Genomic DNA, 115,343 nt, shown 5'->3' with positions numbered 1-115,343 from the left:
GGATTTTCCAGTATCAAGCGCTGAGCGGTAGTTCTGTTCCAGCCATTGTCATGGGCCAGTTGAGCTACAAGAGCTTCCGCGTCCATTTTTGAAAAATCAGGGGATTCCCATTTTCCAACACCCCTGCCTTTTGGTACCAGGCGATAAATCCGCCCATGGTTTTCTCCATTCATGAAGTCCATTTCCGCTTTTAGATCATCCGGGATCGAAACCGGGGTTTCTATATGTTGCCGGTAAAAATCAACCAGGTACAAAAAACCATCAGGACCTACCGTAAAACCTACCGGCCTGAACCAGGGATCGGTGGATGCCAGGAATTCCTTAGTGGTTTCTTCAGCATGGCGCCTGGCCAGTAGGGATGGTCCGTTTTTATCCAGCACCAACTGGTCTCTGTGAACCAGGTTTCCTGCTACATCTCCGGTAAATAGGTCTCCGTAAAATTCGTCAGGAAAGGCTCCTCCGTTGTAAACCGTACCTCCTGAGGCCCCGGTAAAATAGTCCTCGGCATGTTCTACCCGGTCCAATTCCTGTTCCTGATATTGTTTGTTCCTTCTTTTGGTCCTTTCTGCCCGCCAGTAGGGCGGGGGAGTCATTTGAAACATTTCAAAATCATGGTCGGAAATGTTTTGATTTACGGATTTGCTTGATAAAAGCCCGTGGCGTTCCAGGTATCTTCCAGGAATAACTGCCTGCTGCACATGCAAAGTGTTTTGGGTAAAAACCTTATTGCCCCAGTCATCGAAGGTCTGCCCAAATTGTGCGGTGCCGCTCTCTTTTTCAAATTGGCCCTTGTCCAGTCGAAATCTAAAATCCATCCCCTGAAGGTTTATTGGCTTTTTTTCAGTTTTGTTTTGGAAGCTTACCTCACTTCTTTGCCCGTTATTGGCCGCATAGATCCAATTATCCACGCCCAGTCGCAAATTAGTAATCTGGGCTTCAGAATTATTTTCAAAAAAACCGGAAAAAATGATTTCTTTGCTGTCCGCAGCTCCATCCTCATCCATATCTTTCATGTAATAGATATAGGGTGCAGCTGTTACCAGCAAGCCTCCCTTCCAGGGCATCAGACTGGTGGCATCTGCTATGCCTTCTGCAAAAACAATGGAGGTGTCTATCTGCCCATCTCCGTCTTCATCTACCAGTTGTTTAATCACTCCCCTTCCCTTACCTTCTTCAGGCTTGTAGGGGTAGTCAGGCATTTCTATGGCGAAGGCCCTTCCATGCTCATCAAATACCAAATCCACCGGATCCTTGATATGAGGCTCGGCGGCAAAGAGTTGTACTTCGAAACCTTCGTGTATATCAAAGGTAGCCATGGAGGCCTCCGGGCTCAGGGGGCCGGCATATTTGTCTTCTTTACAGGATTGTAGACCTGAAAGCAATATCATGGAGAGAATGAAGGATGCGGAAAGTTTCATGTCAAATAATGTGTGTTATTGATTGATTTCCAATATTGGTTTAAATCCGTTAAAATGAAAATTATTTTCCGTTAACGGATCATTTTTTTAATTACTCCATGATTTATATGAACCTTTTGTCACTCAAAGGCCAATTTTTTAGTCGGCTTAAAACCGAAAAAATCATCCAAAAAGGCATAAGCCTCCTTTCTTATTTTCGTGGGAAAGTCATGTCCGGCATCCGGATACCTCACCTGCAGGTGATCCGGAAACCCCATCCACTGGTATACAGGAGCGAGTAAATGGATTCCGGTTTTGACCCCTTCCACGGAAAAATTGCTATCCTGCAATGGGGCATTGGTAAACACAGGTCTGGGAGCAATCAAGGCGATAATATCTGTAAAATCAAACGGAAGATGGGCATCCGGAAGCTGATTTTTGATGGCTGGCATGTATCTTTCCTGGGCCCAGGGCCCAAGCCGTCCTCCATAATTTTTTGTACCCGCTTCTCCTATATCATAAAATTCAAAGGGAGTCCAGCCGCAACTGCTCACCACCACCTTGATCCGTGTATCATGAGCTGCGGCAAAAAGCGCATTGTGCCCTCCCAGAGAGTGCCCGATCACACCTATGCGTTTGGGGTCTACTGCCTCCATCTGGCTCAAAACATCCACACAACGCATGTGATTCCAAACCCCTAACAAGGTTCCTGAAGGAAAGCCATCCAGTGAAAAGTCATGGTTTTTCTGTTCCCCAAAGCTTGGATAATCAGGAGCCATCACCACGTAACCCTTTTCGGCCAGCTCTCTCGCTATAGCCCTGTTTTCTAATGGACCCTGTCCATCTACGATTCTTTTACCCTCCTCGCCTGTGCTGTGAAGGACCAACATGGCTGGCCGGTTTTTGCTTTGATGCGGAACATACAGGTAGGCCGTTACATTATTTCTATGGTCGGACGGAAAACTCACCTGATAACGGGTAAACCTGCTCTCCACCAGGGAGTCGGTATAGGTCAGGGTAGGAATGGACAGACTTTCACGGAAGGGTAGGGTTCCCATGATGGAGGCCATATTGTTTTTCCAAACTTTCTCTTTTTCTTTCCATTCATGAATGCTTCTGATAGGAGTGTCACTTTCTTCCCGCAAAATGTAGGAATTGGATGCTTCCCGCTTGGGTATGGGTTGATGCAGGATCTTTTTGATCGAAGCCATGATGACTGGCTCGGCTTCCGAAGTTACCGGGCTGGCATCGATTTCATAACCACCTTCCTGATAGGCCGCAGCGGTACCAATATAAAATGGTCCGTAATCCCCATAAGCTGCCATGGCTACAAATAAGTCGGGTCTTTCGGCCTTGGCTGCCAATTGGTACTCCACAAATAGTTCTCCAGGTAGATGGAGTATCCGTGCATTTCCAAGTGTCAGGCCACTAATCTCAATTTTTTTTCCCGATTCCTGCCGCTTGTACCAGGCTAATTTTTGCATGTTATTGGTCAGCCAGCGAGCGTTCTGCCGGTGCATTTCCTGTTCAATATTCGGGATATCCTCATTTGCCGGCAGTAAAACGGGTTCTTGTTGCCAAAATATATCAGCAGGGGCCAATGCCTGTTTTCTCGTGTTTTCCCAGGCCTTTTTCATCCCTGCGGCCAGCCGATCAGCCAACAGACCTCTGTTGATTTTTGAGCCATCATTGTATTTTCCTGCAGCAATATTGGCACCGGCACCGTTGAAATGTACATGCAAGGCTTCAGGAACCTCCAGTTGGCGCATGTACCTGGCTATACCCGGAAAGTCGGGATTGGCTACCTTGGTGAGATAGTAGCTCTGCGGATGGACGGCATAATAACTCAGGACCGCCAGGGGCCGATCTTCATTCCAAAAGCTGATCAGTGAAACTTCCGGATCAATCAGGCCTTCAGGGAAATCCCGGATTTTGGGATCTTTGGTAGAGGAGCTGCGAAAATATGCGATTTTCCCGTCAGTTCCTTTGATACGGCGGTTTGAAGCCACCCTTTCTACCATTGCTTTTCCTGTACCCACATGGGTCAGGGGTTGGGCATTGGGTAAAGCACTGCGTATGGCGGCTTCCAGCCTGTTCAATACAATCCGGTCAAAGGAACTATCAAAGGCAAATGGGGCTAAACCTGCATCCACCAGGATTTTTTCCGCTCCCCAATCACTGATGGGCGCATCGTGCTGGTGTACCGTATGGACGGCTACCCGCGAGGGTATGGTGGAAGCCGCCTTTGCCAAAGTCGCTTTGAAAGCATCCTGACTTTCATTGGCAATTCCAATCCAATCTACAGCACAGAGTACAATGGGAAGACCGCTTCCTGAAATGACAATTCCTTTTGCCCTGAGACCTAAATCATCCCTGTTTTGCATCGGGTCATAAGCCAGCCAGCTTCCGACTGGGGGAGTAGCATCCACATCAAAGACTGCCAGCGTCAGGCCACTATCCAGTTCTTTTTGCCGGCCCATCCCCGGAATTGAAACCAGCAGAAAAAGCAGGCAAATAAGGGAAGGAAATAAAAACTTTGTATCAATCAATAACTTAATCATGAGTTTGTTGGGTATGCTGATGAATCCAGTCTATCATTTTATCCTGGGAGGTCTCTCCGAATCGGTTAAATCCCTTGGGTATATACTGGTAGGGGCTGTGTTTGTCTCCCATTTGATGGGTGATTTTTTTGAGATTTTGAAGGGTTCTGCTAATGGCTGGCAAATCGGCATGCCGGTCCTGAGCTGGACTGACGACCATCAGCGGCCGTGGAAGGATGGTAGCCAGTATTTCCGGGAAATCCACCGGTATCGCCGAGGGATGATCCGTGTAGTACCCCCAGTTGGGGATCAGGCCATAAAGGTGAGAATATGCTTTGATTCCCTCCATATGCGCACCAGCCTCCCGCAAAGGGGTAAAAGCAGAAGCAACCGCTACCCCGGCTACCTGCTCCTCCAAAGCAGCAGTAAAAAGGGCTACGGTACCACCCAAAGCATAGCCAGCCAGGTACAATTGGTTGGTATCTACAAATGGCAGTTGACCCACTGCCTGAATGGCATCACGGGTATCTTTGACCATTTTACCCATTTTTGACCAATTCGGATACCTGTTATAAAAACCGGAGCCTTCTTCAATGCGGCTGCCATATCCCAACAGATCCATGGTGAATACAGCCATACCCTTAGCCAAACAAGTTTCAATAAAATGGTTCATTCCGGTATCAAACCCTGTGTTGACATACTTATGCAGGTATATGACCATAGGGATTTTTTTTCCACTTTCTGGTTTGAATTCCCCCTGATCATCCGAAGGAAGGTAAATGGCACCATGCTGGTAATCTCCCAAAGCATTGTAAGGGGCTATGTTTCGCCTGATGCCGTTGGATACCTGCGGACGATTGAGTAACAGGTCCAGGTAATCCGTATTGTTGCTCAAATTTGAAATAGGGGAGGCGGCGATTCCCTCAGGCTGCTTTCCAAGGGTCCACCGGATCCTTTCCCTGACTTTTTCTTGCCAGGCATTCAGACCGGATTGATCCAGTGTAGCCGTGTTGTCCATTAAGGAAGATAATGCTACTGGCTGTTCGTTGAGTAAGCCTGGTGGCTTTCTTCCCTTTTCCCAGCTATCAAAATCATAACTGTAATACCTCTTATTGTTCCATTTTTTGTCCGATCGGCCAAACTGTATGTCCAGCCAGTCCACAAAAGATTCTATATCCCTGGCCGCAACGGCGTGTTTCCCATCCCTGAATCGGATCCCTAATTTATCTGGTTGTCCCAGAAAGTCATACACCTGCCGCAGAGACTTGTAGTTTTGTTCGATGGCCCAGGGGTCACCACCTCCGGCCTCCCTGATAGAAGAGCTCAGCAATAATGCATTGGGGGCAATCAAGGCCATCAGGGAGTTTTGGTCAATGGGCAGCTTGTGTTCCCTGCCGTTAAAAAACCGCAAGCGGGGATGAAACCATTGAGGCCTGATCGAATTCAGGTAATCGATTGATTCATTTTCATGTCTTTCGTCCGTATACCGGTAGGGGATCTCTCCACCCGTACCTCCGCTACTGCTTATCAGGGCGGTGATCCTTGGGTCAAAGGCTGCGGCAAAAATGGATAATTTTGCATTCCTGGAATGCCCGGTCAATGCAATTTTATCTTTATCCACATGAGGCAAAGTATACAGGTAATCGACGGCTCTATGTGCTCCCCATGCGCGGGTCATCAAGGCAGACCAATCGTACTCAGGGTACACTTCCTGGTAGGAAATGGTCTCATCAAAAACATCTGCCCCGGCATATATGACTCCCATGTAGCCCCTTCTTACGGCTATCTGCACCCAACCCCTGTGGTTCCACTGGCTCATAAAGACCGGGTGTGGTCCATCGCCGGAAGGGGTAAATACTTCGAGGGTTAGCCTGGCTTTTTCATGGTCTCCAAATTTCAGCAGGACGGTTTGAACCTTGATTTCACCTTCCTGGTGTTCGGATAAGATTTCTGATGTGAAGTTTTCCGGAGGATCGGGAAAGGTTCCGGAAAGTAAAAGTTTCACCTGTTCTTGTATCCATTCTCTTTTTGCCTGCCACTGTTCCATTGTTTCAACAGGGATCTGCCGACCACCTTCATCCAGGATAAGTGGATCGGGGAGAAAAGGAAGATCAGGCAGGGAGTCGAAATCAGGAGGCAATTCTCCGGTCCTTTTTTGCCAGGCATCCCAGGTGCTATCCTTATAGCTCAGCCGCTCAAAGGAAGCAAAAACGTTTCTGGCCCTCTGCTCAGGGCGCGGGTGGGGTCTGTTTAATTCACGGAGATCTTCTAAAAAAGCTTTGCGCTTCAAAGTATCAGGGGATTGAGCCTTGCTAAAAATGGGTATCAGACTGATAATTAAAATGATACCTCCGAAAAAACAGGATCTCATATTTGATTTTTTCATAGAAATGGGCCGGGTTTGGCGTTTGTAGCTTAATTAACCTAAAATTAATGACAAATCCTTATTGAAAAAGAACCAATGGTAAAAATCCGGATAAGATCCTTGTCATCACTGTATCTCGCATGAGGAGGAGAATTGATTTTGACGGAAAGCCTGAAATTTCCGGTGACATTTTTAAAAAATTCAGGGTTTCTAAGGGCCAAAGCCTCAAATTGAATGTTTGGAACCTACAAAAGCATCTTTTACAGTTTCTTTCTTGAAAGGATTGGGAATAATAATATCTTTGTCGAAATTAAAAAATCTATATATTTCTTTGATAGCTGATATGGAACAATTATTTCTCTATTTGGTCCCTTTTTTGGGTATTGTTGGGTTGGTGGTCATGGCCATAAAATCTGCCTGGGTAACAAGGCAGCCTACGGGTGAACAAAGTATGGTGGAGTTGGCAGGTTACATTGCCAAAGGAGCGATGTCGTTCCTGAAAGCAGAGTGGAAGGTAATGATTTATTTTGTGGTTATTGCCGCCATCATTTTGGGATGGTCCGGGACTCTACTTGAAAATTCCAGTCCAATAATCGCAGTATCTTTCGTCATAGGGGCAGTTTTGTCGGCTTTTGCCGGGTACCTGGGAATGAAGATTGCCACCAAATCCAATGTCAGAACCACAGAGGCAGCCAAAACCAGCCTTGCCAAAGCACTGAATGTGTCCTTTACAGGGGGTACGGTTATGGGTTTGGGAGTGGCAGGCCTTGCTGTATTGGGCATGGGTGGTTTATTTATCATATTTTACAACATGTTTGTGTTGTCTTCAGGAGGCGATGTTAACGGACATGAAATGGAGACTGCCCTGGAAGTACTTGCAGGGTTTTCCCTGGGTGCGGAATCCATTGCTCTTTTTGCCCGGGTAGGTGGAGGTATTTACACCAAAGCTGCCGATGTGGGAGCTGACTTGGTGGGAAAAGTTGAAGCTGGAATACCTGAGGATGATGTGAGAAATCCAGCTACCATTGCAGATAATGTGGGTGATAATGTAGGGGATGTAGCCGGAATGGGAGCAGATTTATTTGGATCCTATGTGGCCACCATATTGGCCTCCATGGTATTGGGAAGAGAAATTGTAAGTAATGACAATTTTGGAGGAATTGCTCCGGTCCTTCTGCCTCTGGTAATAGCCGGGCTGGGACTGGTGTTCTCCATAATAGGCACCTTTTTCGTTAAAATAAATTCCGAAACAGGAAATGTACAGGCGGCCCTGAACAGGGGAAACTGGATTTCAATATTGTTGACTGTTGCGGCTTCATTCTTTGTAATTGATTATATGTTGCCGGAAGGTGATCTGGTCATGTCCAGGTTAAATTCTATTGCATTTACGAAAATGGGGGTTTTTGGGGCTGTTTTTATAGGTTTGATCGTTGGGGCCCTGATGAGCATCATTACCGAACATTATACAGCCATGGGCAAAGGCCCGGTGAATTCCATCATCAGACAATCCTCAACCGGCCATGCCACCAATATTATCGGAGGACTTGCGGTAGGAATGCAATCTACAGTTTTGCCAATTTTGGTCCTTGCCGGAGGGATTTTTTCTTCCTATATGGCTGCAGGTCTATATGGTGTAGCCATAGCGGCAGCGGGCATGATGGCCACCACTGCCATGCAGTTGGCCATAGATGCCTTTGGCCCCATTGCTGATAACGCCGGTGGAATTGCTGAAATGTCCGGGCTTCCAAAGGAAGTCAGGGAGAGAACCGATATTCTGGATGCCGTTGGAAATACCACAGCCGCTACGGGAAAGGGTTTTGCCATTGCTTCAGCAGCTTTGACAGCCCTGGCACTATTTGCAGCCTACGTGGGTATTTCGGGCATTTCTACCATAGACATTTATAAAGCGGATGTTTTGTCCGGATTATTTGTTGGGGCCATGATTCCCTTTATTTTTTCATCCCTGGCCATTGCAGCCGTAGGAAGGGCAGCCATGGACATGGTAAATGAAGTGAGGAGGCAATTCAAAGAGATGCCGGGCATAATGGACTATACCGAAAAGCCGGATTATGAAAAATGTGTGGAGATCTCTACCAAGGCTTCCATCCGGGAGATGGTGGCACCAGGGGCCATTGCCCTTTTGTCTCCCATTATCGTTGGATTTCTTTTCGGACATGAGGTTTTGGGAGGTATGTTGGCAGGAGTGACCGTCTCCGGTGTATTGATGGGTATTTTTCAGAACAATGCCGGAGGTGCCTGGGACAATGCAAAGAAATCTTTCGAAAAGGGTGTGGAAATTAATGGAGAAATGTATTACAAAGGTTCAGAGCCGCACAAGGCTTCCGTTACCGGAGATACGGTTGGAGATCCGTTTAAAGATACCTCAGGGCCCTCCATGAATATCCTGATCAAGCTGACCTCAATCGTTTCCATCGTCATTGCACCATTTATTCCCCCGGACAGTCCATTGGGAATTTCAGACAATGCCGGAGTAGATGAAATCAAGAAAGTAGTACAGCTACCAGAAGCATTGCCAGCAGAAATTGAAGTGTTAGAGATCAACTGATCTGAAAAATACATTTATTGTAATCAAGGCCGTCAACGTTACATTGGCGGCTTTTTTTTGGTTTGTTCCATTCTTAAATTATGGAACAGAAAAGAATATGCGGAAGAATTTTTGATTGCTTACCTTAAAATTTGATTTTTATTTTTGAAAATAAAATCAGATTTTGGGTTTTTGATTTACGTCAATTTTGCACGAACCATTAACCCTAAGAAAGATATTTTACCAGGCATTAGATCTAAATATATGTGCAAATACCTAAACCCTGCTCTTTTGTTTACCATTCTTGCTGGTTGTTTGTTAACACTTGGTTCATTTTCGGACAATAATATTTCAAGTCCATCGGATCAGTTAAAAGGTAAAACCATTCTCCTGGATCCCGGTCATGGGGGAACAGCAGCTACTGATTCTTATCGCGTAGGGCCTTCCGGGGAAAGAGAGGAGTGGGTCAATTTGCGGGTTGCTCTTCTTCTGGGTGAAATGCTTGAAAAGGCAGGTGCCAATGTGATCTTTAGCCGTATGGATGATTCATTTGTTTCATTGGATGATAGAAGTAAATTGGCACTAGACAATAAGGCAGATCTGTTTGTTTCCATTCACCACAATGCCACAGCTGATTCCACCGTAAATTTTCCTATCATTTATTTTCATGGCAGTGCTGTGGAAAATCGTGCCAGTGTGGTCCTGGGGCAGAAAGTGGCGGACCAATTGCGCAAAAACTTGTTTGATGGTCAGGGTCCTTTTAGCCTGGTTTCGGATTATACCATTTTCTCTACATCCGGGGCGAGTGTATTGAGGGGAACATATGGTATTCCCGGCATTATTGCCGAGGCTTCTTTTTTCACGCATCCAGGGGAAGAAAATAGACTCAAGTCAACAATTTACAACGAGATGGAGGCCAGGGCGTATTTCGAAGGTATAATTGATTTTTTTTCAAGTTCAGTACCCGAAATTCAGGAGAAAAAATCACCGCTGGAAATTTCTCCATTTGAAGTTTTTCAGGAGGCCGAAAGAATGCGTCCTGAGGCCTTACAATGGAAGGCCAATTATGAGGCAGGCAAAGCGTTGATGGAATCCGGAGAAAAAAGCCAGCTGGATAGTGCTTACCAACTGCTTACACTTTCCGTAAGATCCTTTCCCGATTCCTATGTTGCCAAACACTGTCATGTGTTGCGGGCGGACATTTTGGCCCGACAAGGAAAAAAAGCTCAGGCCAGAATGGAAAGGAAGCGAATTCGGGCTTTTTATCCCTGATCGCTATTTTGCTCTTTCTTTCAGTTCGGTTTGAAGTTGGGAAATCACGGTTTCCAAAACGGTGTTGGTTTCCATGATCAGAGGAGAAAGTTTTTCTGGTTGATCTTGCCTTTCTGCCAGGTGTTCGATTTCCCGGATGATCGGACTTAAAATGTCAATTTTAATATTATCAATGCTTGGTTTTATTTGGTGAGCCAGGTTTTTGATTTCGGTAAAATTTTTCTGATCAAAGGCAGCGTTCAGCCCATTTATGGTATTTTGTGCCTGATCAATAAATAGTTTTGTCATTTCGATGATAAACTCGTCGCTCCCTCCACTGATTTCTTCCAAATTAACGAGATTGTATAATTTTCCCTGGCTATTTTCCATTGTGGCTTGGTCTTTTCTAGGCTACAAATATATCATTTGAAACGGAAAAAACCGCATGTGGGATTTTCAGTTTTTTTCCATGCTTCACAAGAAAATAGACTTAAATTGCGCCCAGTTATAAAAAATCAGCAATAAATAATTTTTGTTCATGTCAGATGTGAATCATTATTCAAAGATAGCCAGCGAGTTGGGGGTTAAAAATGATCAGGTGGTCAGTACTGCCGGATTATTGGATGAAGGTGCCACCATTCCCTTTATCTCCAGGTACAGAAAAGAAGTTACCGGAAGTTTGGATGAGGTGCAGGTTGCCGCTATTCGGGACCGGCTCCAACAACTAAGGGATTTGGAAAAAAGAAAGGAAGCCATTATCAAATCCATTGAGGAGCAGGGGAAATTGACTGAGGATCTTGAGGCCAGGGTTTTGGCGGCGGAAACCATGAGTTTACTGGAGGACATTTACCTTCCCTACAAGCCGAAACGGAGGACAAAAGGTACCATTGCCAGGGAAAAGGGCCTGGAGCCATTGGCCAACCAGATATTTGCTCAGGAACGCCTTCAGCCGGAAACCATTGCCAAAGATTTTGTGGACGAAGAAAAGGGTGTGCAAACCGTTGAGGAAGCCTTACAGGGAGCAAGGGACATCATGGCCGAATGGGTGAATGAAGATGCTGAAATAAGGAAAAATTTACGAAAGCTGTTTATTGAAGAAGGGAAATTTACTTCCAGGGTAATTCCCGGAAAGGAGCAGGAGGCCATGAAGTACAAAGATTATTTTGACTGGGAAGAGCCCATCAAATCTGCTCCGTCTCATAGGGTCCTGGCCATGAGAAGGGGAGAGAAAGAGCTTTTTCTGATGTTGGATACAGGGCCACCGGAGGCAGCAGCTCTGGAAGTAATTGAGAAGAGGGTTATAAAAGCCAATAACCTCTGTGCCGAGCAGGTAAGTTTGGCGATAAAGGACGGGTACAAACGGTTATTAAAACCGTCTATGGAAACCGAAGTCAGGCTGTATTCCAAGAAAAAGGCAGACGAAGCTGCGATAAAGGTATTCACTGAAAACCTGAGGCAACTGCTACTGGCTTCTCCATTGGGTGAAAAGTCCGTAATGGCCATAGATCCCGGATTTCGAACAGGATGTAAATTGGTTTGCCTGGGACCTCAGGGGCAGTTGTTGCAAAATGAGACCATTTATCCCAATGAACCTCAAAAGAAGACCATGGAGTCAGGAGCATTGGTAAAATATTTGGTGGAAAGGCACCAGATTGAGGCCATTGCCATTGGAAACGGTACTGCGAGCAGGGAAACGGAGCTGTTTTTTAAAAATATTGGTTTGCCACCGGAAGTACTCATTGTAATGGTCAATGAAAGCGGGGCTTCCATCTATTCTGCTTCTGATGTAGCCAGGGAAGAATTTCCTGATTATGATCTGACCGTAAGAGGAGCTGTTTCCATAGGAAGAAGGTTGATGGACCCGCTGGCAGAATTGGTAAAAATTGATGCCAAATCCATAGGCGTAGGGCAATATCAACACGATGTAGACCAGACTGCCCTGAAAAACTCCTTGGATGACACCGTAATGAGTTGTGTAAATGGAGTAGGGGTGGAAGTGAACACGGCATCCAGGCAATTGCTTACCTATGTATCCGGGCTTGGGCCCTCGCTCGCACAAAATATTGTGGCATTTAGAAATGAACACGGCCCCTTCAAAAGCAGGGAAGATATCAGAAAAGTACCCCGGTTGGGAGATAAAGCCTATGAGCAGGCTGCGGGGTTTTTGAGGATCAGAAATGGCGCCAATCCATTGGATAGTAGTGCTGTCCATCCGGAAAGGTATGATTTGATTGAAAAAATGGCCAAGGATATGGGCGTTTCTGTGGAGCAATTGATCAAAGATGATCAGTTGGTCCAAAAAATTCCATTGTCAAAATATGTGGATGAACAAGTAGGCCTTCCCACCCTTCAGGATATTCTTGAGGAATTGGGTAAGCCTGGGAGAGACCCCAGGGAGCAGTTTGAAATATTCCAGTTTCAGGAGGGAATCAATGAAATGAAGGACTTGAAAGTGGGAATGGAATTGCCCGGAATTGTGACCAATATCACGCAATTTGGTGCCTTTGTGGATATTGGCGTCCATCAGGATGGCCTGGTTCATTTAAGTCAGCTTGCAGATCGATTTGTAAAGGATCCAAAAGAAGTGGTTACAGTCACTCAAAAAGTTCAGGTGACCGTTATGGAAGTGGATTTGCTGAGAAAACGGATTGGTTTGAGTATGAAATCAGATCCATTTGCGAAAGCTACTCAGGAAAATAAATCAGAGAACCCTGGTAAAAAACGCAAAACAAAAAAGAAAGAAGAAAATGAAAGTATGGCGGAGAAATTAAATTTACTGAAGCAAAAATTCGGTAAATAAGTGAATGCAACTGCCCTGAAAGGCCCATGTTCATAAATTGAGCATGGGCTTTTTTTATCAAAAAATTGAACCCAAAACGGTGATCATGAATTGATTATGTGATTTTTTAACGAAAGCCCCTGTTAAGATGATTTAAACAGAATAAAATATTTAAAATAATAAATTATACAATAAAAAAAATTATATAAGAACCATTAATTTTTTGCAGTAAAAAAAATACCTTAAAAATGAGTTTTTATTGTTTTATTAAAAAAATATAGGTTTAAAATAAACTATAAAAATTGAAAAAAGTATTTTGAAATTAAAATATGGATTAAAATAAACCATTATTTGTTTTTAGAATCAAAAAATAAAAATAATTAAATCAACTAAAAAATATTAAAAAAACATTAAAATATTTAATAAAACATATAATTAAATGTATAAAATTTAAATAAAAAAATAATAAAATATCAAAAACAAATATCATTTATATATTTCGTTTTATTGACTATTGTGAAAAATAATTTGGTAAATTTTTCTAATCCGGTTTCCTGTTTTATATTTATCTCGAATTGTTGGAATTAGGGTTCCATTTAAGCCATCTTTTCCTGTAAAGACAATTTTATCCCCAAAGTAACCTTTTCAGACTTCCCCAAAATCAACCGCTTGGGCCGGCCGGTGTTTATCCGGTTATAATCTTAACTTATTAACCATTAACAACATGATTAAAAAATTTACTCACGCAAAGGAAAGGAGTAATGGCATGACCAAACTCCTCCTTGGATTGATGATCCTATTCGGGTCAACATTGATTAATCCGCTCTTTGCACAAGAGCGGTCAGTATCTGGAAAGGTAATTGATGAAAACAAGCAACCTATTCCGGGAGCAAGCATATTGGTGAAAGGAACGACCAAGGGAGCCGCGACTGATATTAACGGGGAGTTTTCACTTTCCCTGTCAGGAACCGAAAACCTCCTGGAGGTTTCTTTTATTGGTTACGACAAAAAAGAGGTAAAAGTGGGAAATCAAAGTGAATTGACCATCTCTCTTTTACCCGATGAAACAGCTCTATCTGAGGTAGTTGTTACTGCCTTTGGAATGGAACGGGAAAAGAAGGCGTTAGGCTACACTACACAGGCGGTAGAGGGTAGCCAAATCGCAGATGCCCGCCAGCCGAATATAGCCAACAACCTTTCCGGCAGAATTGCCGGCGTACAGATCAATAGCAATTCCATGCCCGGTAGTAGCTCTCATATTGTTATCAGGGGATCTTCTTCAGTAGCAGGAAATAACCAGCCATTGGTGGTGCTGGATGGTGTTCCATTGGAACAGTCTTCAGACAGGAGATATGGCGGTGGATTGTCAGAGATCAACCCTGATAACATCAAGGAAATAAACGTTCTTAAAGGAGCTACTGCGGCAGCTCTTTATGGATCCAGAGCAGCCAACGGTGTGATCATGGTTACTACTAAGGATGGTTCAGGTGCTAAAGGCATTGGTGTGGAATACAACACCAACATGACTTTTGACAGACCATTGGTAGAACCAGGATTGCAAAATATTTATGGTGGAGGTATCGGGTACAGGACCTGGTATGTGGACGGAAGAAATGGTTTTGATGCGGATGGGATTCGCGGTACAGCCGGAGTGGACGAAAGCTGGGGGCAGCCCATGGATGGTACCGAGGTGCCCCTTTGGTACAGTGCCCCGGGAAGAGAGCCTCTATTGCCTCAACCTGATAATTTTCAGCAGTTTTGGGAAACGGGCAGGAGTATGACCCATAACATTGCGGTGGCAGGTTCCAATGAATCCGGTAATTTTAGGTTGTCAATGGGCAGACTTGACCAGTCTAGTATCATGTACAATAACAACTATTACAGGAATAACTTCAAGCTCAATGCGGGATACAACTTTACCGATAAGTTGAGCTTCACTGTCAGTGCGGAATATGTGAAATCGGGATCTGATAACAGAAGATACACAGGAAGTCAAGATTTTATTTGGGCGCACAGACATACAGACTATGATAAGCTGAAGAACTGGGAACAATATTATGACATCCAAAGAGAAACTTTCCGACCTGGTGACGACTATCCCTACGCCAATTGGCAACATGAATATTTTACCAATCCTTATTTTCTTCAGGACCGCTATCCTAATGCCAACGAAAAAGATAGGCTGGTTGGAAATATAGCGGCTACCTACAGTTTTACAGATGACCTTAAGGTAATGATCAGGTCGGGTACTGACTTCTGGACCGATAGCAGAACTGATGTGACAAGTGTTGAAAGAACCAAAAATTTTGTGCGAATTCTGGGAGCTTATACAGACACCCAAATGACCAGTCAGGAAACCAATAGTGATATTATCCTGACCTATAACAAAACTTTGGATAACGGATTTTCGCTCAACCTCCAGGGAGGGGCCATCAACAGGACCAATAATTACCAAATGACAGCAGTAAATGTCAGGGAATTGACCATAGATGGCCTGTACAACCTGGGCAACTATGCCAGTCCCGTAGTGCCCTCGAGTGAGATCAGAAAGCAGGTAGTAAATAGTGTTTTTGGTTCCGCTCAATTTGGTTACCTCAATTCCATATTCCTGGATGTAACGGGAAGAAATGACTGGTCCAGTACATTGCCCGTAAACGGCAATTCCTTCTTTTATCCTTCTGTGGCTTTGAGTGCTGTGCTTACAGATTTGTTTAGTGTACAAAGCAACTTCCTTACTTTCGCTAAAGTGAGGGCCAGTTTGGCGCAGGTAGGAAACGATGCAGATCCTTATTTATTAAATCAGGTTTTTGCTTCTCAGGGCCTTTGGGCCGGCACTACACCTGCATATGCAGCGGCTGATGAAATCGCCAATAGAAACCTGAAACCTGAAATTACCACAGGACAGGAAATTGGTTTGGACATGAGGTTTTTGAATGGAAGGATTGGTTTGGACTTTACTTACTACCACCAGTCTACCACCAACCAGATTCTTGCCGTGGCCATATCAAGGGCATCCGGATATCAAAGTCAGATTCTGAATGCCGGAGAAATTACCAATCAGGGGATTGAATTAATGTTGACAGGGTCTTTGTTGCAAAATTCAGGAGGATTAAACTGGGATATGGCATTAAACTTTGCCAGAAACCGGAATCTTGTAGTGGAATTGGCTGAAGGTCTTGAAAACTACACCCTGGGTAGTCAAAATAGTTTGACTTCAGAAGCCAGAATCGGACAGCCTTACGGAACACTCTATGGAAGAAGGTACCTGCGGTCTCCGGAAGGTGAGATTGTTTACAGCAATGGTTTGCCACAACTTGAAGCCGGTACTTTTCAGCTCGGAAACATTCAACCGGACTGGATTGGTGGCTTGTCAAACACTTTCTCCTACAGAGGATTTACTTTTGGTTCATTGATAGATGTAAGAATGGGTGGAGACCTGTTTGACGTTGGTACCGGCCTGGCCCGTAAAACAGGGCAGTATGTAGAAACTGCCATTGGTAGAGAAGAAGGGGTTATCGGTCAAGGTGTGAAAAACGTTGGAACGGATGAAAGCCCGGTTTATGTAACCAATGACGTGATCGTCGGTGCCCAACCCTTTTGGAACGCCCAAAATCCCAGGACCTATCACGAAGCAGGGATTTTTGACGGGTCTTTTATCAAACTGAGAGAATTGTCTCTGGGTTATAGTCTGCCACAATCCCTGCTATCCAATACCTTTCTTCAAAGTGTCAGGTTATCTGCAGTGGGAAGAAACCTTGCGATCCTATTCAGAAACCATCCCCATCTGGATCCCGAATTTGATGGAAAAGGTGGCAATGCCCAAGGTTTTGGATATGGCGAAATGCCTTCTACCAGAAACATAGGCTTTAACCTGAATGTATCCTTTTAAGCGATTTCCAACCTGGTAAAGAAAATTACGATGAAAAGATTAAAATTTATACCATATACCCTAATGTTGGGCCTATTCCTTCTGGTCGGTTCCTGTACAGAGGAATTTGAAGAAATCAATACAGATCCTAACAACCCAGTTACTATTTCTCCTGCCCTGTTATTGCCTAATGCCATTCAGGTATCCGTAGACAGATACTGGGGGCATAGTACGCGTTTTGAAAGATTGAATATCGATGCAGCCATGTGCTGGATCCAGCATTTGGCAAGAAACATTTATATCAATGCTGAGGGAGATACCTATGAAATCCCCATTACTGTTTCCACCGGGACCTGGGATAACTTGTATAACAGTTCTTTGGTAAATCTGGAACAGGTAATTGAATTGGCCGGTGAAGGTGGAGCATTTCAAAACCGCAATTACGAAGGTATAGCCCTGGTTATGAAAGCATTTACCTTTTCTTATTTAACAGATGTCTTTGGACCAATTCCTTACTCCAATGCCTTAAAAGGGGCGGCAGATGAACCTGTCAATTCTCCGGATTATGATTCCATGGAGGAAATTTATGCCGGTGTTTTGGAAGATTTGAAAATGGCCAATGAAAAGCTGACAATAGGAGGTCCGGCCGTAAATGGAGATATCATGTTTGATGGGGACATCTTACGCTGGAAAAAGTTTGCCAATTCCCTGAGGATCAAATTGGCCAACCGTCAGGCTGCCAAAAAGCCCGCAGAATCCAGGGCCATCATGCAGGAAATCCTATCCTCACCTGAAACCTTTCCTATCTTCACAGGGAATGATGACTATGCACAGCTCAATCATGCCAACGTGATCGGAAGCAGAAATAAAATGTTTGATGTTTTTTCTACTCGTTCTGACTGGAATATCAGCACTACCTTGGTAGATAAATTGCTGGAGTTGGATGATGATCGCATCAGTGTTTATGCCTTGCCGTTGGCGGACGGTTCTTTTGCCGGATTGCCAAATGGATTAACAGATGCGGCTGCATCTTCCATATCTGCCTCTACCATAGGACAGAAGTTTCTTGATCCCGAAGCACCAAGTATTTTGATGACGTATTCGGAATTGATGTTTATACTGGCTGAAGCTGCTCTTGAAGGAGATATTGCAGGGGATCACATGGATTACCTGGAAATGGCCATCAGCGGTTCCTTCGAACAGCATGGTTTGGAGATGCCGGCTGATTATATTAGCAGATTGGGAAATGTAGATAAGGAAGCCATCATGACACAAAAGTGGATTGCCTTGTTTGGTCAGGGTATAGAGGCCTGGACAGAATACAGGAGAACAGGTTTTCCTCAAATGCCAACACCTGATCCCAACGCTATTTTTGTAAACGATGGGGTACTGCCTACAAGAATTGAGTATCCACCTTCTGAATATTCATTGAATATGACCAATCTTGAAGAAGGAATACAAATGCTGGGTGGGGGAGATAATATGAGAACCAGGTTGTGGTGGGCGGAATAATAGCCCTCCCATTTATTTTACTCAGCTAAATGAAAATCATTCATAATCAATTGAATACAAATCATGAAAAACTTATTAAATAAAATTGCCTTTCTGGGTTTGGTTGTGTCGGCATTTTCTTGCGTAGATGCGGTAGAACTGGCCACGCCTAATGTCGCCTCTCCCGTTTTGGTGGTCCTCGAAGGAAATGAATTTGAGGCCAGCACCGGTGTTGCTGTTGCTGGTTCTTTTTATGAACTTGACAAAAGCGGAATTCTGGATCGGACCGCAGGCATTGATTCTATCCCGGTTTCCGGGTTGGAAATAACAGTCTTCATCAATCAGACGGAAGAAGTAAGTACTTTAACTACCGATGCACAAGGTAAGATCATGTTTGAAAATCCATGGACTTCCCTAGGGGTGGCAACACCAAGCTCTGGCACGCAGATCAGATTGGAATTTGCAGGTACTTACAATGATATTGCCTTCAGACAATACCATAATGTGCGTGTAAAATAAACCATCAAAAAGTAGGACAGTGTTCCTTAAGTGAGGGATGTTTTGTTTTGGTAAAAGTCTTGTTCAAATATTGGTATTGTATATCTATATGGAAAGGACAGGTAAAACCCGGAACAAAACATCCTTTTTCTTATTTTAGTCTCATCAATTAATTTTAACCACTTAACACCAAATCAATCATGACAAAATTAAACAGAAGAAACTGGCTTAAATCAAGTCTTACAATGGCCGCGGGCCTCATGTCAATGGGTTATGCCGGTGCGGCTTCCGGATCAGCTGCTTCTTTGGCACCTTCTTACCTTCCAAAAAAGGACAGGTATGCCAGGCTAACCTCCAATGAAAATCCTTTCGGCCCATCCCCTTCGGCCAAGAAAGCACTTAAAGCTGCTATTGATGATTCTTTCCTTTACCCCAGAGAATACAGGCAGACCCTGATTGAATTGATTGCAAAAGAAGAAGGAGTAAGTGAAGATCATATTTTGCTTGGAGCCGGATCCAGTGAGCTATTGCATGCTGCAGCCAGGGTATATGGCGGAGCAAAGGGTAAGGTTTTATCCGCCGACCCCACCTACACATCCCTGATCAGGTCTGCCGAAATGATGGGCTCTGAATGGATCAAAATTCCATTGGACAAAAATTTCGACCACGATTTGTCTACCATGGAGTATAAAGTAAAACCAGGCGTTTCTTTGGTCTATCTGGTGAATCCAAATAATCCAACAGGAAAAATAATGACTGGTGAAGAGATCATTGGTTTTTGTAATACGGTTTCCTCCAAAGTGCCTGTATTTGTTGATGAAGCTTACTGGGATTATATGGAGAATCCCAAAGGGTCTACCACCACAGCCTGTATCAAAGAAGGAGCAAATGTAATTGTCGCCAGGACATTTTCTAAAGTACACGCCTTTGCTGGTTTACGAGTAGGTTATTGCATTGCTCAGCCGGAGGTCATCAAAGAGTTGGCCAAGGAAGGCCCCAGAAATACCCTGAGCGGCCCTTCAATGAGTGCTGCTACAGCCAGTTTGGTGGATTATGATTTTATCAAATATTCTGTTAAAATGAATAATGAGGGTAAGAAATTTGTTTATGATGTTTTGGAAAAGACAGGTCATGATTATTTTCCCTCCCATACCAATTTCATTTTATTTCCCATAGCCATGGATTACGCAGATTTTAAAAAGAAAATGCTGGATAATGGGGTAGGAATAAAAAGCATGAATGTGGGCGGTCAGGATTATTGTCGGGTCAGTATGGGTAAAATGGAGGATTTGGAAATGTTTGCAGGGGCTTTTCAAAAAGTCATCGGTACCACTATAAACAAATCCTAAATCGGGCTGAAGTTTCTTGATGTAGCCTTATTGAACAATAATTGGTTCTGTTTATAAAGCAGTCCTCTTTTTTAGGGGACTGCTTTTTTACTGTATATAGGGAAGAAACATATCTTGAGGGATTGCGAGCGTTAAAAATCAGGTTATTAATAAAAAAAGCAGCTTTTCACCCGAAAAGCTGCTTTCTGCGTTTACAGAGGTAAATCTGATCACATTGTAAAATTAACTGTTAGTGGTTTATTTTTTTATGAAGAGTGTGTTTCTTTTTCCAATGCAGGCTCATATTCGATAAGGTTAAACCATTTCAACAACGGTTTAATTATCCCTAAACCTATCAATACAAACCCTACCAACAAAAGGGTGGTAGATGAAGCGAACAATTCGCCAAAGGAAAAAACCGTCAACATGATAAGTGTGGAAAATGGAAGAGAACAAGCCAATATGTTTACTGCCAGTTCCATATCAAATGTTTTATTCCTTTTCTTATCATTGCCCTGTTCCAGAGCAGTAACGGATGCCATATGTGCAAATGGCCAGAAGCTTATGGCACTTTGTGGAAATACTACCAGAACCAGAATTGCTGCATAGGATAATTGAGGAGCTAATAGTAATATCGTACCACTCAATAAGAAGGTTAGCCCGGATCGGATCATTAATAACCCGGCGATTTTTCTAATTTGTTTCCAATTAAATACCACCGCGATTCCTATGAAAATCAACACCAAAGGAGTCATCAGATTGCTTAGGGTACTGATGGCAGTAGACATAAATACCGGAAGATGTTCTAAATGAATTCCCAGGCTGATCAATACCAAGGCAAGTATAATCACGATATTAATGGGCTCATTAACCAGGGACAGCAGCAGGGATTTAATTTTTTCCCCATTGCCCACCTTGATGTCATTGTTGATTTTAAAGTACCAACTCATGGCGATCATGTAGGCTATAACCAGAACAAATATTTTGTTTCCAATATCAGCCAATGCACCCCAGGCCAGCGCATCGTCTCCGAGATATTCTATCAGAAAAGGAAAGCAAGATAAACCTGGTGCCAATGAAGGAAACAGCAACAAATAGGTTCTGTAGGACGGAGAATCTTTTTCTAAACCAAATAAAGGCAATGAAAATTTTAATATAAAGTATAGTGTGAAATTGAAGGCAAGTGCCATAATAGGCAATGCCAGTAAATCCCATTGTACTTCCGCCTTTAACAAAGCAACGAATATAATGGCAGGTAGCGCGACGGTAAGGATTATGGTTTTTAAACCTTTTTGCTGTGCAGGATCTTTTAGTTTTTTCCTTAATAAAAACCCGATAACCAATAGCAATAGCAAGGAAAGCGTCTTTTGGACAGCTAAGTTCATAGGAATTGATTAGTTTGTTAGTGAGTAAAGTGGGTGGTTATTTGGGGGCTATTGCTAATCAATCAATAATAATCAGGTGGTGGCTGTTTTTAAGGCATCCACAAACAATTTCATCTCGTCCATGGTACCCATACTGACCCTGCACCAAGGTGAGTCTGCGATAGAATAAACCCGTATGCCTACACCCTGGTCCATCATTTTTCCTGCGAATGCTTTACCTTCCTGCTGAATAGGAAAAATCATAAAGCTGGTATGGGAAGTAATGGGGTCAAATCCCATAGACTTCACCTGATCTAAAGTGTATTCTTTTGATTCTTTGTTCCATTTTCTGCAGGATGCAATGAATTTTTCATCTTTTAAGCTTGCAATGGCACCTTTAAGAGAAGTGACGCATAGTCCCATTGTACCTCTAACCATGCTGGTAATGGACTTGATCCGCTCCTCAGTGGCTACCAAATAACCTACCCTAAGACCTGCCATACCGTGAATTTTAGAAAATGTTCTGGCTACCATTACATCATGACCTGCCTGAACCAATCCCACCATGGTGTGATCTTCTGGCTTTTCCATAAATTCCAGGTAAGCCTCATCTACAAAAATGGGACGCTTTTTGGAGGCGCTTTTACAAAATGTTTTCAATTCAGAAGGATCCGTGATGGCACCCATTGGGTTATTGGGATTACACACGTATAGTAGCCTGGTCTCAGAATCGATGGCACTTTCCATCGCATCCAGGTCATGGGAATAATCAGCTTTTAAAGGAACCGCCTTCCAATCTCCACCCATTGCTTTGGCAGTATTGACCAAAGACATGTACGAAGGGTCAGCGGAAATGACATTTCCTCCCTTTTGACACAATACTATAGCAGTTTTTTCCAACATATCGGTAGATCCTGGACCGAGCATTATGTTTTCGGGTTTAACGCCCTCTTTTTCTGCGAGCATGTCTATCAGGTATGCTGCATCTCCATGTCCATAGCGGTTTCCCAGGCTAATGGATTCGGCGATGGCTTTCTGAACGCTGGAGGAGGGGCCAAATGGATTTTCATTGGCCAGAAGCCTGGCCTTCATTTTTACATCTTTATACATGGGATTCATTTCCCACAACATACTTTCGCTGCTCCAGTTCTTTGTAGATATGGAATTGGTTTTTGCTGAGAGGTTTCCGGTTATCAACGGTAACGAACCTAAACCCAAAACGCTGGTTTTTAACCAGTCCCTTCTGTTAAAATTTTTCATAAGTCTACTTGTGTAAAGTGGTTAATATTTTGGTTTAAATTTACACCAAATTCGAATGAAAAAAAATAAAAACATAAAAAATAGGTCTGTTTTTAATTCATTAAAATTATTTTGTGTATAAAAAAATTAAAAAATAGGTTAATATTTACCCTATCAGTTAAGTTGGTTGTCGTTTCCTGTTGGATTTGAGTTTTTCGCAATTAACGGGAAGTGTTTAATGATTTTTACGTTAGCGCATGCCTTTGCCCCCTCCTGTTTGAAGCCTTTAATTGTAAGGAAAAATAAAACAAAATTGTTTATGTTATCAACAATTTATATATTTACAATGTTATAAATATCAACATATACTTCAAATGGAAACTTACTTCAGAATAAACTTCACTACAAAAAAACTTCCCTCTGGAAATGTTCAGGTCAAATTTCAAGTCCTTGATTCCCTTAAACCGAGTTATGGCTATCTTTTGGTTGGAGGCGACTATTCAGACCAGGAAATCGTAGATGAAATCAAAAAGAGGCTAAGCCAAAGGTCCCATTCCAAAATGGATCTGCTCAGGTTTACCTTCAAAAACGAATGGAAAGATGACCACCAATTTTTCTTGTATTCTGCATGACTTTCCTCGCTGTAAACATTAGACTTTTGCGAAAAAGCTGCGGGCTTACTCAGGTTCAGCTTGCTGAAAAATTAGGCGTGCAGAGAAGTATGATTTCTGCCTATGAAGATGGCCGGTCGGATCCAAAACTTTCAGCATTGGAAGTAATGACTGCTATTTTTGATGTCACCATGGATGAATTGGTTTTCTGGGACATTAAAAAAAAGGGTCGTAAATACCTGCAAAAAGATCAACTAAAAATATTAACAGTTACTTTGGACAAAAAAGATGAGGAGCAGATAAGTATGGTCGGACAAAAAGCATCTGCCGGCTATCTAAATGGTTTTTCAGATCCTGAATACATGGAAAAATTGCCCAACTTCAGTTTGCCCCTTCTTTCTAAAAACAAAACCTACCGGGCATTCGAAATCAGCGGAGACAGCATGCTTCCCCTGATGCCTGGAACATTAATTATCGGGGCTTATGTAGAAAGTGGTCTGGAAATTAAAAATGGCAAAACATATGTTTTGGTTACCAAAAGCGAGGGTGTCGTTTATAAAAGGTTATTCAATTATATCCAGGAAAGGGGAAAATTATTTGCGGTGTCCGACAATGACAGGTACAAACCATATGATATTCCCGCGCAGGATATTTTGGAAATTTGGGAAGCCAGGGCTTATATCAGTACGGATTTTCCAGAGCCTTCAGCTAGTCCGCTCTCCCTGGAAGATTTGGCGGAGATGATACAGGAGATTAAAGCCGATATCCGAAAAATCACAGGCAATTAAATTTTGACTTCCTTCTTTATCAGTCAGCTAATTCTTTGAATGCCATCAATACTTTTCCTTTAGCATCATACTCCTGGTCTAAATTGAATATTCCTTTTTCGAAGTTATGCCAAAGTCCATCCCCACAATCCAGGAATTCTCCAATTTGCTTAGGTTCTTCTTCCATGGCTGATCCGTAGTCATAATCGGGAATAAAGATTAGGGAAGCTAACTCCCTTCCTTTTTCCCAGTCCAGGGTTTGGACCTGATCATTCACCATGGCTTCCACTTTCCTTACGGAAAATTTAAACAGTAATTCGATTTTAATTTCCTGTGTAGGTCGGATGGATTTAAACCTGATGCAAAGTGGAGCTTCTTTTTTACTGATTTCGTAGATGGCTTGTATGAAATCCTGGCAAGTGAGGTACCATTCATCCTGGTTTAGGGGAATATCCCTGGTGATCTTTCCATGAATGTCCTTGGCCAAAATTTTAATACCCCCTTTGTCCCCCAAAGCCTTTTGGTTTGACCACTTTGATGCCGAGTAAAGTTTTTTTATGATTTGCTCCCAAAGTTTTGGGATTTCGCCTTTATAGCTATAGTCATCAGCCATGGTAAAACCTTCGTCGGTAATCTCTTCAGGGCTTAAGTTTTCTCTGCCGGTATATTGGATATCGAATTGTGTGTTAACGAAATTTTTGCCAAAAGACATTTTCAGCTTAAAAACATGGCTGAAGGGTGGTGGTACTTCACCCGTAACATATTCTATTTCAAGCCTGGTGATGTCATCTGATTTTAAATGCATGGTGTATTCTTCCTGTAAGTGGATTTAAAATTAATGCTAATTCATCAAATTAAGGGATAAATGCTAAAATTCCATTTTCTTGGCAGACAATTAGTAAGATTTTTCCAATTTAAATGAAATTAAATCCATCGGAGTTTTACAATTTTTGCCGAAATTTGTAACCATGAAGCAAGGTAAAACAAAAAAAAAGAATGAATTGCTGGCAGATGAGCTGTATACCAAAGGCTGGACGGTAATGGATGAATATATTTCTGAAGAATTCAGAATACAACTTTTAAAGGAGCAGCGTGAGTTACTATATCACGGGCAGTTTCGTCATGCGGGAGTTGGCAATGGTGACACTTTTGCCATCAAGCCAGAAATCAGAAGTGATAAGGTACTTTGGCTCGATGAAAATCAATTGACTCCCTTGCAACAGATATACTGGAACGAACTGGATCAATTAAGAATTGCCATAAACCATCGGTGTTTTCTGGGGCTGCGCTCTTTTGAAGCCCATTTTGCCATGTATCCGCCCGGCTCATTTTATCTTCGGCACCTGGATAGGTTTCAATCGGTCAATTACCGGATTGTTTCAGTAATCCTTTATCTGAATGATACCTGGGATGAATCTGAAGGGGGTGCATTGAGGTTGTATTTCACAGGGTCAAATGGATTAGAAGAGCATACCGATATTTTTCCCATTGGTGGAAGGTTGGTTGTTTTTTTAAGTGGTGAAATTCACCATGAAGTATTGCCAACAAAAGCCACCCGGATCAGTCTGACGGGTTGGTACAAAGACATTTACTAAAACTATTGGTCTTTATTTTGACCGGATTCTCTCATTTCCCGAATCCGCATGGGCATGGCATCTATGGTTTTGAAAAGTTCATTCCAATCAATTTTTTGTTGCTCTCTTTTCAATTTTACTCCTCCGTCCTTTCCAATCAGAACATAAGTATTTTCTTTCGACCCCACCCTGTATTTCTTTTCTAATTTTTCCCGGTAAGTAGGGGTAAAAACGTAATCATTATTGCCCGATAAGGTATCCGCAAAAAGAAAATAAACCAAATCACGGTCAAGCAATTCTTTTTCAAGATCGGCTGTCCATTCCAGCCCTGGTTCTGAGTTTTGATCGGATCCTGGAAAAACCAGCAAAACCCGGTGTTTCCACTGAAGATCCTCCAGGGTGATGGGAGAAGGATCAAGCTTCATGGCAAACACAAGGAGTAAAGCAATCGGGAATTTCATGATTAATCAACGGCATTTAAATGATACTGTGATAACTTATTGAAGCTTGTAATGTTTTTTACTGGCAAAATAATTTACAACTCCCGGCTACTTCCGGATCAACTGATGGTTGACCCGGGACTTGTAGCTTCATGTGGGGTAAGTAATTTATATTTTCCGCCGGCGTCTTCCGCCATAAGGATCATTCCCTCGGATGCAATTCCAGCCATTTTTTTTGGGGCCAGGTTGATCAGCATGGTTACCTGTTTTCCAATGAGATACCCGGGATCAAATTGTTCTGCCACACCGCTTAATACCGTTTTTTGACCTTGCCCGGTATCCACGGTCAGTTGCAACAGTTTTTTTGATTTCTTTACCTTTTCGGCTTTTAATATGGTAACAATGCGCAGGTCCAACCTGGTAAAATCATCAAAAGATATCAAAGGTTTCACGGGAACTGTTTCACGCTGTACTTCCTCATTCTTGCGTTTGCTCTCCAAAAGTTTTTGTACCTGCTTCTCCACTGTGCTATCCTCCACTTTTTTGAAGAGTAAAGCGGCTGGTTTTATTTCCTCACCTGCCTTTAACAGGTCCATTTGGCCTGCATTTTCCCATTTGAATATTTTTAAATGCAACATTTCCTTGATTTTTTCAGCTGTAAAAGGCAAAAAGGGGGCTGAAAGAATGGATAAATTGGCTGCGATATTTAAGGCTATATTCAGTATAGTGCCGGTTCTTTCCCGGTCATTTTTAATGGTTTTCCACGGTTCGGTATCCGCCAGGTACTTATTGCCTGTTCTGGCAAAGTCCATCATAAGTGCCAAAGCTTCCCTGAACCGATATCGTTCCAAAGATTGGGCAATCTTATCTGGATAGGACTTCAAAGCCAATAGCAGTTCTTCATCAATGGGTTGGGGGTCGGAATTTTCGGGCACTTTTCCCTCAAAGTATTTATGGGTCAGTACTACCGCCCGGTTGACAAAATTCCCATATATGGCTACCAATTCATTGTTATTTCTGGCCTGAAAATCCTTCCAGGTGAAGTCGTTGTCTTTGGTTTCGGGAGCATTGGCAGTAAGTACGTAGCGGAGCACGTCTTCTTGTCCGGGAAACTCCTCCAGGTATTCGTGAAGCCAAACCGCCCAATTTCTGGAAGTAGAGATTTTCTGACCCTCCAGATTTAAAAATTCATTGGCGGGAACATTATCCGGCAGAATAAAATCCCCATGGGTCTTGAGAATAGCAGGAAAGGTGATACAGTGAAAGACGATATTGTCTTTACCGATAAAATGAACCAGCTTGGTCTCCTGATCTTTCCAGTAAGTTTCCCAGGCTATGCCCTTTTCTTTGGCCCATTCTTTTGTGGAGGATATATACCCAATGGGAGCGTCAAACCAAACATACAAAACCTTCCCTTTCGCTTCGGGCAGGGGCACAGGGATTCCCCAATCCATGTCCCGGGTCATGGATCGGGCTTGCAGGCCCTCCCCGGCTTCCAGCCAACTCCTGCATTGTCCCAGAACATTGTTTTTCCAGTCATGAGCATGGTCTTTCAATATCCATTGCTTGAGAAAAGGGGTGTACTTGCCCAGGTCTAAAAACCAATGCCGGGTCATTTTAAGTACCGGGGTATTGCCACTAAGTTTGGATTTTGGGTTGATCAGGTCTGTTGGATTCAATGAGGAACCACATTTTTCGCATTGATCCCCATAAGCCTGTTCGTACCCGCAGTTGGGGCAGGTCCCTTCAATGTACCTATCTGCCAAAAACTGTCCGGCCTCCTGATCATAATACTGTTCCGTCTCTTTCTCTACAAATTCTCCCTTATCATACAGGTCCCTGAAAAGCTGGCCGGCCGTCTCATGGTGAATGGCAGAGGAGGTCCTGGAATAATGGTCAAAACTAATACCGAATTTTTTAAAACTCTCCTTCATGATGCCGTGGTACCGGTCTACCACCTCCTGAGGACTGATGTTTTCATTTTTCGCTTTGATGGTAATGGCTACACCATGTTCATCAGACCCGCAGACATAGGCCACATCCCTGTTTTGCAGCCGCAAGTAGCGCACATATATATCAGAAGGAATATAACACCCTGCCAGGTGACCAATATGAAGAGGGCCATTGGCATAAGGCAAAGCTGAAGTAACGGTATATCTTTTAAATTTTTTTTCGCTCATAGCCCACAAAGATAGCGAAAATAGGTTTTAGGCGAAATATGAAGGCACATTAATCGACTGTATGGGACCAAAGCCAACCGGCCCCGGGCACTATACTTAATTTTTACCAAATGGCAGGGTGATTCCCAACCAGGGAACAGCAATAATGGTTTCTAAACCAGGAGCTATCGGCAAAAATAAACCATAATCCAGACTGATCCTTTTGATGATCCTTCTTCCTCCAGCCGACATTAAACCGATAGTTTCGCCACCTGCGGAAATAAAATAGTTTTCAGTTAAAAAATAGCCACGGGGGCCCGTTCTGATCATCCCCGCAACAGAAACAGTAGGTGCATTGGCAATGGACCCTCCGGCGAAGGCCCATCCCAATCCTATTGTGAGGTTTTTATCCCGGGAGCCGAAAGTGGACAGGCCGTATAGCATGCCAAACCCTCCCTCATCTGTACCAATAACGGTTCCGGCCAATGCTCCTGCTCCAAGGTTGAATTTATCCTTCACTACTGGGATGGAAACTTTGGGAGTGATCCATACCGGTGTTTGGGATCCTGCAAAAAGAAAAAGAGGCACCATTCCGGCTCCAATAGAAAAATTATCCGTGATTCCGGTAGAAACCTGATTGAAAAAGATCCATACGTTTTGGTAATAGGATTCTCCTTTTTTCAATCCATACCCATTGGGAAGCCAATAGTATCGGGTGGCCTGGGGATTGGAAAACCAAAATTCCCCGTTTACCATCCTGCCAGTGTCCATACCACTTATCCGAACAATATCGGATCGGAAGATGGTGATGTCACCAAGATTTTGAGTACGAATAGTGATTTTTATCTCATCCTCTGAGGTGATTGTCCCCAGGTATTCATTGCCATCTTTGGTTTGTACCAGCACCATTTTGCTTTCCTCCGACGGCTTGCCAGGGTCCTGTGCCCTTAACACAAGGGGAAAGAAGATAAGCAGTGCAAAAACCAAATGGAGATAAATGATCCGGAAACAAACTAGTGCTTTCATATAGAGGTCTGAATATTTTCACTCTTAACCGAAGGTATACCCGTCACATTAATGGAAACAAAATACGATTATATATGGATTAATTAAGTATTAACAGTAATTAATTTTTAATTAAATTATTCTTAGGATAAATTGTAGCCTTATAAATCAAAATATATAAAATATTGTTTTTAAGACTATTGCTATGAAATTTACTCACAATTCAATCATCCACAGCAGCTCCTACCATTTGTTTGAATTTCCAGGCAGTCTGGTCTCCTGTGCCGCCCTGGGTTTGTTTCATGATAATACCAATGATTTGCTCCTGTGGATCTGCAAAGTATTGCGTATTGAAATAACCGCCCCAGACAAATGTACCCGGACTGCCCAAGCCTCCTTTAGCCTGGCCCCGTTCGGTCAAAACGCCGAAAGCCAAGCCATAATGCTGATCCGCACCCCCATAAAGATCCAGCGTTTGGTCTGCCATCATGGTGGAAATAGTCGTCCTGCTTAAAAATCTTTTGCCATTTAACTCACCCCCATTGAGATACATTTGAAGAAAGGTTGCATAATCCTTAGCGGTACTTGACAGGCCTGCCCCTCCTGAAAAGAATGTTTTGGCACCTTTTACAGGGTAATTTACATCATAAAAAGTATTGGGATAATCTTCCCATTTTTCATTTACTTTATGTTGTATGGCCACAAGGCGGTCGGCTTTGGACTCCGGTAAATAAAACCCGGTATCATCCATGCCCAAAGGGTCGAATAACCTTTCTTCAAGAAATGCTTCAAAGGTCATTCCGGACATGATTTCGATAAAATAGCCCAGCACATCCAATCCAAGTCCATAGGTGTATTTTTCACCCGGGTTATGGTGCAGGGGTAGTTTAGCCAGTTTCATGACCACGTCTTTGATTTTTACATCTTCTGTTGTAAACAGGTCGGTGGTTCCGGCTTTATGGTAAATCATTTCCATTCTTTCATCGCCGTCGATCACCCCATAGCCCAGCCCTGAGGTATGGGTTAGCAAATGCCTGATAGTAATTTCCCTATTGGCGGCTCGGGTAGTATAAGTAGTATCCGCATAGCGAAAATTTGCCAATACCTGGGGATTTTTAAATTCGGGAATGTATTTGGAAATAGGATCATCCAATTGAAATTTACCCTCCTCCCAAAGCATCATTACCGCCGTGGACGTGATGGCCTTGGATTGAGATGCAATACGAAATATGGCGTCTTTCTGTAGTTTTTTTCCTTGGGCATTGGCCTGTCCATAGGCTTTATGAAAAACAATTTTACCATTTCTGGCTATCAAGGCCACCGCTCCGGGAATGGTATTATCAGATATGGCCTTTTCCAACATCCTATCTATGCGATCCAACCGTTCTTCAGACATGCCTGCATCCACCGGCTTTCCTTCGCTTAGGAAGGGTGATTGCTGTTGGCTGGTAGTCTGGGCATTGCTGCTGGCATTTACCTGAAAAATAACAATTAATACCAAAAGGAATTTTTTGAAAGACATGTTGAATGAAATTGGGGTTTTATGTTTTTTTTACTTTTTGAAAGTAAGCATTTAATCCAACATATCATCGTTTTTTTATTGAATTATCATTCCTGGGGATCGCAGACTGGAATCTCCCGTGAATTTATTTTTTGTCCAAAAATGGATGTCAGGCATAGCCCCTAAGGCTTTTTATACATCCTTTGGCATTTATTGGGCTATAAATTTTTCGGATACCCAAATAGCTGTAATTTTGGTTAAATATCAGGTACAAAAAATGTGAATTCAGAAAAGAAGCGTCTAATCATCTGGTCCGTGGCCATCAGTTTGCTGCTGCTGGCCGTCAAGTTTTATTCTTTTTATATTACCCGTTCTAATGCCATATTGACAGATGCCATGGAGAGCATTGTCAATGTAGTGGCATCCTGTTTTGCGCTATACAGTATTTATTTAAGTGCTCTTCCCAAGGATAGTAATCATCCCTACGGGCATGGAAAAATAGAGTTTTTCAGTGCTGGAATTGAGGGGACATTGATCATTATTGCAGGCATATTTATCATTTATCAGGCCATCCTTGGATTTATTTTCCCTCAGGAGTTGACGGATTTGCCGATGGGAATGGCACTTGTAGGTTTTTCAGGGCTGGTTAATGGATTTTTAGGTTATTTGCTTCAAAAAAAGGGAAAACTACTCAATAGCATTACCTTAGAGGCCGATGGGAGACATCTTTCCACCGATGCCATCAGTAGTTTTGTATTGATAGCAGGAATTGGTATCATTTATTTTTCCGGCTGGATTTTTCTGGATAATATCATTTCCATGGCTTTTGCCATTTACATCATTTACAATGGTTATTTTTTGGTTAGACGCTCTGTTGCGGGTTTGATGGATGAGTCCAATCCGGAAGCCATTAACCAAACGGTGGAAATCCTGAACCGTAACCGAAAATCGAATTGGATCGATATCCACAACATGCGCGTTCAGCAATATGGCGGTGACAGTCATATTGATTTGCATTTGACCCTTCCTTATTATTTTGATTTGATACAGGTGCATGATGAAGTCCATGAAGTAGAAGAAGTGTTGGAGCAGGGGCTGCCAGGATATGTAGAAGTGTTTGTTCATGCAGACCCTTGTCTGCCCGATTCATGTTGTCATTACTGCCAGGTAAAAGACTGTCATGTTAGAAAATATCCCCGGTCAAAAAAAGTAAAATGGACAGCATATAACATGTCCAAAAACCAAAAGCACTACCATGAACTAAGTCAATTTTTCGCAGACAAACCATGATCAACAGCAGATTGTTTTAAAATCTCAATTTTTTTTTCTTCATGAAAAATTGAGGTATTGGTAAAATAAATCACAATTATTGTCGTTGGAAGCAATTTTTTTGCTGTAAGGTAGGGTTTTTCACAATAAATAACTTGGTTTTTATTAGGTTATAAAAATTATTATATATATAAAATTTTGTTTTATATCCTATTATTTGTATCTTAATACCGTGGTATTCATCTAAATTTTGAAGTCATGAAAGATAAGCAATTTACCGTACTAATAATGGTTTCCGCAATAATCTGGTTGTTGATCATTGGTTTTATCATCATTTGATAAATATTTTCCATTTTGTTTCCTACCTATTTTTACAATTTACGGAGTAAGTCAGTTTGGTCCGTTATAAATTTTCAAAGGGGCACTTATTCAGTGCCCCTTTATATTATCAAACCAACAGACCAGCTCTCTTAATCAGGGCATCGGGTTTAGGCGATCTTCCCCTGAATTTTTTGTATAAGACATCCGGGTGCTCTTTGCCTCCCATAGCCAATATATTATCCCGGAATGAATGGGCGGTCTCTTTATCGAAAATTCCTTTTTCAAGAAATAATTCAAATGCATCGGCATCCAGTACTTCTGCCCATTTGTAACTGTAGTATCCGGCCGCATAACCTCCCTGAAAAATATGGGAAAAGGAAGCACTCATCATGGTGCCTGCTACCGGTTCAAGCAATTCAGTAGGTTTCATGATTTCCTTTTCGAAAGCAAAAACGTCTTGAATTTTATTCGGGTCGGCTGTATGGTAGGCCATATCCAACAATCCTAAACTGATCTGCCTTACCGTCTGGTATCCCTGATGAAAATTGGCCGCTTTTTTTATTCTTTCAATAAGGAATTCAGGTATTGGTTCACCCGTCTGATAATGTTTGGCGAATAGGTCCAGACAATCTTTTTCATAACACCAGTTCTCAAATATTTGCGAGGGGAGTTCTACAAAATCCCAATATACATTGGTACCCGACAAAGATTCAAAATTACCATCAGCCAGCATTCCATGTAAGGCATGCCCAAACTCATGAAATAGGGTAGTCACCTCATTGAAAGTCAATAAAGAGGGTTTTGTTTTGGTGGGTTTTGTAAAATTACAAACAATGGAAACGTGCGGCCTTTGCTCTTTATTACCAGATCTTTTTTGTCCCCGGTAAATGGTCATCCAGGCTCCGTTCCTTTTTCCTGGCCTGGGGAAAAAGTCGGCATACAATACCGCCAGGTGGTTCCCTCGTTCATCTTTGACCTCGTAGGCCTTCACTTCAGGATGGTATACCGGGATATGGGTATTTTCCTTAAATGAGATACCGTATAATTTTTTTGCCGTGGCAAAAACGCCTTCAATGGTACGGTTCAATTCAAAATAGGGTTTTAGCAACTCATCATCTACCTGGTATTTCTCCATCTTTAATTTTTCGGCATAATAGCTGACATCCCATTTTTGAAGATCATCCAATTCATCTTTTTTTCTGGCAAAGTCCGCCAATTCAGCGATCTCTGCTTTGGCCTTGGGACGGGCTTTTTCCAAAAGTTCATTTAAAAATGAAAGGACCTGTGCACCGTCAGCGGCCATTCTTTCTTCCAATACAAAAGAGGCAAAGTTGTCATAACCCAAAAGTTTGGCCCTTTGATTTTTTAATTGGATGATTTTCTTTATGATTTCCTTATTGTCCAACTGATCTCCTTTGCAGGCCTTGGTGTTGTAGGCAATAAAAAGTTTTTTCCTTAAATCTCTATTGCTGGCATAAGTTATAAAAGGAATATAACTGGGAAAGGCCAGGGTAAAAACCCATTTCCCCTTTTTCCCTTTTTCTTCCGCAGCCTGTGAAGCTGCCTCCACAACTCCTTCGGGCAGGCCCGCAAGGTCTTTTTCTTCAGAAATAATCAATTCATAATTATTGGTTTCCTTCAATACGTTTTCCCCGAATTGCAATCCCAGCATCGAGAGTTGCTGGTCGATGTCCCGAAGTTTCTTTTTACCTGCTTCATCCAGGAGAGAACCATTTCTGATAAATGATTTATAGGTTTTATCCAATAAAGTACTTTCTTCTGTACTCAGATCCAATTGATCCTTTTGGTCATAGACCTTTTTTACCTGCTTAAATAAATTCTCGTCCAATAACACATCATTGCTATGGGCCGAGAGCAAAGGCGATATTTCCTTGGCAAGTCGCTGGATCTCCTCATTGGTTTCGGCAGCATTGAGATTGAAAAACAGGGAGGCAGTTCTGGATAATTTCTCTCCTGAGTTCTCCAGGGCAACAATAGTATTTAAAAAATCGGGTTGGGAATTTTCCTTTATGGTTTTGATGTCTTCCCTAGCCATCTGTATGGCAGCCTGAATGGCAGGCAGGAAATGTTCATTATTTATCAGGTGAAAAGGTGCAGTTTCGAATGGCGTATTGAAATTTTCCAATAATGGATTCATAGCTAATTTTTATATTTGAATTTAAAATACAAAAATAACAAAATTATGGAGACTATTTTGGGACTGAAGTTACCGACAGATGGTACTTACAATCCATTTTATAAAAGGTATATCGACCTGGTTGCTGGCAAAAACCTAAAGGCTCTTTCCAGGGAACAGGAAGATCAAATGGTTTCAATCTTTCAGAAAATTAAAGCCGGTTCGGGACAAGTAACTTACCAGACCGGAAAGTGGTCTTGGAACCAGGTTTTGGGGCATATTGTAGATACAGAAAAAATAATGCATTTCAGGGCACTTTGTATCAGTAGGGGGGAGTCAGCAGCTTTTCCAGGCTTTGACCAGAACAGCTACGTGGAAAATGCAACTTTCAATGAAGGGAACACGGAGGAGCTTTTATCTTCCTTCTTGTTGAACCGTCAGCTGTTTTGGCTATTTATCAGAACAATACCCCCGGAACAATGGGATGTTATTGGCAAGGTCAGCGGAGAACCCATGTCTCTTCATGCCTTGGTTCATATTATTTTTGGTCACCTGGAGCATCATTTGGTATTGATCAAGGAACGTTACTTACCCCTTTTGGCCTGATTTTGGTTAGTGTGATTTTTATTACTGATTGAGCGGAATCATTTTTTTAATTTTGTGCTGAACTTAAAGTAAGGAATATGGCAAGTGGAAAAAATTTCTCTGATCTCATAAATGGCGAGCAGCCCGTCCTGGTGGATTTTTATGCTACCTGGTGCGGGCCATGCCAAATGATGCAACCCATTCTTCAGGAAACTGCTTCTAAAGTGGGTGGTATGGCAAAAATAATTAAAATTGATGTGGACAAAAACCCCCTGGCTGCGAGTAAATATCAGGTAAAGGGGGTGCCCACGTTGATTCTATTTCATAAAGGCAAACCGGTATGGAGGCAATCTGGAGTTGTACCTGCCCACCAATTGGTGCAGGTGATCCAGCAACATGCCCTGGAAAATGCATGATGAATAGAAGTTGGTTTACCGCTTTTTGAAGGACCAGGTTATTTCAAAAGTTGCAATGATTTCACCATCCGGATGATAACCGGTTACTGGCACAGTTACTGTACCTACATCTCCAGAATATTTTAATTTCTGAATTGTATCCGATATTTTCTTCCCCGCGGGGCATTTCATGGTGACAGCCTGGTTGGCCTTTTTGATAAAATCGGCCTTAAAACCTGTAATCAGCATGGAAATGGTTGTGTTTCCGGAAAGATGCAGCATGCAAAGAATTCCCGATGCAAGTTCCGCAGTACCTGACAAAGCCGAAAAATAGATAGATCGAAAAGGGTTTTTAGACCTATAATTAAAGGGCACGATGGTATGGCATTCCTCTAGGTTCAGTTTTTGTAAGCGACTGCCCCAAAAAACGACTGAGGGTAGGTTCCCCAACATGTACCACAGAAAAGCGGGATAGGAAGTAATTGACTTGTAAAAACTTTGCTGGGAAGGGCTCATCGGCTTATGGACTTGAAAGGCGGCTGCTCATTAAGATAGGATTTCTCTAATTATGATCCAATGAATCAATTAAAAATATAAAAAACCGCAGCCAATTTGGCTGCGGTTTTGTCTAAAATAAACCCATAACATATAAAACTCAACCTGGATTTTTAAATGAAAAAAATTCAGATTGAGTTTGGTCGAATCTTAATTTAAATCGTTACAGCTGCATTACTACCGATATTCCCCTGACTTACGATTGTTCCAAGTGCATCCATGGAAAGGTGAACATTGACATAACCATCAATGGTTAAAATATCCGAATAGCTTAGTGTCGAGCCATTATCCAAGGCCCTGATATTGGTAACGCTCATACCCGTGCTTCCATTTACCGGATTAAAAGAGACGATGATTCCACCACCCTCAGCAGCCGAATTGGCATGGATGTGTGCGGGATGGATGCCGCCATCCGGAGTATTCATCAAACTGATAGTGGCAAGTGTAAATCCATTGTTTCTTTCACTGAAAGTGATGGTACCGCTGATGCCCGGAACTGCCAGTTCATCCAAATCATAGCTGGTGGTATTTCCCGTTAATTCATTTCCCCCGATATCTCCCTGAGCGACTATCGTTCCCAGGTTGGCCATTGATAAGTGTACATTCACATATCCGTCTATATCCAGAATCTCCTCATAAGTTAATGCGGATCCACCATCTAAAGCCCTTATCGTGGTTTTGCTCATTCCGGTGGTTCCGTTTACAGGATTGAAAGAGACAATGATTCCCCCGCCTTCAGCAGCCGAATTGGCGTGAATATGGGCCGGATGTACGCCTCCATCTGGTGTGTTGTTCAGCATGATGGTGGCTAGCGAGAAGCCATTCTTCCTTTCCTCGAATGTGACAGATCCATCTATACCAGGAACAGCCAACTCATTTAAAGGATACATTTTAGACATTCCTGTCAACTCATTACCTCCGATGTCCCCCTGCGCTACAATGACATTCAGCTGGTTCATCGACAAATGAACATTGACATAACCATTCATATCCATGATGGCATCATAAGTCAATGGCTCCCCACTGTCAAGGGCCCTTATTGTAGTTTTGCTCATCCCTGTTGTTCCATTAACAGGATTGAAAGAAACGATGATCCCTCCGCCTTCAGCAGCCGAATTGGCGTGAATATGTGCCGGATGCATGCCGCCTTCCGGTGTGTTGTTCAGCATGATGGTGGCCAGGGAAAACCCGTTTTTCCTTTCTTCAAAAGTTATAGAACCGGCTATACCTGGTACTGCCATTTCGTTGAGCATATAACTGTAACTCATTCCGGTCAATTCGTTTGCTCCAATATCCCCCTGGGCTACTATGGTGGAAAGCTGATTCATGGAAAGATGTACGTTCACATATCCATCCAGATCAAGGATTTGATTGTAAGTAAGTGGCTGGCCGTTGTCGAGCTCCCGGATAGTGGTCTCACTTGTTCCGGTGGTACCGTTTACAGGATTAAAAGAAACAATAATCCCACCACCTTCAGCAGCGGAGTTGGCATGAATATGTGCCGGGTGCATGCCCCCTTCAGGGGTATTATCCAGTTTAATGCTGGCCAATGTAAAGCCGTTCAACCTTTCTTTGAAGATAATAGAACCACTGATGCCGGGAACAGCCAGTTCACCAAGCGGGTATTCTTTAAAGTTTTCCGTCAATTCATTGCTTCCAATATCCCCCTGGGCGACAATGGTACCCAGATTGCTTGCACTGAGGTGGACATTTACATAGCCATCCATGCTGATGATTTCCTCAAAGGTAATGGGCTGACCGGCATCATTGTTTCGGATAATGGTGCGACTTGTCCCTGTTGTGCCGTCTACAGGATTAAACGAAACCAGAATGCCTCCTCCTTCTGCTGCCGAGTTGGCGTGAATGTGAGCTGGATGAGAACCACCATCTGGTGTCCCGTTAAGGTTGATTGTGGCCACTGTAAAACCCCCTACACTTTTCTCAAATAAGATGGTACCGCTAATACCGTCCACATCTTTGGTAAGCAGGTTGTAGCTTTTGGAGTTTCCATCCAGGGCATTCCCCCCGATATCTCCCTGAGCCACCACCGTTTCCAATTGCCCATAAGCCAAATGTACGTTTACATAACCTTCAAATGAGCTTAATGCTTCGTAATTGATGTAGGTGCCATCATCTTGTTGGTTGACCAGGGTTACACTAGTTCCAGTGGATCCATTTACAGGTTCCAATGAAATGGCTATGTCACCACCCTCAGCAGCTGAATTGAAATGAATGTGGGCGGGATGGGCACCACCATTGGGCGTACCGCTCAAATTGATGGTTACTTTGGTGTAACCTTCTTCACCTTCTTCAAAAACAACATTTCCACTGATCCCGGAACCATCTACCGGATTCAAGGGATAAGTTCTGCTGTTACCTAAAAGTTCCAGCGCATCTGCCGGACTTTGTTCGTCTACACAGGATTGCAAAAACATAGTGCCTGCAATGCCTATCATTAAAAACAACAATTGATAGTACTTTTTCATAAGCTTTTAAGGGTATTGTTTAAATTAGAAATTTCTTAAATAAGTAAACTGTTTGGCTGGTAAGATGTTTTATATTTGTGAATAATTTTGATTGATACCCAATATTTAAACATTGGTTTTTTAAAAAAAAAACAATTAATCTGGCATCTTTTTTGAACCAACAAAACTTATTAGACTCGATAATTATGTATAAAAAAATAGCTGCGTTTATCTTTCTTGGGCTTATTGTCTATAGCTGTGCTACAGTGCCTTTAAGTGGCAGAAGGCAATTGAGCATTGTGAGCAATGCGGAGGTATTGCCTTTATCTTATGACCAGTATGGACAAGTGTTGGAAGAAAGCAAGGTGTTGACGAATACAACAAAGGGCAAACAGGTAGTCAATGTGGGAAGGCGGATTGCCGAAGCAGTAGAAAAATACCTGGATGAGAATGGGCACCCCGAAATTACAGAAGGTTTCGCCTGGGAGTTTAATTTATTGGAAAGTGATCAGGTCAACGCCTGGTGTATGCCAGGAGGGAAAGTGGCTTTCTACACAGGAATATTGCCCATTTGTCAGGATGAAACCGGAATTGCAGTAGTAATGGGCCATGAAGTAGCCCATGCCATAGCCAATCATGCCCGGGAAAGAATGTCTCAGGGGATGGTAGCCAATGGTCTTATGGGAGGCCTTCAGGCGGCCATGGGAGAAAACCCCAGTTTAACCCAAACCATTTTTTTACAAGCCGTTGGTGTAGGTGGTCAGGTGGGAATGTTGAAATTCTCAAGGGATCAGGAACTAGAAGCAGATCAATTGGGACTTATTTTCATGGCCATGGCAGGGTTTGATCCCAGGGAAGCGCCGGCTTTCTGGCAAAGGATGAATGAACAATCTGGTGGAGAAAGACCTCCGGAATTTCTTTCAACCCACCCTGGTCCAGAAAGGAGAATTGACAAGTTGAATGAGCAAATGGACGATGCCCTGAAGTACTACAATAGTAATTAAGTTTTCGATCCGGCTTACCTGAGTTGTATCAGCTGTTCTTGGGTATCGAGGTCAATTGTTATTGCAGGAACGGATTTACAGATCTGAAAGGCATGTTCTCCCACAGGCAGAGGGTCAAATTCCGAAATCTCATCCAGGAATGCGATGTTGTTAGCTTGCATTTTTTGCTCCTGACCCCGGACGATTGCAACCTGTTCAGAAAAGCCATGAAAGTAAATTTTAGTTTTCTTAAAGGAGCTTGTAAATTCTCCTGTTGCTGCTCCTATCGTGAGGACTCCATGGTCATGGTCCATCCGAATGGTTCTTTTGGAGAATTTTCCGTTCAGGTATTGGCGGCTTTTTCCATCATCTTCATACAGGTCTTGGCTTTGTAAGCCTTTTCCTTTATATACATGTATTTTTAATCTTCCATCATGCATGTCATCAACATATTGAATGGCAGATTGCATGAGCAGAATGGAACCTGCTGCTACAAATACCGGTAAGTAATCAAGCGGGCAATCCCAGAAGACTTCCTGACCTCCCCTGGTCTTTTTGTCCGAGAAAAAATGGTACCAGTCACCCTCTGGCAGATAGATTTTGGTGATGATTTTATAACTTTCTACCGGGGCTATCAACAGGGAATCGCAAAACAGGTATTGGTTTTCATAAGCTCCATGGTATACTTTGTCATCAAAGGGATAAACCAGGGCAAGACTTTTTGCCACAGGCAATCCGTTTTGGCTGGATTGATAAAACGCAGTGTAAATTAATGGCATCAACTTGTATCGCAAGCGGATATAATTTCTGGCAATGCCCTCTACCTCCTCGCCAAAAGACCAGGGCTCGGAAGCATGGCTGTTGATCATGGTATGGGCGCGGAAAAAGGGACAAAATGCCGCAATACTGATCCATCTGGCAAATAGTTCCGGTGAACAGTTTCCTACAAAGCCACCGATATCATACCCGGAAAATGGTACGCCGCTTAATCCAAGACTGTTTACCAGTCTGATGCCGGCCAGCATGTGTTCATCATTAGATACATTATCCCCTGTCCACACCGCAGCATGTCGCTGAACTCCGGCAAATCCCGATCGGGTCAGGACAAAAGGTCTGGATTCAGGGTGTTGCTTTTGTTGTCCCTCTGAGGTGCTTCTCGCCATCTGAAGCCCATACACATTTCGGCTTTTTTTATGGTTTCCCCCCACACCCTCAAAGTCGAATTGTACCAAATTGGGTATGGTTTGGCCCCAGGTGGCAGGTTCGTTCATATCTGTCCAGAACCCATCTACCCCCAAATCAGTATAAAATTTTAATTTTTCCGCCCACCAATCTCTCGTTTGGGCAAGCGTAAAGTCAGGGAAGGCGCACCAGCCTGGCCATACCTGACCCTGGTAAATCTCTCCATCCGGATACTTTAAAAATAGGTTTTTAGATTTTCCTTCCAGATAAGGAGTATAGTCTTCATCGACTTTTATTCCCGGGTCAAGTATTACTACTACCTTAAATCCTGATTTTTTGAGGTAGCTGATCATGGATGAGGGGTCGGGAAAATTATTTCCATCGAAGGTAAAAACCTTGTACTTCTCCATATGGTGTATGTCCAGATAAATCACATCTGCTGGGATGCCTTTATCCCTGAAGGTTTGTGCCAGTCGAATCACATCTTTGTCAGGGTAATAGGAATACCGGCATTGCTGGTACCCCAGGGCCCATTTCTGGGGAAGTTCCGGCTTTCCTGTCAAATAAGAGAAGGCAGTAATGATGTCGGCAATGTTTTGATCGTGAAAAAAGTAGTAATCCAAATCCCCATCTTCTGCTGAATAGTAAGCGTAACGGTTGTTCCCGGCACCAAAATTAAAAGTTGTTTTGTGGGTGTTGTCAAAAAATATTCCATAACTGAGCCCGTGATGCAACCCCATAAAAAAAGGTATGGAAAGGTATAAAGGATCATCCCCTGTGCCATAGGCAAAATGGTCTGTGTTCCAGTGAGTATAGGTTTGCCCATATCTGTTTAAACCTCCTGTTTTTTCGCCAAGGCCGATGAATTTTTCCCATTCCTGTAGCTTTTTATAATTACTGACCTCTGTACCCAACCAATGAATCCCATAATTGGGGTCGTCTTCGCTGATTACCTGACCTGAAGGATTTTTAAAAGTAAGCGAAAAATTTTCCTTGCTGACGGACAAATGGATTTTGGTGGTTTTTAAAAAAAGGAATTTATCCTGATCCTCAAAAGAATATGCATTCTCATTCGCTTCGGCTACCACAGAATAGGGGTTGGGTTGAAAAGTTTTTTTTAAACTAACCTGAATCCTGAAAGTATTGTCCGCATAAACCTGAATCTGAAATATACTGTTCTCCGTTTGTCCTGAAATACCTGTGGGCGTCAGGCGGTAGTTTTTTAGTTTGCCAGGCACTTTCGGATAAGCTTCGTTCTTTTGCATTTTTTTGGCTATTTTTTTTCAATTTAACCAGGAAATCCAATATTCAAAAGCGAAAAACGGGATGGTACAGGGTGTATCGGTAAAAGGTTTATTCCAGTATCCCGGACCATGTTTCGCAATCGCTTGTCGTGTATCGGGAAAGGCTGTAATTAAAAAAATTAGGAGGTTTGGAGACTGATGCAGCACAAAGCAATGCTGAGGTCGACAAGCCCAATACAATGGCTGATTTATTGTTGAGGCCTGGGGATTGGTTTGCAATAGAATTCCAAATCCATGATTCGGGTCATTCTAATTCTAAATTGGGAGAGGGCATTTTTATGCATGGCCGATAAATAAATTATCCCCCGGTGTTAACAGGTGAAAATGCAATAAAAAATGGCTGACCGGGCTTTACAAATAGCCGGGTCAGTCAAAAATCCTACCGGATTACCCGTTTATCTGGCACAGGTTTGAACCTAGGGTTTGATGTCCCTTTTTACCAAATATTCTTTGATGTCCTTTTTGGGAAGAGTACCCACTTCCAGTGAATTCAGATCAATATCTACCGGTAGCTTTATTTTAATGATTTTAAAATCTTTGTAGTTCCCCATTGGTGCCCGAGGACTGGGAGATTTCTCATAGGGCAAATCTTTGGCCAGAAAAGTAGTGGTAGAAATGTCAGAATTAATTGCTTCAAATTGCAGGGCATCATATTCCTGGAAGTGATAATCTTTATCCGTTGTACGCTTCTCCAGTTCCAAATCAGATTGTGCCTGTACATGAATAGAAATAAAAGCAAGACCGCATAGTAAAATCATCAACTTCATATCTGTATTGGTTTTGGTTATAATGGTGGTTTAATTTAATCAGGATTATGATCAATTCCCAAAATTTTAAACAAAACTTGGCAATTTATTTTTCATTGACTGGTTTTTTAAACGGTTGGATGGTATAAAAAAAACATAAATGGGAGGGCATGCTGGTAAATAATGGAATTGTCAGTACAGGGAATTAAACTGGCTGAAAATACAAGATTAATAAGATTTGGTTTTGACCAAATATTTTCCTGTAATGAGAAAAAACTGAGCGACAACTGCAAACCACACTAAAGTGGCAAGCCATTTTATCCAGGGATTGTTCATAGGGTCAGGTACATGGTGGATTTGGCTTGCTCAGTGCTTCTCCATCAGACACATTCAGCAGTTCGGTTTGATTCAACTTGTTCCTTTGGACTTTACACAATATCATGTTTAAAATTAAGTATAATTCCTTAATTTTAAGCATGAACCTGTGTAACGGAAAACAATAAAATGCATTTTTTTGAATCCCATAAACTGTCTGAAAATATCTTTGTCGGTGTTTTCTTACTTTTTCTGTTTTTATTAGGCTTTCCAATGGCTTCCGGGGCCCAACAACAAGCCTTGCGCGTGTATTTGGAAACCGACAGCAGTTCCTATGCCGGACTGAGGCTTACAGGACAGCTCTGGATGCGACTGAACGAGAATAATCCGGGCACCTTGATCAATGGACAGGCTTCCTCGTCCTTTTTCGATATCTCTGTAAGAAGGATTCGTTTTCAGACCTATGCCAGGATCAGGGAAAAAACCAACATTACCATGACCCTTGGGCAAAATAACATCAATTACCTGACTGCGCGATCCGGTGAAATCCGGCTTCTTGATTTTTATGTAGATCACCGCCTGCACCAATTTCTTACGGTAGGAGGAGGGCAGTCGGGTTGGAATGGTACTTCCAGGTATGCCGCACCCCTAACGAGTAAAATGTTGACACTGGATGTTTCCCCATTCATGATACCAACCGTCAATCAAACCGATAATATTCTACGGAAATTAAGTGCCTACCTTAAAGGGCAGGTGGGTAAATGGGATTACAGGTGGGTATTCAGCAGGCCCTATGCTCCGGTTGAAAATACAGGGATTTCGGCAATTTCTACTTTTGCCAATGTTAAACCAGGCATGCAAACCGCTTTTTATCTGAAACACCAATTTTTTGAAAAGGAAAGTAATCATTCTCCTTTTCATTCCGGAACCTATGATGGTGAAAGGAAGCTTTTAGCTTTGGGAATGGGTTTTGAAAGGCAAAATGATGCCATGTGGCACCTCAATACGAAAGCCGATACAATAACGACTTTTATAAACCTGATGGCGATTGATCTTTTTGGGGAATTGCCTTTACCAAAGAATAAGGCATTGACTTTTTATACAGGTTATTTTTACTATGATTTTGGTCCCGATTACCTGCGGTTGATAGGGTTTAACAATGTGGGCAGGGGAGTAAATGAAAAGGGGACATTCAATGGATCAGGCAATTCCTGGCCTGCCATCGGTACCGGGCACACGGTGTATTTTCAGGGGGGATTTTTGTGGAAAATTCCTGAGAGAAAGGAAAAAATCCAGCCTTTTATCTCAGGACAATATTCACAATACCAGCGATTGGACGATCCTGTATCTTATTTTGAAGGTGGGGTTAATTTTTTGTTGAATGGGCAGGCTTCAAAAATAACCCTGGCCTTTCAGAACAGGCCGGTTTTTGATTTTTCAGGAGAAGGTAAGCTGATCGAAACCACAAGAAGAAACGCTTTTGTCCTGCAATACCAGTTGCGGATAGAATAACTGGTTTTCCGAAAGGCAAAACTAAAGGCCGGGTAATTTGACCCAGCCTTCAGTTTTGGAATCTATTCTTTTACCCACTCATTGTCTTCTCGATTGATATCTGCCAATCTTTGTGAGGGGTCTATAATGATGCTTTGGATCGCTGAAATGGGCTGATCGAGCAGGATTTCTGCATTCGTATGTGTCCAGGGCCATCTTTGGGTAAGGATTCTTTTCGCAAAACCTTCTTCTTCGGCCTTTATACCCCGCATAATGGTCAGGGGCAGGTAAACGCTTTCCTGATTTCCATCCGCATACTTGATCAATAAATCGATGGGCATGGGCATCAGTCCCTTTCTTTGGAGGGTTATTTTTGTTTTGCCATTTGTTTCTTCTACCCCAGCTATCGCATAATCAATTGTTTTGGTGGTATATACCCAATATTCCTTGAACCAATCGAGTTCCAAACCACTTGCCTTTTCCATTACCCTGGTAATATCGTTGGCATTGGGATGCTTGAATTTCCACTCTTCCCAATACCTCAACATGGCCTGATCCCTGATATCTTCACCTATGATATAGCCCATTTGGGATAAAAAGAGGGCTCCTTTGGAATAGGCGGCGGCACCATAAGCTGTATTGGTATGAAAATGATCCGCATGCGTGGCCATCGGCTCTTCCAATCCGGATTTTGCCAGTCTTTCATAGCTCACATAGGCACCTCTTTGTGGAAATCCGGACGGTTCTTCTGTAAAAATAGCCGCCATGCACCAGTTACTGGCAAAGGTGGTAAATCCTTCATCCATCCAGGGATAGAGAGATTCATTGGAGCCCAGAACGCCTTGAAACCAACTGTGGGCCAATTCATGTACCATTACACCCACCAGGCTGCCGAGAGACCTCTGACCGGTAATAAGCGTAGACATGGGGTATTCCATTCCTCCGTCACCTCCCTGGATGACCGAAAATTGCTGGTAGGGGTATTGGCCATAGTTTTCACTAAAATATTCCATCGCCCTGGGTGTAAACTCTTTCAGTTTGGACCAATTGTTTTCTGTTTTGGAATTTTTGATATACAGGTGGTGTATGGTGATGCCATTTTCCATGGTTATTTTGTCATGGGTGAAATCAGGGTCGGCAGCCCACATGAAATCATGTACCTGCGGTGCATAAAAGTGCCAGGTAAGTTTGGCTGCTTTAGATGGGCTCGTATTTTTTCCATCCTCCTGGTAGCCATGCCCTATTTCATCAGCATTCTGTAGGTATCCGGTCCCCCCCAGCACATATTCCCTGTCAATGGTTATTTTAACATCAAAATTGCCCCAGGTACCATAAAATTCCCTGCCTATGTAAGGGTTGGCATGCCATCCCTGCTCATCATAATTTGCCATCTTGGGATACCATTGTGCCATGGAATACCTGACCCCTTCGGCATTGTCCCGGCCAGCCCTTCTTACCTGCAGCGGTACCTGAGCCTCAAACTCAGAGTTGAAAATTGCCGTGCTGTTCGGAAGAATTGGTTCGGGTAAGGTTACTTCGAGCACGGTGCCTACCTCTTCCATAACTACCTTTTTACCATTCATGAGCAGACTTTTTACCCTCATATATCCGATTTCCTCAGGTCCTAAATTTACGATTCTATCACCAACCCTTCTGTCAGGATCCGCGATGGTCCTGGACCGTTCATCCATCATGCTGTTGGGCTGAAAAGCATTGTAAAACAAGTGAAAAAAAACTTTGGTCAAAGTATCCGGAGAATGGTTGGAATAGGCGATGGTCTGCCTGCCCTGGTACCGATTGGAAGATACATCCATATCCACTTCTATTTGATAGTTGATGGATTGCTGCCATCGGTTGCTTTGTGCATGGGATAAAGGACCAAAGCCAGTAAGTATCAGTGTCCAAATAAAAAAGAAGGTGGTTTTTTTCATCTTTTGTTTCGTTTTGGCCCTAAAATAAAGCAAATAAAGCTAGCAGACAAACCGTTTTCCCCCACAGGTTGTTTTGGATGAAATTTGATTTTGTTTTGATTAAACTTTCAGTCATTTTTATGATTATCCTGAACAAGCATCATTATCCCATATAAAACGGATTAAGAAAGGGTAAAACCTGTCAGGTTTCATTGACTCAATTATGTTGTTGGTTGAATATCAACAAATACCTGACAGGTTTGTGGATTTTAGGTATTACCTGGGACCCGATCTGAACCAGCGCATAGGAAATTGAGTTGCTTTTGGGAGGTGACTATTTTCATGGGCATGTTTACAGGTTATTAAATGAATAAAAACAAGGCTTTTTCAGGTTTGGCAATTGCAGGGCTCACCACTCTTTTTTTTATACTTACCTGGCAGGGTCTTACTTTTAATTATGATTTTGAAAACTTTTTCCAGGAGAATGATCCTGACCTGGATTTTTATCGGGAATACAGGGAAAAATTCGAAAATGACAATGATTATCTCCTGATTGCATTAGGTCATAAACCTGATATTTATGACAGCCTTTTTCTGGAGCAATCCCTTCAATTGAAAAAGGAGATCTGCGGGCTGGAAGGCGTTTTGGAGGTAGTTTCCCTATTGGACCAGGAAGAAGCCCTTATAGGCCCGTTTGGGGTGAATTTCCGGCTCCTCCTGGATTGGTCTTCCTCCGAAAACCTTAAAAAAACTGCACAAAGGCTTTCAGAAGATGATCTTTGGAAAGGTAGTCTCATGGACGAAAATGCCCGTTACCTGCTGCTTTTGGTCAAAAACAAACAACGTATCGCCAAGGAGGAGGGAGACAGGTTGTACATGGCTATAGAAGGATTGCTGAGGCAATCTGAGATAACCGATTATAAAGCGGCTGGAAAAATAAAAGCACAAGGTGCTTTTGTCAGTTTGCTGCAAGAAGAGTTCGCTTTTTTCTTTCTTCTGGCTATCATATGCGTACTCCTCTTGCTGTGGTTGTTGTACCGGGTTTGGTGGGCGATAGTGCTACCGCTAATCATTATTTTAATTGGGATTTTTTGGACCATCGCTTTTCTATTGCTAACGGGAGGTGAACTGGATATCATGCTGGTGATGCAACCCCCTATATTGATGGTAATTGGGCTGAGCGGTATGGTGCATATTTTGAGTCATTATCAGGGGTTGATCAGGAAAAATGTACCGAAGGAGAAGGCGGTGGCCCTTGTTTTTGGAGAATTGGCCTTGCCGATTTTCCTGACAGCACTTACCACTGCATTGGGATTCATTTCGCTCTACTTCACGGATGTATATAGCTTAAAATGGTTTGGCCTCTATACGGGCTTGGGAGTATTGTTCATGTTTACATCCTTGATGAGCCTCTTGCCAGTGGCCTTGTTTACGTTTGCACCACTCGGCTCTTCTCAAAATAAGGTATGGGAGGCAAGATGGGAAAATTCAATGGGGAAATTGTACCAATGGATTTTAGCCAAAAAAAGCCTGATTGCGGTACTTTTTGTAAGTATTAGTCTTTTGGCGGGGATTTTCATGTCCCAGGTCAAAACCGACGGGTATATTTTGGACAATCTGCCTGAAGATCATCCATTAATGGCTGATTTTCGGTTTTTTGACGAACGATTTTCCGGCTCCAAACCGTTGGAAATTTTTGTATCCGTTGAAAATGATGACCTTACTATTTTTGATTACCAGGTGCTCAGTGAAATGGATAAGTTAGCCGCATTTATCAAGGAAAACTACAAAACTGATAATGTGCTTTCTCCGCTCACCCTGATCAAAAGTATCAATAAAGCAAGAAACGGGGGCAACCCAAAAGCTTTTCGGTTGCCGTCCGAATTGGCCTATCAAGGCATGGACCGCATCCGTGATCAATTTATGGAAAGGCGTGATTTGGGTGTCTGGTCGGAAGACCTTAAATCAGGAAGAATGAGTGCCAGGATGGAGGATCTGGGTAGTTTTGAAGGGCAGCGCCTGCATCAAAATTTAAACAGGTTTGTGGAGAACAACGTAGACAAAGAGCTGCTTCAGGTAAGGATCACCGGTACTTCCTTTTTGATAGACAAAAGCCATGAACAGGTAACCCAAAATGTTTTTGAGGGTTTGGGTTTCGCTTTTTTCCTGGTGGTTTTTATTGTCGGCCTGCTCTACAAATCCTGGCGGATAGCTTTTCTGGTCTTGCTGCCCAATATTGTTCCACTGCTATGGATAGGGGGGGGCATGTATTGGTTTGGTATTGATTTCAAGCTTTCGACATCAATTGTTTTTGCGATCGCCTTCGGTATAGCGGTAGATGACAGCATTCATTTTATGACCAACCTCCGCTTACAAATGGCAAAGGGGAATTTATTGGATCATGCCATGCGCCTGACTTTCATGACCACTGGCAAGGCCATTGTCCTGACTACTTTTATCTTATCATCTGGTTTTTTGGTCTTGATGTTCAGTGACCTGGAGATTCCCTGGTTTGCCGGGTTTTTGGTTAGCCTTTCCTTGTTTTTTGCCTTGTTGGCAGATTTATTCTGGCTACCGGTATTGTTGCTATCCATTAAAAAGCTCCTGAACGCTAAAGTTATTGGGGCTCTTCCGGAAAAGCAAAAACTGCAGAAATAGGATAGTGGTCGGAATAATCCACTTCCCTGTGGGTATTGAATTGTAAAATATCTATACCATCATTAAAAAAAATATTATCGATGCGCAAAAAAAATAACACTTTATTGTAAGTGAAGCCAAATCCCCTGCCCATTTGCTCGAAACCATTTTCTAAAATTTCCCTTAGACTGAAATAAGTGTAGCTATAGGGCAAGTCATTAAAATCTCCTGCCAAAATCACAGGGTGGGGACTGTTTTTTATGTGTTCTCTAAGTATCCCGGTTTGAGTTGCCCGCATTTGAATACCCTGTTTTAATTTTCTAATGGTACTTCGGTATTGGCTTTTGATGCCTTCCAGGTTATCCAGTTCTGCCGCACGGATATTCATGGATTCCAAATGGGTATTGTAAATTCGGATGGTATCCTTTCGGATAATGACATCGGCAAACATGGCTCCATTGTTTTTTTTATTGTCAAAAACCTTCCCACTATGGATGATGGGGAACCTGCTGAAAATGGCCATACCATAAGATTTCTTTTTGGGGTTTCCGTCTACGGCTATAAAGGCATGTTCATATTCCCCTTCATTGCCGATAATCTTCAGCGCATTTCTTGAAGGTGTAGTAAAATCCTGGTAAAATTCCTGAAAGCATTTGATGTCTGAGGGATTTTCTTTCGCCCATTGGATGGAGTTCAGGATCAATTCTTCCTTGTTAGGTCCCCAGGTATTGTTAAAAAGCATGACATTGTAGCTCAGAAGGGAGAAACCCTCGGTCTCCTGATCCGGGAAATTCCATTGGATGGTGACTATAAAGAATTTCCAGCCTATAATTAGGGCTAAAATGGGGAAGATGATCAATTTAATCCTGCCAAATAATAGGAGAACAACCAAAAAAAGATTCAATAAAACAAAAATGGGTATTAACAGTGACAACAATCCTGTATAATCCCAGTTTTCAGGGGAAATATGTACGCTGAAAAAAAGTAAAACGGAAATAAAAAAGATTGAAATGATGATAAAACGCATATGCTTGCTGTCTGTGTTTTGCAAATTAAAAAAAAAGAACCGTTAGCGCACAAAGATATTTTTTTTGGCGGCCATTTCTACTAAATTATCCCAAAATTGAATACTCTCCCGGGGGTTTTAACAATTCCTACCTTCTCCACTGGTCCTGCAAACCAATTTTTATCGAAGCGACTATGTCCGGAAACAGATGAATTACACTTCAATACGCCGGAGGTGCAGGGGTACCAACAGACTGGCACGGGTGCAAGTAATGTTCTCAAAAGATTACCCTAGTCAAAAAAACGCCCACTGGTGTAAGGAAAGAAATCGTCAATGGTATAATATTGGTCCCTGAGCGGAGTCGAAGGGAGCAATCTGACCCGGGGCTTTGATATAAAACGTTGAAAAAAGCAGGCGTTATCAGGGGAATCAATAAAAAATTTCACATCCAATAAAGATTTAATGGATTAATAATGTGAAATGCAGCTGGGCGGGTAAGAAAAAATATATAAATTAGGGTTTAATTTAAATCTGAAGACCATGCACAGAATTGCCAGAAATTTTTATAGCATTTTCGTCCTTTCATTGATCATCATCAATTGGTCTTGTTCCGGAAATAATTCGGATTCTTCCGTTTCAGAACAGGAAGATACCGAGGAAGTTGCAGCTGAAGAAGAGCGGGCAAGTCCATTAAAAACAATTTCAGGTAATATCGGAGATAAAAGCATTTCGGTTCAATATGGTTCTCCTGGAATAAAAGGGAGGCAGATTTGGGGTGATCTGGTACCTTATGGGGAGGTGTGGAGAACAGGAGCAAATGAAGCAACCTATGTCACCCTGGAGGAGGATGTTTTGGTAGCCGGTAAACCGTTAAAAGCAGGTAAATATTCTCTTTTTACCATACCCAGGGAAAATGAACCCTGGACCCTCATTTTCAATTCAGAGTGGGATTTGGAACATGGACATTTTCAGTACAAGGAAGAAAACGATGTATTAAGGGTTACTGCAAATCCGGAATGGGTGGACACAGATCAGGAATGGCTTTCCATTGCCATAGTACCTGATGGTCTGGAAGTAAAATGGGAAAAATTAGTATTACCCATCTCAATTGAATGAAATATATAGCCTTCTTTTTTTCATTGACTTTTTCCCTTCTTGTCGCGGTGGGGCTGTCCATTAATTTGGCTAGTCTTCCCCCTTTGGCCAGTATATTTGATCCGTTTAAGGGGTTCTGGCAAAATGCTTACAGCGAAGACCATAATCCTGCTGAATCCTTATTTCTGGAAGGGCTTTCAGAACCTGTTGAGGTAATCTTTGATGAGCAGTTGGTTCCCCATATTTTTGCCGGATCTGAAAAGGATCTTTATATGACCCAGGGTTATGTCACCGCGGCCCACAGGCTTTGGCAAATGGAGTTTCAGGTATTGGCGGCAGAGGGAAGGCTATCCGAGATTGTTGGGGAGATGGCCTTGCCAAGGGACAGGGAAATGAGAAGAAAAGGGCTTCGCTTTGGTGCCCGGAACAAATTAAAACATTTGCAGGAGGAAGATCCGGAGACCTTGTCCATGATGCAGGCTTATGCCGATGGCGTGAATGCCTATATTCGCCAACTTTCAATAGGACAACTTCCAATCGAATACAAGCTGCTGGATTATCGACCTGAGCCCTGGAGTCCCTATAAATCCCTGATTTTTTTGATGAACATGGCGGAGATATTATCCGGGGATCAGGATTTCACCTATACCAATACCAGGAATCTTTTTGGGGATTCCTGGATGGAACATTTGTTTCCGGAAACCCCTGAAGGCATCGTTCCGGTGATTTCCAGGGAAAGCTGGGGCTTTGAGCCAGAAGAGGTGATTATGCCTGAGGTAAGCTACCCCGATTCGGGGTTTTTTGAGAAAGTTTTCCCAGGGAAAGAGCCCGGTTATGGGTCCAATAATTGGGCAGTGGCAGGAGAAAAAACCGAAAGCGGTTATCCGATATTGGCCAACGATCCCCATTTGGCACTCAATCTGCCTTCCCTTTGGTATGCCATTCAGCTGAGTACGCCCCAAAATACGGTGAAGGGAGCAAGTTTGCCAGGGGCTTTAGGTGTGATTTCCGGTTTCAATGAAAACATTGCCTGGGGCATTACCAATGCAGACCGGGATGTAAGGGATTGGTATAAAATAACTTTTAAAGATGATAGCAGGTCCGAATACCTCTACAATGGACAGTGGATAAAAAGTACTTTCCAATTGGATACCATCAAGGTAAAAGGCCAAAATGATTTTATTGATACCGTTGTCTATACCCACTACGGTCCCGTTGTCTATGACAAAAATTTTATGCTGGAAGGAAAACCGCTTAACTTTGCCCTGAAATGGACAGCGCATGCTCCTTCCAATGAGCAGCGTACCTTTTTGGCATTAAACCGGGCCGGTAATTACCAGGAGTACCTGGAAGCCATCTCTCATTTTGCCGCGCCTGCTCAAAATTTTGCTTTCGCCTCCCTTGATGGGGATATTGCAATGACCGTTCAGGGAAAATTCCCCCTCAAATGGTCCGGACAGGGAAAATACCTGATGGACGGCAGTCAATCCGCATTCGAATGGCAGGGGTATATCCCTGTAGAACACCATGCAAAGGAGGTCAATCCCGGGAAAGGATTTGTTTCTTCTGCCAATCAACATCCTGTTTCCCCCAATTATCCCTATTATGTATTTTCAGATCAATATGAATATTACCGAAACAGGAGAATCAATCAGCAGCTATCTGAAATGCAGGGGATCACTATTGCGGACATGATGAAGCTGCAACTGGATAATTATGACCTGCATGCCGCTGAAAATCTGCCCTATATGCTGGATAATTTAGACAGCATTGCTCAAGCGGGAGCAGCTGGTAAATGGATCAGGATTTTGGAAGATTGGGATTATTTTGCGGAAGCAAATGAGCCTGCACCGGCCCTTTTTCAGTCCTGGTGGCGACACCTTCAACAAAAACTGTTTGGATCCTGGCAGGACAATGGTCTGCCCATTGCTTATCCTTCCAAATATACCCTCTCTCTATTATTGAAAAATGAACCTACTGGCATCTGGTTCGATGACTTGCTAACCACAGAAAAGGAAACCGCCAGACATTGGATAAACAAGGGTTTTGAGGATATGGTAGTGGAAATAGATACCTATATGGATTCAAATGATTCTCTTACATGGGCGGAATATAAAAGTACTCATATTGACCACCTTATCCCAAACCTTAAGCCTTTTGGCAGGAAAGCACTGGTAGGGGGAGGTAAAAATATTGTAAATGCCAGCAGTGCCGACTGGGGGCCGGGTTGGAGAATGGTGGTTGCATTGGGTCCAGAAATCGAGGCCTTTGGGATTTATCCGGGTGGTCAATCAGGAAATCCGGGAAGTAAATTTTACGACAACCTGATAGATGAATGGGAAAGTGGAGCCTATATATCCATAGACTTGAGGAATCGATCTGATTTGGACCGGGTACTTTTTAAAACCATCTTTAATCCAGACTGAAATGAAGTTTTTTTTCCACCTCTTGATCAATGCCATTTTAGCCTATATTCTTGGGCCTTATCTACCCTATTGGATGTTGATGATCGTCATCGCGTTGCTTGCCATTTGGGTAAAAGGGCCTGCTTTTCTCGCCTTTTTTGCGGGGGCACTGGGCGTTGCCCTGGTTTGGCTGATCATGCCCCTGCTGATCTGGTCTGTTTCCGGCTCGGTTCTTCCCGAAAAATTTGCCCAAATACTTGACATATCCAACAGTTCACTGCTGGTCGGCATTACTGCCCTAATGGGTTTTTTGATAGGGGGGTCAAGTGCCTTGACAGGCAATCTATTGGGTAAATTGTTTTCGAAAAACCATATTTATTAAATTCAATAAATTGTTGAATAGAAATAGTCTAAAGCCATTTTTGGTTTTTTTTCTATGCTTTTTACCTAAATTAGAATAATTTTAAGACCTACATATAACCTACAGTGTACTCTTTTTATCATTAACCAACAACCGGATATGTCAAAAACCATCATAGTTTCCAACAGATTGCCCGTTAGTTTACAGCATAAAAATGGAAAGTTTGAATTCAAACCCAGTGCGGGAGGACTAGCTACCGGATTGGGGTCGATTTACAAAGAGGGTGAAAATATCTGGATCGGCTGGCCGGGAAATGACGTGGCAGATGAAAATCAACGTATGGAAATCGTTGAGGAATTGAGGAAATTAAAGATGGCTCCGGTTTTTTTGACCAAAAGCGATGTGGAGCTTTATTACGAAGGCTTCAGCAATGAAACCATCTGGCCTGCTTTTCACTATTTTACCCAGTATATCAATTATGAAAATGATTATTGGGAAGCCTATTGCCGGGTAAATCAAAAGTTTTGTGATGCCATTTTGGAAAGTGCCAATGACGACGATACCATTTGGGTGCACGATTACCAGTTATTGTTATTGCCCATGATGCTTAGAAATAAGCTTCCCAAAGCCACCATTGCCTTTTTTCAGCATATTCCTTTTCCTTCCTATGAAATCATCCGCATGCTGCCCTGGCGAAAGGAGATGCTTGAAGGAATGGTAGGTTCAGATTTAATTGGGTTCCATACTTATGATGACATGCGGCACTTTCTCAGTGCCGTCGGGCGTATCCTGGGCCACTCCAATGAAAGCGGGTTTATTCAGGCGGACAATAGGCTGATCAATGTGGATGCTTTCCCCATGGGGATTGACTATGACAAATTTGCCAGTGCTGCAGCCAGTAAAAAGACACTGAATCACGTAAAAAAATTCAAGGAAATGCTGGGTGATCAAAAGTTATTGATCACCATCGATCGGCTGGATTATTCCAAAGGAATACCTCAGCGGGTCAAAGCCTTCGATCAGCTTTTGGAGGACCATCCGGAATACCATGGCAAGGTTTCCATGATCATGGTAGTGGTTCCTTCCAGGGATAGGGTTAAGTCGTATCAGGCATTGAAAGAAGAGATAGATACCCTGGTAGGTAGCATCAATAGTAAATTTTCAACCCTCAACTGGGTTCCGGTCCATTATTTTTACCGGAGTTTTCCTTTCAATGAACTGAGTGCCTTCTATACCATGTCCGACATTGCTTTGGTTACCCCCCTCAGGGATGGGATGAATTTGGTATGCAAGGAGTTTGTGGCCAGTAAATCCCAAAAGCAAGGCGTATTGATCCTTTCAGAAATGGCGGGTGCCAGCAAGGAATTGGTAGATGCCATTCTGGTAAACCCAAATGACCAGGAAGGTGTTAAAAATGCCATTGTGGAGGCCTTGTCCATGGACGAGGAGGAGCAGGAATTGCGCATCAGTTCCATGCAATCCAGTCTGAAAAAATATGATATCTTCCAGTGGGTCAAGGTTTTTATGGACAGGCTCAAGCATGTGAAGGAAAGACAGACCGACCTGGAGTCCAAGGCCATGGACAATAAGATCAGGGAACAGATGGTACAGGCTTTTAAATCTGCCAGCAGACCTATAGTTTTCCTGGATTATGATGGTACGCTTGTGGGTTTTAAAAGCCGTCCCCAGGATGCTTTTCCGGATGAGGAATTAAAATCCCTGGTAAAAACCTTGTCCGAGTCCTGTCAGGTAGTTATCATCAGCGGGCGCGACAAAGAAACCCTGGGCAAATGGTTCAAGGGGCAAAAAGTTGACATGATCGCAGAGCATGGTGTCTGGCTTAAAAAGAAGGACCAAAAAGAGGACTGGGTGTTGTATGCTGATGTGGACGATAGCTGGAAGGACGATATCAGAAAAGTCATGGAGTACTACGTGCTGCGAACCCCCGGTGCGTTTATAGAAGAAAAGCACCATTCGCTTGTATGGCATTACCGGAAAGTGGAAAGTGGACTAGGTGACCTCAGGATGAGGGAGCTGTTCAGTCACCTGAAATACATGGCCCGGGGCCATAATCTTCAGGTATTGGAGGGAAACATGGTATTGGAAATTAAGCGGCCGGACATCAATAAGGGCAGGGCAGCGCTGGCCATGATGCGTGGAGAGGATTACGATTTTGTAATGGCATTGGGTGACGATTGGACAGATGAGGACACTTTTAAAGCCATGCCTAAAAGTGCTTATACCATAAGGGTAGGATATACCTATACCCAGGCCAATTACAACATCAAAAACCCCAAAGAAGTCAGGGTTTTATTGAATAGCCTGATCAGTTGATCCTGACAATGCGGACGCTACTATGGTCATTGCAAGCCTGAACATTCGGATTATCCAAGGTGATTTTCGTAATATTTCGGAGTTGTGAAATAGATTATTCAATTGCTGAAATACTTGTTTTTTGGGGCAACTTAAATAATATCTCTCATTCAACTGTTTGGTCGACAATAGAGAGTATGTTGGTCAATAGACGCGCAAATAGGCTGCATGCCGATTCATGATTGATTTTTTGATCTGTTTGGGGCAACGCCTGACTTTTATCGCCTTGTCTGTCTATTTATTCTGTGGCGGCAGGCATTTCATTTTTGGGGATCAGGTTAAGGATATGTTGGCCGTTGTCCTTGTAGGTTTCCTGGTTTAGGGAATAGAAATAAGCCCCTTTTTTGGAAGAGGATTTATCTTTTTCATTTTTCTTTTTCAGAATATTACTGGATAATAATTTACGGGTAAAGTTTCTCTTGTCAATTTTCATGTCAAATAGACCCTCGTACAAGGCCTGAAGTTGCGGCAAGGTGAATTTTTCCGGAAGCAGCTCAAAGAGAATTGGGTGCATGGAAGCTTTGTACCTAAGTCTGCAAAGTGCCATCTGTACCATTTCCTCATGATCAAATATTAATTGAGGCAAATCATTCATCAGAAACCAACGTACGTGAAAATCTTCGTTGATTTGCTTTTCGTACTTTTCTATGTCGATCAAGGCCATATAAACCACGCCTACTACTCTTTCAACAGGGTCCCGGTCAGGTTGGCTAAAGGTATGCATTTGTTCCAGGTAAACCTGTTCCAAACCGGTCAACTGTTTTAAAATCCTGTTGGCCGCCTCATCCAGGGTCTCCTTTGGCTGTAAAAATCCGCCCATAAGGCTCCACTTTTCCTTTTCAGGGGCAAAGCCTCTTTGAACCATAAGCAATTTGTAGTCTTTACCATCAAACCCGAAAATTATACAATCCACGGCTACCAAAACCCTGGTTTGACTGGAATATTTAATCATCTATAATCTATTATTAAGTTGGGTGAATGAATATTTCCTGCTTTATGCTGACCTAATCAATACTGTTTTTTATCGAAAAAGGCCAGAATTCAAAGGCTGAATCTAATAAGTTATTTTTATTTCCAGGATCATGCCTTTTATCCTGCATTTAAGTTTACTTATTTTTTTTCAAATGTCAATGGTACATTTAAAAAAAAGTCTGGAATTTTTCATTTACCTTGAAAATATTCAATCTGGGAAAACAGGGCAGTTTTTTAAGAAGGGGTTTATTAATAGGTTCTGCCATTTTACCGGATACATTGGGGAAACATTTAGAGGATATTATATAAACAAATGGTTTGATATGTTGAGAACCAGAAACCTCAGGAATTACCTGCCCGGTGCCTGCGAAGATTTTGTAGGCACTACCAATGCCTTTAACGGTATCTTTGCCTAGAAGAACTTGCTATTCCCGATTCCCCTGAGAGAGATAGATGTAAATGCTGAGCTGGTACATAACCCCGATTATTAAAATAACAAACATTTCTATTATAAGAAACAAGTAAATGAAGAGGGGGCCCAGGCTTCCTTTTTTTGTATTATGTCCCAATGAAAAAGCTTTTTAGTTTTTATTTTTGGAGATTTTTGTCAGCTAATATTTTTTTCTTGTTTTTAAAATATTTAATATGAACCCGTAAAATAAGACTAATTCTAAGAAAGACCTCATGATATCAGTTAAAAAAGTTAAAAATTTGAAGTAATACAGAATATTATACTGAATTATCTGCACTGGTAAATGAAAACGATATAAAGTAACTTTATTAAAAATTTCAAATAAACCGCTCATCCAAAATTATTACAGCCTATGGAGAAATAATCCCGTCAAAGTAACTCGAGATCGGTAAAAACTGACCTCTATCATCAACAAACAATTAACAACAATCCATTATGAAAAGAAATTTACTTTATTGCTGCCTGGTGAAACCGATATCACCTCTGGTGGCAATCCTGTTTTGTCTGGTTTCCGGAGGGCTTATGGCCCAGGGGACGGTTCTGGACAGGAATCTGAAAAACATTGAACCTGCCTTACCCGCCCTGGCTTCCGATCAGGTGCTGGAGGAGGTGAAATTGCAAAATGCATTTGATGTGACCGTCACAGGAACGGTGACCGACGAAAATGGTCAACCCATTCCAGGTGCCACTGTATCGGTACCCGGCACATCTACAGGTACCGCTACGGATCTGGATGGAAAATATTCCATTACCGTTCCGGATGGTGCTTCTCTGGTTTTCTCCTTTATCGGCTTTGAAAGCCAGACGGTACCAGTAAATAACAGGTCCACCATTGATATTACCCTGACAGAAAGTGCACAGGCGCTGGATGAAGTGGTGGTGGTCGGTTATGGTACCCAGCAGAAAGTTAACCTGACCGGAGCGGTTGGTGTAGCCGGATCTGACCGATTGGTGAACCGGCCTGTAGCCAATGTGGCTGAAGGGTTGCAAGGAGTAATTCCTAACTTGAATATAGAGCCACAAAATGGTGATCCTTCTCAAAGCCCTTCTTTTAATATCAGAGGTTTTACTTCTATTAATGGAGGTCAACCACTGGTACTTGTGGACAATGTGCCCATGGATCTCAACCAGCTCAATCCGAACGATATAGAAAGTGTTTCTGTGTTGAAAGATGCCTCAGCGGCTGCGGTATATGGTGCCAGGGCAGCTTTTGGGGTGATATTGGTAACCACAAAAAGTGGTAAAGCAGGAAAAGTAAATGTGAGCCTTAACAGTCAGTTTTCCCTGGCCAAGCCCATATTCAATATGGATCCTATCACCGATCCCCATGATTTTGTCAATGCCAGAAACATTGCCAATATCCGTACCAATGGGGTGCCTTCCTATGATCCGGACTGGGTGGAAGGAACCAGAAGGTGGTCTGAAAATCCAATACCCGAAAACGAATGGCGAGTTGTCGACGGAGCGTTGAGGTTTTATGGTTTCAACAATTACCAGGACAATATCATGACCGATTTTGCCCCCACCCAACAGCATGACCTGACGATTTCTGGGGGGTCTGAAACTTCCAGCTTTTTTGTATCCTTCGGTCATTTGAGTAAGGATGGCTATTTGAATTCTGACCGCAATGAAAATTTCAAGAGGTACAATGTGCTCATGAAAGGTGATTTTCAGGTTACCGATTGGTTGAAGCTGACCGAAAAAGTGATTGTCAATACCCAGAAAAGCGACAAACCGTATTTCTACAACTGGGATGTCAATATCAATTCACTGGCAAGGGTAAACCCCATTATGCCCATTCAATTCCCTGATTTGCCCCAATACCTGGAAGCGGGAGATAGGGGGCAATATGAGCAATACATAGGCATGTATTTTGGTGGCACCAATTTCTGGCCTTACCTGGAGGATGGCGGCAGGTCGCAGTGGAGATCCAACGACATCTGGTTGGATCAGGGAATAGAACTTACTCCGGTAAAAGGCTTGTCCGTCAGGGCCAATTTTGCCTATAATTTCTACAACAGGACACGGCAGGATGTGGCCAGCAAGGTGGAAATTGTCAACAATGACCTGAGGAATCCCAATGACATGATCAGTAATGGGTTCAGTGGTAATGATTTTATCAATGAGCGCAACGACATGAATCAGTATTATGTAATCAATGCGGTGGCAGATTACGTGTTTGATTTACCTGAAAAGCACAAACTGAACACCATGGTGGGTTATAATCAGGAATGGGGCCAAAATAAATACGTGAGGGCCCAAAACAACACCCTGATTACTCCATTGATCCAGGACCTTAATGCGACCATTGGTTTGCAACAAACCTTTGGTGGACAAAACCACATGGGCCTGAGAGGCGCATTTTACAGGGTCAATTATATCTTTGATGACCGGTACCTGATCGAATCTAACGGCCGTTATGATGGAACATCAAGGTTCCCGACCGATGACCGATTCGGTTTTTTCCCTTCCTTATCAGTAGGGTGGAGGATTAGCAATGAAAACTGGATGGCAGGATCTTCCAACTGGTTGGATGAGTTGAAAATTAGGGCTTCCTATGGACAATTAGGTAACCAATTATTGGTGGATCAAAACGATAACCCTATATGGTATCCTTACATTCCAACTATGGGTATAGGACAATCACCCTTTATGATGTCGGCTGGACAACGTACGCCTTACGTTTCTCCTGCAGGCCTCGTGAGTCCCACCTTAACCTGGGAAACCGTAATCTCTCAGAATATTGGGCTGGACTTTACCATGTTCGGGGGTAAGCTGGATGGTTCCATTGATGTATATACCAGGGATACCAAAGACATGTTGATGGCGCAGCGATATCCATCCATTTTGGGAACAGGTGCACCCCAATCCAATGCGGCTGATTTGAGGACTTACGGATGGGAAATGGCATTGACTTACAGGAATCAGGTGTCATCAGATCTAAATTATGATGTGACCCTGGCCTTGTCCGATTGGCAAGCTAAGATTACCCGATTTGATAATCCAGCGGGAGCCCTTCCCTCAGGAAACCAATATTATGAAGGCCAAATGCTAAATGAGATTTGGGGCTATGAAACGGTGGGTATTTTTCAAACCCAGGAGGAAGTGGATAACGCGCCGGACCAAACATTTCTGGGAGCCAACTGGAGAGAGGGAGATATACAGTATGCAGATCTAAATAACGATGGTGAGATCACACCCGGGAACAATACTTTAGAAAATCCTGGCGACAGGAGGATCATAGGCAACTCCACGCCTAGGTACAGTTTCGGTATCAACAATAACCTGCAATGGAGAAACTTCACCTTGAACCTGTTTTTCCAGGGAGTTTGGAGCAGGGACCACTGGCCTACTTCGGGAAACTGGACCTGGTTTTTCCCATTCAATGCAGGTCATGTGGAACGGTATTTCATAGAAGATTCCTGGTCTGAGGACAACAGGGATGCCTATTTTCCCCATCCCCATATCTCCACCAATGACAAGAAAAACATTCAGCCGCAGACCAGATTCCTGCAAAATGCCGGCTATATTCGTTTGAAGAATGTGAATTTAGGGTACAACCTACCCTACAGCTGGATGGAAACCATCGGTTTCCAAAGTGCGAATATTTACTTTGCAGGCATGAACCTTTGGGAATATTCTCCCATCAGACCACCATTGGATCCTGAAACCATATGGGAAGGGGCTATAGAGTACCCGATGCAACGTATTTATACCATAGGTGCTAGGATTACTTTCTAAACATTTAAAAGCAAGAAATAATGAAAAATTACAAAATATATTTCAGGCTTGTACTGCTGAGTTTTTTGATGCTCGGGGCCTGTAATGATGAATTCCTGGAACGGCTTCCTTTGGACCAGGTCAGTAACGAAACGTTCTGGAATACGGAAAATGACCTGGCAACGTATAACAATACCTTTTACCACATGTCCCAAGACGATGTGAATATTCCCATTATGCTGGGACATGATGATGGGTTTGACAGCCAATTGGCCAGTTATTACCATGTGGATGGTTTTGCAGACAACCTGGCGCCAAACCATGAAAGACATCGTCCTTTTCAACAGGTAAGGGCTGGCCGACAGGTTGTCCCCACCACTTCCTCAGGGATAGCCAATCAATGGTATGGCTATAGGGGGTGGAACTTTGTCCGAGCCATTAACATTGGACTGGAAAATTACCCCAAGGCAGCTATTTCTGATGAGGTTCGCAACAAATATGTTGGAGAAGCCCGACTATTTCGCGGTTGGTTTTATCACCATATTGTCAAAATGTTTGGCGATGCCCCTTGGGTAGAAAGGGAACTAAATGTGGATTCTGAAGAGCTTTTTGCAGAAAGGATGCCTCGTGAACAAGTGATGGACAATGTGCTGGAAGACCTGAATTTTGCGACTACCCATATTCCGGATGACTGGGGAGACGGCAATGAGCCGGGAAGGCTCAATCGATGGGCAGCGCTTTTGGTAAAATCCAGGGTATGCCTTTTTGAAGGTACCTGGAGAAAATACCATGGTGGTTCAAACCCCGAAATGTGGTTGAGGGAAGCAGCAGATGCAGCCAAAGAGTTGATGGACAATGGTCCTTATATGCTATACACCACTGGTGATCCGCTTCACGACTATAATGCCTATCATCGTGTATTGGATGTTTCCGGAAATCCCGAAGTCATGGTCTGGAGGCGGTACCAATTAGGGATATTGACCAATCATGTGCAGAGTTATTTTAACTATTCCGGAGGAGCCACCCGTAATTTTGTTGAGGACTACCTTTGTGAAGATGGTTTGCCAATTACCTTGTCCCCACTTTATCAGGGAGATGATTCCATAGAGGATGTTTTTGAAAATAGGGACCCCAGGTTAAGGCAGACCATTCTGCACCCGGATGATTCTGAGTTTTACATGTACCACAACGCAGACGGAAGGGATTACCCTAGGATACAAGGTCAGCAGGGAGGCAGAACTTCATCTACAGGTTACCACCAGATCAAGCATTACAATGCAAATGACATGATCGGAAAGGCTTATAATACTGCCGAAACTCCTGCTATCATTTTGCGTTTTGCAGAGGCCTTGTTGAATTTTGCGGAAGCAAAAGCAGAATTGGGTGAGATCACCCAAGCCGACCTGGACATGAGTATCAATTTATTACGTGACAGAGTAGCCATGCCTCACCTTGATATGAATCCTCCTATGGATCCTAGGTATGCGAATGATGGAATTTCTCCTTTATTGGTAGAAATCAGGAGAGAGAGAAGGATTGAATTGTTTATGGAAGGATTCCGGTATGATGATCTGAGGAGGTGGAAGCAGGGCAAAAAACTCGAGAAGCCGGATATGGGTATACAGTGGAATGCAGAAGCCGAAGCCAGGTACGAGAATGCGATCATTCAAACCAGTGTGGATCCTGACAATGGAAAAACCTATATCGATGTGTATAAAAATACAGATTGGGCAGACCCCGTTTTTGACGAAAGTAAGGATTATTTATGGCCGATTCCACTGGATGATTTGGCACAGAACCCCAACCTACAGCAAAATCCCGGATGGGAATAATAATCATAAGGTATAAAGAATTTCAGAATAAATGAATTTTCAAAAAACCTGTCCTTTTAAGGGCAGGTTTTTTAATTATTTTACATGAGTGGATAGGTATAGGAGGGTCAAAAATGTAAACAATGATTATATTTAAGGAAACAGAAAAAAAACAATAAAAAAAACATGAAATATTGAATAACCTTTAAAAAACATGAAAAACCCAAAATTAATCTTGTTTCTCTTCCTGATTGCAGGGATTTTTGTGGGACCTGCACAGTTATCCGCAATACCGTCTACAAATAATGTCAATACACCATTTAAACAGGATCGACACAAGCTGGAGAATCCAATTACAGTAAACTACATCAAGCGCAACCTGCGGAAATCCAGTCCCAAACTGGGCCTCAGCCCGGCCCTGGAAAGGAACCTCAAAAGAAAAATCCGGAATGATGAGGTGGTGGGTAATTATTATGCGGCAATAAAAGCCAATGCCATGGAGGTGATGGAACAACCTGCCCTGACCAGGAACATGATCGGTCGCCGGTTGCTGAGTACCTCCAGGGACATGCTGCACCGGGTCAATGTGTTGGGTATTGCCTACCGGTTGGAGAAAGACGATAGGATGCTGGAAAAAATCAATGAAGAATTAATTGCCGTCTGCAATTTCACAGACTGGAACCCCTCTCATTTTCTGGATGTGGCCGAAATGTCTACTGCCGTGGCCCTGGCCATTGACTGGGTGGGAGAGGACCTGCCCAAATCCACAGTAGAAATGGCAAAAACAGCCCTGATTGAAAAGGGCATCAAGCCCAGTTGGGAAGGCAATCGTGGATGGATTGACGGTACCAACAATTGGAACCAGGTCTGTAATGCAGGAATGATCGCTGCTTCCATTATGATTGCCGAAAAGGACCCCGAGTTAGCTGCCAAAACCATTTCCCGTTCGCTGGAGGGCATGCCCCATGCCCTGGCAGAATACGGCCCGGATGGGGTTTACCCGGAAGGATCTACCTACTGGAGTTATGGTACCAGTTTTTCGGTCCTGACTTCTGCTATGTTGGAAACTGCCTTTGGAACTGATTTTGGAATAGCCGAATACCCTTCCTTTAAAGAAAGTGCCAAATTCAGAAAATTGAGTATTGCTCCATCGGGCTGGTATTATAACTATGCCGATTGTGGGGACAAACATGGAACCGGTGGAGATATCATTATGGCCTGGTTTGGTACCAAAACAGGGAATCCATTGTATATCGAAAAGGATAAATTCACCCAGCCTGTGGAGGACATGGGCAAACTCAACCGCCTGGCCGGAGCCGGCCTGGTTTGGCTATCGCAGTTTGAGGCGGAGGAAAAGGAAGAATTGCCACTGGCCTGGAAAGGAGATGGTGCTAATCCCATCGTTATCCTCAGGGATGGCAATGAAGGTCCAAACAGTTATTATTTTGGGGGTAAAGGGGGGAAAGCCACCATCAGCCATGGCAATATGGATGCCGGTTCTTTTATATGGGAATTGAATGGGGTAAGGTGGGTCATTGATCCCGGAAACCAATCCTACAACGAACTTGAGATTACTGGTTTTGACCTTTGGGGCAGGTGCCAGGATTGTGAACGCTGGACGCTGTTGACCAAAAACAATTATGGTCACAGCACCTTGACCGTAAATGATGAATTGCACGTCAATGAAGGCTTTGCAAGCCTTACTAATTTTGAGGATGGTCCTCAGCCAACTGCTACTTTTGATATGGGAGCAGTCTTTGGAGATAATTTAACCGCAGCCACCAGGAAATTCATCAAACCGGACAATCAATCCATCATTATTGAAGACCAGATCAAAACCAACGAGAATACCAAATCCATCACCTGGCAACTGATGACCCAGGCTGAAGTGGAAATTGTGGATGGAGGAGCCATTTTAAAACAGGACGGAAAATCCGTAAAACTGGAAAACCTATCGCACCCGGACTTGAGGATATCCGTGATCTCACTGGACCCGGCCCCCTTGGAACTGGACCGGCAGATCGAAGGGTTGAAGCGCCTGGAAATCAGGATTCCGGCCTGGACCCTGGAAAACGGAGAAGGAACAATTGAGGTCAGGCTTTCAGAGATGTAAAAAGACGTGTTGTGCGACATTTCCGTGCTGTCCGACATTTGCAATGTCGGACGACAGATAAGCAGGATTTGTAATCCTGCTTTCGTGTCCATTCGGGGATTACAAATCCCCCTCATCTGCACCACGGAATTACAAATTCCGCAGAGCCCTGCTGTCCGACATTTGTAATGTTGGAAGACAGATAAACAGGATTTGCAATCCTGCTTTCGTGTCCATCCGGGGATTACAAATCCCCTTCATCTGTACCACGGAATTACAAATTCCGCGGAGCCGCGCTGTGCGACATTTGTAATGTCGTACGATAGATACTCAGGATTTGTAATCCTGCTTTCGTGTGCGTCCGGGGATTACAAATCCCCCTCATCTGCACCACGGAATTACAAATTCCGCGGAGCGTTTTAATTAAAAACAAACGATAACAAACATGAAATTCGAATTACTGGCCTGTAAATTTTTCCTTTTAGGAATGATGCTTGCCTTTTCACCGGTAAGGGCTCAGCTGGTTCCAAAGGAACTGCCGGTTACCAGTCATCCCAGGATTTTGTTGATGGAGGAGGGAGAAGTTGAAATTAAAGGGTTAATAGAGAATGACCAGCGATGGAATGACTTGCATCAGGCCATTGTTCAGGAATCCGATCAAATCATTGGTGAAGACCTGTTGGAAAGAAAACAAATAGGCAGAAGGTTGCTTTCTGTTTCCAGGGAGGCATTGAGAAGGATTTTTCACCTGAGCTATGCCTACAGATTGACCGGAGAGTCCAGGTTTGCCCAAAGGGCAGAGCGGGAAATGGTAAATATTTCGGGTTTTAGTGATTGGAATCCAAGTCACTTTTTAGACGTGGCGGAAATGACCATGGCTCTGGCCATTGGTTATGATTTAGCAGAATGGAAGTAGTTTGCTCAAATAAAAAAATGACTTGATGATGAAGTATTCCAACTTACTTTTTGCCTGCCTTGCCCTGTTATCCAATGTACTGTTCTCCTGTTCTGGGGGTCAAGAAGAAGGTCCCATCATCATTGATGAAAGAGATCAGGGAAAGGCCTTGCAAAAAAGCATACCCATAGATCGTGTTTGGTCAGGACATCCCGTGGGATTTTCCCTGATGACCCATGGAGACAGGCAATACATTGCCTATTATAACGAAGACCGGCACATGACCGTCGGCCAGCGTAACCTTGATGAAGCAAGCTTTGAGTTGTATACCCTACCTGTATTTGACAGGGAGGAAGGGGAAGGTACCAGCACCATCCTCAATTGGGACAGCCACAACTCCGTTACCTTTGGTATAGACAAGGAAGGCTATATCCACCTATCGGGAAACATGCATGTGCATCCCATTACCTATTTTAAATCCAGCAGACCAAATGATATCAGCTCGCTGGAACAGGAAATGGAAATGGTAGGCAGGGACGAGAAGCGTTGTACCTATCCCAAATTCATGACCACCAGGGAAGGGGAATTGATTTTTCATTACCGCGATGGGGGAAGCGGTAATGGGAATGAAATTTATAATATTTACGACACTGAATCGGGAAAATGGTCCAGACTTCTGGATGCACCCTTAACAGATGGAAAAGGGGAAATGAATGCCTATGCTTCCCAGCCGTCCCTCCATGAAGATAATTGGTACCACATGTATTGGGTATGGCGGGATACGCCTGACTGCGAAACCAACCATGATTTATCCTATATCAAAAGTCCGGATATGATTAATTGGTACAATGCTTTCGGCCAGGCGGTTAGCATTCCGGTAACCATTGACCAGGAATCGGTGATCGTTGACCCCATCCCTCCGGGTGGTGGTATCATCAACCTTGCCGCTAAACTTTGCCTGGATGAAAATCAGCATGCTTTGATGGCTTACCACAAATACGATGAAGCTGGCAACCTTCAATTTTATGTGGCCAGGGCCAAAGATGGAGAATGGACTTACAAGCAGGTGACCGATTGGAATTACCGCTGGGAATTTTCAGGTCGGGGAAGCATTGATTTTGAAGTCCGTGTAGGAGCCTTTGAAAGGCGGGAGGATGGAAATTATGAACTGGGATACCATCATGTGGAATATGGCGAGGGCACCATTTTGCTGGACAAGGACCTGAATCCCATAGGAGAAGTGCTGAAACCCGAAACGTATATTTCAGGTTTGGAACCAGAAGGTGATTTTCCTGGATTAGCGGTCCGTTCTGCTTCTGATATGGGCCATGCCGAAAACGGCAAAACATACCTTCTTAAATGGGAGACCCTGCCCCGAAACAGGGACCGTCCCCATCCCGAACCCCATCCCGGCCCAAGCCAGCTTTATCTGTTGGAGCTGGAATAGCCACCCTAGCCGCGCTGTCCGACATTTGCAATGTCGGACGGCAGATACTCAGGATTTGCAATCCTGCTTTCGTGACCATTCGGGGATTACAAATCCCCCGTCATCTGTACCACAGAATTGCAAATTCCGCATAGCCGTGCTGCCGCGCTGTCCGACATTTGTAATGTCGGACGATAGATAAACAGGATTTGCAATCCTGCTTTCGTGCGCGTCCGGGGATTACAAATCTCCCTCATCTGTACCACGGAATTACAAATTCCGCGGAGCGGTGCTGCCGTGCTGTCCGACATTTGCAATGTCGGACGATAGATAAACAGGATTTGCAATCCTGTTTTCGCGCACGTTCCTACTACTAAAATAGTATTTTCAATCCGTAGCCAGAATGATTTTACTTTTTCTTACACCATAATATTCTCCACAACTGCTGTTTAGGTATTCTTCTTCTTTTTCAACAATGCCGGCTTTTACAGGGTTGAAGTGAATGTAATTTACTTTTGATGCGAATAACTTTTGAGAGAAAATCTCGATCCCATGGTATCCCTTTTCCCAAAACCATATCTGTCCATTTTTTTGGAATAACCATAAAAGCCACTTTTTTCTGCTTTCTCTTTCATTATTCTGAATCTCTTCAACGATTTTTTTGGCCGTGAATTTCTTGAAATCCCTGATGATATCACTTAGTGGTTCCTTGGCACTGCTCAAAATAAAGTGACAATGATTGCTCATGATAACCCAGGCATGCACCTTTAATCCTTTGGCTTTTTGGCAGTAGTTCATACTTTCAATAATGATCTCAACATAATCATTCCTTGTAAAGACATCTACCCATTGGTGAACAGTGAAGGTTACAAAATGAAGGGCTTCCTGGTCTTTGATGGTATATGAAGAGGGCATGTGTAAAAAATTTAAAATGAACAGTTGTTTTAACCCTATCAATTTACTGTTCAGGGAGTTAAAAATCAATATCTGATTTGGTAATTTTATTTTTCGAGTTTAAGTGGGGATTGCAAATCCCCCTCATCAGTTCCACGGAATTGCAAATTCCGCAGAGCTGCGCTGTCCGACATTTGTAATGTCGGACGACAGATAAACAGGATTTGTAATCCTGCTTTCGCGTGCGTCCGGGGATTACAAATTCCGCGGAGCGGTGCAAAGTTATTTCCATGGAATAGTATAATTTAGAATGGTATTGACATGAAAAAGGTTGACTTTATTGTAAACCCATGCCGGTTTGAGGTTTTGCTGATCTAATGCCGCTTTACCCATTAATATCAAATGCAGGTTAAGCCCCTCTACCCATTCCTTCAAATTGTACCGCATGCCCAAATTGAGCTGGGCATAACTGGGAACAGCGTACTTATTACGGCTGGCATCGGCCGCATCAGGAAGAAAATATAGTCCCATAAAGGTATACACTTGAAGCGGTTTTTGTGCCAGGGAATGCTGGAAGTAGGTACTGATGGCATCTGCATGTCCCAATCCTTCATTTCTTTCCCTGGGAATAAAGGTATAGAAAGGATCTCTTCCCCACTCCCTGGGGCTGAGGTAGCGTCCCTTTCCCTGAATTTTGGTATAGTTCAGGTGCCATAGATTTCGCCTGGACTGAAGGCCCATTCTTCCACTCACTATCCAATTGAAATCCTCCGGATTTTTGTACCGGAGATCAACTTCCTCATTTCCCCCGTTTCCAATCCCATGTTGAATGCTGGCTTGTATTCCTGTAATTGCCTTAAGGTTGGAATCAGGGATGTTCCAGCTTTTGTCCCATTGAGCCAGAAAGCTGCTGTAAATATTTTCCACAAAGGTATGATTGAGCTGAAGATTGGTATTGTCTTTTAAGGTGAAATCAATATCTAAAACGTGGATAAAATCAACATTGGTATTGCCAAAATAGCTGGAAGGATTACCAAATTCATCCCTTCCTACCGGGTACATGCCCATGCTTTCATCCAAGGCAAACCAATTCCCGGTAGATCGAGGTGAGACTGCCCATATCAGATTACTCTTGATGTGTACATTGGGGTTGGGTAGTAATCCTACCCTTAATCCTTCTACAAAGGTGGGACTCAGCCTGCCATCCTGCTGGTTGATGAAAGGCGTGTTGATTTCCATCCTGCCCAAAATAGCCTGGAATTTCCCCTTTTCGAAAGCCAGGTTCAGTTTGCCTATTTTCCCAAACAGCCTGCGGTCCAAATGATTCACATCAAAAAGGCCCACCTCATAACGATTAAGGTTTGGCACGCGGGGGTCCAATGCCCTAAGGTCTGAACTCAAAATCCGTAGAAAGCCCAGGTATTCCCCATTCACTTTAAATCCAAAGGGAAGACTTGTGCTAGTTTCTACCTTTGCCATTTGACCCCAGGCATGGTCATTTTTAAAATCTCCCGTGTAGCTGGTGCTCATAAAATAGGAGCGAAGTCCCAATTCAATTGCTGTTTTCCAGACGGTGGAATCTTGCTGGGCGCTCAGAGGAAGCCAAAGAAAAGACAAATAAATGATAATCTGGAATTTTTTCATTTCACTTCAGCTTTTGCAGTCAATATGGGTTGAAACGGGCCATATTTATGCTGTGTCTCTGAATAAGGATCTGCAAATGGTCCAAAAGGATGGTCCATGGGTTTTTTGGATATATCCGGCCAGTCGACAGATTTATCTTTCGACGGTCTTTCCATAGAGTTGACATAGGCAGCAACATCCCAGGCTTCTTCATCACTGAGCAAGGGCCGTTCATAGCGGGCTCCTAAAGGCATATTGGCTTTGACAAACCCTGCAAAGCGGGAAAGCCGGTACAATCCGGCACCGTCATTGTAGCTGTTGGAGCCCCAGAGTGGAGGATAAATATACCCTTTACCAGAGGCTTGGGCCAACCCCTGTCCTTCAGAACCATGACAACTGGCGCATTGTTGGTCATAGACGGTTTTTCCCAAAATGGGATCCGCTGCCCTTTCCATCAGAGGAACGGCATATATACCGCTACCTTGGGGCCGGGTGCCTTTGGGAACAGCCTTACCCAGCCAAAGCATGTAGGCAACCATGGCTTTCATTTCTTCGCTGTCCCTTTCCAGGGCCTTACCATTGAGGCTTCTTTCAAAGCAATCATTGATTCTTTTTGGAATATCCTCCATTTGACCTGATCGGGCCCTTATTTTGGGATAGCCGGAGGCAACAGCCCCGAAGTTATTTCCCAGGGGAAGTGTGCCTGCCTCCAGATGGCAGTTTTGGCAGTTCAGTCCGTTGGATATTTTTTTTACTTTTCCTTCAGGACCGAGGTATTCCGCCGTATGTACCAGTAATTCTTTGCCATATTGAATTTGTTTGGCATTGGGCTCGGCCGTTACAGTATTCCAGTCAGGTGCTTGCCAGAGGTCATCCCTGGAAATCAGGCCCTGGTCTTTTTTTACACTTGGTTGCGGGACATTTTTTGCGTCAGCCACAACAGGTACTTTGGCGGTACTATCTGTTCCAAATTGAGTGATCACCAATGCAAGAACAAACAAACTCAACATAAAAATTACCAAAAGCAGACCCAACAGCCCTTTGATCAACAAAAGCAAAGATTGAGCAGATTTTTTCATAAGATTACTTCTTTAATAATTACAATATTACCTGCAATTAATTCTGTAAGAAGTGATCTCTATCACACAGCATGCTTTCCCGGAATAAATTTTTTTGTAAATTGACCTTTGGAATGACTCCGATCTCATTGACAGGATTACCGAGAAAAATTTAAACCATAGTTGTTAAAATAAGGCAGCATGGCAATGGAAATTTAAAAAAGGTCATTCAAATTCCGTTTTTTACAATAACCCAAAATTTAAATGAGCCTAAAGAAAAATTTGACTTTCTTGCTGCTGTTTTTTTTCGCTGTTTATAATGCAGCAGCCCAAAACCTCATCAGTGGAAAATACTCCGAAGAAGAGCTTTTTCAATTACTGACCCCTTTGGATGAATGGAAACCATTTCCTGTTTTGGATGACAGGGCAGCCTGGCAAAATGCCGATCAGGAAATGATGAAGGAGTACCTCAGGTATGCCAATGAAAACATGGACTACGATTGGCCTTATATACCAGCTACCAAATCTTTATTAATAGACCGAACAGGGGACAGGGACGAATACCAGGCCATCACCTTCGAAAAGCGCAGGATGTTGGGCACCATGATTTTGGCAGAACTTTACGAAAATGAAGGCAGGTTTATAGATCCCATTATCAATGGAATCTGGTCTATTTGCGAAGAATCTTTTTGGGGAGTGCCTGCTCATCTTCCTAAGACCAAAGAATATTCCGGATTGATGGATGTAACCCGGCCATTTGTGGATTTATTTGCCGCTGAAACAGCTACTTACCTGGCATGGGCCGATTATTTTTTTGGCGATAGGTTTGATGAAATTTCTCCCCAAATCCGGAAAAGAATACGCCATGAAACGCAAACCCGCATATTCGAACCTTTGATGAACCAGCACCATGGCTGGATGGCTGCCAATGCCAATGGCAGACCACCCAATAACTGGAATCCCTGGATTTGTTCCAACTGGATCAATACTGCCCTGCTACTGGCGGACGATGAAGAAAAACGAGCTGCTCAGGTTTACAAAGCCATGGAGGTTTTGGATGAATTTCTGACTCCCTATCCGGAGGATGGTGGCTGTGATGAAGGGCCCAGCTATTGGGGAGCTGCTGCAGCCTCCTTGTTTGACAATATTTCCCTGCTTGACCTGGCCACAAATGGTGCCTTCCAGTATGTGTATGAAGATGAAAAGGTAAAAAACATGGGGAAGTTTATCTACCGGGCTCAGATCAGTGAAGATTATTTCCTGAATTTCGCAGATGCAGATCCCCAACCTACCATGGCTGCCTCCATGATTTACCGCTATGGAAAAGCCATTCAGGATCCTGACATGATGAAATTTGGAGCCTATTACCGCAGGGAAAATGATTTTACCCTACCCCGCTTCCATTATTTCAGAAACTTTTTTGAGGTATTCATGCAGGAAGAATTCCAAAAAGCCGAAAAAGGGCTGCCGCTTCCCAAGGATGTCTGGCTTCCTGATATACAGGTAATGGTCGCCAGAGACAGCGAGGGAAGCACGGATGGTTTTTTTCTTGCCGGCAAAGGAGGCCATAATGATGAGAGCCATAACCACAATGATATTGGCAATTATGTAGTGTATTACAATGGCTTACCTCTTTTGATTGATGTAGGCCGGGGCACCTATACCAGGAAAACGTTCAGTGAGGAGCGTTACAGCATTTGGTACAACCGTTCGGATTACCACAACCTGCCCACCATCAATGAAACTACCCAATTGCCAGGGAGTCAATACCGGGCAACGGAAGTCAGTCATGAAGCCGGGAAAAACAGCAGTGGCATGACACTGAACATTGCGCAGGCTTATCCGGAAAATGCGGGGATAGTATTCTGGGAGCGGGTTTTAAAGCTGGATAGGGGTAAAAAAGTGACGATAAATGATGCTTTTCAATTGACCCAATCCAACAGCCTGGTGCAACATCTCATGACCATTTATCCCGCCAAAGTAGTGGAACCCGGTGTATTGTCTATTCCATTCGAAGATGCACAGGGGAATATCCTTCCGTTTGAACTCAGTTATGATGCCAAAAGCATGGTGGCCAGCGTTGAGAAAATAGCCCTTACTGAGCCCGAAGACAAAGGAATAGGTCAGAAATGGGGCGATACCATTTACAGGATCAACTTGGAATACCAATCCATCCCAGCCAAAGGTAAAAGCACCTTTGTACTAAAAAGAGAATAAATCTGAATTAAAAACCAGATTTGATACTTTCCCAATCCCAATCATTATTGATTTGGGGGATGGCATGGTGTGCTGTCATATCAAACTGACAAGGCACCACTGCAGCATAATTATTGGCAATGGCCCATTCATCATTGTCTTCTCCTTTATCAAAATTGACAAAATTACCTGCCATCCAAAAATATTTCCTCCCATTGGGGTCATATCTCTCCTCAAAATCCTCCTGCCACTTGGCCCGGGCCTGCCTGCAAATTTTAATCCCTTTCAGGGCTTCATTTCTCTTGGGAGGAAAATTAACATTGAGCGCCACTCCCTTTGGAATTCCAAATTCCAATACCTGTTTGGCAATCTGGTACACATGGGCCTCTACATGGGAAAAATCTGCATCTGAACTGTAATCACAAAGGCTGAAACCTATGGAAGGATAGCCTTCTATGGCACCTTCTATGGCAGCGGACATGGTGCCTGAGTACAACACACTGATGGAGGTGTTGCTTCCATGATTGATTCCGCTAACGATAAGGTCTGGCCTCCTGTCTTTCAATACATAGTGTTTGGCCAGCTTTACGCAGTCAGCCGGTGTCCCGCTGGATTTAAACGCTTTTACGTCTTGAAAAATCTCCTCCTCATAAAGGCGAAGGGTATTTCCAATGGTGATGGCATGTCCCATACCGGATTGGGGGCTGTCGGGTGCTACCACGACCACGTCCCCCAATTTTTTCATTACATCTACCAGTACACGGATTCCCCGGGAAGTAATCCCGTCATCATTGGATACTAAAATTAAAGGTTTTGACATTAAGAATTTCTTTTTATTTGATTGTAATAGGCGGTAATCCTCAGCAAATCTCCCCTTTTATCATGAGAAAGTCTGTTTTTTCTCATGTAAAGTTTCATTTCTGAAGACTTATCGTCCATAAAATCATTGAGCAGTTCTCTTTTTTTCTGGCTGTATTTATAAATTTTTTGATCCTGAAGAAAATAAAAATCAAAATCAAGCCGGTTAAAGCCTCTTCCCATCATGGGCATGCCCCACATGGGATTCATGTACATGCCCCGCATACCCATGGTGTTGAAATTCCTGTTGTCTACGGTAATAAATTCCCGGCACAACAAGGTAATTTCCTGCCCTTCTGTAAGCAATTCAAAAAATATGGGTGTTTTGTAATCTGAGTTCAAGGCATAGGGGAGGCTATAGAAAATTCTGATGCCACCATAAATTTCATCGAAAATTTCAAAATGGCTGATAGAGGCAGAACTGAAAGTTTCTACGGTATTGGACTGAACCTGGACAATATTGGCTTCCAGGTCATATTTCACCTTGCCTTCATGTATTTCCCCTGAACTTAGATATACTTTTCCATCGTGCCAAATCTGGGAAGGAAATTCCTGCGCCCCGGCAACGGTGACAAGCATGAATAAACAAGATAGGATAAACAGGTATTTTCTCATGACTTAATTGCTTTTTGCTTCTACCCCCTGATACGTAAAATTATCAGATTATGTTGAAGTATGCCGGGGTAAACATTGGCTGAAGGCTACTTGCGCATGATTTGGTGGCCCATTTTATCCCTTTTGGTTTGAAGGTATCTCTCGTTATGTGGATTGGAATTGATCTCCAGGGGGACAGTATCCACTATTTCCAATCCATATCCGGAAAGACCTATCCTTTTGGTGGGATTATTGGTGATCAACTTGATTTTGGTCACATTCAGGTCGCGAAGAATCTGTGCACCTACCCCGTAATCCCTTTTGTCCATGGGAAAACCCAGGGCAAGATTGGCCTGAACCGTGTCCATACCTTCTTCCTGTAATTTATAGGCTTTCAGTTTATTGATCAGTCCAATGCCACGGCCTTCCTGGTTCATGTAAAGCACCAGCCCCTTACCGTGCGCTTCAACCATTTTCATAGCCTGGTGAAGTTGTGGCCCGCAATCACACCGGCAAGAGCCAAAAATATCCCCTGTGATGCAGGAGGAATGTACCCTTACCATCACAGTATCACCCTCTTCCCATTTGCCTTTGATCAGGGCCATATGAATTTCATCCGTATTGGTTTGCCTGTAAGCAATCAGGTCAAAATTACCCCATTCCGTAGGCATATCCACACCAATTTCTCTCTTGATGAGGCTTTCGTTTTTTAACCTGTAGGCAATCAGGTCTTTGATGGAAATCAGTTTAAGGTCAAATCTTTTGGCCACCTGCACCAGATCCGGTAACCTGGCCATGGTGCCATCTTCATTCATGATTTCAACCAACACACCTGCAGGTTGTAATCCCGCCAGGCGGGCAAGGTCAATGGCGGCCTCTGTATGGCCCGTCCTCCTCAATACCCCACCTCTTTTGGCTTTCAACGGGAAAATATGTCCCGGCTTTCCCAGTTCTTCCGGACGTATTTCCGGATCGATCAGGGCTTTGATGGTTTTGGACCGGTCGCTGGCAGAAATCCCTGTAGTACAGCCATGGCCTATAAGATCCACAGATACAGTGAAAGGTGTTTCGAAAGCCGCCGTATTGGTACCCACCATCAACTCAAGCCCCAGCTCTTCACATCTGTCCTCAATTAGCGGCGCACATATCAGTCCCCTGCCATGGGTGGCCATGAAATTGATGATTTCCGGAGTCACTTTTTCAGCGGCGCAAACAAAATCCCCTTCATTTTCACGGTCTTCATCGTCCACCACGATAATGATTTCTCCTTTTCTGGTGGCTTCTATGGCTTCTTCGATGGTATTGAGGTGAAAAGTATCTTCCATTATATTTGTTGATCTCATTCAATAAAGTCGCAAAATTACGATTATTTATTTGCTTAACCGTTTTTTCGAAATATTAGTTTAATTCCTGGAAGGGATTACATTGCCCAATTCCTGATCAATTTTTGTTTTTAACTGGTTGATTTCCATGTATACCGGCAAGAGTTCATTCAATTCGGATTCGGAGGCCTCTTTTATTTTTTCCTGAACTTCCAATCTCATTTTTTTCAAATAGGCACTTTTGAGTTTCAATGAGATGCGGTAGGAGGTATCTGATAAATCATCCGATTCTTTTTTGGTAAATATTTGGTGTTTGATCTCCCAATTGAGCGATATTTCCCTGCTCTGGGCAATCATGTTGATCACCTCCTTTTTGAGTTCACCGTCCTGCGTATCCAGGAAGTAATCAAACTTGGGTAATATTCCCTGCAAAAGAGCTTTTTTATAATGCAACAGAAGCTTTTGGAAAACCGGTGTGTCAAATTCCAGTTCCTTGATTTCTTCCAGCAGGTATTCGCAAACATGCATTTCCTCTGATACCTTTTCGAACCCATAATTGATCAAAATGCGGATCAATTCCCGCTCTTCTTTGATATTTTTGGGCTGGAGCTTGTCTTTCTCCTCCTCAGGCGAAGTGGGCAGCATTTGTTCCACGGGGGGAGCTTCTTCTGCCTGGCCGCCAGGTCTTTGTTGTTGTTTCAGGATCTGCCGGTTGAGCTCTGTCAGAAGGATATCTTCTTCCATTGCCAACAACCTGGCCGATTCTTTGGCATAGACCGAGCGTACGATGGGGTCAGGGATTTTGGATATACTCAGGACCACCTGCCGGATGGCCTCAGCTTTTTTTATGGGGTCATTGGCCGCTTCACTGGCGAATAGATCAATTTTAAAATGGATAAAATCTTTTTCCTCAGTCTTCAGGAAATTTTGAAAACCGCTTTTCCCGGACTTTCTGGCAAAACTGTCGGGATCTTCTCCCGGAGGAAAAACCACAGCCTTCACATTCAGCCCGCCCTCCAAAAGCATGTCTATGCCCCTCAGGGAGGCCTTTATTCCGGCATCATCTCCATCGTACAGAACGGTAACCTGATCGGAAAACCGTTTGATCAGTTTGATCTGGGAAGCTGTCAATGAAGTACCCGAGGAGGCCACCACATTTTCTATTCCTGCCATATGCATGGAAATCACATCCGTATACCCTTCTACCAGGTAGCAGTTTTCTTCCTGCCTGATGGCTTTTTTGGCTTGGTAGATGCCATATAGCACATCGCTCTTGTGATAGATCGCCGTTTCCGGAGAATTGATGTATTTGGGCTGTTTTTTATCCTGGGTCAGTATTCTGGCACCAAATGCGATGGGTTTTCCGCTCAGGTTGTGGATGGGAAAAACGACCCTTCCCCTAAAACGGTCGTAATAATTGCCCTTATTGTTTTCCCTCTCAAGAACCAACCCGGCTTTCAGCAGGTTTTCCACCTCAAAACCCGATTTTTTGGCCTGAACCAGCAATTGATCCCAGCTGTCAAGGGCATAACCCAAATCGAATTTTTCAATGGTGACGGGATCAAAACCTCTTTCTTTAAAATAACTCAGGCCGATGGATTGGCCTTCCTCTGTTTTCAGGTTTTGCTGAAAGAACTCTTTGGCAAAATTCACCGCAATAAAAAGGCTTTCCCTTTCATTGTAAGCCTGAATATCGACCGGGTCCTGACTGGTTTCCTCCTCAACTTCAATCCCATATTTCTGGGCCAGGTGCCGGATGGCTTCGGTAAACCCTATCCCCTCGATATCCATGATAAATTGGATGGGATCCCCCGCCTTGCCGCATCCGAAGCACTTATATATTTGCTTGGCAGGTGATACGGAAAAAGAGGGCGTTTTCTCCTGATGAAAGGGACAACAGGCCCATAGGTTTTGTCCTTTCTTTTTTAAGGATACATAATCGTTGACTACCTCTTCGATATCTACGCGTTCCTTTACTTTATCTGTGGTCTGAGGGGATAAGGCCATAACTTTACTTGAACTCTCAAAGATAAGCTTAATCACTGAAACATGGTAAAGCCTGTTGCGTTGTATTGAATAAACTATTTGACAATTGGAATGGTTGGAATGAACGATTTTACTTTAAGCCGGTTGAAATTTTATTAAATGGCATAATAAGCCTAAATTGCAGGGAAATTTAAAGCGTAGGAATGGATATTTCGAAGGAGAAAATACTAAAGGCACTTGCCACCGTTGAAGATCCGGATTTGAAAAAAGATCTGGTCACTTTGGGAATGATTCAGGATTTGCAAATTGGAGAAGACCAAACGATTAAGTTTAAAGTCGTTTTGACTACCCCTGCCTGTCCTTTAAAGGAATTGATCCGGATGAACTGTGAGGAGGCACTGAAAAAAGCCTTTGGCCCGGATGTTCAGATGGAGATCACCATGACTTCCAATGTAACGACCATTCGTAACGATTCCCCACTTTTGCCAGAAGTGAAAAATATCATTGCGGTAGCCTCCGGAAAAGGGGGAGTGGGAAAGAGTACCTGTGCTTCCAACCTGGCGGTTTCTTTGGCCCGGTCAGGAGCCAAGGTAGGCTTGATCGATGCGGATATTTTCGGCCCCTCGGTACCTACCATGTTCAACGTGGAAGGAGAGCAGCCCGCTGTTAAACAGGAAAATGGTAAAAATATCATACAACCCATAGAACAATACGGCGTTAAATTAATGTCTATCGGATTCCTGACTCCCGCAGAAAGCGCGGTGGTATGGAGAGGTCCCATGGCCAGTTCTGCCCTTAAGCAGTTTATTGGAGATGTAGAATGGGGGGAGCTGGATTATTTGTTGATTGACTTGCCTCCCGGAACTTCTGATATTCACCTGACCATGGTGCAAACCCTGCCGGTAACCGGGGCAGTTATCGTAACCACCCCGCAAAAAGTAGCTTTGGCGGATGCCACAAAGGCATTGACCATGTTCAAGCAAGCACAAATCAATGTGCCTGTTTTAGGAGTTGTGGAAAATATGGCTTACTTTACACCTGCTGAGTTGCCGGATAATAAATATTATATTTTTGGCCAGGGAGGCGGGAGAAAGCTTTCTGAGAAATACAAGACACCCTTCCTGGGAGAGATTCCACTGGTACAGGGGATTAGGGAGAGTGGTGATAGCGGTTATCCGGCCGTATTGAAAGAAGGAGTAATTGCAGAAGCTTTTGCCTTGTTTGCAGAGAATGTTGCCAGGCAGGTAGCCATCAGAAATGCCGAAATGACTAAAACAGAGGTAGTACAGGTAAAAGTATAAACATGTTGGATCAATATAAAGAAAAAATCGAAACGGCTCTGGACACCATCAGGCCATATTTGGAAGCAGATGGGGGGAATGTCAAAGTGATCGGTCTTACCGGAGATATGGTATTGCAATTGGAACTGACAGGAACTTGCAGTTCCTGTCCCATGTCGACCATGACCCTTAAGGCAGGTGTGGAGGAAGCGATCAAAAAAGCAATCCCTGAAATCAATAGGGTAGAAGCAGTGAATGTTGAAGTTGCCTGAACCATCTTTTTGAATCATATGGTAAATTTCAAGCAAGCACTGGTACGTTTATTTGTCCCGGTGCTGTTCTTTTTTACAGGCATTTCCTCATTTTCCTACAGTCAGGTTAATCCTACGCCACAGCATGTGCACACCGAACAGTGTGGTGCTGTATTTTTAGAAGAAAAGCAAGCCAGCCAGCTGGGGTACTTTGGGTCAAAAACCTATTTCGAAAGCTGGTTTGAGGACAAAAGAGCCCAGCTGAGAAAACAAAACTCCGGCAGAAGGATACTTAATGAAGGGATCAGACAAATTCCGGTAGTCGTTCATATCATTCACCAGGGAGAGCCCGTAGGTGAGGGTGCCAACATTTCCGAAGCGCAGGTTCTCGATCAAATGCGAATTCTCAATGAGGATTTCCAACAAAGAAATGAAAATTTTTCCATTACCCCTGATGAGTTTTTAGGGGTTGCAGCCAGTGCAGACATTGAGTTCGTTTTGGCCAAACAAAGACCGGACGGTTTACCGACCAATGGAATCAACCGGGTGCAAGGTCCCAAGAGCATGTACAGTTCACGGGATGCCGCATTGGTAGCGGATTTGGTATCCTGGACTCCCGAGGAATACCTGAATATCTGGGTACTTCCCCTGGTTGACATACAATTGGGTTACGCCAGCTTTCCGGTATCAGATGAATTGGAAGGGCTAGACAATCCGCCCACATTCCGGAATCTGGATGGTGTGGGCATAGATACCTACCATTTCGGCAGTATAGGCAATGTGGAAGAAACTTCCTTAGGGAGGACTGCAACGCATGAGTTGGGCCATTTTCTGGGTTTAAGACACATCTGGGGAGATGGAGGTTGTGAGGTGGATGATTTTGTGGCAGACACCCCATTGCAAGATTCCCCAAATGCTTCCTGCCGGATAAATATTCCCCCTCGGGAATCTTGTGGTTCCAGGGACATGGTGGAAAATTACATGGATTATACGCCGGATCAATGCATGAGCTTGTTCACCGCAGGTCAGGTGGAAAGGATGAACGTGATCCTGGAATTTAGTCCCAGGAGAAATTCCCTTTTGACCAGCAGGGCTTTGCAGGAGCCTGAGATGCAGGAGCTGGATCTGGCCCTGGAAAAATTTCTTTCTCCGGTGGGTTTCAATTGTGACCTGGAAGTCCATACCCAGGTACGGGTAATCAATACAGGCAGATCGGGAATTTCTGAAGTAAGGTTAGCAGTAGTGTTGAATGGGGAAATTCAAAATAACCAGCTTTTTGAGGTGGAACTCGCCACTGAAGAATCTGCAGTTTTGACTTTTGATCCGGTCATGTTTGAAGCCGGGGAAAATGTACTGGAAGTGGAGATTCTGGAGGTGAATGGAACCCAGGATATGAATCCTTTTAACAACAGCCTGGTAACTTCGCCTGATTTTGTTCAGGAAGATAACCTGCCCTATGTTTATCCCGGACATGATGCGAATATGGCTTGGGATATTGTCAACGAGGATAATGCAGTTACCTGGCAAAGCATCAGCAGATTGATCGATGGCGAGCAGGAAGATTTGTTTTATGTCAATAGTTTTAATTACAATGGGAGTGGGGAATTGGATTATCTGATTAGTCCAAGATTCGATCTGACTGACATTCCTTCTCCACAGCTTTCCTTCGAAATGGCTTACGCGCCTTACAATAATCCCATTCTGCAGGAAAATCTTTTGGTAGCCATTTCTACAGATTGTGGCAACACCTTTGATTTGCTATCTGCCCCTTATAATAAAACTGAGGAGAGCCTTGCCACCCAACCTGTAACCCAAAATGAGTTTTTTCCCAATGCTCAAAATCAGTTCAGAAAGGAAATTCTCAATCTTTCCCCCTATGCCGGTAATCCGGATGTTCGGATAGCCTTTGTTTCCATCAATGGTTTTGGAAATAATTTATTCATTAAGGATATCGCCATTGCGGAAGAAGAAATATTCAAATACGATTTTTCCCTGACCGGGATTGAAAATCCTTTGCCTGTGGTCAGCAGGTTACCACAGCAGGAAAGATTAAGTTTAACCAATGAAGGAAACCTGGATATTCAGCGGTTTAGAATAATCAGGTCCAGTAATGTTTTGCTTTTAGATACTTTGAACATTGAAGAGCAATTGAATGCTGGCGAATCTGTCAACCTTACCGTACCCAATGACAATGCTTTGCGGTATGGGCTGAACAGGTTGAATTTTATCCTCAGAGATCCTAATTTTGACCAGAATCAGCCACAGGCCGATGAACTGGATTTCTATTTCCGATTGGACAGTTCGAGGATCAGAAGCCCCTGGCGGGCTGATTTTGATAGCAACACCAATCAGTTGGAATCCTGGGTAAGTATCAACCCTGAGGAGAATTTGTCCGCCTGGAATTTCATTGGCGAGATCAACCGGGAAAGTAACCTGCTGAGACTAACAAGAATGCAGGCAGGTAATTCCTATTGGCTGGCTTCTCCCGAATTTTCACTGGAAGGGACCTCACGTGCAAGTATGTTCTTTAACTGGGCCGGTATAGGCTTTGATCCTGAAAGCAATGCTTCATTTTCTGTATGGGCAAGTACAAATGGAGGTTACAGTGGGTTGCAGCTTTGGGAAAGCAGGGGCAATGAGCTGGAAAAACTAACCGGTCCTCCCGGCTTTTTCCCGGATAACAAAAATCAATTCGAAAAAACCTATATCAATCTGAATCAATTTGCCGGCAGAGAGAATGTCAGGATCTATTTTAAAGTAGATGGCGTGGATGATCCGGAGTCAGTATTGTATCTGGATGATATTGAAGTGTTTTTATCAGACAATCCCAATCCGGTAGAACCTGAGATTGATGAACTGTTGGTTTATCCGAATCCCACAGCAGATATTTTCAATATCGCGTTTAACCTGGAAGACTATGATGATGTAAGGATCAGGTTTTACAGTGCTACGGGAAATTTGGCCTATGATGTTGATTTCCCGAACACCCTGAACCAAACTTATTCTTTTAGTAAAGATCTACTGGGTTCTGGCCTGTTTATTGTAGAAATTTCAGGGAGCCGCATTTTTACTACTAAAAAATTGATTATTCAGTAATACCAAAATTAGGGGATGGACGTTAAAACAGAAAAAATACGACATGTCATTCTCCTTCTGGAAATATAGCTGTAATTTGCGGTAAATTTTAGATGGAGTAAAATTCCATTTACCAGTTGCCCTTTTATCCGTGAGCTTTGCATTTGTTAAAATATGAATGATTTAAAAACAGGACTGAAAAAAATCGGGATCCATTTGTTGATTATTTTGGGTGTCTTATTTGCGATTTTATTGATTTTTTTCAAAATTTATTTACCGGGTTATACCCACCACGGGGAATCGGTTTCGGTGCCAGATTTGGAGGGATTTGATCATGAGGAAGCCCGGAACTACCTGAATGAAAGAGGTCTTGTTTTGGAGATTACACCGGACAGTGGGTTTGTTGCCGAGGCCAAACCCCTGGAGGTATTGAAGCAAAATCCCAAACCCGGGGCGAAAGTAAAGCAAGACAGAAAAATTTATGTGACCCTCAATGCTGAAAATGCACCGCTGGTCCGCATGCCCAACCTGGTCAATACCCCGCTCAAAAATGCACAGGAGATTTTGCAAAATTTCGGACTGGTAAGAGGGGATATCGTGTATGTTCCGGATATTGGGCTGAATGCGGTTTTAGAACAAAAGTACAGGGGAAGAGAAATCAAAGAGGGATTTGAAATTCCAAAAGGCTCACAGATTGACCTGGTGGTAGGTGATGGCCTGGGCAATCAAATCCTTGAAATGCCCAACATTATCGGAATGGATGATGTGGAGGCTGAATTTTTAATCTTGGGCTCCGGTTTGACCATGGGTAATATCAACTATGTAGAAACGGACACCGTGCCAAAAGGAACGGTAGTCAAACAATTGCCGCCTGCAGGTTTGGATATGAAAACCGGAGAGCGGGTGGATGTCTGGGTATCTGAACTATCCGAAGAAATTAACTTTTAATGTCAAAAAGAGGCTTATCGGTCATTACCATTTTACTGTGTTCCGTCTTTTGTTTTCATCAGAACGGATATGGGCAATTCAGGCAACTACCGGCTCCTCAATCGCCGAACAAAAAGAAAGCATCTATTTCCAATCTTCGGGTAAATGAAGAACATGTACAACTCCCGTTTTGGGAGGATTTTTCTTCTGGGCAGATATCGGAAAACAAGTGGGAAGGCCGGGGAGCGATAAGCTCTTTCACCATAGGTATCAATCCTCCATCACTGGGAGTGGTGTTTTTGGATGGGGTAGATGAGAATGGTAACCCCTATTCCCAAAGCCGCTTGCAAAATGGAGAGGGGGATGAACTGGTTTCTATGCCCTTTAATTTAGCGGATTTGGATCAGGAAACGGCTGCTTCCCTGTTTATCAGTTTTTTCTGGCAGGCAGGTGGTCAGGGAGAATTACCTGATGATAACGATGCACTAGGGCTGTATTTCTTGGATAGGGAGGACAATTGGCAGGAAGCATGGAGGCAGCAAGGCGGAGAGGAGCCAGGCAGTCAAAACTTTGAACAGGTCATTCTGCCTGTTCCCCCTGATTTCCATCATGAAAATTTTCGTTTTAAATTTGCGCATAGCGGGCGCTTGTCAGGACCTTTTGATACCTGGATCATTGATTATGTTTTTTTAAACAGCGGGAGGGATGTAGCGGACACCTTCACCGAAGACAGGGCCCTGACCAGGTTGCCAGGCAGTCCTTTTGCCCCATACCAGGCCATACCTCATTTTGAGTTTGTACCTGAGCAGCTCAGCGGTACTGTTGATGGAGAGTTTAAAAACCTGAACAACCGCTTTCGGGCCATGGAGTACACCATAGAATTCCTGGATGCGGCTACGGGAAGGCTGATCGCATCACCAAACCAGAGGACGCCATTCAATCCTGTTCCCCAGGCTTTGGAGCGAAGGGGATTCAGCAGTAACATGCCGGAAGCCCTGGATATCATGGCAGACAATCCCTTTGACCTTGAGGTGCTGACCACCTTGAGTGCGGGGGATACCTATCTGGTGCAAAGCATTACCGGGCAGGATACCCTGTACCATGAAAATGTCGACTTCAGGGTCAATGATACCAGCAGAATAGTGATCCCTTTCAGGGATTTTTATGCCTATGACAATGGTTCACCGGATTATGCGGCCGGCATCAACCAGAGAGGAGGCATGCTGGCCCTGCAATACGAGGCCTTGAATCCCGCCTACATTTCCGGGGTAAGTATCAATTTTACCAACTTTTCCCAAAGAGGCAATGCCATTGAATTGATGGTTTGGGATTCACTGGATCATGCGCCTTTGTTTCAAAAAGAGGTGATTATTCCACCGGATACGGCACTTAGCGCTTTTGCTTATTTTCCCTTAGATACCAATATCATGGTTCAGGAAACATTTCATGTTGGATTTACCCAGTTTTCGAATGATTACATCCATGTAGGATTGGACAAGAGTGGGGACACAGGAGATAAAATATTTTTTAATGTGCTGGGTTCCTGGCAACAAAATGAAGAAGTGGCTGGCAACCTGATGATCCGGCCCCACCTGAGTCCTTCTCCGCCCGTAGAGGTCCCGGAAGAGACAGCAACCGATATGCGGCTTTACCCCAATCCGGTACAGGACCTGCTTTATATAAGTGGAGAGGTCAGCGAAATTGAGGTATTTGATTTCCAGGGCAGGCAGATAAAAATCCCCGTTGAGGGAGAAAAAAGCAGTAAAATCCTTAATTTTACGGGAAGTCAAAAGGGGATGTACCTGATCAAAATGATGAAAAACGGACATCCGGTCACGAAAAGAATAATAGTCAATTAAAGCATGGAAGATATAGAAGTAGACGAGCTGAAAGAACGTCTGGAAAAGAAGGAGAAATTTGTTTTCATAGATGTGAGGGAAGTTTACGAATACGAAGATGATAACCTCGGAGCATGGCTCATACCCCTGGCCCAGCTGCCACACAAACTGGCTGAATTAGAAGCCCACAAAGAAGAAGAAATCATTATCCACTGCCGTTCCGGTGCTAGAAGTGGCAATGCCAAGCAGTTTTTGGAGAGCAAAGGCTTTCCGAAAGTCAGGAATGTGTTGGGAGGCATTTTGGCTTACAGGGAGCTGGAAGAAGAAGACTGAAATTTCAAAAGGTCGCATTCCAAGATAGTCCGGGGCAGCTACGCTTCAGCATTGGTTGGAATAAGGTCCGGAAACAAATTGTAAAGGTAGAATCGTACCTAGAAATCCCAACGAAAATGAAATCCCCCTTTTTAAGGGGGCTGGGGGATTTTTTCGTAGGTTTCAAATATTTAAAACTTTGATCTATTGATAGTTACGTAAGTAAATCCCCCTTGCTCCATTAGTAAGGGGGAGTCTTATGCGTAGGCATGGTCGTAAATCAAAAGCCTTTCCATTCCCCAACCCGATCACATGGCCTGAATTCCGCAGTGAATCCCAATTTAAACAAATCCCTCCGCCGCGGCGGAGGGCAGAGCCTGTCCCGACCAGAAGAGTCGGGAGGGATTTTTTCGAGGATTTCAAATGTATAAGAATTACTCAATTACAAAGGGTTTGGGGATAAAGCAGAGGATGAAAATCACAATCGCTATCCATCCCAGGATTTTTCTTTTTTGGTCCAATGGTCTGCCGTCCAGCACCTCAGGATGCCTGATCCCGAGCACCCTGCCCACCAAAAAGGCAAACAAGAGCCAGCCGGAGTAGCCTTCTATGCCCGGATAAATGCCGGACAGGCTGTATTGAACAGCCGCGATTCCCAGGGCCATGATCCATTTGTTGACATTGGAGAGGGGGGATTTTCTGAAACAGATATACAGAAAACCGACATACAGCGGCAAGGCAAACATCAGGTAATTCAAATCCTCAAAGGGGTTGACCACACCAAGCCCGGCAAAAAACAGAAAAAGGGTATAGGCGATCAGGGATAATTTTTCGTGCTGTTTGGGAAGTATGCCAAATACCACATGACCCCCATCCAGCTGCCCTATGGGCAATAAATTTAAGGCCGTAAAGAAAAGGGCCAGGTAACCGGCAAAGAGGTAGGGGTAGTGGATAACTTCCGCCATATTGGGCATTCTTTCTGGATCTGCCAGAGACTTTTCCATCAGCCAGAATAACAGGTTATATCCCAATTGCACATCCATTACATTTTCATCCGCTTCCTGTTCATAGCCCGGATCAGCATATTCTGGGTGGATTTCATAAATGTAGGAGGCCTCCGGCAGGTTGGTAAAGCCATAGGTCAACACGGCCAGTGCAAGCACAAAACCTGCCAGCGGCCCGGCAACGCCGATATCAAAGAATTTCTTCCGGCTGCTGACCAGGCTTTTCATTTGTATTACCGCACCAAAGGTACCTATAGAAGGGGCACCAATAAACCCCAGCCAGGCAGGGATAAAAAAGGGCAGGGAAGACCTTACCTTATGGTAGAGGGAGGTGAAAAGGTGGCCTAGTTCGTGTACCAAAAGTATCCCGATAAAGGGGATGGAAAATTGCATGGAAAGGAAGAAATACTCCCAGGTAAGGGGTCTTTCATCCGATAGCACACTTCTCCCGTAGAGCCATTCCCCTCCGGCCAGGGTGGTGGCAATCAGTGTGAGTAGAAATAAAATGCCATGCTTGAGATAATCCTTTGCGCTATACATTACCGAAAAAGTTGATCAGGGCTTTAGGGTGGTCAATATGAAAGGTTTTTATGCCAACCTTTTCTGCACCCAAAAGGTTTGCTTTCAGGTCATCAAAAAACAGGCAGGATTCGGGTTTGGCCCCTATGGTCTTGACTACCTCCCGGTAGATGGCTTCCCCTGGTTTTCTCAGGCCCATTTCATGGCTTAAAAACAGATGGTCAAAAAGTTGCGGCCAGGCACCGGCAGGAAGTTTTTGTTTGAAAACCTGTTCCACGATTTTAAAGTGGATGGAATTGGTATTGCTGAGCATGTACAAGGGGTACTTTTCTTTGAGTTTGAGCAGCAGGTCCAGCCTTTCCTGGGGGATATCCACCAGCAGGCTGTTCCACACCTCATCGATCCAGTCATCTTCCCAATCCGCTGAGAAATATTCCCGTACGCCATTTCTAAATCCGGCTTCATCTATCGTTCCCGTTTCCAGGTCCATATGGATGGGGGAGACCATAAACTCCTTGACCATGGCATGCTTTTCGGTGGGCAATTTGGCATACAACTTATCAAAAGTCCGTTGGTAATCAATATCATAGATGACGTTTCCCAGATCAAAGATCAAAAGTTGGATTTCCGGATGCTTTTTCATAGAGATTTAAGTTGTGAAATTAAAATCAAATATGTAACATTGCAGTCCCAAAAGCAAGGTAAAACGGGCGAAATGGCGATGTAAGCGCAGTGATTGCGTTTCTGAAAGAAATAGCTGAAAACGTTTTACAATTCGGGCCTATAACTCAGTTGGTTAGAGTATCTGACTCATAATCAGAAAGTCCCTGGTTCGAGCCCAGGTGGGCCCACTAAAAGCCTCTTTACAGACCGTAGAGGGGCTTTTTTATTTTGTAGGTAAGATAGTTAAAGCGAGAAGACATTCCTGATTTTCTTATCCTCCAGTTTATTTGACTTCCTGTCCCAAGTCTTTTCTAAAGTTTCAATTCTTGAAAAGACTTTTCATTCCAATTTTGGTTTCGTTTGTTTCGTTGAGTAACTTCACAGTAACAACATAATTTCCTTTATCATGGCAATATCCATCCCATAAAAAATAGCAGAAAAAGATCAAAAATTTGCTAAGTATGCTGGAGGTACCTTGAAAAGTATCACCACAGGCACCAAAACCCAAGCCCCGGTGATTTTTCAGGTGGAGGGGAATTCCATTTCAGTCCCAAGGAAGGCTGTTTAGCTTCTGGAAAAAGTGCTGGATGAAATGGCCGATGGGAGAACGGTTCAAATCACCTCCTTTTCCAAGGAAATGAGCACGCAGGAAGCGGCTGAATTGTTGGTGGTTTCCCGCTCTCATTTGGTCAAACTTTTGGAAATGGGTAAAATTCCCTATAGAAAAGTCGGCGCACACCGTAGGGTACTTCTGGAAGATGTCAGGAAATATGAAATAACACTACGGAAAATCAGAAAAAAAACTTTGGATAAATTGTCCAGGGAGGCGCAGGAAATAGGCTTAGGCTATTAATCGTACAGCTTGATTTGAGCATTGCTTGACGCCAATGTACTTTATCCGGCACACATCCGGGATTTGTTATTGTGCTTGGAAGAAGATGATTTGCTCAAGCCGTTTTGGAGCAATGAAATTCATCAGGAGTAGAAGAGAAACCTCCTGAAAAACAGACCTGACTTAGATCCAATCCGAATTGACAGGACTATTTATTTGATGAATCAGGCCTTCCCTGGTGATTAAATAGAGAATTTAAACCATCTTTTCAACGGCTCCATTCGGACTCGCAGGCGGCTCGCATATAAGCCCAGCCGTCATTTTCCAACCATGGAATCGACCGGGATTTTTAAGGTTGCTGTACCAGCATGAAAAGTAAATGTAACCGTAAACACTGATGTGGCATAGTTTTTTCATCTCCCATGCAAAGGTAACAGCCAGCCAGAACCCGTCATAACGGCATGGCCGCAGGCGCTACACATGCCGCCCTTGACTGAACCTGTCTGACTTGTTGGTCTGCATTTAAGAGCTGATAAAACGAGAAAAGTATTCAATAACGGATACTTTGCAAGTGATCTGTTAGGAGGGGAAAGTCAGTTCTTTTACTATTGTGGGCTACGTGATTTAGAAGGAAATGGGTTGAACCTGATTCCCGCTCTTCCTCTGCTTTCACAGCAGTCCTTAGCGCACGTCTTTTAATTTTTCAATGATTACTTTAAGGTCAAATTTTCAAAGGGTATCAAGAACTTCTGTGTAGGTCTTGGGAGGGTTCTTGAGTCGTTTGACCATTTTCCGGAAGGCTTCCTTCGCTTTTACCGGATGAAGCTCATAAACATTCGTTAAAAAGTCATCGGGATGTTGAATCTCAATACCGTATTCGTCTTCTATGGATCCGGGAAAATCTTTTAGATTAAACGTGACGATCACATTTGCCTTTGAACCAATGGCTGCCGCAATTACATGACGATCATCAGGATCAGGAAGTATTATACCGGAAATAAAAGAACCGTACTTCTCTACATTGGAATCCGGGAACGCCAGATTCATGGATTCAACTGTCAATTGAAGTTGTTGCTTTTTCAGGTCAGGGCGATTCAATAATAAGTTTCGGGACCATTCCTCTTGAATTTCGGCCGACCACTTAGGCTTATACTGGCCACAATCAGCGAAAGAGAGAAGTAAGTCCCTTAATGGAGCAGGGTAAAGCACACAAGCGTCAAGGACAGCTATGAAGTGGGACGAATATATCATTCGTACCCAAGGTTCAATTCCTGGGCTTGCGCTGAAAGAAATTTTAATTTCTCTTCTCTGGTCCTTTGAAGGCTTTTCTCATAGCTGACCAAATCCCGTAACAGGACTCTTCGATGGCTCCCTACTTTCTTGAAAGGAATGGTATTGTTTTCCAGTAATTTAATCAAATGCGGCCTGGATACATTCAGCATATCTGCTGCTTGCTGGGTGCTCACTTCAGAATCAGTGGGAATGATGGTAATTGACTTTCCCTCTGACATATTGGATAAAATCGTCATGAGCAGAGAAAGTGCCTTTTTGGGAATGGTAATGGACTCATCAGATTCCTGAATTTTTATCTTAACGACGGGAGAAGCAGCATGCAGTTTGCTTAAAACCTCTTTTAGCCTTGTCATTGAGCGTAAAGCTATTCTCTGATCGTCTCCTGATGTTCTTTTCTGTATGGTGTCCATTTGTCTTGTATTTGATCTGATAAATATACGCTAACGAAATAAACGAATCAAGTGAAATAAGTGAAAATGCTATTTCCTGAGTGGACCTGTATGGCCTTTGAGCAAGGAGTTGGCTATTTGAATAGCCCGCCGATTTTTGGACTCCTTACACTCGCCCCTATATACCCCAAGGTTTGAACAGTACTGGAATGTTGGAGCAGCTCCCTGACTACCTCCAAACCAAGTTCAAATTCCCGATAACCATAATCCTTGATTCAAGGGTCGTTTAATGAGGGAAATAAAACACTTTCCGTCAATAAAAAGCCAATTAAACCCAAGTAGAATCATCAATTAAAAAGTTGTATATTCGAAATATGATATTGATAGATGAAATAGCAAAACGGAAAGAGATTTTTGAAAAACTGTGCGCAGATCACAAGGTAAAATTCCTTTATGCTTTTGGGTCATCGATTACGGATCGTTTCGATCCGGATAAAAGTGATATAGATTTATTGGTTGAGATTGACGCTAACAATCCGGTCGAACGTGGAGAAAAATTAATTTCGCTTTGGGATACGTTTGAGGATTTTTTCCATAGCAAGGTGGATCTGCTGACAGATTCATCGGTTAGAAATCCTTTTTTACGCAAAAGTATTGACTCCACAAAGGTTTTGATATATGACGGATCAGGGCAAAAAGTACTTATCTGATATGCTGTATTCCATTGAACTGATCGAGGAATTTCTTTCGTCGATCTCCGATTATAATGATTATACGGCTGATCCAAAAACACAAAGTGCAGTGGAGCGGCAACTAGGCATCATTGGTGAGGCCGTTAACAAGTTCGATAAGTTATTCCCCGATTCGACCCTTGAAAATGCCAGGAAAATAGTTGGATTCAGGAATCGCTTGATTCATGCTTATGATGCGATTGACGCATCAATTATTTGGGCAATTGTAAGAAAATATTTGAAACCATTGAAAGATGAGGTGGAAGGAAAACTAAATGAATAAATTGAGTTAATTGCTACTGGATTAGCTGCTAATTAAAAGACGAAATGGAAACGTAAAACGGAAGGAAACACAAAATAGTAATTGACGACTTATTTTTTACCATTCCGAAAAGGACTGAGATGGTTAACATGCGAAATGACCGAATCCGCCTGATATAACCCATCTTCCAGGCGCTAATCAGGGGATATTCAAGATTCCCTGGGCCTTTTTCCAGTGATGTTGATCAAGCCATTCCGGCCATGCTGACATTCACTAATATAGAATATGAGATGCACTGCACCATTGTTTTTAAGGTGCATTCACTTTTTGATAAAGCCATCAACCCGCTACTTTCTAAATTTTAATCAATTTGGGCTGTAGGGGAAATTGATTGTTTACCTTTGGAAAAAACCACAAAACATGGACGATAATAATCTACAGGAACAAGCCGGGCGCATCTTTATAGTGACAGGAGCAAATACAGGTTTAGGTTATGAAAATAGCTTGACATTGGCAAAAAAAGGGGCGAAAGTGATCATGGCTTGTCGGAACTTGGAAAAAGCCAATGCCGCTAAAGACAGCATAAAAGAAGAAGTGCCAAACGCGGATTTGGAAGTTATGGAAATCGACCTGAGCAATTTGAATTCTGTGCGGAAATTTGCCAAATCGTATCAATCAAAATATGACCGCTTAGATGTCTTGATTAATAATGCCGGTGTGATGATGCCACCTTATACCAAGACAGAAGATGGCTTTGAGTTACAGCTTGAAGCCAATTATCTGGGGCATTTCCTTCTAACGGGCTTATTAATGAATACTATCTTAAAAACGCCTGATTCCAGGATAGTCACCTTAAGCTCCATAGCGCATAAAAATGCCAAGATCAATTTTGAAGACCTGCAAAGTGAGAAAAAGTATTCTGCATCAACAGCGTATGGTCAGTCAAAGTTGGCTTGTTTACTATTTGCCTTTGAATTACAAAGGAGGTTAGATAAACAGGGACATAATCAAACGATCTCCACTGCAGCACATCCTGGTATTTCCACTACAGAGTTAGCCAGGCATATGCCCAGGTTAGTCTACACTATTTTAAAATACACCCTCGCTCCTATGCTAACGCATCCTCCAAAGGAAGGTGCAAAACCCACCATTGTAGCAGCCATTGGTGATGCGGAGGGTGGTGACTATTTCGGACCTACAGGATTTCAAGAGTTCAAGGGAAACCCGGGCAAAGCTTCAGCTACTACATTAGCAAAAAATAAAGATGTGGCAAAACGATTATGGGAAGTAGCAGAAGAATTGGTGGGCATGAAGTATTTGTAATTATTGTCGTAAATCAAAGTGCTATGCACCTCCTTCCAATTTCAAATGATCATTATTATCCACCACGATAAATGATAATTTGCCAAGTTGGTAAAGTGAATTGTAAACATAATTTTGTGGCTGGGAGGACGTTTGAGCAAGGTATGCGGGAACCTGAATATCCATGGTTCTCATTCATTTGTATCCTACTTCATTTAAGGGAAGATTTTAGGAAAAGCAGTAGGACCACTGCTATTTGACTAAATTAAATGCCATCCAACATGTTGGACAGGTTCGGTCGAGGGCGGCCTGTGTTGCGCCTGCAGCAGGACGTTATGACGGGTTCAGGCCAGCTGTTAACTTTGCATTTGAGATGAAAATACATTTAGGCGACCGTCAATGTGTTCGTAGAAAAAAAAATCTGGAACAGCCGGATCGAAAAACGGAGGGATGTGTCCTTAAGGGGTCCGTATGCTCCGGAATATTCAAAAAAAAGGTCAGCATGTGCCGGATTTGCGGGTACTTTTTCGATGTGTTTTAGTTTCCGGATCGGGGGGTCAGCTTAGTCCGGTATATCCATTTGGAAAAGGTCCAAAGACTTTTCATTCAAACTTTGCTTTCGTTTGTTTCGTTAAGTACCTTCACAGTAACAACATAATTTCCTTCATCATGGTAATATCCATCCCAAAAAAATTAACAGAAAAAGATCAAAAATTTGCTAAGGATGCTGTAGGTACCTTGAAAAGTATTACCACAGGCACCAAAACCCAAGCCCCGGTGATTTTTCAGGTGGAGGGGAATTCCATTTCAGTCCCAAGAAAGGCTGTTTTGCTTCTGGAAAAAGTCCTGGATGAAATGGCCGATGGGAGAACGGTTCAAATCACATCCTTTTCCAAGGAAATGAGCACGCAGGAAGCGGCTGACTTGTTGATGGTTTCTCGCCCTCACTTGGTCAAACTTTTGGAAACGGGTAAAATTCCGTATAAAAAAGTCGGTGCACACCGCAGGGTATTACTTGAAGATGTCAGGAAATATGATATAACGCTACGGAAAACCAGAAGAAAAACTTTGGATAAATTGGCCAGGGAGGCACAGGAAATGGGCTTAGGCTATTAATCGGACAGCATGATTTCAGCACTGCTTGACGCCAATGTACTTTATCCGGCACCTATCCGGGATTTGTTGTTGAGCTTGGCCGAAGATGATTTGTTCAAACCGTTTTGGAGCAATGAAATTCATCAGGAGTGGAAGAGAAACCTCCTGAAAAACAGACCTGACTTAGATCCAAGCCGAATTGACAGGACTATTTATTTGATGAATCAGGCCTTCCCTGATGCTCTAATTGAAGGCTATGAATCCCGGATAGAGCAACTGTCCCTAAAGGATTCTGATGATAGACATGTCCTTGCAGCGGCTATGGAAGCCAATGCCAATTATCTCGTAACAGCAAATCTAATGGATTTTAAATTGCCTAATTTTCAAATTGATAGCGTCAAAGTTATCCATCCGGACGCATTCGTCATTAAACTTATTTCTCTTAATCCTATTGCTGTATTTGGAAGCTTTGAAAAACTGGTATCAAGATTGAAAAATCCGCCCCAGTCCAAAGCAGATGTGTTGGGTACTTTGGTAAAATGTGATCTTCCCGAAACTGCGAGAGTTTTAGCTCTAATGCAAGGAAAGTGGAATGCTTGACCAATTCGTTTAGATAATCAATGTTCACGATACGTTGTTTGTACTGGCATTAAATATTGTGCTCAGTTAACTGCTTAAAATAAAGTGATTTCAGAACGTCACACAGTGGGATGATTATAAAGCATGCGAGATTCTCCCGATTTAGGATCGGGACATGGCTATGTGGCAACTTAAAGACAATTATAAACATATGAAACCTTATCCTACAATGTTAAGCACATCTGCCAGTAACGTGGCCAAACCCAAAAAACTTAAAAATCCGAAAATGTCAGTCACCGTGGTCAGCACGATGGAAGAGGAGGTGGCGGGATCCTGTCCCAGAGACTTCAATATTATCGGGATGACCGCTCCCGAAAATCCAGCAATGACCATAGATACCACCATTGAGATGCCAATGACCACAGACAGGCCGAAGGAGGAAGCCCAGAAATAAACGATGACAGAAGTGGTTAAGGCTACGGCAAGCCCATTAATCAATCCTACCATAATCTCCTTTCTCGCCACCTTGAACCATTGCGCTATCCTGATTTCTCTGAGTGCCAAACCCCGCATGGTCACGGCCAGGGCTTGTGAACCTGTATTGCCCGACTGCCCTGCCACAACCGGTAAGAATACCGCCAGTACCGTGATTCTGGCTATGGTGTCTTCAAAAAATCCCACAACAAGGGAAGCCATAAATGCAGTAAGGAGATTGATATGTAGCCAGGGTAGCCTGTTCTTTACCGCAAGGGAAACTTTTGACAGGGCTCGTTCTTCTCTACCCGCACCAAACATCGCTTGAAGGTCTTCTGTAGCCTCTTCCTTGGAGGCAGCTACCAGGTCGCCATTTCGAATTACGCCCAGAAGCTTGTTATTGATGTCAATAACCGGCAAATGAATAATTCTCTTTTCTTCCAGCAGTTCCACCACATCTTCCACGGGTGCTAAGGCATTTATCACGCCCAAAGGAGCTTGCAAGATATCCTTTAATTTCACGTTGGGCTCCGAAATGGCTATTCTTTGAAGTGCCGCTACGCCCAAAAAAGTGCCTTCATCGTCTATTACATAAATATTGGCAATTTGGCGGTCTCCCAGTACCCGCAGGCGTTTCAGGACCTCCTCCACTGTATTTCCTGGATGGAAAGTAGTTGTCATGGGGTTCATTAAATGACCCGCAGAATCCAGCGGATAGCTCATCAGCTCTTTTATTTCGCGGGCCAATGCGGGGGATAACAAAGCCGTTTTGGCTTCAGCCGTTTGCTTATCCAGACGGGAAAGCAATCTCGCTCCCAAATAAGCATCGATGTTGGAGAAAATGTGAACAAACAATTGATTATCCATTAGATCAATGACCTCTGTGGCAATATCGGGATTCAGGCGGGCAAACACCTGTTTGGAAACGTTTTGATCCTGTCTTTTGAGATAATCAATGATTTCCTCAGTGGAAAAGCCATTTAGCACCGAAGCGGCATCTCCGGGAAATTGCCTGAAAAAGCCATTTATCAAATTTTCTTTAGCTGAGGTAGAGATTTGTGACATGATAAAAATTTTAGCCTATTTTGATGGAATATTGGGATTTTATTCTCCCGAGCTCCCCAAAAAACCCATTAATCCGACACGGTAAAGCTCTCCCAGTGCGGCACCCGCCTTGATAGCTTCTTTACCAGGCACTTCTTCGCTTTTCATACTTCCCCGGCGAATGGCTTCCAGCCTTAATGAGCCGACGAGAACACCTGAGCGATCTGTTACCGGCAAGGCATAATAGTAAAGCCAGCTATCGTAGTTTATGACCGATTCAAAATGAACATCATCGTAGAGCTTAGGCACATTAGTAATCGCCAAATTAGTAAGAGAGGCGTCCCTATCGGCCGACAGCAGGTCTTGCAGATTTACAACCCCATGCAGTGATTTGTCCTTATTAACTACAAATACATAAGGTGAGGCGAGCCGTTTGTGCTCCTTTAAGAGGGTCAAAGCTTTGCCCACCTTGACGGATTTCCGCAAGGTAAATAAGATTGGATCCATCAAGGCGCCTACCGTGTTTTCAGGGCTTTTCAGCTTCAGGCGCAGAGGACCTGAAACTTCCGGTGCCAGACCTTCCAATAGTGAATCGCGGAGCGGCCCCTCCATCTGTCTGAGTATCAATTCAGCCGTTTTCAAGTCTACATCTTCCAGTATTTCGATAGCACAGGTTTGGTCAAGGTTTTCCAAAATTCGGGAAGCTTTGTAGGCATACATCGGCTCCAGAATTTTGGCTGCCAGAGCAACGGAGATTTCCTGTAACAAGCTCGCCACCTCTCCGGGCTCAAGCTTCTCGAGAATTTGCGTGGCTGCCCGGCCGTGTTCATGAATAAAAGCCTCCAATATCTTTTCATCTGTACCCATTACTTTTCTTTTTTGATCAAGACAGACTTTACTTCATTAAACTCTTTAGAAGGGATAGTCACCTGGCCGGTTTCCGATTCCAAAAGAACTGATGTATTGCCGATCTTAATAATCCTGCCTTCTATACCGCTGATCTTCACATAATCTCCCTCTTTGTACAGTTTATGTATGTAATAGGAAGCGAGAATATTGCTGACCGATGTTTTAGCGCCCAGGCCAAATGCCAGTGCCGCACCGAACAGAAGAGCCGCTAAAAGGATGCTTATCAGTTGTGTAAGGAAAGCAATATCTATACCTATCTGATTAACGGCAATAATGATGGAAGTGATGAGAATAGTGTACTGCACTATATTTCCGAGGATATGGCCATAAGAAATGGCGACCCGGGTCGTGGCGGAGGCAATCAATCTTCCCACCATCTTGCCAGCAATGATCCCCACAAAAACAATTAAAATGGCGGCTAAAATGCTCGGCGCATAGGTCAGTACGCTTCCCAGCCAGGTGGTAATAATCGATAAATCGAGTACTTCCGTACCGAGAATAAGAAAGAAAACAAAAATAATCCAGAAGAAAGTCTTGCTGATAAATGTGGCTGAAGGGCCGAAGTTGATGTGATGAAGCTTGTCTCTGAACCTGTCGTTGATCAGGCTGTTAAAGTAATTCAACAAACGATTTACCGCCCATTCAGTGAGACGCCCCACCAAATAACCTATTGCAAATACAACAAAGGCAAGGATTAGTTTTGGAAGGATAGCGATCATACTATCCCGGAAACCAAATGCCATTTTACGAAACTCGTCTACTAGCTGACTATAATTCATTGTTTAAACTTGCCGGAATTAAAGAGACTTATCTTTAGTACCTTTCCAAAGTACAAAAAAACTTCAACTAATTTGCAAAAAGCATTAATTTCAACCAGAATAGCATAATTTTCCCGCCTAGTCTCTTGTAAAGCACCTATCGGGCCATAAGGGAAATAAGTGCAAGGGTTGCGGTTAGTTGATAGAAGTGATTTATGCTGAGAGGCCTAAATGATACATTGATTTTCAGTTCAGATTGAGATTTTGTAAATTTGGAATGGTTAAGAATTAACAAGATTGGATAATGCCAAAGATATTTGAATATTTAGGGATTCTGATATTCTTTTACTCGAATGAGCACGAACCAATACATGTTCATGCAAAAAAAGGTGAGTTTGAAAGCAAAGCTGAATTCTATATCATAGATGGAGATATTTCGCAGATAAAGATTACGAATATTTTAGGAGCCCGTCCCCTGAAAGGAAAGGACCTTAAAGATTTTAAGATTTTTCTTGAAAAATTTGCTGATAAGATAGTGGAAAAATGGATTAGCTATTTTATTTATCATAAGGATGTTGAGTTTGAGAAAATTACAAAAAGATTGAAATGAAAATAATTGTTGATTATAAGGATTCAAAATCTGGATTTAATGAATTGAAAATTGATTCTGCAAAATATTTGTCGGACTATACTATTCGAATAAGGTTTAGTGATGGAAAAGAGAATATTATTGATTTCAAGCCATTTTTATCAAATTCTCTTCATCCCTCGATTAAGAAATATTTTGACGAAAATAAGTTCTCTGATTTTTCATTGACAGATGGAAATTTAAACTGGAACGATTACGACTTGATTTTTCCTCTTTCTGATTTATATAATGGACACATAGGGGCATAAACCTCGAAGCCACGACACACAATATTTTGCAGTGGGGTGCTTTATACTGTATTCAGTCTCCGTATTAGCTTTTGTCTCGGTGGATAAAGAAGGACTTTGAAAACCCAGGTTGACCCCATGGTTTGAAAATGGCGGCATGCCTATATGGCTGCCTCCTGCGCGTCTGAATGCAGCCATTTCGCGAAACTGCGTAGTTTTTGCTGGGGAGCAATAAAAAGGGGAGGAGTAATGTGCTCTTTTTCAATAATTTAATTTTTATTTTTGGATTAATCCATACATTTGAACTTGAAATGGGTAAGCTTTCGCACCTCCTTTGGATTGGATCATTTATCAATTTATAGAAACCATTTTCAGGTCAACTAAATTACTTCATCTTGAAAAAACTTGCCATTCTTTTCGTGATCTTTCTTTGCTGGCAATCGGGCAATGCGCAAGGGCAGGAAGGATACTGGGGCCTGGCGGTAGGGATTAGGTCACAAACCGTACAGGATCAATTGATTACCCGAAGTCGCTACAGTGGTGGGCCAGTCTATTTCATGATTGATCATCAGCGCCGAAAAACCCAAAAACTAAGCCATTTCCAATTTGAAGGAAGTATTGGTTCGCTTAAGACCCGGGAATTTGAACTTGGAAAATCTTTGGGCCGGTACCAGCAGCCGAAAGTTACTTCCTATTGGAATGAAATCAGCTACGGTTCCCTTTTTTTGATCCGGGAGTCTGAAAAGGGAAATTGGTGGTTTGGTCCCTCCATTTCTAGTCTGATCCATGTCCGCTTTTCTGCACGCTGGGACAATAGCTCAATCAATTATGATTTCAGTGGAAATTTCCAGGCTGAACTTAGCTATCGCCGTAATTTCCAACTTTTTGGCAAGGAGATGAAGGGGAATATCGGTTTTAAACTCCCTCTAATTGGATTCATGACCCGGCCGGTTTTTGCTGGTGTGCCAGAGTTTTTGGATCAGGAAAGGAGCTTTGAAAGTCAGTTGTTTGATAATACCAGCATAAGTTGGGTGGGAAATTTTCCCCGTTTTCAATTCGATAATTTTGTGGAGTTTCCTATATATGGAGGCAATAAAATCCAGTTGATCTACAATTGGGAGTATTATTCTTTCCAAAACCCCAGCCTGGTACAAACTGCTGCCCATACTTTAGGCATCAACTTTCTAATGCGAACAAGATGAAAAAGCTGACTGGAATAATGACTTTATTAACGATGCTATTTTGTCTCTCCTGCGAGCAGATTCTTTTGGATTCACCACCAGAAAATACCAATGCAGAAAATTTTGATATTCTTTGGCAGGTTATGAATGAACGCTATTCGTTTTTTGATTACAAAAAAATAGACTGGGATAGTGTAAAAAACGTTTACCGACCCATCGCGCTTCAGGCGCAAAATGAGACAATGCTTTATGATGTAATGGCTGCGATGCTAAATACCCTGAGGGATGGTCATGTAAATCTTAGGACACCTTTTGACATCAGCCGTTATTTACCCTATCTGGAAGCTCCATCCAACTATAGTTTCGACATTTTGGAGCGTAATTATCTGGGGGATTATCGAATTACAGGATATCTTCTCAACCAGGAGATCAACGGCGTCGGCTACATTCATTACCGAAGTTTTACCTCAACTATTCTGGAAAGTGAGCTGGACCTTGTAGTAGAGCGGTTTAAAAGCTTGCCCGGAGTCATCATCGACATCAGAAATAACGAAGGAGGTAATCCTGAAAATGGATTGAAAATTGCCGCCCGGTTGATTGAAGAACGCACGAAAATATATTCCTACCAAACGAAAAATGGCCCTGGCCCGAATGATTATTCACCACAAAAGGAGGTCTTTTTAAATCCAAATACCGAATCCCCGCATTTCGAAGGAAGGGTGGTCGTCTTAACCAATCGGAAAGTGTACAGTGCAGGTTCGTACTTTTCAGCTTATATCAAAGCTATTGAAGGGGCAATCCTAATGGGAGATGATACGGGAGGCGGTTCTGGAGTTCCAGCAGGATATGAACTGCCCAACGGTTGGTATTTCAATTACAGTTCCACCATCGGTTACACCGTGAATGGCCTTAATTTTGAGGCTGGAGTGCCGGTGGATATCCGGGTGCAAATGACCCCTGATGATGTGGCTGAAGGAAAAGATCCAATTTTGGAAAGAGCGATTGAGTACATTAAAACCGGAAGCTAACTGGCATAGGGTTAGAATGAGGATACAAAATACCAACTTAAACACAGCTGATTTATCTTAGAAGTCAAATAAATATTTAAATAAATCAATCAGACATAAAATGACACAGTCCGACTTAATTGCCAAACCGAGACGACTTGATCGGCAGCGCAACTGGACAAAGTCTAAGACAAATGGTTACGAAAAAAAAAGAAAAGGTCCCCGCTTCGCCTTATTGATCCCGAATGGATTCAGGACTGCCTGCGCAAATTACAAACATCTCCCAAACCCCGTGGATCCAAAGCTGAAAGCCAAAGTTTGCGGAATCCATTCAATTTTACCAAACACCTATTAACCTGCTAAAATTCCGCCAGCTTAATTTCGTTCTGGTTTTTAAAAATGCTCTTTTTTATTAATTTTGCACCCGTGCGTAGGGTCCTATTGGCCATATTATCTATTTACTTCTTGTCGCTATCTTTTGTACCTTGTGCTGATGGCGTTGACTGTGTGGAGTTACAGGTACATCAGAAAATGCTGACTGAATATGATCATTCTGCCCACGAGCGCCATGCCGGGCAGGATCTTTGCGCTCCTTTTTGTGCTTGCCAATGTTGCCATACCAGTATTACCATAAGTGTCATTTTTGTTTTGAGTGAGACCCCAAAAATGCACACACCACTTTCATCCCGCTATTCAGAACTTCCTTCCTCTTCATATCCGGCTTCGCTGCTAGACCCTCCCCAGGTTTAATTCAACAAAATATAGAGGACGCCCGTCCTCAGCAACCATTTTATTGTTGAATTAGACTTAATTTCATGATAGATAAAATCATTGCTTTTTCCGTAAGGAACAAGTTCATTATCGGTCTGCTCACCCTGGTTCTTATTGTTGCAGGGATTTGGAGCATGACCAAAGTACCTATTGATGCCGTACCGGATATTACCAACAATCAGGTTCAGGTAATCACCCAGGCACCTAATCTCGGTACAGAGGACATCGAGCAATTTGTAACCTATCCGGTGGAGGTTGCTATGTCCAACCTGCCGGGAGTAACAGAGATTCGTTCGGTTTCGCGCTTTGGCCTATCTGTAGTCACAATTGTTTTTGAAGACGATATGGGCACCTATCTGCCACGGCAGCTTGTAAACGAAAAACTACAGGAGATAGAAGGGGAAATACCGGAAGGCTTTGGCGATCCTTCCATGGGTCCAATTTCCACCGGTCTCGGAGAAATCTACCAGTACACCCTTCAGGTAGATGAGTCTTATGAAGGTCAATATTCTGCTACCGATTTACGTACCATGCAGGATTGGATTGTGCGCAGACAAATGGCCATGGTGTCGGGCGTTGTGGAAGTGAATGGCTTTGGTGGAAAGATCAAGCAATACGAGGTGGCAGTAGATCCCGATGAGCTTCGGGCGATTGACCTGACTATTACCGATGTATTTGAAGCCCTGCAGCTGAATAACCAGAACACTGGTGGTGCCTACATAGAAAAAGATCACTACGCAAACTTTATCCGTGGGGAAGGACTTGCCAGAAGTCTTGAGGACTTGCAGCATATTGTGGTGAAAACAGTAGATGGTATTCCGATCCGTATTAAGGATGTGGCTAAGGTGCAGTTTGGAAATGCTGTGCGCTACGGAGCCTTTACCAAGGATGGAAAGGGTGAAGCTGTAGGTGGCATGACCCTCATGTTGAAGGGAGCTAATTCTAATGAAGTAATTGAAAATGTTAAGGAGCGTGTAGCACTCATCCAGGAGTCGCTTCCGGAGGGTGTGACCATTGAGCCTTTTCTCGATCGCAGCGAACTGATCAGCAAAACTACCAGCACAGTAACAAGCAACCTGCTGGAAGGGGCTCTGATCGTAATATTTGTACTTGTGTTTCTGCTCGGAAACTGGCGCGGAGGTTTAATTGTAGCCTCTACAATCCCTCTTGCATTGCTCTTTGCTTTTATTCTGATGCATGTACTTGGTGTATGGGCCAATCTTATGAGCCTCGGAGCCATTGACTTCGGGATTATAGTAGATGGTGCCGTGATAATTGTAGAAGGTACTGTGTTCTTCCTGGTGCAGAGGATGGGAACAGGTAAAAAGCGTATTACTCAGCAAGAACGTGATGAATCGACCATTAAGGCTTCTTCCAAAATGATGAACGCTGCCTTCTTCGGCCAGCTAATCATTTTGATCGTTTTCCTGCCTATTCTCTTTCTTGAGGGGGTAGAAGGAAAGATGTTCCAACCGATGGCGCTCACCTTTATGTTTGCCATGATCGGTGCCATGATACTTTGCCTTACCTATGTGCCGATGGTTTCCTCACTTTTTATTAGGGTGAAGCCGGAAGAAAAAAAATCGTGGGGAGACTACATTGTAATTTGGCTGGAAGAAAAATATGAGCGGGCTTTGGGAAGCACCCTTCGAAAAGCGGGCTTAGTGATAGGTTCGGCTGTAGTGCTATTGATCCTTGCTATATTTACGTTCTCCAGAATGGGTGGCGAGTTCATTCCGCAGTTAGATGAGGGTAATATCGCATTCCACATTATATTGAAGCCTGGAAGTTCACTTTCTGAAAGTATAAAAACCTCTACCCGCATTGAAAATATCATTCTGGAAGAGTTCCCGGAAGTGGAACATGCGATGTCTCGTTTTGGAGTATCTGAAGTGCCTACTGACCCAATGCCAATGGATCTCGGTGATTGTATTCTCATCCTCAAACCTAAAGACCAATGGGTATCAGCGGAGACTAAAGAAGAATTAATCGCCAAGATTAAGGAAGCAATTAGTATTGTGCCTGGGGTGAATTATGAGTTTACCCAACCCATCGAAATGCGCTTTAATGAGCTACTCACTGGAGTACGTGAGGATATTGCCATAAAACTTTATGGTGAAGACTTGCAGGTATTAGCGGATAAGGCCGGGGAAATGGGGAAAATCATTTCTACAGTGGAGGGTGTTGCCGATATGCGTGTTGAAGCAACCAGCGGCTTGCCCCAAATGACTGTAAAATATAATCGGGCTGACCTGGCTCAATATGGGCTGAATATCAATGATGTTAATCAGGTAATCCAATCTGCCTTTGCGGGCGGAAAAGCCGGGGTGATCTTTGAAGGTGAAAAAAGATTTGACCTGGTGGTTCGTCTCGATTCTGCTCACAGGAGCAGTATTGATGACCTGAAAAATCTTTATGTCAACACCCCTTCGGGTGCTCAAATACCACTCAATGAAGTAGCCAATGTCAGTTATGAACCCGGGCCGATGCAGATCAGCCGCGACAATACCAATCGCAGGACCTATGTAGGAGTGAATGTGCGTGGTCGTGATGTAAAATCACTCGTAGAAGAAATCCAGCAAAAATTAAAGGATCAACTGGATCTTCCTGCAGGTTACTACATCCGTTATGGAGGTGCCTTTGAAAACCTGGAACGCGCTACAAACCGATTGCAGGTTGTAGTTCCCCTGGCAATGGCCTTGATTTTTATTATCATCTTCTTCGCACTTCAGAGCTTCAAACAAAGCATTATGATATATATGGCTATTCCCCTTGCCGCCATTGGCGGAATATTCGCCCTTTGGTTAAGGGATATGCCTTTTAGTATTTCCGCAGGTGTTGGATTTATTGTGCTGTTTGGGGTGGCGGTATTAAACGGATTGGTTTTGATCAGTGGCTGGAATGAACTTAAAGAAGAAGGGGAAATGGACTTAAATAAAAGAATCAGAAGAGGAGCAAAACGAAGGGTGCGTCCCATTTTGCTTACTGCTCTTACAGATATTCTTGGCTTCTTGCCCATGGCCATTTCAGTATCGGCAGGTGCGGAAGTACAACAACCACTGGCTACAGTGGTGATTGGGGGAATGATTACTTCTACCCTTTTAACTTTGTTCATTTTGCCCATACTATATCGTTGGACGGAAAAAAGATCTCTCAAACCTTCCGGTGCGGGTATAGCCACGGTTGTTGTAATGCTAGGCTTCACTGTATTCGGGCCTACTTCAGTCAGTGCTCAGAATGCTGAAGAACTTCCCAAAATATCCTTGGAAGAAGCCCTGAGCCGTGCTTTTTCCTCTTATCCCAAGTTACAGGCAGCCAAACTGGAAGTTGAGCAACAGGAGGAATTGAAGAAAACCGCCTGGGATTTGGGGAAAACACAAATTTTTTCCGCAGGTGAGGAAATTGATGCCGAAGGAATGGGAGTTTATACCACCATTGGTGTGCAGCAGCAACAAATGGACATCTTTGCCATTGCCCCAAAGCTAAAAGTTCGAAATAGGCAGGTGGCTCTTGCAGAAGCGGCACTAAACTTGAGCGAATTGGAATTGCAGCAACAGGTGAAAGAGGCTTATGCCAATGCATGGATTGCCCGGCAGAATTACCAGCTATATCAAAGGCTTGATTCCATTTATCAGAATTTTCTTCGAGGTGTCAGGCTCAGATATGAGGTAGAAGAAACTTCTAAACTCGCCTTTTTAGCGGCTTCGAACCAGGTGAAACAAATGACCCTGCAAAAAGAGCAGACCGCGTTTGATTATCAGACCTCCCTCTACAGGCTCAACCTTTGGATGGTTAGCGACTCCCTGTTTACAGTAGTGGATTCCCTACCCCAAAATTGGACCAACCAAATTCTGCCGCCTGATTCGCTCAGCTCACACCCTAGGCTCAGTATGGCAACGCAACAGGTGAAGGTAGCTAATGCAGAACGAAAAGCTGCTAATGCCGACTTCCTTCCAAAACTGAATGCACAATATGGCATTCAGGAAATAAGTGGGCATAGTGGTTTTTATCAATACCAGGTTGGTCTCACCATTCCGTTATTTTTTATGAAGGAGCAAGGCCGGGCTCAGGCTTCCCGTATCCGGCAGGAAATTGCTGAGCAAAATTTGAGGCAAACTCAATTTGAACTGAAGACGGGATACCTTTCACTATTACAGGACTATGAAAAATGGCATGCTTCATGGCTGTTCTATGAACAGGAAGCGCTTCCCCTGGCCCGTGAACAGCGTGAAGGGGCAATTTTAGCCTATGAGGAAGGAAATATTGATTACGTATCATTTATTCAAAACCTGAAGGAAAGCCTGCAGGTGGAAATAAAAGCGCGGGAAGCATTACAAGAGTACCTGCAAGCCCGTTTCCAATTGGAATATTACCTCAATGCATCAAACCTGTAAAAAGAAAAAAAAATGAAATTCATAATAAATCAAATCATCATTGTATTGTGCACTACCTTTCTTGTAGCGGCTTGTAATAGTAAGTCATCTAATTCTCAGGATCAAGTAGAGGAAAAGGAGGGGCTTGAAGAAGGGCACGATCACAATGAAAACGAAAGCGAAAACGTTCATCTTTCCCTGGCGCAATTTAAAGCCCTGGATATGCAGGTAGGTGCGATTCCCCGAAAAAATCTCTCCAATATAGTGGAAGCTAATGGAGAACTTGAGGTTCCACCTAAAAATGAGGCAGCGGTGACCGCTATTTTAGGTGCCAATATATCGAGCATCGAAGTTATTGAAGGAGATGATGTTCAGAAAGGACAGGTACTGGCTTATCTTTCCCACCCGAATATCATTGAACTACAGGGAAGTTATCTGGAATCATTTAACCGCAAAATATTTCTTGAACAGGAGTATAATCGTCAGCAAAAGCTGTATGAGGAAGAGGTGGGTTCCGGAAAGGCTTTTCAGCAAATTTCAGCTGATTATCGTTCAGCAGAGGCCACAGTAAAGAGTTATGAAGCACAACTTCGGCAGTTGCGAATCCTTCCTGAAAAAATACAGAAAGGCGACTTTTACAACCGCATTCCGGTTTTAAGTCCGATTAAGGGATCTATCACCAAGGTGGAAGTAAAAACAGGTCAGTACGTCCAGCCAGAGAAAAACCTGTTTGAGATTGTAAATATTGATAACATCCATGCCGACCTGATGGTGTTTGAGAACGATGTGTACAAAGTGAACGAAGGACAACGCGTCCGATTTACGGTTGAGACTATGCCCGGTAAGGAGCTTTATGCTGAGATTTATTCTGTGGGGAAAAAGTTTGAGCAAGATCCTAAAGCCGTTCACGTCCATGCCGAAATAGAGAATGTGTTGGGTAAATTGATCCCCGGTATGTATGTGCGCGGAGAGATACTTACCGACAGCGTAACCTCGCTTGCTTTACCAGAAAGTGCGATCACCCGTGAAGGTGACGATTACCTTACTTTTACGGCTACAGAAGAAGGGGAAGAGTGGATGTTTACACCCCTGAGAGTAAGCACCGGAACCAAAAGCAATGGTTGGGTGGCTGTGAAATTTTTGGATGCAGTACCAGAGAACGCACAGTTTGCCCTCAACAATGCCTACTATTTGATAGCGGAAATGAAAAAAGGAGAAGGGGGACACCATCATTAATAGAAAAAGGACCTAAAAAGACAATAGTCCAAATCTGAGAGATAAATGAATATTAACACTTCGATGCCCCAAAAACTGAAGCCCTTTTTCCAAAAGGAAATTAGCGATTACCGGGAAAATCTTCAATATGGTAATCTTCAAAAAGCATGGGAGCATTTGGAACGTGCCCATATTTTAGGACAAGCTTTTCCCTGGCAACACACTTATGTCCACTGGAAGATGCTGATTTTCGGTATCAAAATCAAAAGCTTTCGAGAGGTGATCGGGCAGATACCGAGACTGCTGGTAGGTGGAGTGAAATCCTTTGTGGGTAGAATTCCGGTTGGCAATACAGGCGGGGCCAATGTACCACCTTTAAAACCCTTGCCAATCGACAAAGAAATTCTCGAAATTTTCACCAAAGCAGGAATGCGCAATTATGGCTCATGATCATTCACATCAGCATGGGGGCGGCACCAAAAATCTGAAGATCGCCTTCTTCATAAATATTAGTTTTACTTGCCTGGAGATAGTCGGAGGTATTTTAACCAATAGTATCGCCATAATGTCTGATGCGCTACATGATATGGGCGATAGCCTTTCGCTTGGCCTTGCCTGGTATCTGGAAAAAAAGGCTTCCCGGAAAGGCGCCACCAATCGCTTTAGCTTTGGTTATGCCCGGTTTCGACTGCTCGGTGCACTGGTGAACGCATTGGTTTTGATTGGCGGTTCCGTTTATATCATCCTTGAAGCGGTAAGCCGCCTTCAGAACCCCGAAGCAGTAAAGTCGGGCTGGATGTTTGTATTGGCCATCATCGGAGTTGCCGCCAATGGATATGCTGCCTGGCGTACCAAAGGTTCCACTTCCCTCAATGAAAAGGTGATTAGCTGGCACTTGCTTGAAGATGTTCTGGGATGGGTGGTTGTGCTGATTGTTTCGATCATTCTACAGTTTAAAGACTGGTATTTTTTAGACCCCGCCCTTTCCATTGCCATTACTCTTTTTATTCTATATGGAGTTGGCCGGAGGTTGTGGGACACGGTTTATTTACTTCTGCAAGGGGTTCCTGTAGGTCTTGATCTGGAGGAAGTAAAAAGGAAGTTGCAGAGCGTAAAGCATGTACAATCCATCCACCATACGCACGTTTGGTCTCTCGATGGCCAAAATCATGTACTCACAACCCATCTGGTACTGGAAAATATTACAGCATACAATCAAATAGACGAAGTGCGGGAAATGGTTCTGGAGGCCTTAGATAAGTATGATTTCGCCCATCATACTATACAAGTAGAGTTAAATAAAAATACCTGTAAAATGGATGAAGGATAGCCTTTAGACCATTCACACAAATTGGCTGGCTGCTCAAAGCAGACCGCAGATCAAAGCCAGACAAGGCGTATTCCTTCCAGCCCAAGAAATGGATTTGCTACCCCGGATGATCCCAGGGTTTAAAAATGGTGCCAACCTTATATGCGAGTCCCCTGCTAGTCTGAATGCAGCCGTTCGGGAGTTTTGTCGCAATCATTTTCCAGGACTTTTTTCCGTTTCTAAAGATAAAAGAGACTGTAAACAGTCATTTCGATCTTACCTAAGGCCTGGCAACTTTCCGGCCAATGAAAATGAAAACGCTAGTTGAAGGTTTTAGTAATTTTCCTATATTTAGCGGGAATTCCTTTTCAGGCCATAAGGGAAATATTACGAATAATGGCGAAATGGTAGTCAAAAAAAAATAGGTCTTGGATAGAAAAGTTAAGTGTTTTAAAACATGAATCTTGGTGATAAAAAAGAATCAAAACCTACCGCTAAGATTGTGTAAGCGTAATACGGGCCATGAGCTAAAGTCAGGTATTTTGCATCAATAAAAATTTGGTGCAGGCGGATAGTGAAGTGCTTCGAAATCCTTCAATACGCTTATATTTGATCAGTTTGAAAAAATCAGTAAGAAGACTTGTAATAGTTAGACCTACTCTATTTATTGTCACATCAAGATGGCGTGTTTGGGTTAAGCCTAAAGGTTTTGCAAAATACCTCTAACCGAGCAGCAAGGAGCTACCTAAGTTACGCGCTTGATAAGGTTTATGATTAGCACTTTGTACAAAGGATCCAGTTAACTGACAGTATAATGCCAAAAAATAATAGCTTATCCGGCAGAAAATGCCAACCCCGGCGCATTCCTGTTATCGAAAGCGCCAAATCCCGGATGACCGTTTTAACCTGTCAGGCGCGGGTTAATTTTCCATTAAACCATTGCCCGTTTATTTACCGGACGGTTGAGTGCTTACTGCTCGTTTTCTTTGCATCCTTGCTGTGGACATGTTCTCCGTCCAAAATCCCTTCTGATACATTTTTCGACGGCCGGTCATTCAGGGGTTGGAATGCCCACACAGAATCAGTTTGGCGGATCAAGGATGGCGTCATTACGGGTGGCAGTTTAAAGGGGAATCCGCAAAACGAATTCCTGGCGACGGACAAGGTCTACAAAAACTTTCACCTGCGGCTCGAATACCGCCTTGTTGGCACAGAAGGATTCGTGAATGGTGGCGTGCAGTTTCGCAGCCGGCGAACCACCAATCCGGCGAATGAGATGGCGGGTTACCAGGCAGACATCGGCGCAGGCTATACGGGCTACCTCTATGATGAGTCGCGGCGCAAACGTTTCCTGGCGGAAGCAGACGCTGATTTCGTTGCTTCGATTGAGCGGGTGGGCCAATGGAACCGATACGAAGTCATTGCCCGTGGCAAGCAGGTGACGATCATTCTCAACGGTCAAAGGACGATTACCTACCAGGAGCAGGAGGAAGATATTCCGCTGGAAGGACACATCGCCTTGCAGATCCATGGCGACAGCAAGGCTGAAATCTCTTTCCGGAACCTGCATATTGAGGAGTTGGATGATACCGTCGTTCCTCCCAATGGGGCTATCCTGAGTCGTTTCGGGACCTTACAGAACCGGTTGCCGGTTCCTGCCTTCGAAGAGGGCAACTTCCAGTTGGAAGAAGAAGATGTTGTCGTGTTTGTAGGTCAGGAAAACTTTGTGCGTGAGCAAAGGTCGGGTGAATTGGAGTCGCTGTTGGCGACAGGTTTTGCCAGGAAACGGCCCCGCTTTCGTTCGATGGCCTGGGAAGGAGATGTGGTCTATGAGCAATGGCGTGACCTGAACTTCGGGGATTGGGGCGATCAATTGGATGCTGTGGGCGCTACGGTGATCCTGGCCCAATTCGGTCAGATGGAAGCACTGGATGGACCAGGCCGACTGGCGGATTTCGAAGCAGCCTACAACCAGTTGCTGGATCAATTTACCCGCCGAACCCATAAGTTGGTGCTGGTGTCACCCATCCGTTTTGAAAAACCGCTTGCTTCCCATGCACCCGATCTTAGGGAAAGGAATGACGATCTTCAGTTGTATGTGCAATCGATGGAAAAGATCGCAGCTCAACGCAATGCGCTATTCGTGGATCTGACCAGGATGCGTTCCGGGAATCGGCTCACTGAGAATGGAATCCATCTGACACCGGAGGGGCTTCGCCGGGTGAGCGCAGAAATTGCCAGGCAGTTGGATGTTGAAATCGAGGAAATACCTTCGGATGCGGTCCGTCAGGCCATCGTTCAGAAAAACCGCCTTTGGTTCGATTTTTGGCGGCCGGCAAACTGGTCCTTTGTCTATGGAGACCGCGTGAATCAGATGTATGGGCAGGGGGCGGGGGCTGAGCCCTCGCTGCAGGTCGCTTTTGAGCAGCAGTTGCCCCTAGTGGAAAAAGCAGATGACGTCATTTACGATCGGATAGCAGGTAACGAAGCACCAAAAGTCTCGGTTGCTCCGGTGGTGTACAGTGAGATCGATGCCTTGACGCCAGAAGAACAACTGGCCGGGTTCACGACCGCAGAAGGGTATTCGGTCAATCTTTTTGCTTCAGAGCTGGAAGGAGTAGTGAATCCCGTGCAATTCGCATGGGACGAGCAGGGACGACTCTATGTGGCCTGTTCACCTTCCTACCCACAGACGCTGGCCGGGATGCCTGCGAAGGATTACATTCAGGTCCTGGAAGATCATGACCGTGACGGGGTAGCAGATAGTTCGTGGCGGTTTGCCGAAAACCTGAGCATGGTTCAAGGCATAGAACCTGGTGGAGATGGGGTCTACGTCTGCGATTTCGATCGAATTCTCTATCTCCGTGACACCGACGGGGACAAAAAGGCCGATGAGCGGGAGGTAATATTCTCCGGTTTCGGCGTAGGCGATACGCATCAAATGGTAAATAGTATTACGCATGGACCGGATGGGACACTGTGGTTCACCCAGGGACTGCACGCCATTTCCCGGGTGGAAACCCCGCATGGAGTTGCCCGTCTGGACCGGGCTGGGGTTTGGCGATATCGTCCACGCCGCCTGAAATTGGAGAGTTTCTTCGGAGGGGGAATGGCGGGCGCCAATTGCTGGGGCGTCGCTTTTGACGACTACGGCCAGGTCTTTCACAAGACCGGAGACCGCCCGGAAGGCTATTGGACCGTGCCCGGATTGGTTCCTTTTCCGGAACAAGACAACTCCCGCTACAAAGAAGATCCGAATACGGCCTACGAGAAGAACAATCCGGAGCAGTATCATGATGTAGGTCCTCTGTTTGAGACCTCGCCTAAAACAACCTCTCTGGAAATCATTGGAACATCAGCCATGCCCGAAGAGCTGCAAGGAGCGGCACTGATCGCCGGATACTTCGGGTCTGTGGTGGAATTGCACCAATTCGAAGATGCGGGTTCCGGATTTGCTACCAAACAGCTTCCCCGATTGATCAGCTCCTCCGATAACTCGTTTCGCCCGGTGGATGTCTCTGTGGGGCCTGATGGGGCTATGTATGTGGCCGATTGGTTCAACCCGATCATTGGTCACTACCAGGCGAGCTATGCTGATCCACAACGGGACAAGTCACATGGCCGTATCTGGAGGATTACAGCAGACTCCAGGCCGTCCTTTAACTATCCCGATCTATCTGTAATGGATGAGGGCCAACTGCTAGAACTTTTGGATTCTCAGGAGCGCTGGTTGCGCTACCAGGCGAAGCGATTACTTTACTACCAGCCAACAGAAACGGTTGTGGCCGCAGCAGATGCTTTGGAACTTCAAGATCGAAAAGACCAGTTTCTCCTCGAATTGATCGGGGTCTACCAGGCGCATGAAACTGTCCGACCGGAGTTGCTCGATCGCCTGTTGCGCTCGAAGGATTTCCGGATTCGGGCCTATGGTGCCCGTGTGCTGGGAGACTGGGCCTCCCGGCTGGAAGGTGGAGCCCTTGGTCGGCTAAGGCAACTGGTTAATGATACCCACGCCCGGGTCCGGTTGGAGGCAGTGATAGCCGCTAGCTACCTGCGGGAGATCCCTGCGATCGAAGTGGTAACTGCAGCACTCGAACATGAAATGGACCCCTTTCTACAGTACGCTTTGAGGCAGAGTGCACGATCCCTTCAGATGCTCTGGGAGACTCCATTTCAGGAGGGAGAACTTAGGCCAGCGTCCAGGATTCAGGAAAACTTTCTGCGCGAGCTGCTGGATCAGGGACCGGCTATCGTTTCAAGCGGCGAAGCCGTGTACGAAAAGGCCTGCCTGTCATGCCATCAGCCTGGTGGTAAGGGGCTACCAAAGGTGTATCCACCCCTGCTGGGCTCGAAGCGGGTCAAAGGAGAGGAAACAAAGCTCATCAAAATCGTACTCAATGGGCTTACCGGTCCCCTCGACGTAGCGGGAGAACAATACGGTGCCGGAACCCAGTCCATTCCCATGCCTCCCATGGGTGGAATGAGCGATCAGGAGATCGCAGATGTCCTTACCTACATCCGCAAGGAATTTGGTAACGGATCACCCGCAGTAGCTCCCGAAACGGTCGCGAAAACCCGGGCGGAGTACTCCGGACGAACCAAACCCTGGACCGCTCCGGAGCTGGACGACTGAACCGGATTTCCAATCCTAAGCCTTAACAGACAAAACGTTAATTGAGAGTCCACTATGAAATGATGCAATCCAGTTTCCGATGGGTCAGGCGTGGGAATATGTTCTTAGATACCCCCTGCAGGGTGTAGCATTTTTCTACACCCAACTATTTTTTCGGAAGCCGCATTGATCGCAGTCAAATTATTTAAAGATGGAAAATTAAGTACCGGACAGGCTGCTGAAAGCGTTGGAGTATCCAAAAGAACGTTTATTGAATTACTAGGAGAATATAATGTTTCCGTTTTTGGATATAACGATGAAGAGCTTGAGGAAGATTTAGAAAAAGTGGAATTCCATATTTCAAAATCTTGCGTTTATCGAAATTTGATACTAAATTTTCTCAACTCATAGAAAGTCTCAAAATAAGAGAATCTAAAGAAATCATACCTCCGAAATTTATCAATACCATTTTACTTAATGAAATGAAGGGATTTGTTGGCCTTAAAACAGATAGTTTAGAGCAAACAACAGCAAAACTGAATGCGGTTACTTCTAATATTCTCTATACCAATTTTGAAAGCAAAGTTGATCTATTGGAAGACATTTCGGAAGAAGAACGGACGAAATATAAAAAGGAGGTGGCAAATTCTATTGAAACGGTGGTCGGTCAATAAATGGATGTTCCCTTTATTCTGCTTTGTGGTTATTTTTTTGCAGCATAGTGTGATTCAAATATCCGGTATTTAAACAATGCAACTACAATAGATCCGCCAACACCGTTGCCGAGTAAGGTAATGAGAAGGAAAAGGATATAATTTGAAAATGAAATAGATGGAGAATGTAAGAAGGCACCAAAAACTTCTATGTTTCCGACAATGCTGTGATGAAAGCCTACGAAACCGATGGTGCCTGTTATCATCACTATTAAAAATATACGTGTGAATGCTTCGGTGGTGCTGTTCAATAACCAGGTCAAAAGTCCCATTAACCATCCTGCAAAGATCGCACTTAAAAAAAGCACCCAATAACTATGGTCCAGGATATGCGTTCCGATGGTAATCATGGTGTCATTTTCGAAAAGATGGAGTTGGGAAGCTAAACCTTCGATAAAAAAAATAAATAAAATCCCGCCCATTGTGTTTCCAATAATTACTACTCCCCAGATGCTCAATAATTCAAGAATAGTTCTTTGTCCGTTTAATACAGGCAGTGCTAAAACAGAGGTTTGCTCGGTATAAAGCACTGATTTGCCCAGAATCACCATGATAAATCCCAGGGGATAAACAAGGGCAAACATTTTGTAAATCAGGTTTTCATCCAATTTACCAATCAAAAGAAAATATAAGGTGCAGATTAATAAATAGCTAAAGCCTATTTCGAGCCCTGCAATGCAGGCACTCAGAAAGATGGCTCTTTTTTTTATTTTAAATATTTCCTCTCCCTCATGAATGACCCGGCTTAGGATTTCAGTGTACTTTTTAGAGCCTTCTACCTCATTCGATTTTTTCTCCAGATCCTGTTGGTGCTCTTTTTGTTCTTTATTTTCAGCTTTCATATATATTTCTGTGCGTTAAATTGGTATTAGGCCCTTGTTCAACCACTTCATCTGGTATAAAGTTATTCGATGCTTTTAAAAAACAGGCTTATCACTGGTAATAGTAGACTTATGATAGAACTAAGAAATCCACTTTTTATCACAAATCAATAAAGTTCCTTTGACCATCATGCCAACCTGAGTTTGACTAATGATAAGGAAAATAGGTGATAGGAAGGGTTTATAGGGGATCTTTTACCTTTTTTAATGGGCAATAATACTGCCTAAAAAATACTCGCTCTAGGGGGGTGCTGTATTGCGCCTGTGGCAGGTCCTACATTTTACCTGGAAGGGGTTCGGGGCAATTACCTAAGCCTTTGCCAGCTCCTTACAGGCTTTTACCAGTACGTCCAGCTCATCCAGCGTCGTATAGAGATTTGGACTAATCCTACAGCCATGGACATTAGAACCGTCGATGGCAACGGTGAAAATCTTGTATTTTTCCATCAGGATTTTCGCAAAATCAGCTGGTTTCAGGCCATCAATGCCTACATTTCCTATGCCGCAATGTCGCGCAGGATCCTCGGGCGTATTTATAATTACCCCCGGGATATCCCTGACTTGGCTGGTCCAGTAAGTTTGTAAATACCGGAGACGTTCTTCTTTTCTTTTTCCCCCAATGGCCTGATGGTAATCAATGGCATCGCTAATGGCCAGGTCGGTATAGGCCGGGTAGGTGCCAATATGGTTCA

85 protein-coding genes and 1 tRNA gene (2 of these 86 cut by a window edge) are annotated in these 115,343 nt (G+C 43.5%); 51 read left to right on the top strand and 35 right to left on the bottom strand.

Annotated elements, in window-relative coordinates; all coding sequences use genetic code 11:
- The 3 genes from G9Q97_RS07930 to G9Q97_RS07920 all read right to left on the bottom strand — a co-directional run.
- Positions 1-1,418, bottom strand: the 5' portion of a protein-coding gene (locus G9Q97_RS07930) for a PVC-type heme-binding CxxCH protein (RefSeq protein WP_166145071.1). Its footprint begins 694 nt before the window's first position; the window shows 1,418 of its 2,112 coding nt (coding positions 1-1,418); the start codon lies at positions 1,416-1,418; its stop codon lies off the left edge, out of view.
- A gap of 119 nt (positions 1,419-1,537) precedes the next feature.
- The gene (locus tag G9Q97_RS07925; RefSeq protein WP_166145068.1) at positions 1,538-3,958 is read right to left on the bottom strand and encodes an alpha/beta hydrolase family protein; all 2,421 of its coding nucleotides are present in this window, start codon (positions 3,956-3,958) and stop codon (positions 1,538-1,540) included.
- Positions 3,951-6,323: an alpha/beta fold hydrolase gene (locus tag G9Q97_RS07920; protein WP_246255495.1), complete on the bottom strand. Its 2,373-nt coding sequence runs from the start codon at positions 6,321-6,323 to the stop codon at positions 3,951-3,953. Before G9Q97_RS07920 ends, G9Q97_RS07925 begins: the two co-directional genes overlap by 8 nt.
- Before the next feature lie 322 nt (positions 6,324-6,645).
- On the opposite strand from G9Q97_RS07920, the gene G9Q97_RS07915 reads away from it, so the two are divergent.
- Together G9Q97_RS07915 and G9Q97_RS07910 are read left to right on the top strand one after the other, a co-directional pair.
- A complete protein-coding gene (locus tag G9Q97_RS07915) occupies positions 6,646-8,868 on the top strand; it encodes a sodium-translocating pyrophosphatase (protein WP_166145065.1) in 2,223 nt (740 codons plus the stop codon).
- Positions 8,869-9,111: 243 nt separating this feature from the next.
- Positions 9,112-10,119 carry an N-acetylmuramoyl-L-alanine amidase gene (locus tag G9Q97_RS07910; RefSeq protein WP_166145062.1) on the top strand — a complete coding sequence of 336 codons (1,008 nt, stop codon included), beginning with the start codon at positions 9,112-9,114 and terminating at the stop codon, positions 10,117-10,119.
- 3 nt (positions 10,120-10,122) lie between these two features.
- Here G9Q97_RS07910 and G9Q97_RS07905 read toward each other — a convergent pair whose 3' ends face one another.
- Complete coding sequence (locus tag G9Q97_RS07905; RefSeq protein WP_166145059.1) at positions 10,123-10,488, bottom strand: Hpt domain-containing protein; 366 nt, start codon at positions 10,486-10,488, stop codon at positions 10,123-10,125.
- Positions 10,489-10,636: 148 nt separating this feature from the next.
- On the opposite strand from G9Q97_RS07905, the gene G9Q97_RS07900 reads away from it, so the two are divergent.
- From G9Q97_RS07900 to G9Q97_RS07880, 5 genes are all read left to right on the top strand, one after another.
- Positions 10,637-12,898, top strand: a complete 2,262-nt coding sequence (locus G9Q97_RS07900) for a Tex family protein (RefSeq protein WP_166145055.1) — start codon at positions 10,637-10,639, stop codon at positions 12,896-12,898.
- A 703-nt stretch (positions 12,899-13,601) separates the two neighbouring features.
- Complete coding sequence (locus G9Q97_RS07895) at positions 13,602-16,766, top strand: SusC/RagA family TonB-linked outer membrane protein (RefSeq protein ID WP_246255494.1); 3,165 nt, start codon at positions 13,602-13,604, stop codon at positions 16,764-16,766.
- Positions 16,767-16,796: 30 nt separating this feature from the next.
- Positions 16,797-18,257: a SusD/RagB family nutrient-binding outer membrane lipoprotein gene (locus G9Q97_RS07890; protein WP_166145052.1), complete on the top strand. Its 1,461-nt coding sequence runs from the start codon at positions 16,797-16,799 to the stop codon at positions 18,255-18,257.
- A gap of 63 nt (positions 18,258-18,320) precedes the next feature.
- The gene (locus G9Q97_RS07885) at positions 18,321-18,755 is read left to right on the top strand and encodes a hypothetical protein (RefSeq protein WP_166145049.1); all 435 of its coding nucleotides are present in this window, start codon (positions 18,321-18,323) and stop codon (positions 18,753-18,755) included.
- A gap of 179 nt (positions 18,756-18,934) precedes the next feature.
- Positions 18,935-20,083, top strand: coding sequence for a pyridoxal phosphate-dependent aminotransferase (locus G9Q97_RS07880; RefSeq protein ID WP_166145046.1), 1,149 nt, complete (start codon positions 18,935-18,937; stop codon positions 20,081-20,083).
- A gap of 245 nt (positions 20,084-20,328) precedes the next feature.
- On the opposite strand, the gene G9Q97_RS07875 is transcribed toward G9Q97_RS07880, so the two are convergent.
- The gene (locus G9Q97_RS07875; RefSeq protein WP_166145043.1) at positions 20,329-21,447 is read right to left on the bottom strand and encodes an AEC family transporter; all 1,119 of its coding nucleotides are present in this window, start codon (positions 21,445-21,447) and stop codon (positions 20,329-20,331) included.
- A 72-nt stretch (positions 21,448-21,519) separates the two neighbouring features.
- Positions 21,520-22,686 carry a pyridoxal phosphate-dependent aminotransferase gene (locus G9Q97_RS07870; protein ID WP_166145040.1) on the bottom strand — a complete coding sequence of 389 codons (1,167 nt, stop codon included), beginning with the start codon at positions 22,684-22,686 and terminating at the stop codon, positions 21,520-21,522.
- A 353-nt stretch (positions 22,687-23,039) separates the two neighbouring features.
- Here G9Q97_RS07870 and G9Q97_RS07865 point away from each other — a divergent pair, with 353 nt between their 5' ends.
- Both G9Q97_RS07865 and G9Q97_RS07860 read left to right on the top strand, forming a co-directional pair.
- Positions 23,040-23,297, top strand: coding sequence for a hypothetical protein (locus tag G9Q97_RS07865; protein ID WP_166145037.1), 258 nt, complete (start codon positions 23,040-23,042; stop codon positions 23,295-23,297).
- Positions 23,294-24,064, top strand: coding sequence for a LexA family transcriptional regulator (locus tag G9Q97_RS07860; protein ID WP_166145034.1), 771 nt, complete (start codon positions 23,294-23,296; stop codon positions 24,062-24,064). The genes G9Q97_RS07865 and G9Q97_RS07860 overlap by 4 nt, the downstream gene beginning before the upstream one ends.
- Positions 24,065-24,083: 19 nt before the next feature.
- On the opposite strand, the gene G9Q97_RS07855 is transcribed toward G9Q97_RS07860, so the two are convergent.
- Complete coding sequence (locus tag G9Q97_RS07855) at positions 24,084-24,848, bottom strand: hypothetical protein (RefSeq protein WP_166145031.1); 765 nt, start codon at positions 24,846-24,848, stop codon at positions 24,084-24,086.
- 163 nt (positions 24,849-25,011) lie between these two features.
- Here G9Q97_RS07855 and G9Q97_RS07850 point away from each other — a divergent pair, with 163 nt between their 5' ends.
- Positions 25,012-25,638, top strand: a complete 627-nt coding sequence (locus tag G9Q97_RS07850; RefSeq protein ID WP_166145028.1) for a 2OG-Fe(II) oxygenase — start codon at positions 25,012-25,014, stop codon at positions 25,636-25,638.
- A gap of 2 nt (positions 25,639-25,640) precedes the next feature.
- Here G9Q97_RS07850 and G9Q97_RS07845 read toward each other — a convergent pair whose 3' ends face one another.
- The 4 genes from G9Q97_RS07845 to G9Q97_RS07830 form a co-directional block, all read right to left on the bottom strand.
- Complete coding sequence (locus G9Q97_RS07845; RefSeq protein ID WP_166145023.1) at positions 25,641-26,078, bottom strand: DUF4174 domain-containing protein; 438 nt, start codon at positions 26,076-26,078, stop codon at positions 25,641-25,643.
- A 98-nt stretch (positions 26,079-26,176) separates the two neighbouring features.
- On the bottom strand, positions 26,177-28,237 hold the full coding sequence (metG, locus tag G9Q97_RS07840) for a methionine--tRNA ligase (protein ID WP_166145020.1): 2,061 nt from the start codon (positions 28,235-28,237) through the stop codon (positions 26,177-26,179).
- A gap of 96 nt (positions 28,238-28,333) precedes the next feature.
- Positions 28,334-29,242, bottom strand: a complete 909-nt coding sequence (locus G9Q97_RS07835) for a hypothetical protein (protein WP_166145017.1) — start codon at positions 29,240-29,242, stop codon at positions 28,334-28,336.
- A gap of 202 nt (positions 29,243-29,444) precedes the next feature.
- The gene (locus G9Q97_RS07830; RefSeq protein WP_166145014.1) at positions 29,445-30,743 is read right to left on the bottom strand and encodes a serine hydrolase domain-containing protein; all 1,299 of its coding nucleotides are present in this window, start codon (positions 30,741-30,743) and stop codon (positions 29,445-29,447) included.
- 258 nt (positions 30,744-31,001) lie between these two features.
- Here G9Q97_RS07830 and G9Q97_RS07825 point away from each other — a divergent pair, with 258 nt between their 5' ends.
- A complete protein-coding gene (locus G9Q97_RS07825; RefSeq protein WP_166145011.1) occupies positions 31,002-32,012 on the top strand; it encodes a cation diffusion facilitator family transporter in 1,011 nt (336 codons plus the stop codon).
- Positions 32,013-32,439: 427 nt separating this feature from the next.
- Here G9Q97_RS07825 and G9Q97_RS07820 read toward each other — a convergent pair whose 3' ends face one another.
- Positions 32,440-34,470 carry a M3 family metallopeptidase gene (locus tag G9Q97_RS07820; RefSeq protein WP_166145008.1) on the bottom strand — a complete coding sequence of 677 codons (2,031 nt, stop codon included), beginning with the start codon at positions 34,468-34,470 and terminating at the stop codon, positions 32,440-32,442.
- Between the two features lie 45 nt (positions 34,471-34,515).
- On the opposite strand from G9Q97_RS07820, the gene G9Q97_RS07815 reads away from it, so the two are divergent.
- On the top strand, positions 34,516-35,055 hold the full coding sequence (locus G9Q97_RS07815; protein ID WP_166145005.1) for a DinB family protein: 540 nt from the start codon (positions 34,516-34,518) through the stop codon (positions 35,053-35,055).
- A gap of 77 nt (positions 35,056-35,132) precedes the next feature.
- Entirely contained in the window at positions 35,133-35,450 is a 318-nt protein-coding gene (gene trxA / locus G9Q97_RS07810) for a thioredoxin (RefSeq protein WP_166145003.1), read from the top strand.
- Between the two features lie 15 nt (positions 35,451-35,465).
- Here trxA and G9Q97_RS07805 read toward each other — a convergent pair whose 3' ends face one another.
- Both G9Q97_RS07805 and G9Q97_RS07800 read right to left on the bottom strand, forming a co-directional pair.
- On the bottom strand, positions 35,466-35,945 hold the full coding sequence (locus G9Q97_RS07805) for a DUF4442 domain-containing protein (protein ID WP_166145000.1): 480 nt from the start codon (positions 35,943-35,945) through the stop codon (positions 35,466-35,468).
- 194 nt (positions 35,946-36,139) lie between these two features.
- Positions 36,140-38,470, bottom strand: a complete 2,331-nt coding sequence (locus G9Q97_RS07800; RefSeq protein ID WP_187357713.1) for a hypothetical protein — start codon at positions 38,468-38,470, stop codon at positions 36,140-36,142.
- Between the two features lie 185 nt (positions 38,471-38,655).
- On the opposite strand from G9Q97_RS07800, the gene G9Q97_RS07795 reads away from it, so the two are divergent.
- Positions 38,656-39,453, top strand: coding sequence for a M48 family metallopeptidase (locus G9Q97_RS07795; RefSeq protein WP_166144996.1), 798 nt, complete (start codon positions 38,656-38,658; stop codon positions 39,451-39,453).
- 14 nt (positions 39,454-39,467) lie between these two features.
- On the opposite strand, the gene G9Q97_RS07790 is transcribed toward G9Q97_RS07795, so the two are convergent.
- Both G9Q97_RS07790 and G9Q97_RS07785 read right to left on the bottom strand, forming a co-directional pair.
- Entirely contained in the window at positions 39,468-41,879 is a 2,412-nt protein-coding gene (locus G9Q97_RS07790; protein ID WP_166144992.1) for a glycoside hydrolase family 31 protein, read from the bottom strand.
- A 455-nt stretch (positions 41,880-42,334) separates the two neighbouring features.
- The gene (locus G9Q97_RS07785) at positions 42,335-42,685 is read right to left on the bottom strand and encodes a hypothetical protein (RefSeq protein ID WP_166144989.1); all 351 of its coding nucleotides are present in this window, start codon (positions 42,683-42,685) and stop codon (positions 42,335-42,337) included.
- A 483-nt stretch (positions 42,686-43,168) separates the two neighbouring features.
- Here G9Q97_RS07785 and G9Q97_RS07780 point away from each other — a divergent pair, with 483 nt between their 5' ends.
- A complete protein-coding gene (locus tag G9Q97_RS07780) occupies positions 43,169-44,491 on the top strand; it encodes a hypothetical protein (RefSeq protein ID WP_166144986.1) in 1,323 nt (440 codons plus the stop codon).
- A 62-nt stretch (positions 44,492-44,553) separates the two neighbouring features.
- Here the strand turns inward: G9Q97_RS07780 and G9Q97_RS07775 are convergent, their stop codons facing one another.
- Entirely contained in the window at positions 44,554-46,401 is a 1,848-nt protein-coding gene (locus tag G9Q97_RS07775; protein ID WP_166144983.1) for a M1 family metallopeptidase, read from the bottom strand.
- Between the two features lie 345 nt (positions 46,402-46,746).
- Between G9Q97_RS07775 and G9Q97_RS07770 the strand changes: the two genes are divergently transcribed.
- Positions 46,747-49,038, top strand: coding sequence for an efflux RND transporter permease subunit (locus G9Q97_RS07770; RefSeq protein ID WP_166144980.1), 2,292 nt, complete (start codon positions 46,747-46,749; stop codon positions 49,036-49,038).
- Here the strand turns inward: G9Q97_RS07770 and G9Q97_RS07765 are convergent.
- A complete protein-coding gene (locus G9Q97_RS07765; RefSeq protein WP_166144977.1) occupies positions 48,998-50,044 on the bottom strand; it encodes an endonuclease/exonuclease/phosphatase family protein in 1,047 nt (348 codons plus the stop codon). The genes G9Q97_RS07770 and G9Q97_RS07765 overlap by 41 nt on opposite strands.
- A 519-nt stretch (positions 50,045-50,563) precedes the next feature.
- Between G9Q97_RS07765 and G9Q97_RS07760 the strand changes: the two genes are divergently transcribed.
- The 4 genes from G9Q97_RS07760 (at position 50,564) to G9Q97_RS07745 (ending at position 56,218) form a co-directional block, all read left to right on the top strand.
- Complete coding sequence (locus G9Q97_RS07760; RefSeq protein ID WP_166144974.1) at positions 50,564-51,139, top strand: DUF2911 domain-containing protein; 576 nt, start codon at positions 50,564-50,566, stop codon at positions 51,137-51,139.
- Positions 51,136-53,544 carry a penicillin acylase family protein gene (locus G9Q97_RS07755; protein WP_166144971.1) on the top strand — a complete coding sequence of 803 codons (2,409 nt, stop codon included), beginning with the start codon at positions 51,136-51,138 and terminating at the stop codon, positions 53,542-53,544. The genes G9Q97_RS07760 and G9Q97_RS07755 overlap by 4 nt, the downstream gene beginning before the upstream one ends.
- A gap of 1 nt (position 53,545) precedes the next feature.
- Positions 53,546-53,905 carry a hypothetical protein gene (locus tag G9Q97_RS07750; protein ID WP_166144968.1) on the top strand — a complete coding sequence of 120 codons (360 nt, stop codon included), beginning with the start codon at positions 53,546-53,548 and terminating at the stop codon, positions 53,903-53,905.
- Between the two features lie 138 nt (positions 53,906-54,043).
- Positions 54,044-56,218 (top strand): bifunctional alpha,alpha-trehalose-phosphate synthase (UDP-forming)/trehalose-phosphatase, encoded by a 2,175-nt coding sequence (locus G9Q97_RS07745; protein ID WP_166144965.1) that lies wholly within the window; start codon positions 54,044-54,046, stop codon positions 56,216-56,218.
- 277 nt (positions 56,219-56,495) lie between these two features.
- Here G9Q97_RS07745 and G9Q97_RS07740 read toward each other — a convergent pair whose 3' ends face one another.
- Complete coding sequence (locus G9Q97_RS07740; RefSeq protein ID WP_166144962.1) at positions 56,496-57,209, bottom strand: NUDIX hydrolase; 714 nt, start codon at positions 57,207-57,209, stop codon at positions 56,496-56,498.
- A gap of 927 nt (positions 57,210-58,136) precedes the next feature.
- Here G9Q97_RS07740 and G9Q97_RS07735 point away from each other — a divergent pair.
- The 5 genes from G9Q97_RS07735 to G9Q97_RS07715 all read left to right on the top strand — a co-directional run bounded on the left by G9Q97_RS07735 (position 58,137) and on the right by G9Q97_RS07715 (position 67,666).
- Complete coding sequence (locus tag G9Q97_RS07735; RefSeq protein ID WP_166144959.1) at positions 58,137-61,442, top strand: SusC/RagA family TonB-linked outer membrane protein; 3,306 nt, start codon at positions 58,137-58,139, stop codon at positions 61,440-61,442.
- A gap of 20 nt (positions 61,443-61,462) precedes the next feature.
- On the top strand, positions 61,463-63,253 hold the full coding sequence (locus G9Q97_RS07730) for a RagB/SusD family nutrient uptake outer membrane protein (protein WP_166144956.1): 1,791 nt from the start codon (positions 61,463-61,465) through the stop codon (positions 63,251-63,253).
- A 193-nt stretch (positions 63,254-63,446) separates the two neighbouring features.
- Positions 63,447-65,345: a heparinase II/III domain-containing protein gene (locus G9Q97_RS07725; RefSeq protein ID WP_166144953.1), complete on the top strand. Its 1,899-nt coding sequence runs from the start codon at positions 63,447-63,449 to the stop codon at positions 65,343-65,345.
- Positions 65,346-65,769: 424 nt separating this feature from the next.
- Entirely contained in the window at positions 65,770-66,240 is a 471-nt protein-coding gene (locus G9Q97_RS07720) for a hypothetical protein (RefSeq protein WP_166144950.1), read from the top strand.
- Between the two features lie 25 nt (positions 66,241-66,265).
- A complete protein-coding gene (locus G9Q97_RS07715; protein WP_166144947.1) occupies positions 66,266-67,666 on the top strand; it encodes a BNR repeat-containing protein in 1,401 nt (466 codons plus the stop codon).
- Between the two features lie 366 nt (positions 67,667-68,032).
- Here the strand turns inward: G9Q97_RS07715 and G9Q97_RS07710 are convergent, their stop codons facing one another.
- The 3 genes from G9Q97_RS07710 to G9Q97_RS07700 all read right to left on the bottom strand — a co-directional run bounded on the left by G9Q97_RS07710 (position 68,033) and on the right by G9Q97_RS07700 (position 71,241).
- Positions 68,033-68,560: an REP-associated tyrosine transposase gene (locus G9Q97_RS07710; RefSeq protein ID WP_166144944.1), complete on the bottom strand. Its 528-nt coding sequence runs from the start codon at positions 68,558-68,560 to the stop codon at positions 68,033-68,035.
- Between the two features lie 261 nt (positions 68,561-68,821).
- The gene (locus G9Q97_RS07705; protein WP_166144941.1) at positions 68,822-70,183 is read right to left on the bottom strand and encodes a hypothetical protein; all 1,362 of its coding nucleotides are present in this window, start codon (positions 70,181-70,183) and stop codon (positions 68,822-68,824) included.
- On the bottom strand, positions 70,180-71,241 hold the full coding sequence (locus G9Q97_RS07700) for a c-type cytochrome (protein WP_166144938.1): 1,062 nt from the start codon (positions 71,239-71,241) through the stop codon (positions 70,180-70,182). Before G9Q97_RS07700 ends, G9Q97_RS07705 begins: the two co-directional genes overlap by 4 nt.
- Before the next feature lie 243 nt (positions 71,242-71,484).
- Between G9Q97_RS07700 and G9Q97_RS07695 the strand changes: the two genes are divergently transcribed.
- Positions 71,485-73,437, top strand: a complete 1,953-nt coding sequence (locus tag G9Q97_RS07695; RefSeq protein WP_166144935.1) for a heparinase II/III domain-containing protein — start codon at positions 71,485-71,487, stop codon at positions 73,435-73,437.
- A gap of 7 nt (positions 73,438-73,444) precedes the next feature.
- Here the strand turns inward: G9Q97_RS07695 and surE are convergent, their stop codons facing one another.
- The 4 genes from surE to dnaG form a co-directional block, all read right to left on the bottom strand.
- Positions 73,445-74,236 carry a 5'/3'-nucleotidase SurE gene (surE, locus tag G9Q97_RS07690; RefSeq protein ID WP_166144932.1) on the bottom strand — a complete coding sequence of 264 codons (792 nt, stop codon included), beginning with the start codon at positions 74,234-74,236 and terminating at the stop codon, positions 73,445-73,447.
- Positions 74,236-74,889, bottom strand: a complete 654-nt coding sequence (locus G9Q97_RS07685; protein WP_166144929.1) for a hypothetical protein — start codon at positions 74,887-74,889, stop codon at positions 74,236-74,238. Before G9Q97_RS07685 ends, surE begins: the two co-directional genes overlap by 1 nt.
- 86 nt (positions 74,890-74,975) lie before the next feature.
- Positions 74,976-76,211, bottom strand: a complete 1,236-nt coding sequence (locus G9Q97_RS07680) for a bifunctional 3,4-dihydroxy-2-butanone-4-phosphate synthase/GTP cyclohydrolase II (protein ID WP_394352974.1) — start codon at positions 76,209-76,211, stop codon at positions 74,976-74,978.
- A 60-nt stretch (positions 76,212-76,271) separates the two neighbouring features.
- Positions 76,272-78,197: a DNA primase gene (dnaG, locus tag G9Q97_RS07675; RefSeq protein WP_166144926.1), complete on the bottom strand. Its 1,926-nt coding sequence runs from the start codon at positions 78,195-78,197 to the stop codon at positions 76,272-76,274.
- A 182-nt stretch (positions 78,198-78,379) separates the two neighbouring features.
- Between dnaG and G9Q97_RS07670 the strand changes: the two genes are divergently transcribed.
- The 6 genes from G9Q97_RS07670 to G9Q97_RS07645 all read left to right on the top strand — a co-directional run bounded on the left by G9Q97_RS07670 (position 78,380) and on the right by G9Q97_RS07645 (position 85,880).
- The gene (locus G9Q97_RS07670; protein ID WP_166144923.1) at positions 78,380-79,477 is read left to right on the top strand and encodes an Mrp/NBP35 family ATP-binding protein; all 1,098 of its coding nucleotides are present in this window, start codon (positions 78,380-78,382) and stop codon (positions 79,475-79,477) included.
- Positions 79,478-79,479: 2 nt separating this feature from the next.
- Entirely contained in the window at positions 79,480-79,728 is a 249-nt protein-coding gene (locus G9Q97_RS07665; RefSeq protein ID WP_166144918.1) for a NifU family protein, read from the top strand.
- A gap of 18 nt (positions 79,729-79,746) precedes the next feature.
- On the top strand, positions 79,747-82,803 hold the full coding sequence (locus G9Q97_RS07660) for a M43 family zinc metalloprotease (RefSeq protein WP_166144913.1): 3,057 nt from the start codon (positions 79,747-79,749) through the stop codon (positions 82,801-82,803).
- Between the two features lie 153 nt (positions 82,804-82,956).
- Positions 82,957-83,730: a PASTA domain-containing protein gene (locus G9Q97_RS07655; protein WP_166144910.1), complete on the top strand. Its 774-nt coding sequence runs from the start codon at positions 82,957-82,959 to the stop codon at positions 83,728-83,730.
- Positions 83,730-85,568, top strand: a complete 1,839-nt coding sequence (locus tag G9Q97_RS07650; RefSeq protein ID WP_166144907.1) for a T9SS type A sorting domain-containing protein — start codon at positions 83,730-83,732, stop codon at positions 85,566-85,568. The genes G9Q97_RS07655 and G9Q97_RS07650 overlap by 1 nt, the downstream gene beginning before the upstream one ends.
- A gap of 3 nt (positions 85,569-85,571) precedes the next feature.
- Positions 85,572-85,880 (top strand): rhodanese-like domain-containing protein, encoded by a 309-nt coding sequence (locus G9Q97_RS07645; protein ID WP_166144904.1) that lies wholly within the window; start codon positions 85,572-85,574, stop codon positions 85,878-85,880.
- A gap of 413 nt (positions 85,881-86,293) precedes the next feature.
- Here G9Q97_RS07645 and G9Q97_RS07640 read toward each other — a convergent pair whose 3' ends face one another.
- Together G9Q97_RS07640 and G9Q97_RS07635 are read right to left on the bottom strand one after the other, a co-directional pair.
- Positions 86,294-87,403 (bottom strand): site-2 protease family protein, encoded by a 1,110-nt coding sequence (locus G9Q97_RS07640; RefSeq protein ID WP_166144901.1) that lies wholly within the window; start codon positions 87,401-87,403, stop codon positions 86,294-86,296.
- Positions 87,396-88,025, bottom strand: coding sequence for an HAD family hydrolase (locus G9Q97_RS07635; protein WP_166144898.1), 630 nt, complete (start codon positions 88,023-88,025; stop codon positions 87,396-87,398). The genes G9Q97_RS07640 and G9Q97_RS07635 overlap by 8 nt, the downstream gene beginning before the upstream one ends.
- Positions 88,026-88,159: 134 nt before the next feature.
- Between G9Q97_RS07635 and G9Q97_RS07630 the strand changes: the two genes are divergently transcribed.
- Both G9Q97_RS07630 and G9Q97_RS24760 read left to right on the top strand, forming a co-directional pair.
- Positions 88,160-88,233 (top strand) — tRNA-Ile (locus tag G9Q97_RS07630).
- Positions 88,234-88,637: 404 nt separating this feature from the next.
- The gene (locus tag G9Q97_RS24760) at positions 88,638-88,898 is read left to right on the top strand and encodes an excisionase family DNA-binding protein (protein ID WP_222851939.1); all 261 of its coding nucleotides are present in this window, start codon (positions 88,638-88,640) and stop codon (positions 88,896-88,898) included.
- A 708-nt stretch (positions 88,899-89,606) separates the two neighbouring features.
- Here the strand turns inward: G9Q97_RS24760 and G9Q97_RS07620 are convergent.
- Positions 89,607-90,128 carry a PIN domain-containing protein gene (locus G9Q97_RS07620; RefSeq protein ID WP_166144895.1) on the bottom strand — a complete coding sequence of 174 codons (522 nt, stop codon included), beginning with the start codon at positions 90,126-90,128 and terminating at the stop codon, positions 89,607-89,609.
- Positions 90,125-90,580: an excisionase family DNA-binding protein gene (locus G9Q97_RS25005; protein WP_246255491.1), complete on the bottom strand. Its 456-nt coding sequence runs from the start codon at positions 90,578-90,580 to the stop codon at positions 90,125-90,127. Before G9Q97_RS25005 ends, G9Q97_RS07620 begins: the two co-directional genes overlap by 4 nt.
- 353 nt (positions 90,581-90,933) lie before the next feature.
- Between G9Q97_RS25005 and G9Q97_RS07610 the strand changes: the two genes are divergently transcribed.
- The 5 genes from G9Q97_RS07610 to G9Q97_RS07590 all read left to right on the top strand — a co-directional run bounded on the left by G9Q97_RS07610 (position 90,934) and on the right by G9Q97_RS07590 (position 94,549).
- A complete protein-coding gene (locus G9Q97_RS07610; protein ID WP_166144892.1) occupies positions 90,934-91,269 on the top strand; it encodes a nucleotidyltransferase family protein in 336 nt (111 codons plus the stop codon).
- 1 nt (position 91,270) lies between these two features.
- Positions 91,271-91,573: a HepT-like ribonuclease domain-containing protein gene (locus tag G9Q97_RS07605; protein ID WP_222851938.1), complete on the top strand. Its 303-nt coding sequence runs from the start codon at positions 91,271-91,273 to the stop codon at positions 91,571-91,573.
- A 399-nt stretch (positions 91,574-91,972) separates the two neighbouring features.
- The gene (locus G9Q97_RS07600; protein WP_166144886.1) at positions 91,973-92,875 is read left to right on the top strand and encodes an oxidoreductase; all 903 of its coding nucleotides are present in this window, start codon (positions 91,973-91,975) and stop codon (positions 92,873-92,875) included.
- A 648-nt stretch (positions 92,876-93,523) separates the two neighbouring features.
- Positions 93,524-93,970, top strand: a complete 447-nt coding sequence (locus G9Q97_RS07595; RefSeq protein WP_166144883.1) for a helix-turn-helix domain-containing protein — start codon at positions 93,524-93,526, stop codon at positions 93,968-93,970.
- A 9-nt stretch (positions 93,971-93,979) separates the two neighbouring features.
- Positions 93,980-94,549, top strand: a complete 570-nt coding sequence (locus G9Q97_RS07590) for a PIN domain-containing protein (protein ID WP_166144880.1) — start codon at positions 93,980-93,982, stop codon at positions 94,547-94,549.
- A 198-nt stretch (positions 94,550-94,747) separates the two neighbouring features.
- Here the strand turns inward: G9Q97_RS07590 and mgtE are convergent, their stop codons facing one another.
- The 3 genes from mgtE to G9Q97_RS07575 are packed head-to-tail and all read right to left on the bottom strand — an operon-like array spanning position 94,748 to position 97,734.
- Positions 94,748-96,067, bottom strand: a complete 1,320-nt coding sequence (gene mgtE / locus G9Q97_RS07585) for a magnesium transporter (protein WP_166144877.1) — start codon at positions 96,065-96,067, stop codon at positions 94,748-94,750.
- A 39-nt stretch (positions 96,068-96,106) separates the two neighbouring features.
- A complete protein-coding gene (locus G9Q97_RS07580) occupies positions 96,107-96,913 on the bottom strand; it encodes a CBS domain-containing protein (protein WP_166144874.1) in 807 nt (268 codons plus the stop codon).
- Complete coding sequence (locus G9Q97_RS07575; RefSeq protein ID WP_166144871.1) at positions 96,913-97,734, bottom strand: mechanosensitive ion channel family protein; 822 nt, start codon at positions 97,732-97,734, stop codon at positions 96,913-96,915. Before G9Q97_RS07575 ends, G9Q97_RS07580 begins: the two co-directional genes overlap by 1 nt.
- A gap of 283 nt (positions 97,735-98,017) precedes the next feature.
- Between G9Q97_RS07575 and G9Q97_RS07570 the strand changes: the two genes are divergently transcribed.
- The 12 genes from G9Q97_RS07570 (at position 98,018) to G9Q97_RS07515 (ending at position 113,731) form a co-directional block, all read left to right on the top strand.
- Positions 98,018-98,323 carry a DUF4160 domain-containing protein gene (locus G9Q97_RS07570; RefSeq protein ID WP_166144868.1) on the top strand — a complete coding sequence of 102 codons (306 nt, stop codon included), beginning with the start codon at positions 98,018-98,020 and terminating at the stop codon, positions 98,321-98,323.
- Positions 98,320-98,610 carry a DUF2442 domain-containing protein gene (locus tag G9Q97_RS07565; RefSeq protein ID WP_166144865.1) on the top strand — a complete coding sequence of 97 codons (291 nt, stop codon included), beginning with the start codon at positions 98,320-98,322 and terminating at the stop codon, positions 98,608-98,610. Before G9Q97_RS07570 ends, G9Q97_RS07565 begins: the two co-directional genes overlap by 4 nt.
- Positions 98,611-98,984: 374 nt before the next feature.
- Positions 98,985-99,791 (top strand): hypothetical protein, encoded by an 807-nt coding sequence (locus tag G9Q97_RS07560; RefSeq protein ID WP_166144862.1) that lies wholly within the window; start codon positions 98,985-98,987, stop codon positions 99,789-99,791.
- A gap of 17 nt (positions 99,792-99,808) precedes the next feature.
- The gene (locus G9Q97_RS07555) at positions 99,809-100,798 is read left to right on the top strand and encodes a S41 family peptidase (RefSeq protein WP_166144859.1); all 990 of its coding nucleotides are present in this window, start codon (positions 99,809-99,811) and stop codon (positions 100,796-100,798) included.
- A 378-nt stretch (positions 100,799-101,176) separates the two neighbouring features.
- Positions 101,177-101,527 carry a DUF6660 family protein gene (locus tag G9Q97_RS07550; RefSeq protein ID WP_222851937.1) on the top strand — a complete coding sequence of 117 codons (351 nt, stop codon included), beginning with the start codon at positions 101,177-101,179 and terminating at the stop codon, positions 101,525-101,527.
- 65 nt (positions 101,528-101,592) lie between these two features.
- Entirely contained in the window at positions 101,593-105,942 is a 4,350-nt protein-coding gene (locus tag G9Q97_RS07545; RefSeq protein ID WP_166144853.1) for a CusA/CzcA family heavy metal efflux RND transporter, read from the top strand.
- A gap of 12 nt (positions 105,943-105,954) precedes the next feature.
- Positions 105,955-107,157: an efflux RND transporter periplasmic adaptor subunit gene (locus G9Q97_RS07540; protein WP_166144850.1), complete on the top strand. Its 1,203-nt coding sequence runs from the start codon at positions 105,955-105,957 to the stop codon at positions 107,155-107,157.
- A 45-nt stretch (positions 107,158-107,202) separates the two neighbouring features.
- A complete protein-coding gene (locus G9Q97_RS07535) occupies positions 107,203-107,586 on the top strand; it encodes a DUF3703 domain-containing protein (RefSeq protein ID WP_166144848.1) in 384 nt (127 codons plus the stop codon).
- A complete protein-coding gene (locus G9Q97_RS07530) occupies positions 107,576-108,466 on the top strand; it encodes a cation diffusion facilitator family transporter (protein ID WP_166144845.1) in 891 nt (296 codons plus the stop codon). The genes G9Q97_RS07535 and G9Q97_RS07530 overlap by 11 nt, the downstream gene beginning before the upstream one ends.
- Positions 108,467-109,259: 793 nt before the next feature.
- Positions 109,260-113,078 carry a PVC-type heme-binding CxxCH protein gene (locus G9Q97_RS07525; RefSeq protein WP_166144842.1) on the top strand — a complete coding sequence of 1,273 codons (3,819 nt, stop codon included), beginning with the start codon at positions 109,260-109,262 and terminating at the stop codon, positions 113,076-113,078.
- Between the two features lie 165 nt (positions 113,079-113,243).
- Positions 113,244-113,468 (top strand): UPF0175 family protein, encoded by a 225-nt coding sequence (locus G9Q97_RS07520; protein WP_222851936.1) that lies wholly within the window; start codon positions 113,244-113,246, stop codon positions 113,466-113,468.
- On the top strand, positions 113,426-113,731 hold the full coding sequence (locus G9Q97_RS07515; RefSeq protein ID WP_166144840.1) for a DUF885 domain-containing protein: 306 nt from the start codon (positions 113,426-113,428) through the stop codon (positions 113,729-113,731). The genes G9Q97_RS07520 and G9Q97_RS07515 overlap by 43 nt, the downstream gene beginning before the upstream one ends.
- A 29-nt stretch (positions 113,732-113,760) precedes the next feature.
- Here G9Q97_RS07515 and G9Q97_RS07510 read toward each other — a convergent pair whose 3' ends face one another.
- Together G9Q97_RS07510 and G9Q97_RS07505 are read right to left on the bottom strand one after the other, a co-directional pair.
- Positions 113,761-114,612, bottom strand: a complete 852-nt coding sequence (locus G9Q97_RS07510) for a formate/nitrite transporter family protein (RefSeq protein ID WP_166144836.1) — start codon at positions 114,610-114,612, stop codon at positions 113,761-113,763.
- Positions 114,613-114,960: 348 nt separating this feature from the next.
- Positions 114,961-115,343, bottom strand: the end of a protein-coding gene (locus tag G9Q97_RS07505; protein WP_166144833.1) for an aminotransferase class V-fold PLP-dependent enzyme. 883 nt of this gene lie beyond the right edge of the window; the window shows 383 of its 1,266 coding nt (coding positions 884-1,266); its start codon lies beyond the right edge, outside the window; it ends in the stop codon at positions 114,961-114,963.

It is taken from the genome of Cyclobacterium plantarum (genome assembly GCF_011290685.1).
Classification (GTDB): Bacteria; Bacteroidota; Bacteroidia; order Cytophagales; family Cyclobacteriaceae; genus Cyclobacterium; species Cyclobacterium plantarum.
The sequence above is the reverse complement of the archived record's forward strand: the minus strand, read 5'-3'. Positions and strand labels throughout refer to the sequence as shown.

Excerpts from the sequence above, each read along its gene's own strand:
- G9Q97_RS07925 (WP_166145068.1), bottom strand. The coding sequence starts at position 3,958 with ATGATTAAGTTATTGATTGATACAAAGTTTTTATTTCCTTCCCTTATT.
- G9Q97_RS07920 (WP_246255495.1), bottom strand. The coding sequence starts at position 6,323 with ATGAAAAAATCAAATATGAGATCCTGTTTTTTCGGAGGTATCATTTTA.
- G9Q97_RS07915 (WP_166145065.1), top strand. The coding sequence starts at position 6,646 with ATGGAACAATTATTTCTCTATTTGGTCCCTTTTTTGGGTATTGTTGGG.
- G9Q97_RS07910 (WP_166145062.1), top strand. The coding sequence starts at position 9,112 with ATGTGCAAATACCTAAACCCTGCTCTTTTGTTTACCATTCTTGCTGGT.
- G9Q97_RS07905 (WP_166145059.1), bottom strand. The coding sequence starts at position 10,488 with ATGGAAAATAGCCAGGGAAAATTATACAATCTCGTTAATTTGGAAGAA.
- G9Q97_RS07900 (WP_166145055.1), top strand. The coding sequence starts at position 10,637 with ATGTCAGATGTGAATCATTATTCAAAGATAGCCAGCGAGTTGGGGGTT.
- G9Q97_RS07895 (WP_246255494.1), top strand. The coding sequence starts at position 13,602 with ATGATTAAAAAATTTACTCACGCAAAGGAAAGGAGTAATGGCATGACC.
- G9Q97_RS07890 (WP_166145052.1), top strand. The coding sequence starts at position 16,797 with ATGAAAAGATTAAAATTTATACCATATACCCTAATGTTGGGCCTATTC.
- G9Q97_RS07885 (WP_166145049.1), top strand. The coding sequence starts at position 18,321 with ATGAAAAACTTATTAAATAAAATTGCCTTTCTGGGTTTGGTTGTGTCG.
- G9Q97_RS07880 (WP_166145046.1), top strand. The coding sequence starts at position 18,935 with ATGACAAAATTAAACAGAAGAAACTGGCTTAAATCAAGTCTTACAATG.
- G9Q97_RS07875 (WP_166145043.1), bottom strand. The coding sequence starts at position 21,447 with ATGAACTTAGCTGTCCAAAAGACGCTTTCCTTGCTATTGCTATTGGTT.
- G9Q97_RS07870 (WP_166145040.1), bottom strand. The coding sequence starts at position 22,686 with ATGAAAAATTTTAACAGAAGGGACTGGTTAAAAACCAGCGTTTTGGGT.
- G9Q97_RS07865 (WP_166145037.1), top strand. The coding sequence starts at position 23,040 with ATGGAAACTTACTTCAGAATAAACTTCACTACAAAAAAACTTCCCTCT.
- G9Q97_RS07860 (WP_166145034.1), top strand. The coding sequence starts at position 23,294 with ATGACTTTCCTCGCTGTAAACATTAGACTTTTGCGAAAAAGCTGCGGG.
- G9Q97_RS07855 (WP_166145031.1), bottom strand. The coding sequence starts at position 24,848 with ATGCATTTAAAATCAGATGACATCACCAGGCTTGAAATAGAATATGTT.
- G9Q97_RS07850 (WP_166145028.1), top strand. The coding sequence starts at position 25,012 with ATGAAGCAAGGTAAAACAAAAAAAAAGAATGAATTGCTGGCAGATGAG.
- G9Q97_RS07845 (WP_166145023.1), bottom strand. The coding sequence starts at position 26,078 with ATGAAATTCCCGATTGCTTTACTCCTTGTGTTTGCCATGAAGCTTGAT.
- metG (WP_166145020.1), bottom strand. The coding sequence starts at position 28,237 with ATGAGCGAAAAAAAATTTAAAAGATATACCGTTACTTCAGCTTTGCCT.
- G9Q97_RS07835 (WP_166145017.1), bottom strand. The coding sequence starts at position 29,242 with ATGAAAGCACTAGTTTGTTTCCGGATCATTTATCTCCATTTGGTTTTT.
- G9Q97_RS07830 (WP_166145014.1), bottom strand. The coding sequence starts at position 30,743 with ATGTCTTTCAAAAAATTCCTTTTGGTATTAATTGTTATTTTTCAGGTA.
- G9Q97_RS07820 (WP_166145008.1), bottom strand. The coding sequence starts at position 34,470 with ATGAATCCATTATTGGAAAATTTCAATACGCCATTCGAAACTGCACCT.
- G9Q97_RS07815 (WP_166145005.1), top strand. The coding sequence starts at position 34,516 with ATGGAGACTATTTTGGGACTGAAGTTACCGACAGATGGTACTTACAAT.
- trxA (WP_166145003.1), top strand. The coding sequence starts at position 35,133 with ATGGCAAGTGGAAAAAATTTCTCTGATCTCATAAATGGCGAGCAGCCC.
- G9Q97_RS07805 (WP_166145000.1), bottom strand. The coding sequence starts at position 35,945 with ATGAGCCCTTCCCAGCAAAGTTTTTACAAGTCAATTACTTCCTATCCC.
- G9Q97_RS07800 (WP_187357713.1), bottom strand. The coding sequence starts at position 38,470 with ATGAAAAAGTACTATCAATTGTTGTTTTTAATGATAGGCATTGCAGGC.
- G9Q97_RS07795 (WP_166144996.1), top strand. The coding sequence starts at position 38,656 with ATGTATAAAAAAATAGCTGCGTTTATCTTTCTTGGGCTTATTGTCTAT.
- G9Q97_RS07790 (WP_166144992.1), bottom strand. The coding sequence starts at position 41,879 with ATGCAAAAGAACGAAGCTTATCCGAAAGTGCCTGGCAAACTAAAAAAC.
- G9Q97_RS07785 (WP_166144989.1), bottom strand. The coding sequence starts at position 42,685 with ATGAAGTTGATGATTTTACTATGCGGTCTTGCTTTTATTTCTATTCAT.
- G9Q97_RS07780 (WP_166144986.1), top strand. The coding sequence starts at position 43,169 with ATGCATTTTTTTGAATCCCATAAACTGTCTGAAAATATCTTTGTCGGT.
- G9Q97_RS07775 (WP_166144983.1), bottom strand. The coding sequence starts at position 46,401 with ATGAAAAAAACCACCTTCTTTTTTATTTGGACACTGATACTTACTGGC.
- G9Q97_RS07770 (WP_166144980.1), top strand. The coding sequence starts at position 46,747 with ATGAATAAAAACAAGGCTTTTTCAGGTTTGGCAATTGCAGGGCTCACC.
- G9Q97_RS07765 (WP_166144977.1), bottom strand. The coding sequence starts at position 50,044 with ATGCGTTTTATCATCATTTCAATCTTTTTTATTTCCGTTTTACTTTTT.
- G9Q97_RS07760 (WP_166144974.1), top strand. The coding sequence starts at position 50,564 with ATGCACAGAATTGCCAGAAATTTTTATAGCATTTTCGTCCTTTCATTG.
- G9Q97_RS07755 (WP_166144971.1), top strand. The coding sequence starts at position 51,136 with ATGAAATATATAGCCTTCTTTTTTTCATTGACTTTTTCCCTTCTTGTC.
- G9Q97_RS07750 (WP_166144968.1), top strand. The coding sequence starts at position 53,546 with ATGAAGTTTTTTTTCCACCTCTTGATCAATGCCATTTTAGCCTATATT.
- G9Q97_RS07745 (WP_166144965.1), top strand. The coding sequence starts at position 54,044 with ATGTCAAAAACCATCATAGTTTCCAACAGATTGCCCGTTAGTTTACAG.
- G9Q97_RS07740 (WP_166144962.1), bottom strand. The coding sequence starts at position 57,209 with ATGATTAAATATTCCAGTCAAACCAGGGTTTTGGTAGCCGTGGATTGT.
- G9Q97_RS07735 (WP_166144959.1), top strand. The coding sequence starts at position 58,137 with ATGAAAAGAAATTTACTTTATTGCTGCCTGGTGAAACCGATATCACCT.
- G9Q97_RS07730 (WP_166144956.1), top strand. The coding sequence starts at position 61,463 with ATGAAAAATTACAAAATATATTTCAGGCTTGTACTGCTGAGTTTTTTG.
- G9Q97_RS07725 (WP_166144953.1), top strand. The coding sequence starts at position 63,447 with ATGAAAAACCCAAAATTAATCTTGTTTCTCTTCCTGATTGCAGGGATT.
- G9Q97_RS07720 (WP_166144950.1), top strand. The coding sequence starts at position 65,770 with ATGAAATTCGAATTACTGGCCTGTAAATTTTTCCTTTTAGGAATGATG.
- G9Q97_RS07715 (WP_166144947.1), top strand. The coding sequence starts at position 66,266 with ATGATGAAGTATTCCAACTTACTTTTTGCCTGCCTTGCCCTGTTATCC.
- G9Q97_RS07710 (WP_166144944.1), bottom strand. The coding sequence starts at position 68,560 with ATGCCCTCTTCATATACCATCAAAGACCAGGAAGCCCTTCATTTTGTA.
- G9Q97_RS07705 (WP_166144941.1), bottom strand. The coding sequence starts at position 70,183 with ATGAAAAAATTCCAGATTATCATTTATTTGTCTTTTCTTTGGCTTCCT.
- G9Q97_RS07700 (WP_166144938.1), bottom strand. The coding sequence starts at position 71,241 with ATGAAAAAATCTGCTCAATCTTTGCTTTTGTTGATCAAAGGGCTGTTG.
- G9Q97_RS07695 (WP_166144935.1), top strand. The coding sequence starts at position 71,485 with ATGAGCCTAAAGAAAAATTTGACTTTCTTGCTGCTGTTTTTTTTCGCT.
- surE (WP_166144932.1), bottom strand. The coding sequence starts at position 74,236 with ATGTCAAAACCTTTAATTTTAGTATCCAATGATGACGGGATTACTTCC.
- G9Q97_RS07685 (WP_166144929.1), bottom strand. The coding sequence starts at position 74,889 with ATGAGAAAATACCTGTTTATCCTATCTTGTTTATTCATGCTTGTCACC.
- G9Q97_RS07680 (WP_394352974.1), bottom strand. The coding sequence starts at position 76,211 with ATGAGATCAACAAATATAATGGAAGATACTTTTCACCTCAATACCATC.
- dnaG (WP_166144926.1), bottom strand. The coding sequence starts at position 78,197 with ATGGCCTTATCCCCTCAGACCACAGATAAAGTAAAGGAACGCGTAGAT.
- G9Q97_RS07670 (WP_166144923.1), top strand. The coding sequence starts at position 78,380 with ATGGATATTTCGAAGGAGAAAATACTAAAGGCACTTGCCACCGTTGAA.
- G9Q97_RS07665 (WP_166144918.1), top strand. The coding sequence starts at position 79,480 with ATGTTGGATCAATATAAAGAAAAAATCGAAACGGCTCTGGACACCATC.
- G9Q97_RS07660 (WP_166144913.1), top strand. The coding sequence starts at position 79,747 with ATGGTAAATTTCAAGCAAGCACTGGTACGTTTATTTGTCCCGGTGCTG.
- G9Q97_RS07655 (WP_166144910.1), top strand. The coding sequence starts at position 82,957 with ATGAATGATTTAAAAACAGGACTGAAAAAAATCGGGATCCATTTGTTG.
- G9Q97_RS07650 (WP_166144907.1), top strand. The coding sequence starts at position 83,730 with ATGTCAAAAAGAGGCTTATCGGTCATTACCATTTTACTGTGTTCCGTC.
- G9Q97_RS07645 (WP_166144904.1), top strand. The coding sequence starts at position 85,572 with ATGGAAGATATAGAAGTAGACGAGCTGAAAGAACGTCTGGAAAAGAAG.
- G9Q97_RS07640 (WP_166144901.1), bottom strand. The coding sequence starts at position 87,403 with ATGTATAGCGCAAAGGATTATCTCAAGCATGGCATTTTATTTCTACTC.
- G9Q97_RS07635 (WP_166144898.1), bottom strand. The coding sequence starts at position 88,025 with ATGAAAAAGCATCCGGAAATCCAACTTTTGATCTTTGATCTGGGAAAC.
- G9Q97_RS24760 (WP_222851939.1), top strand. The coding sequence starts at position 88,638 with ATGGCCGATGGGAGAACGGTTCAAATCACCTCCTTTTCCAAGGAAATG.
- G9Q97_RS07620 (WP_166144895.1), bottom strand. The coding sequence starts at position 90,128 with ATGATATATTCGTCCCACTTCATAGCTGTCCTTGACGCTTGTGTGCTT.
- G9Q97_RS25005 (WP_246255491.1), bottom strand. The coding sequence starts at position 90,580 with ATGGACACCATACAGAAAAGAACATCAGGAGACGATCAGAGAATAGCT.
- G9Q97_RS07610 (WP_166144892.1), top strand. The coding sequence starts at position 90,934 with ATGATATTGATAGATGAAATAGCAAAACGGAAAGAGATTTTTGAAAAA.
- G9Q97_RS07605 (WP_222851938.1), top strand. The coding sequence starts at position 91,271 with ATGCTGTATTCCATTGAACTGATCGAGGAATTTCTTTCGTCGATCTCC.
- G9Q97_RS07600 (WP_166144886.1), top strand. The coding sequence starts at position 91,973 with ATGGACGATAATAATCTACAGGAACAAGCCGGGCGCATCTTTATAGTG.
- G9Q97_RS07595 (WP_166144883.1), top strand. The coding sequence starts at position 93,524 with ATGGTAATATCCATCCCAAAAAAATTAACAGAAAAAGATCAAAAATTT.
- G9Q97_RS07590 (WP_166144880.1), top strand. The coding sequence starts at position 93,980 with ATGATTTCAGCACTGCTTGACGCCAATGTACTTTATCCGGCACCTATC.
- mgtE (WP_166144877.1), bottom strand. The coding sequence starts at position 96,067 with ATGTCACAAATCTCTACCTCAGCTAAAGAAAATTTGATAAATGGCTTT.
- G9Q97_RS07580 (WP_166144874.1), bottom strand. The coding sequence starts at position 96,913 with ATGGGTACAGATGAAAAGATATTGGAGGCTTTTATTCATGAACACGGC.
- G9Q97_RS07575 (WP_166144871.1), bottom strand. The coding sequence starts at position 97,734 with ATGAATTATAGTCAGCTAGTAGACGAGTTTCGTAAAATGGCATTTGGT.
- G9Q97_RS07570 (WP_166144868.1), top strand. The coding sequence starts at position 98,018 with ATGCCAAAGATATTTGAATATTTAGGGATTCTGATATTCTTTTACTCG.
- G9Q97_RS07565 (WP_166144865.1), top strand. The coding sequence starts at position 98,320 with ATGAAAATAATTGTTGATTATAAGGATTCAAAATCTGGATTTAATGAA.
- G9Q97_RS07555 (WP_166144859.1), top strand. The coding sequence starts at position 99,809 with ATGACTTTATTAACGATGCTATTTTGTCTCTCCTGCGAGCAGATTCTT.
- G9Q97_RS07550 (WP_222851937.1), top strand. The coding sequence starts at position 101,177 with ATGCTCTTTTTTATTAATTTTGCACCCGTGCGTAGGGTCCTATTGGCC.
- G9Q97_RS07545 (WP_166144853.1), top strand. The coding sequence starts at position 101,593 with ATGATAGATAAAATCATTGCTTTTTCCGTAAGGAACAAGTTCATTATC.
- G9Q97_RS07540 (WP_166144850.1), top strand. The coding sequence starts at position 105,955 with ATGAAATTCATAATAAATCAAATCATCATTGTATTGTGCACTACCTTT.
- G9Q97_RS07535 (WP_166144848.1), top strand. The coding sequence starts at position 107,203 with ATGAATATTAACACTTCGATGCCCCAAAAACTGAAGCCCTTTTTCCAA.
- G9Q97_RS07530 (WP_166144845.1), top strand. The coding sequence starts at position 107,576 with ATGGCTCATGATCATTCACATCAGCATGGGGGCGGCACCAAAAATCTG.
- G9Q97_RS07525 (WP_166144842.1), top strand. The coding sequence starts at position 109,260 with ATGCCAAAAAATAATAGCTTATCCGGCAGAAAATGCCAACCCCGGCGC.
- G9Q97_RS07510 (WP_166144836.1), bottom strand. The coding sequence starts at position 114,612 with ATGAAAGCTGAAAATAAAGAACAAAAAGAGCACCAACAGGATCTGGAG.